The 111,285-nt window shown below is 65.9% G+C and carries 109 protein-coding genes, 2 tRNA genes and 1 pseudogene (2 of these 112 only partly in view); 77 read left to right on the top strand and 35 right to left on the bottom strand.

Annotated elements, in window-relative coordinates:
* The 4 genes from WD026_RS09535 to WD026_RS09520 all read left to right on the top strand — a co-directional run.
* Positions 1-366, top strand: partial view of a heavy metal sensor histidine kinase gene (locus WD026_RS09535; RefSeq protein WP_425723430.1) — the end only. The gene continues 1,062 nt to the left of window position 1, outside the view; 366 of the gene's 1,428 nt are visible here — the last part of the coding sequence; its start codon lies beyond the left edge, outside the window; the stop codon is at positions 364-366.
* Between the two features lie 505 nt (positions 367-871).
* The gene (locus tag WD026_RS09530) at positions 872-2,137 is read left to right on the top strand and encodes a TolC family protein (protein ID WP_425723429.1); all 1,266 of its coding nucleotides are present in this window, start codon (positions 872-874) and stop codon (positions 2,135-2,137) included.
* Positions 2,134-3,732, top strand: coding sequence for an efflux RND transporter periplasmic adaptor subunit (locus WD026_RS09525; RefSeq protein ID WP_425723428.1), 1,599 nt, complete (start codon positions 2,134-2,136; stop codon positions 3,730-3,732). Before WD026_RS09530 ends, WD026_RS09525 begins: the two co-directional genes overlap by 4 nt.
* Positions 3,729-6,848, top strand: coding sequence for an efflux RND transporter permease subunit (locus WD026_RS09520; RefSeq protein ID WP_425723427.1), 3,120 nt, complete (start codon positions 3,729-3,731; stop codon positions 6,846-6,848). Before WD026_RS09525 ends, WD026_RS09520 begins: the two co-directional genes overlap by 4 nt.
* 296 nt (positions 6,849-7,144) lie before the next feature.
* Here the strand turns inward: WD026_RS09520 and WD026_RS09515 are convergent, their stop codons facing one another.
* From WD026_RS09515 to WD026_RS09480, 8 genes and pseudogenes are all read right to left on the bottom strand, one after another.
* Entirely contained in the window at positions 7,145-8,158 is a 1,014-nt protein-coding gene (locus WD026_RS09515) for a TniQ family protein (protein WP_425723426.1), read from the bottom strand.
* Entirely contained in the window at positions 8,155-8,700 is a 546-nt protein-coding gene (locus WD026_RS09510; RefSeq protein WP_425723757.1) for a hypothetical protein, read from the bottom strand. The genes WD026_RS09515 and WD026_RS09510 overlap by 4 nt, the downstream gene beginning before the upstream one ends.
* Positions 8,701-8,823: 123 nt before the next feature.
* Positions 8,824-9,240 (bottom strand): annotated as a pseudogene (locus WD026_RS09505) (TniQ family protein); the annotation flags it as partial.
* The gene (locus WD026_RS09500; RefSeq protein WP_425723425.1) at positions 9,237-10,142 is read right to left on the bottom strand and encodes a TniB family NTP-binding protein; all 906 of its coding nucleotides are present in this window, start codon (positions 10,140-10,142) and stop codon (positions 9,237-9,239) included. The gene WD026_RS09500 and the pseudogene WD026_RS09505, both read right to left, overlap by 4 nt.
* On the bottom strand, positions 10,139-12,136 hold the full coding sequence (locus tag WD026_RS09495) for a Mu transposase C-terminal domain-containing protein (protein WP_425723424.1): 1,998 nt from the start codon (positions 12,134-12,136) through the stop codon (positions 10,139-10,141). The genes WD026_RS09500 and WD026_RS09495 overlap by 4 nt, the downstream gene beginning before the upstream one ends.
* Positions 12,102-12,758 carry a Tn7 transposase TnsA N-terminal domain-containing protein gene (locus WD026_RS09490; RefSeq protein WP_425723423.1) on the bottom strand — a complete coding sequence of 219 codons (657 nt, stop codon included), beginning with the start codon at positions 12,756-12,758 and terminating at the stop codon, positions 12,102-12,104. Before WD026_RS09490 ends, WD026_RS09495 begins: the two co-directional genes overlap by 35 nt.
* 174 nt (positions 12,759-12,932) lie before the next feature.
* A complete protein-coding gene (locus WD026_RS09485) occupies positions 12,933-13,163 on the bottom strand; it encodes a DNA-binding protein (RefSeq protein ID WP_425723422.1) in 231 nt (76 codons plus the stop codon).
* Positions 13,164-13,804: 641 nt separating this feature from the next.
* Entirely contained in the window at positions 13,805-15,613 is a 1,809-nt protein-coding gene (locus WD026_RS09480; RefSeq protein WP_425723421.1) for an AAA family ATPase, read from the bottom strand.
* Between the two features lie 650 nt (positions 15,614-16,263).
* On the opposite strand from WD026_RS09480, the gene WD026_RS09475 reads away from it, so the two are divergent.
* The 5 genes from WD026_RS09475 to WD026_RS09455 all read left to right on the top strand — a co-directional run bounded on the left by WD026_RS09475 (position 16,264) and on the right by WD026_RS09455 (position 20,873).
* On the top strand, positions 16,264-17,025 hold the full coding sequence (locus WD026_RS09475) for an ABC transporter ATP-binding protein (RefSeq protein ID WP_425723420.1): 762 nt from the start codon (positions 16,264-16,266) through the stop codon (positions 17,023-17,025).
* Positions 17,022-17,726 carry an ABC transporter ATP-binding protein gene (locus WD026_RS09470; protein WP_425723419.1) on the top strand — a complete coding sequence of 235 codons (705 nt, stop codon included), beginning with the start codon at positions 17,022-17,024 and terminating at the stop codon, positions 17,724-17,726. Before WD026_RS09475 ends, WD026_RS09470 begins: the two co-directional genes overlap by 4 nt.
* Positions 17,727-17,753: 27 nt before the next feature.
* Positions 17,754-18,977 carry an ABC transporter substrate-binding protein gene (locus WD026_RS09465; protein WP_425723418.1) on the top strand — a complete coding sequence of 408 codons (1,224 nt, stop codon included), beginning with the start codon at positions 17,754-17,756 and terminating at the stop codon, positions 18,975-18,977.
* Between the two features lie 88 nt (positions 18,978-19,065).
* Positions 19,066-19,953: a branched-chain amino acid ABC transporter permease gene (locus WD026_RS09460; RefSeq protein ID WP_425723417.1), complete on the top strand. Its 888-nt coding sequence runs from the start codon at positions 19,066-19,068 to the stop codon at positions 19,951-19,953.
* Complete coding sequence (locus tag WD026_RS09455; protein ID WP_425723416.1) at positions 19,950-20,873, top strand: branched-chain amino acid ABC transporter permease; 924 nt, start codon at positions 19,950-19,952, stop codon at positions 20,871-20,873. Before WD026_RS09460 ends, WD026_RS09455 begins: the two co-directional genes overlap by 4 nt.
* Before the next feature lie 15 nt (positions 20,874-20,888).
* Here WD026_RS09455 and WD026_RS09450 read toward each other — a convergent pair whose 3' ends face one another.
* The 3 genes from WD026_RS09450 to metK form a co-directional block, all read right to left on the bottom strand.
* Positions 20,889-21,650 (bottom strand): SDR family oxidoreductase, encoded by a 762-nt coding sequence (locus WD026_RS09450; RefSeq protein WP_425723415.1) that lies wholly within the window; start codon positions 21,648-21,650, stop codon positions 20,889-20,891.
* Between the two features lie 38 nt (positions 21,651-21,688).
* Positions 21,689-23,326 (bottom strand): sensor histidine kinase, encoded by a 1,638-nt coding sequence (locus WD026_RS09445; protein ID WP_425723414.1) that lies wholly within the window; start codon positions 23,324-23,326, stop codon positions 21,689-21,691.
* A 158-nt stretch (positions 23,327-23,484) separates the two neighbouring features.
* On the bottom strand, positions 23,485-24,669 hold the full coding sequence (metK, locus tag WD026_RS09440) for a methionine adenosyltransferase (RefSeq protein ID WP_425723413.1): 1,185 nt from the start codon (positions 24,667-24,669) through the stop codon (positions 23,485-23,487).
* A 153-nt stretch (positions 24,670-24,822) separates the two neighbouring features.
* Here metK and WD026_RS09435 point away from each other — a divergent pair, with 153 nt between their 5' ends.
* Positions 24,823-25,653, top strand: a complete 831-nt coding sequence (locus tag WD026_RS09435) for a lysophospholipid acyltransferase family protein (RefSeq protein ID WP_425723412.1) — start codon at positions 24,823-24,825, stop codon at positions 25,651-25,653.
* Positions 25,653-26,579, top strand: coding sequence for a lipid A biosynthesis acyltransferase (locus WD026_RS09430; RefSeq protein ID WP_425723411.1), 927 nt, complete (start codon positions 25,653-25,655; stop codon positions 26,577-26,579). Before WD026_RS09435 ends, WD026_RS09430 begins: the two co-directional genes overlap by 1 nt.
* 5 nt (positions 26,580-26,584) lie before the next feature.
* Here the strand turns inward: WD026_RS09430 and WD026_RS09425 are convergent, their stop codons facing one another.
* Positions 26,585-27,505: an alpha/beta fold hydrolase gene (locus WD026_RS09425; RefSeq protein ID WP_425723410.1), complete on the bottom strand. Its 921-nt coding sequence runs from the start codon at positions 27,503-27,505 to the stop codon at positions 26,585-26,587.
* A gap of 51 nt (positions 27,506-27,556) precedes the next feature.
* Positions 27,557-28,279 carry a ribosome biogenesis GTP-binding protein YihA/YsxC gene (gene yihA / locus WD026_RS09420; RefSeq protein WP_425723409.1) on the bottom strand — a complete coding sequence of 241 codons (723 nt, stop codon included), beginning with the start codon at positions 28,277-28,279 and terminating at the stop codon, positions 27,557-27,559.
* Between the two features lie 100 nt (positions 28,280-28,379).
* Here yihA and WD026_RS09415 point away from each other — a divergent pair, with 100 nt between their 5' ends.
* The 5 genes from WD026_RS09415 to WD026_RS09395 all read left to right on the top strand — a co-directional run bounded on the left by WD026_RS09415 (position 28,380) and on the right by WD026_RS09395 (position 34,472).
* Positions 28,380-28,994, top strand: a complete 615-nt coding sequence (locus WD026_RS09415; protein WP_425723408.1) for a c-type cytochrome — start codon at positions 28,380-28,382, stop codon at positions 28,992-28,994.
* A gap of 189 nt (positions 28,995-29,183) precedes the next feature.
* Complete coding sequence (locus WD026_RS09410; protein ID WP_425723407.1) at positions 29,184-31,319, top strand: cytochrome c biogenesis protein ResB; 2,136 nt, start codon at positions 29,184-29,186, stop codon at positions 31,317-31,319.
* Positions 31,316-32,674 (top strand): c-type cytochrome biogenesis protein CcsB, encoded by a 1,359-nt coding sequence (gene ccsB / locus WD026_RS09405; protein ID WP_425723406.1) that lies wholly within the window; start codon positions 31,316-31,318, stop codon positions 32,672-32,674. The genes WD026_RS09410 and ccsB overlap by 4 nt, the downstream gene beginning before the upstream one ends.
* 113 nt (positions 32,675-32,787) lie before the next feature.
* Positions 32,788-33,783, top strand: coding sequence for a protein-methionine-sulfoxide reductase catalytic subunit MsrP (gene msrP, locus WD026_RS09400; RefSeq protein ID WP_425723405.1), 996 nt, complete (start codon positions 32,788-32,790; stop codon positions 33,781-33,783).
* Positions 33,784-33,794: 11 nt separating this feature from the next.
* Complete coding sequence (locus WD026_RS09395) at positions 33,795-34,472, top strand: sulfite oxidase heme-binding subunit YedZ (protein ID WP_425723404.1); 678 nt, start codon at positions 33,795-33,797, stop codon at positions 34,470-34,472.
* Here WD026_RS09395 and lysA read toward each other — a convergent pair.
* Together lysA and lptM are read right to left on the bottom strand one after the other, a co-directional pair.
* Positions 34,442-35,707 (bottom strand): diaminopimelate decarboxylase, encoded by a 1,266-nt coding sequence (lysA, locus tag WD026_RS09390; protein ID WP_425723403.1) that lies wholly within the window; start codon positions 35,705-35,707, stop codon positions 34,442-34,444. The two genes, WD026_RS09395 and lysA, sit on opposite strands and share 31 nt — an antisense overlap.
* Positions 35,667-35,888, bottom strand: coding sequence for an LPS translocon maturation chaperone LptM (lptM, locus tag WD026_RS09385; RefSeq protein WP_425723402.1), 222 nt, complete (start codon positions 35,886-35,888; stop codon positions 35,667-35,669). The genes lysA and lptM overlap by 41 nt, the downstream gene beginning before the upstream one ends.
* Positions 35,889-35,900: 12 nt before the next feature.
* On the opposite strand from lptM, the gene cyaY reads away from it, so the two are divergent.
* Positions 35,901-36,230: an iron donor protein CyaY gene (cyaY, locus tag WD026_RS09380; RefSeq protein WP_425723401.1), complete on the top strand. Its 330-nt coding sequence runs from the start codon at positions 35,901-35,903 to the stop codon at positions 36,228-36,230.
* On the opposite strand, the gene WD026_RS09375 is transcribed toward cyaY, so the two are convergent.
* Entirely contained in the window at positions 36,220-38,628 is a 2,409-nt protein-coding gene (locus WD026_RS09375; RefSeq protein WP_425723400.1) for a penicillin-binding protein 1A, read from the bottom strand. The genes cyaY and WD026_RS09375 overlap by 11 nt on opposite strands.
* 267 nt (positions 38,629-38,895) lie before the next feature.
* Here WD026_RS09375 and WD026_RS09370 point away from each other — a divergent pair, with 267 nt between their 5' ends.
* The 35 genes from WD026_RS09370 (at position 38,896) to tatC (ending at position 70,476) form a co-directional block, all read left to right on the top strand.
* Entirely contained in the window at positions 38,896-39,975 is a 1,080-nt protein-coding gene (locus WD026_RS09370) for a pilus assembly protein PilM (protein ID WP_425723745.1), read from the top strand.
* On the top strand, positions 39,972-40,589 hold the full coding sequence (locus WD026_RS09365) for a PilN domain-containing protein (protein ID WP_425723399.1): 618 nt from the start codon (positions 39,972-39,974) through the stop codon (positions 40,587-40,589). The genes WD026_RS09370 and WD026_RS09365 overlap by 4 nt, the downstream gene beginning before the upstream one ends.
* A gap of 13 nt (positions 40,590-40,602) precedes the next feature.
* The gene (locus WD026_RS09360; protein WP_425723398.1) at positions 40,603-41,262 is read left to right on the top strand and encodes a type 4a pilus biogenesis protein PilO; all 660 of its coding nucleotides are present in this window, start codon (positions 40,603-40,605) and stop codon (positions 41,260-41,262) included.
* Complete coding sequence (locus tag WD026_RS09355; protein ID WP_425723744.1) at positions 41,262-41,813, top strand: pilus assembly protein PilP; 552 nt, start codon at positions 41,262-41,264, stop codon at positions 41,811-41,813. Before WD026_RS09360 ends, WD026_RS09355 begins: the two co-directional genes overlap by 1 nt.
* On the top strand, positions 41,810-43,936 hold the full coding sequence (gene pilQ, locus WD026_RS09350; protein WP_425723397.1) for a type IV pilus secretin PilQ: 2,127 nt from the start codon (positions 41,810-41,812) through the stop codon (positions 43,934-43,936). Before WD026_RS09355 ends, pilQ begins: the two co-directional genes overlap by 4 nt.
* Positions 43,933-44,481, top strand: coding sequence for a shikimate kinase (locus tag WD026_RS09345; protein WP_425723396.1), 549 nt, complete (start codon positions 43,933-43,935; stop codon positions 44,479-44,481). Before pilQ ends, WD026_RS09345 begins: the two co-directional genes overlap by 4 nt.
* Positions 44,482-44,554: 73 nt before the next feature.
* Positions 44,555-45,676, top strand: a complete 1,122-nt coding sequence (gene aroB / locus WD026_RS09340) for a 3-dehydroquinate synthase (protein ID WP_425723395.1) — start codon at positions 44,555-44,557, stop codon at positions 45,674-45,676.
* Entirely contained in the window at positions 45,673-46,842 is a 1,170-nt protein-coding gene (locus WD026_RS09335) for a deoxyguanosinetriphosphate triphosphohydrolase (RefSeq protein WP_425723394.1), read from the top strand. The genes aroB and WD026_RS09335 overlap by 4 nt, the downstream gene beginning before the upstream one ends.
* 10 nt (positions 46,843-46,852) lie before the next feature.
* Complete coding sequence (locus WD026_RS09330; RefSeq protein ID WP_425723393.1) at positions 46,853-47,578, top strand: transposase; 726 nt, start codon at positions 46,853-46,855, stop codon at positions 47,576-47,578.
* Positions 47,579-47,709: 131 nt separating this feature from the next.
* The gene (locus WD026_RS09325; RefSeq protein WP_425723392.1) at positions 47,710-52,440 is read left to right on the top strand and encodes a glutamate synthase-related protein; all 4,731 of its coding nucleotides are present in this window, start codon (positions 47,710-47,712) and stop codon (positions 52,438-52,440) included.
* Positions 52,441-52,476: 36 nt separating this feature from the next.
* On the top strand, positions 52,477-53,943 hold the full coding sequence (locus WD026_RS09320) for a glutamate synthase subunit beta (protein WP_425723391.1): 1,467 nt from the start codon (positions 52,477-52,479) through the stop codon (positions 53,941-53,943).
* Positions 53,944-53,995: 52 nt separating this feature from the next.
* Positions 53,996-54,850 (top strand): ABC transporter ATP-binding protein, encoded by an 855-nt coding sequence (locus WD026_RS09315; RefSeq protein ID WP_425723390.1) that lies wholly within the window; start codon positions 53,996-53,998, stop codon positions 54,848-54,850.
* Positions 54,847-55,629, top strand: coding sequence for a lipid asymmetry maintenance ABC transporter permease subunit MlaE (mlaE, locus tag WD026_RS09310; protein WP_425723389.1), 783 nt, complete (start codon positions 54,847-54,849; stop codon positions 55,627-55,629). The genes WD026_RS09315 and mlaE overlap by 4 nt, the downstream gene beginning before the upstream one ends.
* Before the next feature lie 18 nt (positions 55,630-55,647).
* Positions 55,648-56,127, top strand: a complete 480-nt coding sequence (gene mlaD, locus WD026_RS09305) for an outer membrane lipid asymmetry maintenance protein MlaD (RefSeq protein ID WP_425723388.1) — start codon at positions 55,648-55,650, stop codon at positions 56,125-56,127.
* A gap of 31 nt (positions 56,128-56,158) precedes the next feature.
* Complete coding sequence (locus WD026_RS09300; RefSeq protein ID WP_425723387.1) at positions 56,159-56,893, top strand: MlaA family lipoprotein; 735 nt, start codon at positions 56,159-56,161, stop codon at positions 56,891-56,893.
* 109 nt (positions 56,894-57,002) lie between these two features.
* On the top strand, positions 57,003-57,623 hold the full coding sequence (locus WD026_RS09295; RefSeq protein WP_425723386.1) for an MlaC/ttg2D family ABC transporter substrate-binding protein: 621 nt from the start codon (positions 57,003-57,005) through the stop codon (positions 57,621-57,623).
* Between the two features lie 32 nt (positions 57,624-57,655).
* Positions 57,656-57,943 carry an STAS domain-containing protein gene (locus WD026_RS09290; protein ID WP_425723385.1) on the top strand — a complete coding sequence of 96 codons (288 nt, stop codon included), beginning with the start codon at positions 57,656-57,658 and terminating at the stop codon, positions 57,941-57,943.
* A 94-nt stretch (positions 57,944-58,037) separates the two neighbouring features.
* The gene (locus WD026_RS09285; RefSeq protein WP_425723384.1) at positions 58,038-58,985 is read left to right on the top strand and encodes an ABC transporter ATP-binding protein; all 948 of its coding nucleotides are present in this window, start codon (positions 58,038-58,040) and stop codon (positions 58,983-58,985) included.
* Entirely contained in the window at positions 58,982-59,737 is a 756-nt protein-coding gene (locus WD026_RS09280) for an ABC transporter permease (protein ID WP_425723383.1), read from the top strand. The genes WD026_RS09285 and WD026_RS09280 overlap by 4 nt, the downstream gene beginning before the upstream one ends.
* Before the next feature lies 1 nt (position 59,738).
* Entirely contained in the window at positions 59,739-59,978 is a 240-nt protein-coding gene (locus WD026_RS09275; protein ID WP_425723382.1) for a BolA family protein, read from the top strand.
* A gap of 1 nt (position 59,979) precedes the next feature.
* Entirely contained in the window at positions 59,980-61,257 is a 1,278-nt protein-coding gene (gene murA, locus WD026_RS09270) for a UDP-N-acetylglucosamine 1-carboxyvinyltransferase (RefSeq protein WP_425723381.1), read from the top strand.
* Positions 61,254-61,913, top strand: a complete 660-nt coding sequence (gene hisG, locus WD026_RS09265; RefSeq protein ID WP_425723380.1) for an ATP phosphoribosyltransferase — start codon at positions 61,254-61,256, stop codon at positions 61,911-61,913. Before murA ends, hisG begins: the two co-directional genes overlap by 4 nt.
* Complete coding sequence (hisD, locus tag WD026_RS09260) at positions 61,910-63,265, top strand: histidinol dehydrogenase (RefSeq protein WP_425723379.1); 1,356 nt, start codon at positions 61,910-61,912, stop codon at positions 63,263-63,265. Before hisG ends, hisD begins: the two co-directional genes overlap by 4 nt.
* A complete protein-coding gene (hisC, locus tag WD026_RS09255; RefSeq protein ID WP_425723378.1) occupies positions 63,262-64,356 on the top strand; it encodes a histidinol-phosphate transaminase in 1,095 nt (364 codons plus the stop codon). The genes hisD and hisC overlap by 4 nt, the downstream gene beginning before the upstream one ends.
* Positions 64,353-64,982: an imidazoleglycerol-phosphate dehydratase HisB gene (gene hisB / locus WD026_RS09250; RefSeq protein ID WP_425723377.1), complete on the top strand. Its 630-nt coding sequence runs from the start codon at positions 64,353-64,355 to the stop codon at positions 64,980-64,982. Before hisC ends, hisB begins: the two co-directional genes overlap by 4 nt.
* Positions 64,983-64,996: 14 nt before the next feature.
* Positions 64,997-65,659, top strand: coding sequence for an imidazole glycerol phosphate synthase subunit HisH (gene hisH / locus WD026_RS09245; protein ID WP_425723376.1), 663 nt, complete (start codon positions 64,997-64,999; stop codon positions 65,657-65,659).
* A 21-nt stretch (positions 65,660-65,680) separates the two neighbouring features.
* On the top strand, positions 65,681-66,421 hold the full coding sequence (gene hisA, locus WD026_RS09240) for a 1-(5-phosphoribosyl)-5-[(5-phosphoribosylamino)methylideneamino]imidazole-4-carboxamide isomerase (protein WP_425723375.1): 741 nt from the start codon (positions 65,681-65,683) through the stop codon (positions 66,419-66,421).
* A gap of 3 nt (positions 66,422-66,424) precedes the next feature.
* Entirely contained in the window at positions 66,425-67,204 is a 780-nt protein-coding gene (gene hisF / locus WD026_RS09235) for an imidazole glycerol phosphate synthase subunit HisF (RefSeq protein WP_425723374.1), read from the top strand.
* Positions 67,204-67,593: a phosphoribosyl-AMP cyclohydrolase gene (gene hisI, locus WD026_RS09230; protein ID WP_425723373.1), complete on the top strand. Its 390-nt coding sequence runs from the start codon at positions 67,204-67,206 to the stop codon at positions 67,591-67,593. The genes hisF and hisI overlap by 1 nt, the downstream gene beginning before the upstream one ends.
* A gap of 4 nt (positions 67,594-67,597) precedes the next feature.
* Entirely contained in the window at positions 67,598-67,963 is a 366-nt protein-coding gene (locus WD026_RS09225) for a phosphoribosyl-ATP diphosphatase (protein WP_425723372.1), read from the top strand.
* A 25-nt stretch (positions 67,964-67,988) separates the two neighbouring features.
* The gene (locus WD026_RS09220; RefSeq protein WP_425723371.1) at positions 67,989-68,381 is read left to right on the top strand and encodes a DUF4870 family protein; all 393 of its coding nucleotides are present in this window, start codon (positions 67,989-67,991) and stop codon (positions 68,379-68,381) included.
* Positions 68,378-68,764 carry a histidine triad nucleotide-binding protein gene (locus WD026_RS09215; protein WP_425723370.1) on the top strand — a complete coding sequence of 129 codons (387 nt, stop codon included), beginning with the start codon at positions 68,378-68,380 and terminating at the stop codon, positions 68,762-68,764. The genes WD026_RS09220 and WD026_RS09215 overlap by 4 nt, the downstream gene beginning before the upstream one ends.
* A gap of 126 nt (positions 68,765-68,890) precedes the next feature.
* Positions 68,891-69,124, top strand: a complete 234-nt coding sequence (tatA, locus tag WD026_RS09210) for a Sec-independent protein translocase subunit TatA (protein ID WP_425723369.1) — start codon at positions 68,891-68,893, stop codon at positions 69,122-69,124.
* Positions 69,125-69,208: 84 nt separating this feature from the next.
* Positions 69,209-69,700 carry a Sec-independent protein translocase protein TatB gene (gene tatB / locus WD026_RS09205; protein WP_425723368.1) on the top strand — a complete coding sequence of 164 codons (492 nt, stop codon included), beginning with the start codon at positions 69,209-69,211 and terminating at the stop codon, positions 69,698-69,700.
* Entirely contained in the window at positions 69,700-70,476 is a 777-nt protein-coding gene (tatC, locus tag WD026_RS09200; RefSeq protein ID WP_425723367.1) for a twin-arginine translocase subunit TatC, read from the top strand. The genes tatB and tatC overlap by 1 nt, the downstream gene beginning before the upstream one ends.
* Before the next feature lie 3 nt (positions 70,477-70,479).
* On the opposite strand, the gene WD026_RS09195 is transcribed toward tatC, so the two are convergent.
* On the bottom strand, positions 70,480-71,631 hold the full coding sequence (locus tag WD026_RS09195; RefSeq protein WP_425723366.1) for a Do family serine endopeptidase: 1,152 nt from the start codon (positions 71,629-71,631) through the stop codon (positions 70,480-70,482).
* A 61-nt stretch (positions 71,632-71,692) separates the two neighbouring features.
* On the opposite strand from WD026_RS09195, the gene WD026_RS09190 reads away from it, so the two are divergent.
* Together WD026_RS09190 and pdxA are read left to right on the top strand one after the other, a co-directional pair.
* A complete protein-coding gene (locus WD026_RS09190; protein ID WP_425723365.1) occupies positions 71,693-72,457 on the top strand; it encodes a Nif3-like dinuclear metal center hexameric protein in 765 nt (254 codons plus the stop codon).
* Complete coding sequence (gene pdxA, locus WD026_RS09185; protein WP_425723364.1) at positions 72,454-73,488, top strand: 4-hydroxythreonine-4-phosphate dehydrogenase PdxA; 1,035 nt, start codon at positions 72,454-72,456, stop codon at positions 73,486-73,488. The genes WD026_RS09190 and pdxA overlap by 4 nt, the downstream gene beginning before the upstream one ends.
* Before the next feature lie 9 nt (positions 73,489-73,497).
* On the opposite strand, the gene mscL is transcribed toward pdxA, so the two are convergent.
* Complete coding sequence (gene mscL, locus WD026_RS09180; protein ID WP_425723363.1) at positions 73,498-73,926, bottom strand: large conductance mechanosensitive channel protein MscL; 429 nt, start codon at positions 73,924-73,926, stop codon at positions 73,498-73,500.
* 234 nt (positions 73,927-74,160) lie between these two features.
* Between mscL and petA the strand changes: the two genes are divergently transcribed.
* The 6 genes from petA to WD026_RS09150 all read left to right on the top strand — a co-directional run bounded on the left by petA (position 74,161) and on the right by WD026_RS09150 (position 78,324).
* Positions 74,161-74,778: a ubiquinol-cytochrome c reductase iron-sulfur subunit gene (petA, locus tag WD026_RS09175; protein WP_425723362.1), complete on the top strand. Its 618-nt coding sequence runs from the start codon at positions 74,161-74,163 to the stop codon at positions 74,776-74,778.
* 47 nt (positions 74,779-74,825) lie between these two features.
* A complete protein-coding gene (locus WD026_RS09170) occupies positions 74,826-76,226 on the top strand; it encodes a cytochrome b (RefSeq protein ID WP_425723361.1) in 1,401 nt (466 codons plus the stop codon).
* Positions 76,227-76,256: 30 nt separating this feature from the next.
* Entirely contained in the window at positions 76,257-77,012 is a 756-nt protein-coding gene (locus tag WD026_RS09165) for a cytochrome c1 (protein ID WP_425723360.1), read from the top strand.
* A gap of 119 nt (positions 77,013-77,131) precedes the next feature.
* On the top strand, positions 77,132-77,743 hold the full coding sequence (locus tag WD026_RS09160) for a glutathione S-transferase N-terminal domain-containing protein (protein WP_086122067.1): 612 nt from the start codon (positions 77,132-77,134) through the stop codon (positions 77,741-77,743).
* A 12-nt stretch (positions 77,744-77,755) separates the two neighbouring features.
* Positions 77,756-78,217: a ClpXP protease specificity-enhancing factor gene (locus WD026_RS09155; protein ID WP_425723359.1), complete on the top strand. Its 462-nt coding sequence runs from the start codon at positions 77,756-77,758 to the stop codon at positions 78,215-78,217.
* Positions 78,218-78,248: 31 nt separating this feature from the next.
* Positions 78,249-78,324 (top strand) — tRNA-Thr (locus WD026_RS09150).
* A gap of 4 nt (positions 78,325-78,328) precedes the next feature.
* Here the strand turns inward: WD026_RS09150 and WD026_RS09145 are convergent.
* Positions 78,329-78,646: a DciA family protein gene (locus tag WD026_RS09145; RefSeq protein ID WP_425723358.1), complete on the bottom strand. Its 318-nt coding sequence runs from the start codon at positions 78,644-78,646 to the stop codon at positions 78,329-78,331.
* Between the two features lie 47 nt (positions 78,647-78,693).
* Between WD026_RS09145 and WD026_RS09140 the strand changes: the two genes are divergently transcribed.
* The 5 genes from WD026_RS09140 to WD026_RS09120 all read left to right on the top strand — a co-directional run bounded on the left by WD026_RS09140 (position 78,694) and on the right by WD026_RS09120 (position 85,185).
* Positions 78,694-79,641 carry a M23 family metallopeptidase gene (locus WD026_RS09140; protein WP_425723357.1) on the top strand — a complete coding sequence of 316 codons (948 nt, stop codon included), beginning with the start codon at positions 78,694-78,696 and terminating at the stop codon, positions 79,639-79,641.
* 169 nt (positions 79,642-79,810) lie between these two features.
* Positions 79,811-82,555, top strand: coding sequence for a preprotein translocase subunit SecA (secA, locus tag WD026_RS09135; protein WP_425723356.1), 2,745 nt, complete (start codon positions 79,811-79,813; stop codon positions 82,553-82,555).
* Between the two features lie 32 nt (positions 82,556-82,587).
* Positions 82,588-83,835: a bifunctional glutamate N-acetyltransferase/amino-acid acetyltransferase ArgJ gene (argJ, locus tag WD026_RS09130; protein ID WP_425723355.1), complete on the top strand. Its 1,248-nt coding sequence runs from the start codon at positions 82,588-82,590 to the stop codon at positions 83,833-83,835.
* A 10-nt stretch (positions 83,836-83,845) separates the two neighbouring features.
* A complete protein-coding gene (locus WD026_RS09125; RefSeq protein ID WP_425723354.1) occupies positions 83,846-84,724 on the top strand; it encodes an ATP-binding protein in 879 nt (292 codons plus the stop codon).
* A complete protein-coding gene (locus tag WD026_RS09120; RefSeq protein WP_425723353.1) occupies positions 84,724-85,185 on the top strand; it encodes an NUDIX domain-containing protein in 462 nt (153 codons plus the stop codon). Before WD026_RS09125 ends, WD026_RS09120 begins: the two co-directional genes overlap by 1 nt.
* Here WD026_RS09120 and WD026_RS09115 read toward each other — a convergent pair.
* The 8 genes from WD026_RS09115 to WD026_RS09080 form a co-directional block, all read right to left on the bottom strand.
* On the bottom strand, positions 85,171-85,389 hold the full coding sequence (locus WD026_RS09115; protein WP_425723352.1) for a DNA gyrase inhibitor YacG: 219 nt from the start codon (positions 85,387-85,389) through the stop codon (positions 85,171-85,173). The genes WD026_RS09120 and WD026_RS09115 overlap by 15 nt on opposite strands.
* Complete coding sequence (gene zapD, locus WD026_RS09110) at positions 85,386-86,141, bottom strand: cell division protein ZapD (RefSeq protein WP_425723351.1); 756 nt, start codon at positions 86,139-86,141, stop codon at positions 85,386-85,388. The genes WD026_RS09115 and zapD overlap by 4 nt, the downstream gene beginning before the upstream one ends.
* Positions 86,142-86,183: 42 nt before the next feature.
* Positions 86,184-86,774, bottom strand: coding sequence for a dephospho-CoA kinase (coaE, locus tag WD026_RS09105; RefSeq protein ID WP_425723350.1), 591 nt, complete (start codon positions 86,772-86,774; stop codon positions 86,184-86,186).
* Positions 86,775-86,778: 4 nt separating this feature from the next.
* Complete coding sequence (locus WD026_RS09100) at positions 86,779-87,636, bottom strand: prepilin peptidase (protein ID WP_425723349.1); 858 nt, start codon at positions 87,634-87,636, stop codon at positions 86,779-86,781.
* Positions 87,636-88,853: a type II secretion system F family protein gene (locus WD026_RS09095; protein ID WP_425723348.1), complete on the bottom strand. Its 1,218-nt coding sequence runs from the start codon at positions 88,851-88,853 to the stop codon at positions 87,636-87,638. Before WD026_RS09095 ends, WD026_RS09100 begins: the two co-directional genes overlap by 1 nt.
* Positions 88,854-88,896: 43 nt before the next feature.
* The gene (gene pilB, locus WD026_RS09090; RefSeq protein WP_425723347.1) at positions 88,897-90,627 is read right to left on the bottom strand and encodes a type IV-A pilus assembly ATPase PilB; all 1,731 of its coding nucleotides are present in this window, start codon (positions 90,625-90,627) and stop codon (positions 88,897-88,899) included.
* A gap of 144 nt (positions 90,628-90,771) precedes the next feature.
* Positions 90,772-90,848: transfer RNA gene (locus WD026_RS09085), tRNA-Pro, on the bottom strand.
* Between the two features lie 52 nt (positions 90,849-90,900).
* The gene (locus tag WD026_RS09080; protein WP_425723743.1) at positions 90,901-91,830 is read right to left on the bottom strand and encodes a polyprenyl synthetase family protein; all 930 of its coding nucleotides are present in this window, start codon (positions 91,828-91,830) and stop codon (positions 90,901-90,903) included.
* Between the two features lie 298 nt (positions 91,831-92,128).
* Between WD026_RS09080 and rplU the strand changes: the two genes are divergently transcribed.
* The 4 genes from rplU to proB all read left to right on the top strand — a co-directional run bounded on the left by rplU (position 92,129) and on the right by proB (position 95,016).
* Positions 92,129-92,440: a 50S ribosomal protein L21 gene (rplU, locus tag WD026_RS09075; protein WP_086122082.1), complete on the top strand. Its 312-nt coding sequence runs from the start codon at positions 92,129-92,131 to the stop codon at positions 92,438-92,440.
* 12 nt (positions 92,441-92,452) lie between these two features.
* The gene (gene rpmA / locus WD026_RS09070; RefSeq protein ID WP_086122083.1) at positions 92,453-92,710 is read left to right on the top strand and encodes a 50S ribosomal protein L27; all 258 of its coding nucleotides are present in this window, start codon (positions 92,453-92,455) and stop codon (positions 92,708-92,710) included.
* Between the two features lie 77 nt (positions 92,711-92,787).
* Positions 92,788-93,858 (top strand): Obg family GTPase CgtA, encoded by a 1,071-nt coding sequence (cgtA, locus tag WD026_RS09065; RefSeq protein ID WP_425723346.1) that lies wholly within the window; start codon positions 92,788-92,790, stop codon positions 93,856-93,858.
* Positions 93,859-93,867: 9 nt separating this feature from the next.
* The gene (gene proB, locus WD026_RS09060; RefSeq protein WP_425723345.1) at positions 93,868-95,016 is read left to right on the top strand and encodes a glutamate 5-kinase; all 1,149 of its coding nucleotides are present in this window, start codon (positions 93,868-93,870) and stop codon (positions 95,014-95,016) included.
* 40 nt (positions 95,017-95,056) lie between these two features.
* On the opposite strand, the gene WD026_RS09055 is transcribed toward proB, so the two are convergent.
* Together WD026_RS09055 and WD026_RS09050 are read right to left on the bottom strand one after the other, a co-directional pair.
* Positions 95,057-95,605, bottom strand: coding sequence for a CNP1-like family protein (locus tag WD026_RS09055; protein ID WP_425723344.1), 549 nt, complete (start codon positions 95,603-95,605; stop codon positions 95,057-95,059).
* The gene (locus WD026_RS09050; RefSeq protein ID WP_425723343.1) at positions 95,602-96,231 is read right to left on the bottom strand and encodes an RNA pyrophosphohydrolase; all 630 of its coding nucleotides are present in this window, start codon (positions 96,229-96,231) and stop codon (positions 95,602-95,604) included. Before WD026_RS09050 ends, WD026_RS09055 begins: the two co-directional genes overlap by 4 nt.
* A 171-nt stretch (positions 96,232-96,402) precedes the next feature.
* Between WD026_RS09050 and WD026_RS09045 the strand changes: the two genes are divergently transcribed.
* Together WD026_RS09045 and WD026_RS09040 are read left to right on the top strand one after the other, a co-directional pair.
* Positions 96,403-98,148, top strand: coding sequence for a proline--tRNA ligase (locus WD026_RS09045; RefSeq protein WP_425723342.1), 1,746 nt, complete (start codon positions 96,403-96,405; stop codon positions 98,146-98,148).
* Complete coding sequence (locus WD026_RS09040) at positions 98,145-98,774, top strand: lytic transglycosylase domain-containing protein (protein ID WP_425723341.1); 630 nt, start codon at positions 98,145-98,147, stop codon at positions 98,772-98,774. The genes WD026_RS09045 and WD026_RS09040 overlap by 4 nt, the downstream gene beginning before the upstream one ends.
* Positions 98,775-98,784: 10 nt before the next feature.
* Here WD026_RS09040 and WD026_RS09035 read toward each other — a convergent pair whose 3' ends face one another.
* From WD026_RS09035 to hemA, 5 genes are all read right to left on the bottom strand, one after another.
* Positions 98,785-99,792 carry an AAA family ATPase gene (locus tag WD026_RS09035; RefSeq protein ID WP_425723340.1) on the bottom strand — a complete coding sequence of 336 codons (1,008 nt, stop codon included), beginning with the start codon at positions 99,790-99,792 and terminating at the stop codon, positions 98,785-98,787.
* 172 nt (positions 99,793-99,964) lie between these two features.
* Positions 99,965-100,288 carry a Grx4 family monothiol glutaredoxin gene (gene grxD, locus WD026_RS09030; RefSeq protein ID WP_086122089.1) on the bottom strand — a complete coding sequence of 108 codons (324 nt, stop codon included), beginning with the start codon at positions 100,286-100,288 and terminating at the stop codon, positions 99,965-99,967.
* 51 nt (positions 100,289-100,339) lie between these two features.
* Positions 100,340-101,170 (bottom strand): peptide chain release factor N(5)-glutamine methyltransferase, encoded by an 831-nt coding sequence (prmC, locus tag WD026_RS09025; protein WP_425723339.1) that lies wholly within the window; start codon positions 101,168-101,170, stop codon positions 100,340-100,342.
* Positions 101,167-102,252: a peptide chain release factor 1 gene (gene prfA, locus WD026_RS09020; RefSeq protein ID WP_425723338.1), complete on the bottom strand. Its 1,086-nt coding sequence runs from the start codon at positions 102,250-102,252 to the stop codon at positions 101,167-101,169. Before prfA ends, prmC begins: the two co-directional genes overlap by 4 nt.
* Positions 102,253-102,313: 61 nt before the next feature.
* Entirely contained in the window at positions 102,314-103,603 is a 1,290-nt protein-coding gene (gene hemA / locus WD026_RS09015) for a glutamyl-tRNA reductase (protein WP_425723337.1), read from the bottom strand.
* A 73-nt stretch (positions 103,604-103,676) separates the two neighbouring features.
* Between hemA and WD026_RS09010 the strand changes: the two genes are divergently transcribed.
* A complete protein-coding gene (locus tag WD026_RS09010) occupies positions 103,677-103,910 on the top strand; it encodes a hypothetical protein (protein ID WP_425723336.1) in 234 nt (77 codons plus the stop codon).
* A 12-nt stretch (positions 103,911-103,922) separates the two neighbouring features.
* On the opposite strand, the gene ugpQ is transcribed toward WD026_RS09010, so the two are convergent.
* Positions 103,923-104,714 carry a glycerophosphodiester phosphodiesterase gene (gene ugpQ / locus WD026_RS09005; RefSeq protein ID WP_425723335.1) on the bottom strand — a complete coding sequence of 264 codons (792 nt, stop codon included), beginning with the start codon at positions 104,712-104,714 and terminating at the stop codon, positions 103,923-103,925.
* Between the two features lie 92 nt (positions 104,715-104,806).
* Here ugpQ and WD026_RS09000 point away from each other — a divergent pair, with 92 nt between their 5' ends.
* The 5 genes from WD026_RS09000 to WD026_RS08980 form a co-directional block, all read left to right on the top strand.
* A complete protein-coding gene (locus WD026_RS09000; protein WP_425723334.1) occupies positions 104,807-108,682 on the top strand; it encodes a DUF3683 domain-containing protein in 3,876 nt (1,291 codons plus the stop codon).
* A gap of 24 nt (positions 108,683-108,706) precedes the next feature.
* The gene (locus tag WD026_RS08995) at positions 108,707-109,120 is read left to right on the top strand and encodes a gamma-butyrobetaine hydroxylase-like domain-containing protein (RefSeq protein WP_425723333.1); all 414 of its coding nucleotides are present in this window, start codon (positions 108,707-108,709) and stop codon (positions 109,118-109,120) included.
* A gap of 14 nt (positions 109,121-109,134) precedes the next feature.
* Positions 109,135-109,866 carry a bifunctional demethylmenaquinone methyltransferase/2-methoxy-6-polyprenyl-1,4-benzoquinol methylase UbiE gene (ubiE, locus tag WD026_RS08990; RefSeq protein WP_425723332.1) on the top strand — a complete coding sequence of 244 codons (732 nt, stop codon included), beginning with the start codon at positions 109,135-109,137 and terminating at the stop codon, positions 109,864-109,866.
* Between the two features lie 35 nt (positions 109,867-109,901).
* Positions 109,902-110,912, top strand: coding sequence for a Tim44 domain-containing protein (locus WD026_RS08985; protein ID WP_425723331.1), 1,011 nt, complete (start codon positions 109,902-109,904; stop codon positions 110,910-110,912).
* Between the two features lie 62 nt (positions 110,913-110,974).
* Positions 110,975-111,285, top strand: the 5' portion of a protein-coding gene (locus WD026_RS08980; RefSeq protein WP_425723330.1) for a hypothetical protein. 259 nt of this gene lie beyond the right edge of the window; 311 of the gene's 570 nt are visible here — the first part of the coding sequence; the start codon lies at positions 110,975-110,977; its stop codon lies off the right edge, out of view.

Raw genomic sequence — 111,285 nt, 5'->3', positions numbered from 1 at the left:
ATTCGACGAGCGATCAGCAACCTGCTATCGAATGCTATTCGCCATTCGGAACCCGGCGCTGAAGTGGAGATCTTGCTGGAGCAGCAAGCGGGTACCACCTCGCTGTGCGTGGCCAACTCAGGTGACGTCATCCCGGCTGCCGACGTTCCGCGGCTCTTTGACCGCTTCTACCGGGTCGACAAGGCGCGCAGCCATCCATCATCAGACGGTGCGGGTTTGGGCCTAGCTATTACCAAAGCCATCATGGTGGCGCACGGTGGCGGAATTCTGGTTACATCCGTGCCGGGTAGGACACGGTTCTGTCTGCGTTTTCATGACCTTACTGATTGCACTCCTGTCCCTCAGCAGCATTCGAGCCATGCTTAAGCCTGTGACGTGCAATGTCGGGGACGCCAAACTCTTGTGTCGCGCGCCTTAGAATCAATCCATGCGCCGTTGGTTCGCTCTCATCCTCTGCCTGCTGCTGCCGTTGCAAAGCTTTGCAGTGCTGCAGATAGTGGCTGTTCCTTGCCCAATGCAGGCGGGGATGAGCATGGATGTCGATCTGGGCGACCTGGCCGGGGCCATGGAAGATTGCTGCAACGATTCTGCGACCTCCGAGCGTACCGGGGAGGCTTGCAAGCCTGGCCAAAGCCTGCATGCACCAGCGGTGTGGCTACCGCCTTTCTCCCCTCTTGAGTTCCAAGCCCAGGCGACGCCATCGCTCAGAGATCCTGGCTGGCGCATGCACCTACGCGGTCAGCCGTCCCGTCTCTGGCGCCCTCCCACTTCTGTCTGACTCCCCGTAAAGCGCAGACCACCCCTTGGTGGTACTGCTGTCGCCCGCTTTCAGGGTCAATGCGCCTGAGCGTGCCTGTCCAGGAGATCAGACATGGAATACCTTTCACCTGTTTTGGTGCGTTACGCACTCGCGTTCGCGGGCCTGCTCGCCGCGTTAACCCCGGCCGCTGCTGACGAGCCTCTTGGCCTGAGCGCTGCGGTAAGCGCGGCTGTGGCCCGCTCGCGCAGCCTCGACGCATCCGCCGACGTCGCCCGAAGTGCCCGCGAAATGGCGGTGGCCGCCGGGCAGCGGCCCGACCCGGTGCTGCGCCTGTCTCTCGATAACCTGCCGGTGGATGGACCCGACCGATTCAGCGTCACGCGCGACTTCATGACCATGCGGTCCATCGGTCTGATTCAGACGCTGCCCAATTCGGACAAACGTAGAGCGCGCGCGGAGCGCTTCGAGCGCGAGGCCGACGCGGCTATGAGCGAGCGGATACAGCGCTTGGCTGCGTTGCAGACTGAGGTGGCACAGGCCTGGCTGGAGCGGCGCATGCAGGAGCAACGCTTCGATGTGCTGCAGGCGCAGATCGCTGAGGCGCGAGTGCTGGTGCAGACCACGGAGGCGACACTGCGTGGTGGGCGAGGTTCCATCGCAGATACGCTGGACGCACGCGAAGCGCTGGCCCAACTGGAGCAGGGCCTGATCGGTGCGCTGGCCGAGCGTGCCAACGCCCGCCTGACGCTCGCGCGCTTGACGGGCTGGCCACCCGGTCAGCCGCTGGCCGACCCACCGCCTATGCGGCTCCGCTCCACACCCATCGGCAGCCCAGACAGATTGCCGGACATCAACACCCTGCACGCCCGCGAAGCCGTCGCCCGCGCTGAAGCCGAGGTGGCCCGCCAAGAGCTCAAGCCAGACTGGAGCGCTGAGGTCATGTTCAGCCAGCGCGGCTCGCCGTTCTCCAACATGGTGTCCATCGGCGTGTCGGTGCCACTGCAGTGGGACCAGCCACAACGCCAGCAACGCGAACTTGCTGCACGGCTGGCCCGTGTGAATGAGCTGGAGGCCGAGCGGGAAGAGCTGACCCGCGAGCGTCTGCTGCAGGTGCAGCGCTGGCAGCAGGCGTGGCAGGCGGGGCTGGACCGCCTGGCGTTTCTGGACGCCCAGCGCCGGCCGTTGGCGGCGCAGCGTGTAGACGCCGCGCTGGCTGCCTACCGGGGTGGGCGTGGCGACCTGGGTTCCGTACTTCAGGCACGGCGCGACGTTCTGAACCTGTCTCTGGAGCGCCTGGCGCTGGAACGTGAAACCGCCGGCCTGTGGGCACAACTCGACTACCTCGTCCCCGACACCACCGCAGGAGTCACACCATGAACCAAAAGAACATACCGTTCGTGCTGGCGGCTGTAGCTGCGCTCGTTGCCGTGGGCGGTGGCGCCTGGTGGCTGGGCATGCGGCAGGGTATGGGTCACACCACGGCAGCCACCGCGCAGCCCGTGGCGGGCACAGAGGATCCCTCGCAATGGACCATCCCGCAGGGCGAAGAAGCCACGCGCCGGCACATCCGCGAATCGCTCAAGGCTGGCGACGTGGACCCGGTGACCGGACGGCGCATCCTGAATTACCACGACCCCATGGTGCCCGGCAGAAACTTCGAGGCACCCGCCAAGTCGCCCTTCATGGACATGATGCTGGTGCCGCGCTACGCCGGTAGTGACACGGCCGACGCCAGCAGCGTCAAGGTGAGCCCGCGTATCCAGCAGAACCTGGGGTTGCGCACCGCGCCGGTGGTCGAAGGCTCGCTGGTGTCTGAGGTGACTGCCGTGGGCAACGTGACCTGGAACGAACGCGAGCGCGTGGAGCTGAGCTCACGCGCCATAGCCTTCGTGGAAAAACTGCATGTGAAGGCTGCGCTCGACCGCGTGACCGCCGGCGCTCCGCTGGCTGAGCTGTACGTACCCGACTGGGTGGCAGCCCAGGAAGAGTATCTGGCCCTGGCTCGGATGACCGGCGACGGCGCCGATGCATTGAAGGACGCCGCGAAACAGCGCATGCGTCAGGCCGGTATGACCCCTGCTCACATCCAGCGCGTGGTGGTATCCGGTGCGGTGCAGCCGCGCTTCACACTCACAGCGCCGATCGCCGGCATCGTGAATGAGCTCATGGTGCGCGAGGGCGCCACCGTGATGCCGGGTACGCCGCTAATGCGCCTGCAGGGCACCCGCACGGTGTGGGCCGAGGGCGCAGTGCCCGAGAGTCAGGCCGCGCTGCTGCAGCCGGGGGCGCGCGTACGCACCACCAGCCCCGGAGCACCGGGGCGGACGTTTGAAGGCCAGGTGCAGGCGCTGCTGCCCGAGGTGGACGCGGTTACGCGCACCATCCGCGCACGTGTCGAACTGGCCAACCCCCAGGGGCGGTTGGTGCCCGGCATGCTGGTGAGCATGCGGCTGGACCGCCCGAAGGCAGTGGCGACCTTGCTGGTACCCAGCGATGCGGTGATCTACACCGGCCGGCGCAGTGTGGTGATGGTGGCTGAAGATGGCGGGCGTTTCCGCCCGGTGGAGGTGACGACAGGACTGGAAGTGGGCGGGCAGACCGAGATCAGCGCGGGCTTGGCAGTGGGCCAGCGCGTGGTGCTCTCAGGCCAATTCCTGATCGACTCCGAAGCCAGTTTGCGTGGGCTGGAGGCACGTCTCAACCTAGAGCCTGCACCTGTATCCACTCTGCCGCGTTACACCACCGATGCCGTGGTCGATGCACTCAGTGGTGACACGGTCACACTCACCCATCCGCCAATTGCGGCGCTGAAGTGGCCGCGGATGCAGATGGACTTTCAGTTGCCGCCGCCCGCCCAGAGGCCCCGCCGACTGGAGACCGGCGATCGTGTGCAGATCGAGTTTGAGATGCAGGACGGAGATGTTCCGCGCATCACCCGCCTGCAACCCTTGCCGCGTGAGGCGCAGAAATGATCGCTGGCCTGATCCGCTGGAGTATCCAGAATCGCTTTCTGGTGCTGCTGGTCACCGTGCTGCTCGGCGCATGGGGCGTGGTGGCCCTGCAGCGCACACCGCTGGATGCCTTGCCCGACCTGTCAGACACTCAGGTCATCATCCGCACCACCTGGTCCGGGCAGGCGCCGCAGATCGTGGAGAACCAGGTCACCTACCCGCTGACCACCACCATGCTCTCGGTGCCGGGCGCGCGCGCGGTGCGCGGTTTCTCCATGTTCGGCGACAGCTTCGTTTATGTGCTGTTTGAGGACAATGTGGACCCGTACTGGGCTCGCTCGCGCGTGCTGGAGTACCTGAACCAGGTGCAGGCGCGCCTGCCGCGCGGCGCGAGCGCATCGCTCGGGCCCGACGCCACCGGCGTGGGCTGGATCTACCAGTACGCCCTGATCGACCGCACCGGCGGGCAGGACGTAGCGCAGCTGCGCGCCTTGCAGGATTGGTTCGTGCGTTTCGAGCTCAAGACCGTACCGGACGTGGCTGAGGTGGCCAGCGTAGGGGGTATGGTCAAGCAGTATCAGATCGTGCTGGACCCAGAGAGGATGGCAGCCTACCGCGTGACGCAGGCCATGGTGTCCGACGCGGTGGCGCGCGGCAACCAGGAGGCTGGCGGCTCGGTGCTGGAGCTGGGCGAGGCCGAGTACGCGGTGCGCACCAGCGGCTACCTAAAAACGCTGGACGACTTCCGCGCCATCCCGCTGATTACCAGCAGTGCCGGTGTGTCGGTGCGTTTGGGTGATGTGGCACGCGTGCAGATCGGACCGGAGATGCGGCGCGGTATCGGCGAGCTCGACGGCGAGGGCGAGGCTGTGGGCGGTGTGGTGGTGATGCGTTCGGGCAAGAACGCTCTGCAGACCATCGAAGCGGTGAAGACCCGGCTGGCCGAGCTGCAGCGAAGCCTGCCGGCCGGTGTGGAGATCGTGCCGGTGTACGACCGCTCAGGCCTGATCGAACGTGCGGTGAAGAACCTCGGTGAGAAGCTGATGGAAGAGTTCATCGTGGTGGCACTGGTGTGCCTGGCCTTTTTGTTTCACCTGCGCAGTGCGCTGGTGGCCACCGTGTCGCTGCCGCTGGGCGTGCTGATGGCGTTCATCGTGATGCAGCACCAGGGCCTCAACGCGAACGTGATGTCGCTTGGCGGCATTGCGATCGCCATCGGCGCCATGGTGGACGCGGCCATCGTGATGATCGAGAACGCTCACAAGCACCTGGAGCGCTGGGCGCACCAGCATCCCGGTGAAATGCTGCAGGGTGAACCGCGCTGGCGCGTAATCGGCGACGCTGCGGCCGAAGTCGGTCCGGCTCTGTTTTTCTCGTTGCTTATCATCACGCTGAGCTTCATTCCGGTGTTCACTCTGGAGGCGCAGGAAGGACGGCTGTTTGCGCCGCTGGCCTTCACGAAAACCTATGCGATGGCCGCCTCCGCAGGCCTGGCCGTGACCTTGATCCCTGTACTCATGGGTTATCTGATTCGCGGGCACATCCCGTCCGAGATCGCCAATCCGTTGAACCGTGCGCTCATTGCGCTGTACCGCCCGGTACTGGACGCCGTGCTGAAGATGCCGAAACTCACGCTACTGGTGGCGGCGCTGGTGCTAGTGGCCAGCCTCTGGCCATTGCGTCAACTGGGCAGCGAGTTCATGCCGCCACTGGACGAAGGCGATCTGCTTTACATGCCCACGGCGTTGCCTGGCCTCTCGGTGGCCAAGGCGGCCGAGCTGCTGCAGCAGACAGATCGATTGATCAAGACCATCCCCGAGGTGCAGAGCGTGTACGGCAAAGCCGGACGCGCTGAGACCGCCACCGACCCGGCGCCGCTGGAGATGTTCGAGACCACGATCCGATTCAAGCCGCGCAACGAGTGGCGCGCCGGCCTCACGCCCGAAGCACTCATCGAAGAGCTCGATCGCACGGTGCGGGTGCCTGGCTTGTCCAACATCTGGGTGCCGCCGATCCGCAACCGCATCGACATGCTGGCCACCGGCATCAAGAGCCCTGTGGGCGTGAAGGTGGCAGGACCGGATCTCGCCACCATCGACCGTCTCACCAGCGAGATTGAAAAGGCGGTGAAGGACGTTCCTGGGGTGAGCAGCGCATTGGCCGAGCGGCTCACGGGCGGACGCTACATCGACGTAGACATCCGCCGCAGTGACGCGGCGCGCTACGGCATGAACGTCGCCGATGTGCAAGACATCGTGACCGGCAGTGTGGGCGGAATGAACATCGGTGAGACCGTTGAAGGCTTGCAGCGGTTTCCGATCAACCTGCGCTATCCACGCGAGCTGCGCGACTCGCTGTCCGCGTTGCGCGCACTGCCCATCGTGGCGCCCAACGGCCAACGCCTGGTGTTGTCCGACGTGGCTGATCTGCGCATCATCGAAGGCCCACCCATGCTGCGCAGCGAGAACGCGCGCCTGGCTGGTTTTGTGTACGTGGACATCCGCGGGCGCGACCTGCGCGGCGCGGTGCTGGACATGCAGCGCGCGGTCGGCGAACGTGTAGCGTTGCCCGCCGGCTACTCGGTGTCCTGGTCGGGTCAGTTCGAGTTTCTGGAACGGGCGACTGCCAAGCTCAAGCTCGTAGTGCCGGCCACTCTGCTCATCATCTTCGTGCTGCTGTACCTGATCTTCCGCCGCTTCGATGAAGCCTTGCTGATCATGGCCACACTGCCGTTCGCGCTGGTGGGCGGGGTGTGGTTTCTCTGGCTGCTCGGTCACAACCTGTCGGTGGCCAGCGTGGTGGGCTTCATTGCGCTGGCCGGCGTGGCTGCCGAGTTCGGCGTGATCATGCTGATCTACCTCAAGCAGGCGTGGCAGGAACGGCTGGACGCCGGACGCACCGACGAGGTTTCGTTGCTTGAGGCCATCCGCGAAGGTGCCGTGCTGCGAGTGCGGCCCAAGGTCATGACGGTGGCCACCATCGTGGCCGGCCTGTTGCCGCTGTTCTGGGGTATTGGTACGGGCAGCGAGGTGATGCAGCGGATCGCTGCGCCGATGATCGGCGGGATGATCAGCGCGCCGCTACTGTCGTTGTTGGTGGTGCCGGTTGCGTATAGGCTGATGCGGCGGCCGCCCTGAACCTCCTCGGCCGTGTAGTTAGCTTCACCCACGCATAAACCTTGGTGAGACGCCTTGCTTTTTTGCCCCCTTTGTCTAGAGCACGCTGTTCATTAGGAGCAAACGAATGACCACCCATGGCCCTGAGTGCCTGCGAAACCCATCAGTGCCAACGGCAGCAGTCGATGCAAAGCAGTCATGAGGATGAAGTTCTGTCGACCAACACCGCCTTAGTTTGGCGGCACGAAATCGTTTTCCTCATTGACCAGACAGGACAACGTGCACCTTGGCTGTTGTAACAATGCAGCTACGATTTTCTAGAAGAGCGTCAGTTGTGAGAGTTGGGGGTTCACACCAGCCCAACTCGTCTTGCGCTTTTGATTCAGCACTGTGCTCAGGATTGACTGAGCCATATGACGGTCAGCCGCTGGAGCCCCACCAGCCATACAGTCAGCAAGCAGTTGAATAACAACGTCCGGTCTTCGAATCCGAAAATGTAGTTTGTCTGACTGCCCAAGTAGTCGCGCGAGCGCATTCGCCCTTTCCAAGCACTGGCGCGCCTTCATCAGTGGCTTTCGCGCTCGCCGCTCTGCACATGGCAGAGATGCTTCATAACCGGCTGCTGTTGCAAGGGAAAAAGCGAGATGCATGCCGCCGTTCAAGCTAAGCGGCCACACCAGCATCATGAGGGGTTCGAGATCACCTTCTGGTGGTCGGTTTAACCTAGTCGGGTGACTCGTTTCAACGGGTTCAGTGGAGGTGCAACGGCTTTGTTCTTCACACCAAGCAGAAAACTGAACCTCCAACCTCGTCGCTGGTGAGGCATCAGGTGGTAGGACAAACTGTAAACGGCAGTTACAAACTTGAAGTGCTGGCCGATTCCATGAAATAGCCCGCTCGCAGTTCGGACAAACTTCAGACAGAAGAGTTTGGTGCTCAGCACAAGCAGTGCTCAAACAGAAATCCCAAGTTGTTCGGCAGTGCCCCAGCTCCTCCAGGCACTGGAAACAGATCCTTGGGTAGCTGCGGTTCAGGAAGTAGCTTCGTCCCAGTTGCTGACCAGCGTAGAAGATGCTGACAGTGCTTGGCCCTTTCTGCATCCAGCCTAGCGCAATATCTAGTGCTTGCGCGTCCGCCCCGAACCATCTATGCAGGAATGGCGTGTCTGCCGCATCTAGCGTCGCGTAGCGACTTTTGCCCAGCAAGGCCTTAAGTTGAGGAAGACCGTTGAGGTGGTTCTCCGTTGCCATGCGTAACGCATATCCTTGGCCTGACTCACCTATGTGGATTCGGCTCTTGGATGGGAATGACGAATATTCCAGGTGTGTCATGGTTCGCGTCGTCTTATCGAGTCCGCGGCTGGACCGCTTGGGTGTATCAAATTGGCCGTCGCTGTCGCAGCGTTTTCGGCCTCAACGCAAACGTGACGTTCGCTTAAAGACGGCCGCTCTGCCTGCCCGGACTGACGATAAAAAGCCTGTTCAGCTCGAACTTTTCGAAGAGCTTGCGCTACGCGCCAACGATCAAACTCCCTCAACCCATCAGTCCACCGCCGTGCCCTCCGCGGAAAGTTATGATCCAGTTCAGTGTCTATGAATGATTGTCCATTCAATTGAAATGAAGGCCCCGGCTTCTCATACACCCGATTAATGATGAGATTTACCCATACTGCACCTTTGCTTGCAGAGCTTTTGGGGTCTACCTCTGGTAGGGAGAAAACATCCTCGGATTGGATGAAATCGAACTCGAACTGTTTGTCGTCTCTTTGGTAAGCATCTCGAAGCTTTGCGATAAAAACTGCAAAGGGATCGGTGTCACGTTCCAAATACTCCTCTCGGCGTAGCGGCGCATCCTCGCCGTTTAACAAAGGCATGCCGCAGTTTCCGCAGTCAGATAAGTGAGAAACGCCTTTGGCGCCTCCCCCAGACACCAGCAGTGCGCGGTGGACGCTAAGTGGGGCTTTGCACCAGAGACAACGGTCTTGGAGTTGGCACTTGTGAACATTACATCGGGTGCAAACTGAAAGTCGCCAGTACCATCTGAGGTAGGGCACCTGATCCTCTAAGAAGCATGCAGAACACCAGCGGTAGCTAGGTCGCCCATCAACCTTGAAGAAACTGTTTCTGTGGCGCGATCGGGAGAGAAGAGACTTGTATGCATACTTGGCTTCTCCGCAAGAAGAAGCTCTGATATCCGCAAGTGCCAACAGCTTGTACCAATCTTCATTGGTTACACCGCAATCCCAGTCTTTGTTTTCGGGCTGAATGCGCGTGACCTGACAAAGCCTGCTGAATGAATATCCGTGTGAGCCACTCAACCGCTGCACCCACGAGGCAGGACTCTCATCTAAGTAGGGTTCGGGTCTAGCGAACAAACATGCCTCTACAGAAGCTGCTGGTTCTAGATGCTTCATGTACCCTTGCCCATGGGAATACGTGGAGAAAACGGGTTTATACGATCCTGCGATGCGCCCTTGGCGTCCTCATAGGCCTTGATGAAATCATCTGCTGTAACTTTATGACTATTACGCTCAGCCGCACGTATACTGGCGTAAGCAAGCAGCCGCTTCAAAGCTCTAATATTTCCTTTAGTGGCGTTGTGAAGAGCGCGGGCCAAGGGGCCATTGATGACGGCGAGATCGACCTCGTTTATTTGTGCTGCAAAACTAGCTAGCAACTGACGCCAGGGATCTCCGAACTCGAACGGTGAGAGGGTGAATGTCGCGCTGGCTCGGCTTGTGAATTGAGGATTGATAACTTGTAGACGCTCCAGAGCCTGAGTGCCGGCACCAATTACTGGGAAGTTAAATCTGTCCATTCTGACTTTTAGCCAATCGGTTACAGCCCTGGCTGTGATGTCTCGATTTCCCTCGCATACATGCTGCATTTCATCGATTAGAAGCGCCAGCGGGCGCTTGCGCTCAAGTCGCGAGTCGATCATCTGATTCATTAAATCTAGGCCCGGCCGTGAAGGAAGGGCGGGATAGCCGAGCGCGAGTGTCATGGCTGACGCTATCCTGTGAGTATCAACGGCACTGTCCAAGCTTACGCTTAACAAGGTCTCTTCTCGAGACATCCCCAGTGAGCGTGCCATGTGCATCTTGATCTTTTGTAATAGCAGACTTTTTCCCATTCCGGGCTCCGCCTGGATCATAATGCCGCTTGGAATATTCAAGGCGCGTAATCTTTCGATCAGTTCAATGCAGCTAAGAAAAACCCGACTAAATTCAGGATGTTCGACTATCACCGTTAGAACTGAATTGGCTGCTTGGAGCGATTGTGGAGACATGGCGCTCCTTAAATCGTCTGGTTTCATGGGGTATCCTCCTCCATCGAGTATGCTGTGTAGGGAATGACCGTAGTGAGTGCATCACTCATGGCAATGCTTGGTTCGGGAACCTGACGACGTATCTGATCCTTCGGGTTGTTTGGTATGCCGATTCTTGCGGAAGACATTCCTTGCGCACGAATCAACTCCAAATCTTTTCTTGAGCGGATGCCCCGTTTGGTCGCTCCGATCCAGCGATCCTGCAAGTCGGCCTTTGCAATCAGAAGGATCTCTTCTGCATTAGACTTTGTGAGGTTCTTCCCAGCTTCGCTGCGGATCAATTCGTGCTGCAGTAGAGATGTTCCGCTCGCATATTCAAGACTGGGTCGCTGAGCTTCAACCTGTATCCATCGGTCTGCTTTGGGGAGATGCACATAGATCAAGCCAAGATCATCTGGGTCGACCCTGATCTCCGTCCTAAAGCTCTGAGAATATCGTCGGCGATATTCTTGAAGCTCCAATGAGTTGTAACGTAGGTAGTGAAAAAAAACTCCGTCTCCTGTAATGGTTCTTTCGGTTGATATGCCCGCTGCCAAGTCAAGGGGCGTGAGATCTGTTGGCAGTAAAGCAGGGGGGGAGGATTGCAGTCCTTCTTCCCAAATATCAATGGAGCGAACTAAGGTCTTGGGGTGTATATGAAACGGATATACCTTTACGGCCCAAATCAAAAGACAGCAGCAGAGGTCGTCGAACGAGATTGCCGCAGATTTGGCGGGATTAATGATCTGGGCATTCTTCAGCGGTGCAAATACCTTGCCTGCTATTGGTAGCGTTCGGTTGAGTTCCATCATTACTCGTTCCACAGAGGCTTTCAGCCAAGGTTGTCGAACGGGGTTATAGATGATGTCAGTACGCAGATGCCAGCCTATACGACGGAACGCGCGCGAGTGAAATTCCAGCCCGTTGTCGACCACGTAGCACTCTGGAACGCCCATTGCAGTCCATGGAGCGTCAATCTCCGGAATTCCGGCAATCAATTCATCTTTAGGCAAAATGGAAGACCGTATGGCTTTAGCAACCGTCCCGCTTGATGGTCCATAGAAGCTAATGTAAAGACCCAAGATATAGCCGGACAGGCGATCCATCACTACCGTGATCCATGGGCGCCCAAGCGGGACGCCGCTGCGAGGGTCAAGTACCCACACATCGAGCAGGGTGTGATCGATTTCTACTCGTTCAAGGATCCGCGTACTTTGGTCTCCCTTCATACTGTAGCGCCACTTGTTACGAGCGTACCCAACTCCCAAGCGTTTGCTGTCGCGAACAAACTCAGGAATCTCGTGGATTCGCCGTGCGATTGTTTTCTCGCCTGGCAAAGTGAGTTCTGATCCATCTCTTCGATTGGTCTGCCTTATCTCGTTGCAAATCGCTTCGTGGGTTGCCTTAATGGATTTGCCTCTAAGCTGAAGGTAGTGTCGTGAGATCATTTGGTCTACTATGACCTCAATGGTGCGGTTTATTCGCTTTGGTTTTTTGGCTAGAGGACGTCGATCACAAAGTGCGAAAGGATTGTTGCCCTCCCTCTGAAAGCGTTTTAACCACGCCATGAGGGTGGCAGGCTTCGGGGGCTTGAAGCTGCTCAGCAACTCTGGCTCAATGTTGTTGGCTGCAACCCCTTGTTTGCACACATCGTTGATGACTTTGCCCAGCTGATTGGTACTTTTCGGTGCTGCTCGAGCCCGGATGGCTGCTGACACGAAGGCCATACGAAAAGCAATCAACGCTTCTTGTTTTTGGTTTAACGTGCTTGGCAGTTTTATGATTTTTGTATCATCGAATTCCTGCCTCGAGGATGGTGGATTTGCAAATACTTGAGTTATTTCACCACTGAGTATTTGCCGGTAAAGCTTCGAGACTTGAAAAGTATTCACCTCGAATGTGTCCAGATACTTGAATTGGACCTTCCCACCCCCGAGATCTCGTTCAAACTCTAAAGTCCGGGCCCCTTTACGCAAGACCAAGCCACGTGCAAAAGAAAGCATGGCAGTCCTCCTCGCGTTGATTGATTTCCACCCTCTCGTCAGTATTAATGTTCAGGCCGCTTGGAACCCGAAGCTGGTGTGTAGCCACCATATTCCAGACTACCGACTCAGATACTCCTGCCTCGATAATGTCTTTTATCGCGGCATCCCCATGGAAATACTCTTCAAAGAGCTTTCTGCAATGGAGAGCTTCCGCTGGACTGATTTGCATCCGTCCGTATCTCATCAGCAGCAAGGCTCTCGAACTGAGCCCATGGGCGTCTATCTGCTTGTCAGTTACAACCAAGAAAGAGTGACCGATACTGGCCATGTGATTCTTGACTGCGGTGAGTAGCTGCTGATTCTCCTTTAGGAAAACTTCAGGCTTCACTTCGATTACTACCCTGCTTCCATCAGCAAAAGTGATTCTGAAATCTGGCGTATAGCGGTGTGTTTTGTCGTCCCCTAGCCAGACCTCAAAAGGTTGGTGGACGATGTCTTCTACTACGGGGCAACTTAGTGCCACCATGATGAATCGCTTCTCAAGATGCGATTCATGTTCAACTGCATGGTCTAGCAACCAGCTGGCGTTGACTAACCCGACTTCGCGGTGTGGTGCTCGAGTGACTACCTTGCGTGTCATCGTTCTCTCCGGGGTGATGAGTGCTCGCTGACTTGCTCAATAGTCAACGGGCACGACTTGACTTCACCGCCGTTCCGAGAGAAACTTCTACCCAGGGTACCAACCTAGATATCGTTCTTCGGTATCGGCAGCGCCAGTCACTTGAAAGAGTGGTTGGCGTTTTGCTTTTCTGGGCTACATAACATCCTCCGCTCCAACCGGAGCTACGTTCGATCGATTCGCCTTGAGCCCAAGCTTCACCGCGATCCTGTGTGACTCTCCCCGCGTCGCCTTGGACCTGCCGCTTAAAACCGCGTACACCAACTCCTGGCGACAGTGATTGGCGCGAGCCCAATCGGCAACGCTCTGCCCGCTGATAAAAAACTCAGCTCGTACCTTCTCGAGCTCTTCGGGGGTGAGTCGCATGGTTTGATGATAGCAAAATTGGCGAAAACGTTTAAATGTTTTGCGATTCATTCCATTCCTCATGCCACGCGTTTTATTCAGTTTTGTATATTTACCTTGTTTCAAAGTGAATTAGCTTGCGCGTGATGGTTGTCGGCAAGTACTCTTGCGGCGGTCGCAACCATAGTGCGCGACACTGGAATCGGTGGGCGTTTGGCGTTCTGGCAGCAGATGTACCGATCTCGAATAAATCTTGTTGTAATGCCTTCTCGCAAATCGAGTTCATGAGTACACATGAGTCCTGACCGGTGAGTTACTCGTTGCAGATTGATGCTCTCCGACTCTTTAGCGCCAGCGGTCGCCCTTGAAGGTTGGCAAGCAATGCCCCACAGGTGGAATGGAGTGGAGAGCTTGTCCAGAAGCTCCGAACGTGACTTCGGCCCGTGCAGGGTCAGCTACGCTCCAACCAATGCACAGCGGAAAACTCGTCTACGACAGAGGGCGTGCAGGGACGGTCCTGCTCCGACGGGCACTCGTCTCACTGCTGTCGACCACGTGAAAGTGCGCGGGGCGGCCGGCTTTGCGAGCCTGACCCTCTGACTTTTCCCCGTCTTTCCACGCGGGTCGAGCGGTCTCGGCGTCACCTGCGCCGCACATCCGTCCTAATGCAGCATGTGCCGTTGCAGATTTTGCTGGCTCCAACGCTGGAGGAAATGAAGTACGACGCGGCGCAGCTCGCGTGCGTTGAGTGGAGCCCCCTCGTAGATATCGCGAGGTGGCGTAGGCAGCAGCGCTTCATGCACGTTCCACTCCCGCGCGATGTCCGAGATGATCCCGCCTACTAGCACCTGTTTATGCTCATCTCTCGGCGAGCCAATCAATATGACGGTGAAGCGAGATAGCAGCGCCTTTGGAATGCCTCCGACGTGGTTGGCTGTTCCCCAGAAACAAAGTCTGCTCAAGTCGCACTCGGCCTGAAGAAAGTTGTCGCGCCAACGACTGGCTGACTCAGGCTCTAGTAATCCCAGAAGCACAGACTGCACCGGGGAGCTGTTTGAAGATCGGTCTGTGGCCTTGTCCAGTTCATCCAGAAGGACAACCAAGCTCGCGGTTTTGTTGCGAAGGATCGATCCCAAGAGGGGTGACGGCTCACCTGTCGCCCATCCCCTGGACGTGCCGGTGAACGGCTTGCTGTCGCTGAGGCCGCCCAGTGAAATCGGCAAAAACGGGAGGCGAAAAAGCTCTGAAATCCGTCTGACGAACCGTGTCTTTCCACTACCCGGTGCTCCAACCAGAAGTACAGGGGACATCTGTAAATGATGAACACCGAAGAGACAGCGCGGTCTGAGCATGCTCGCCAGTTCTTGAACCGCGGATTGCGCCCAAGGAAACTCGGCTTCCAAGCTGGCCAAAGCAGCTTCCAGTTTCGAAAGGGTAGGCATCCGTGCTGCGGGTACCGGATCTAAGAGAGCCTCATATTGCCGAACAACCTCTTTATCTTGCTTGTCAAACGCTTCAGGAATGGGCCCTCTAACCACCTTCACGTTGAGCGCGTTGTCGAGGTGATGAGACGTACCATCAGTGTCGGCGTTGCGGCGGTTCTCTCCTAGCTTTGCCAAGTACGCGCTTCCCAGGAGATGAAGCGCTACAGCTCGCATCAGAGTTCCGTCTCTGTAGAACACCGTCTCGGGATCTTGGTCGATCGTCGCGAGTCTTTCGGCCATGCGAACCCACAGACCTGAGCCGACGCTTTGGAACAAATCGGCCCTGTCGAACACCGCGCCCAGCCGCGGATGAAGCGACTCGTTGCAAGCCAGGAGCGCGATGATTCTTATCGTTGCTTTGCAATCTTCTGCATCTAGCGAGCCGAGTCCGTCGAGCCGATCGCACTGAGCGACGTATTCGAGACACTTGATAAGGACATCGCTGATAAAGTGCGGCACACGCAAAGGCTTCGACTTCGCATCGTGGCCGGCACCTGAAGTCGTTAGTACGGGGAGCGGTCTGATCTTGCTGTCGGCGCTGTTTCCATCCCATGCTGCTACTGGCACGTTAAAGCCGTGGGACTGCAGAAGCGTCAGCGCCAGCATCTCGGACAACACGGGACTGTTGTTCCACTTGCACAAGATGCCTAGCCACTCCTCCCTGAACCGGAGTTCACTTTGCGGCTCGAGCCCAAAATCCGACAGCCTGTTCAGTATGTCTAAGGCTAGGTTCAGTCTGGGTTGCCTGCCCGAGGCCGCTGCCAATGCGCGCCGTACAAGCTTGTAAAACTTGCTGTGCTTCGATGTGGCGTCGCCCGCGTTGATCGCAAGCTGCAGCAACGGATGCCTAAACGTGTGACTTCCAAGAACCCTGCGCCGGGCCCGCTTGAGGTCGGCTAGTGCGTCTGCATCAACCATATCTTTCCCCTGAAAGGTTTGAACGGTTGCGGTGCAGGCCTCAAGCCAGTTGAGACGGTAGGAGAGCAACTTCCTTGGGTGCTACAGAGCTCCCAACTTTGTCAGGCTAGCTGCGGGTACCGTAGATGCGCAAGCATTCCGCGATGTTGTCCGACAGACGTTGATTTTTCGATGTCGATAACCTGTGTTGCAGCCATTTCAGACGTTCAAAAAGGGCTCGGTACTTGTGGCCCTCTGAACGTAAGAACAGTCATAAAAGCTCAGGGCGGCCTAGCTCGTCATCAGTCACGCGGTCAAGAGATGCACGACCTTCGCAACGGATCGAGTCACGCTCCTATCTGCGGGCCGTACCTAGACGGCGCGAGCCTGTTTTTGGCTACTGCGTCGATGCACCGCTCCCCCCTTTCATGTCCGCCGATGCGGGGAGCAAGAAAAACTCAATGTTGAGTGGCGCGAAATCGGAAAAAACTGATGTCCAGTGGCGCGGCGATTCAAAGAGTAAAAACCTGAAGCATCGAGGGGTCTTTTGAAATCAAGGGCTTACACCGGCGTCGCCGCGAACTTGAGTGGCGTTCCGCAGCTGGCGGGTGTCCTGCCCGTGACGGCCTCCGGGTGGATTCCCTAGTGGTGCGTCTTTGTTAGTTTGCTAACAATGCTCCACATACCCCCACACCCTGTCTGCGACGGACCATCGGTGGCCTCGCAGACGACCGGAATCCATGAGCAACGAATACATCCTCGAAACGCGGGATCTCACCCGCGAGTTCAAAGGCTTTGTGGCCGTCGACAAGGTGAACCTGCGCGTCAAGCGGGGTTCCATCCACGCCCTGATCGGCCCGAACGGCGCCGGCAAGACCACGGTGTTCAACCTGCTGACCAAGTTCCTGCCGGTCAGCGCCGGTCAGATCTTCTACAAGGGCCAGGACATCACGCCGCTCAAGGCCGCCGAGGTGGCGCGGGACGGCATGGTCCGCTCGTTCCAGATCTCGGCCGTGTTCCCGCACCTCACCGTGCTGGAGAACGTGCGCATCGGCCTGCAGCGGCAGCTGGGCACCAGCTACCACTTCTGGAAGCCGGAGTCCTCTCTGTACCAGCTCAATGACCGTGCCCGCGAACTGCTTGACGAGGTGGACCTGGGCAGCTTTGCCGACACCATCACGGTGAACCTGCCGTATGGCCGCAAGCGGGCGCTGGAGATTGCGACCACGCTGGCGCTGGACCCGGAGCTGATGCTGCTGGACGAGCCCACCCAGGGCATGGGTCACGAGGACGTGGGCCGCGTGGTCGAGCTCATCCGCAAGGTGGCGGCCAACCGCACCGTGCTGATGGTGGAGCACAACATGAACGTGGTGTCCAACCTGTCCGACACCATCACGGTGCTGGCGCGCGGCAGCGTGCTGGCCGAAGGGCCTTACGAGACGGTGTCCCAGGATCCCCGGGTGCTGGAAGCCTACGTGGGTTCGACCGAGGAGACCGCATGAAACAGCCGCTGCTGAAAGTGTCCGGGCTGGATGCCTGGTACGGCGAATCGCACATCCTGCATGGCGTCAATTTCGAGCTGTACGAGGGTGAACTGATCACCCTGCTGGGCCGCAACGGCGCCGGCCGCAGCACCACCATCAAGTCCGTCCTGGGCCTGGTGGGCAAGCGCACCGGCTCGGTCCAGATCAACGGGGTGGAGACCATCCACATGCCCACCAACCGCATCGCGCGGCTGGGCCTGGGCTACTGCCCCGAAGAGCGCGGCATCTTCTCGTCGCTGAGCTGCGAGGAGAACCTGATGCTGCCGCCCAAGGTGGGCGAGGGCGGCATGAGCATCGAGGAAATCTACGAGATGTTCCCCAACCTCAAGGAGCGCCGCAACAGCCAGGGCACACGCCTCTCGGGCGGTGAGCAGCAGATGCTGGCCATGGCCCGCATCCTGCGCACCGGCGCCAAGGTGCTGCTGCTCGACGAGATCACCGAAGGTCTGGCACCGGTCATCGTGCAGACCCTGGGCCGCGTGATCCGGGCCCTCAAGGCCAAGGGCCTGACCATCATCCTGGTGGAGCAGAACTTCCGTTTTGCCGCACCGCTGGCCGACCGTCACTATGTGATGGAGCACGGCCAGATCGTGGCCACCGTGGCCAAGAACGAACTCGAAAGCAAGGCAGAGATGCTGCGCGAGTACCTGGGCGTCTGACGCCTTCTTTTCATCTGGAGACAAGACATGAAACGCAAACTGATCGCTGCCGCCATTGCCACCGCCCTGGCTGGCGCTGCCCCCTTCGCCATGGCCCAGCAGGGCAAGCTCTCGGGTGATGCCGTCAAGATCGGCGTGCTGACCGACATGTCCGGCCTGTACGCCGACTACGGCGGCCCCGGTGCCGTGGCCGCTGCCCGCCTGGCGGTGCAGGACTTCGGCGGCAAGATGTTCGGCAAGGACATCGTGGTGGTCAACGCCGACCACCAGAACAAGCCCGACATCGCCAAGAACGTGGCCCAGCAGTGGTTCGACCGCGACGGCGTGGACATCTCGGTGGAGAACCTGAACTCCGCCGTGGCCCTGACCGTGCAGGCCCTGGCCAAGGAAAAGAACAAGATCACCATCACCACCGGTGCCGCCACCGCGCGTCTGACCAACGAAGACTGCGCCCCGGCCAACGGCATCCATTACCTGATGGACACCATCGCCCTGTCCAACGTGGTGGGCAAGGCCATCGTGAAGGACGGCGGCGACAGCTGGTTCTTCCTGACCGCCGACTACGCCTTCGGCCACTCCCTGGAGAAGGACACCGGTGAGGTCGTGAAGAACGCCGGTGGCAAGACCATGGGCGCCGTGCGCCACCCGCTGGGCACCAGCGACTTCTCGTCCTTCCTGCTGCAGGCCCAGACCTCGGGCGCCAAGGTGGTCGGTCTGGCCAACGCCGGCGGCGACACCGTCAACAGCATCAAGGCCGCCGCTGAATTCGGCATCACCCGCAAGCAGAACCTGGCTGCCCTGCTGATGCTGCTGACCGACGTGCACGCCATCGGCCTGAACACCGCACAGGGCCTGTACCTGACCGAAGGCTGGTACTGGGATCTGAACGCCGAGACCCGTGCCTGGGCCGACAAGTTCAGCAAGGTCATGAACGGCCGCAAGCCGAACTCCAACCACGCCTCCGTCTACTCGGCCACGCTGCACTACCTCAAGGCCGTGCAGGCCGCCGGCACCGACGACACCGCGGCCGTCATGGCCAAGATGAAGGAAATGCCGATCAACGACATGTTCGCCAAGGGTGGCAAGATCCGCGAAGACGGCCGCATGGTGCACGACATGTACCTGTTCCAGGTGAAGAAGCCGTCCGAGTCCAAGGGCGCCTGGGACTACTACAACCTCAAGGGCACCGTGAAGGGCGACGACGCCTTCCAGCCGCTGGCCAACAGCCGCTGCGCTGCCATCAAGAAGTGACGGACCCGGCCGGCTGATGCCGGCCTGAACACCGAGCCGAACAGACGGGCCGTGCCGGCCACGGCCCGTCCACATTCAACGGACTGCAATGGACCAGATCTTTGGCGTACCGACAGCAGCCTTCATGGGGCAACTCATGCTCGGGCTGGTGAACGGTTCTTTTTACGCACTTCTCTCGTTGGGCCTGGCCGTCATCTTCGGCATGCTCAACATCGTCAACTTCGCGCACGGCGCGCTCTACATGACGGGCGCCTTCTTTGCGTGGATGCTGCTCAACTATGCCGGCGTGAATTACTGGTTCGCGCTGCTGCTCGCGCCGCTGGCCGTGGGCCTCATCGGCGTAATCATCGAAAAGACCATGCTGCGCTGGCTGCATGGGCTGGACCACCTCTACGGCCTGCTGCTGACTTTCGGCCTGGCCCTGCTGCTCGAAGGTGTGTTCCGCGAGTTCTACGGATCGTCGGGCCTGCCCTACGAACTGCCCGAGATCTTCCGGGGTGGCTTTGATCTGGGCTTCATGTTCCTGCCCAAGTACCGGGCCTGGGTGATCTTTGCGGCGGTCTTCGTCTGCCTGGCCACCTGGTTCGTGATCGAGAAGACCAAGCTGGGCGCCTACCTGCGTGCCGGCACCGAGAACCCCAACATGGTCAAGGCCTTCGGCATCAACGTGCCGCTGATGGTGACCCTGACCTACGCCTTCGGCGTGGGCCTGGCCGGCCTGGCCGGCGTGATGGCCGCGCCCATCTACCAGGTGAGCCCGCTGATGGGTTCGAACATCATCATCATCGTGTTCGCGGTGGTGGTGATCGGCGGCATGGGGTCCATCCTGGGCTCCATCCTGACCGGCCTGGTGCTGGGCCTGATCGAGGGCCTGACCAAGGTCTTCTATGCCGAGCTGTCCTCGACCGTGGTGTTCATCATCATGGTCATCGTTCTGATGTTCCGCCCGGCGGGCCTGTTCGGTCGGGAGAAATGATGTCCAAGACCCGCATTCTGTACAGCGTCCTTTTTGCGGCGCTCGTGGTGGCTCCCTTCGTGGGCTACCCCATCTTCCTGATGAAGGTGCTGTGCTTCGCGCTCTTCGCGTGTGCCTTCAACCTGCTCATCGGCTTCACCGGCCTGCTGTCCTTCGGCCACGCCATGTTCTTCGGCTTCGCGGCCTATGTGTCGGGCCATGCAGCCAAGGTCTGGGGTCTCACCCCCGAGCTGGCCATCCTGGCCGGCACCCTGTGCGCCACGGTGATCGCTGTGGTGACGGGCTGGCTGGCGGTGCGGCGGCAGGGCATCTACTTCGCGATGGTGACGCTGGCCCTGGCCCAGATGATCTATTTCATCTGCGTGCAGGCCCCCTTCACCTACGCCGAGGACGGCATCCAGAGCATCCCGCGCGGCAAGCTGTTCGGCGTGATCGATCTGGCCAACGACACCGCCATGTACTACGTGGTGGCGGCCATCTTCGTGTTCGGCTTCGCGCTCATCTACCGCATCATCCACTCGCCCTTCGGGCAGGTGCTGAAGTCGGTGCGCGAGAACGAGCCGCGCGCCCTGTCCCTGGGCTACAACGTCGACCGCTACAAGCTGCTGGCCTTCGTGCTTTCCGGCACCATCGCCGGCCTGGCGGGCGCCACCAAGTCGATCGCCTTCGGCATCGCCACCCTGACCGACGTGAGCTGGCAGATGTCGGGCGAGGTGGTGCTGATGACGCTGCTCGGCGGCATGGGCACCATCCTGGGCCCGGCAGTCGGTGCGGCCATCATCGTGACCATGCAGAACTACCTGGCCGACCTGGGCTCCATGGTGTCCATCATCATGGGCCTGACCTTCGTGGTCTGCGTGCTGGCGTTCCGCCGCGGCATCGTCGGCGAGATCGAGTTCCGCCTCGGCAAGAAGGGCTGAGCCCCTTCGCCTGGCTCAGAAATGGGCCAGGTAGCCGCCGTCCACGGCGAGCGTGTGTCCGGTCACATAGCTCGCCGCGTCGGACGCCAGGAACACCGCCGCGCCGGCCACCTCGTCGGGCCGGCCCCAGCGCCCCAGCGAGCTGCGGCGTGACAACCAGTCCTGAATGCCGGCATCGACCACCATGCCGGCATTTGTTTCTGTGGCAAAGAATCCTGGCGCAATGGCATTGACCCGGACCCCGTGAGGGCCGAGTTCGGCCGCCAGTGCCCGGGTGAAGGCCTCCAGCGCCCCCTTGGTGGTGGTGTAGGCCGCGTCGCCCGCCCGCGCGATCGGGCCGGCGATGGATGTGACGTTGATGATGCTGCCGCTGCCCTGCTGCCGCATGGGGCGGGCGGCCTCGCGGCACAGGTGCCAGGCCGACACCAGGTTGACGTCCAGCAGATCGCGCAGGGCCTGGGCCGGCAGATCGTCCAGCGGGGCGCGGTGGCGCTGCCCCACGGTGTTGATCAGCACGTCCAGACGGCCCTCGGCCTGCAGCAGGCGCTGCAGCGCGGCGGTGGCAGCGGGCAGGTCGGCCACGTCCAGCGGGCAGGCCACGGCAAGTGGACCCAGATCGGCCGCTGCCTGCGCCAGGGCATCGGCATCCCGACCCACCAGCCATGTGCGTGCGCCGTGCGCGATCAGGCCCGCGGCCATGGAGCGGCCCAGGCCGCGGGTGGCGCCGGTGACCAGTGCCACCCGGCCGGTGAGATCGAAGAAGCTGGGGGTCTGCATAGGCGCCGGATTATCCGGCGCCGTGGCGAAGTGCGCCGTCAGACCGACAGCTCGGCCAGGGCCGACGCCGAGAAGCGCATGGTCGGTTCGGCCTCGGCGCAGGGCAGGGTGAAGTAGAAGGTGCAGCCGTGGCCAGGTGCCGACTCGCACCAGATGCGACCGCCGTGGCGTTCGATGATGCGCTGGGTGAGCGACAGGCCGGTGCCGGTGCCTTCGAAGTCCATCGAATGGTGCTGGCGCTGGAACATGACGAACAGGTTGTGTGCCTTGGTCATGTCGAAGCCGGCACCGTTGTCCCGGATGTAGAACATGCGCCCGCCCACCGGGTTGATCTGCCAGCCCAGCTCGATGCGCGGGTTCTCGGTCTTGCGGGTGAACTTGACCGCGTTGTCCAGCAGGTGGCCGAAGGCCTGGGCCAGCATCATGGCGTCGCCCAGCAGCACCGGCAGCTCGTCGTCGATCACCCATTCGATGCGGCGGTCACGGTGTTCCTGCTGCAGGTGCACCAGGATGCCCCGCAGCAGCTGGGTCATGGGCACCGCGTGCTGGTCCACCGTCACCCGGCCCAGCCGCGCGTACTCCAGCAGGCCCTCGATCATCAGACCCATGCGCTTGCTCGATTTGGCGATCGAGCCCAGGTACTGGATGGAGGTGGGGTCGCCACCGTCGCCCACATGCTCCTGCAGCAGGGACACGAAGCTGGTGATGTGGCGCAGCGGCGCCCGCAGGTCGTGCGACACCATGTGCGAGAACACGTCCAGGTCCTTGTTGGCCGCCACCAGCTGGCGGGTGCGTTCGGCCACCCGTTTCTCCAGCTCGCGGTTGAGGTCGTTCATGACGTCTTCCAGGCTCTTGGCCGCCGTCATGTCGCGGGTGATGCACGAGAGGCCCTGCAGCTCGCCCTGCTCGTTGCGCAGCGCGGTCAGGATGGTGTGCGCCCAGAAGCGCGAGCCGTCCGACCGCACCCGCCAGCCCCGGCTTTCCCACTGCCCGTGGGCCTTGGCCAGGCGCAGCACCTGCGGCGCATCGGTCTCGTCCTCGCCGTTGGTCATGGTGCTCATCAGCACCTCGAAGGGCAGACCCTCGATCTGTCGGCGCGTGTGGCCATGCAGGCGCTGGGCGCTCTCGGTCCATTCGGTGATGCAGCCCTCGGCGTCCACAAAGTAGACGCAGTAATCCTGGATGGCCGAGACCATGAGCCGGTAGCGCTGCTCGCTGGCGTACAGCTCGGCGGTGCGGGCTCGCACCCGCTCTTCCAGTTCCTGGTTGGCGTTGAGCACCATCTCTTCGGTGCGCTTGCGTTCGCTGATGTCGTGCAGCTCGATGAAGATGCCGTTGACCTCGCCGTCGCGAACGTCCGGGATGTAGTGGATCTCGTAGCAGTGATCCCGCCCGTCCACGTCGCGGCGCACCGCCTCGAAGCGCTGCTCCTGGCCACTGAGCGTCTCGGCCAGCCGGGGCAGGATCTCGGCCATCACGTCGGGGTGGACGATCTCGCTCATGTGCCGGCCCAGCAGCTCGTCCGGCTGGCAGCCGTAGCTCGCGGCGTGGGCGATGTTGGCGAAGCGGCAGACCAGGTCCCGGTCGTAGTAGGTCAGCCGGGCCGGAATCCGGTCGGTGAAGCTGCGCAGCAGACTCTCGGGCGCCAGGTCGGCGGTGCTGCGGTCGGTGTCCATGGGCGGGCCTCCTGGGGAAACGGGGATGCGTGGAACGCGTTGTCTCCACCGTATCGACCCGCCCCGCCAAAACTTCAGTCCACCGATCTGGGGACGCCCATCAAAAAAGCCCCGTGGCTGGCGCCACAGGGCTTGTCAGATAAGTGAGCAGTCGCTGATCACTTGAGGCCGGCGGCGTCACGCAGGATCTGCGCCTTGTCGGTGCGTTCCCAGGTGAACTCGGGCTCCTCGCGGCCGAAGTGGCCGTAGGCAGCGGTCTTGCTGTAGATGGGACGCAGCAGGTCCAGCATCTGGATGATGCCCTTGGGACGCAGGTCGAAGTGGGCCTCGACCAGCTTGGCGATCTCGGCGTCGGGAATGACGCCGGTGCCTTCGGTGTAGACCGTGATGTTCATGGGCTTGGCCACGCCGATGGCGTAGGCCACCTGCACCTGGCACTGGCGCGCCAGGCCGGCGGCCACCACGTTCTTGGCCACGTAACGGGCGGCGTAGGCGGCCGAGCGGTCGACCTTGGACGGGTCCTTGCCCGAGAAGGCGCCACCGCCGTGCGGGCAGGCACCGCCGTAGGTGTCGACGATGATCTTGCGGCCGGTCAGACCGCAGTCGCCCTGCGGGCCGCCGATGACGAAGCGGCCGGTGGGGTTGACCAGGTAGCGGGTGTTCTGGATCCACTCCTTGGGCAGCACCGGCTTGATGATCTCCTCGATCACGGCTTCGTAAAAGCTGGCCTTGAGCTTGGTGGCGGTCTCGCTCTGGTCCGGGCTGTGCTGGGTCGACAGCACCACGGTGTCGATGCTGTGCGGCTTGCCATCCACGTAGCGCATGGTCACCTGGCTCTTGGCGTCCGGACGCAGGAAGGGCAGACGGCCGTCCTTGCGCAGCTGGGCCTGGCGCTCCACCAGCCGGTGGGCGTAGTAGATGGGGGCGGGCATCAGCTCGGGGGTCTCGTCGCAGGCGTAGCCGAACATCAGGCCCTGGTCGCCGGCGCCGGTGTTGAGGTGGTCGTCGGAGGCGTGGTCCACGCCCTGGGCGATGTCGTTGGACTGCTTGTCGTAGGCCACCAGCACCGCGCAGCCTTTGTAGTCGATGCCGTAGTCGGTGTTGTCGTAGCCGATGCGTTTGATGGTGTCGCGCGCCACCTGGATGTAGTCCACGTGGGCGTTGGTGGTGATCTCGCCGGCCAGCACCACCAGACCGGTGTTGGTCAGGGTCTCGGCCGCCACGCGCGAGCGCGGGTCCTGGGCAAAGATGGCATCGAGGATGGCGTCCGAGATCTGGTCGGCCACCTTGTCGGGGTGACCTTCAGAGACGGATTCGGAAGTGAAGAGGAAATCGTTCGCCATGTCTTTAAACTCCTGCGTTGGGTGGATCGGCGTTGCCGGTCCTGCAGAAGGCGGCGAACGCTTTAGCGGTATTTGTGAATCGCCCCGCAATCAGTTCATCAACTCGGCGATCTGCGCATTTTAAGCGCAAGCCGAAGTCCCGTTCCGGTTCCCTTGACCTTCCTCCTCACATCGCTGTTCCGCCTGGGGCGCCATTGGCCGCTGTGGTGCCTGCACGGCCTGGGCAGCGCGCTGGGCTGGCTGAGCTTCGGGCTGTCGTCCCGCTACCGCCGTCGGCTCCTCGACCATGCGGCGCAGGCCGGTTACGGCCGCAACGTGGCGCTGGCCTCGGTCGGCCAGGCCGGCCGGCTGGTGGCCGAGCTGCCTCGGCTGTGGCTGGGCCGCCCGGTGCCGGTGCTCTGGGACGGCGAGCAGCACATCGAGGCCGCGCTGCAGGACGGCGCCGGCCTGCTGTTCCTCACGCCCCACCTGGGCTGCTTCGAGATCACGGCCCAGGCCTATGCGTTGCGCTTCGGCGCCCGTCGGCCCATGACCGTGCTGTTCCGCCCGCCGCGGCTGGAGGCCCTGCGTGATCTGGTGATGCAGGCGCGCCAGCGCCCGGGTCTGCAGACCGCCCCCGTTTCCCTGGCAGGTGTGCGCCAGCTCATGCGTGCACTCAAGGCCGGTGAAGCGGTGGGGCTGCTGCCCGATCAGGTGCCGCCCCAGGGTCAGGGCGTGTGGGCACCGTTCTTTGGTCGGCCGGCCTACACCATGACCCTGTCCACCCGCCTGGCCCAGGCCGGCAGCTGCCGTGTCCTGCTGAGCTGGGGCGAACGCCTGCCCCGGGGCCAGGGCTATGTGGTGCACGTGCGCCCCTTGACAGAGCCGCTGCCCGATGACGCCGAGGCCGCTGCCGCCGTGGTGAACCGGGCCATGGAATCGCTGGTGCGAGAATCGCCCGCCCAGTACCTGTGGTCCTACGACCGCTACAAGAACCCGCGCTGATGTCCGACGAGCCCACCGTTTCCGCCCATCAGAAACCGCCCGGTGGCGTGGCCAACTGGCTCGGCCTGGCCTTCATGCGACTGCTGGCGCGGCTTCCGCTGCGCTGGACACGCGCCCTGGGCTGGTTGCTGGGGTGCGTGCTGCACGCGGTGGCGGCACGCCGCCGCACGATTGCGCGCACGAACTGGTCCTTGTGTTTTCCCGATCAATCCGCCGCGCAGCGCGATGCATCGGTACGGCGCCACTTCGTGCTGTTCGCCCAGGCCTGGCTGGACCGCAGCTGGCTGTGGGAGGCCTCCCCTGACGTGGTGCGGCGCCGCCTGGTGCTCAAGGGCGATCTGGATGCCCTGGCGGGCGACCGGCCCACGGTGATGTTTGCCCCCCACTTTGTGGGCATGGACGCCGGCTGGACGGCGGTCACCGCCCACCTGTCGCGCCGCTTCTGCGGTATTTACGCCGAACAGCTCAACCCCGATGTGGACCGCTGGATGGCCCAGGGCCGGCAGCGTTTCGGCGACCCGCACATCGTGGCCATGCGCCAGGGACTCAAGCCGCTGGTGAGCGCCCTGCGCGACGGCCTGCCGCTCTACCTGCTGCCCGACATGGACTACGGCACCCGCGACTCGGTGTTCGTGCCCTTCTTCGGCATTCCCACCGCCACGCTCACCTCGCTCTCGCGCTTTGCCCGGCTCTCCCGGGCGCAGGTGGTGCCGGTGGTCAGCCGTCTCACGCCGGATGGTTACGAGGTGGTGGTGCACCCGGCCTGGGAGGCTTACCCCACGGCCGACGTGGAGGCCGACACCGCGCTCATGAACCAGCGCCTGGAAGGCTTCATCGCCGCCATGCCGGAGCAGTACTACTGGGTGCACAAGCGCTTCAAGTCGCGCCCGCCCGGCGAACCCTCGCTGTACGACGGGGTGCGCTGAACAGGTCAGGCGCTCAGGCGCTCGGCGATCAGGCGGATCACCTCGGCCGGCTGCTCGTGCACGATCCAGTGGGTGGCGCCGGGCACCTTCACCACGTCCAGTTCGGGCACCCAGGTGTCCAGCCCGTCCAGCAGCGCGGGCGGCAGGGCGGTGTCCCCCAGACCCCAGATCACCCGCGTGGGCACCCGCACCATCACCTTGTCCGGCGGCAGCTGCACGGCTGCCGCTGCCGGGTCGTGCGGGGTGGGCGGGCGCAGCGGTGAAGCGCCGTAGTAGTGGCAGGGGCCGTGCAGGCCCTGGCGCCAGACCTCGCGGTACTGCTCGCGCACGGCATCGGTGAGCCAGGCCTGGGGGCCGCTGTCGGCGGCCATGTTGGTGAAGAAGGGCCAGAGGCGGGCGAAGTCGTTCTCGGCCAGCAGGCGCGGTGCATCCGGCCGGGCCAGGAAGTTCATGTAGGCACTGGCGGCCTGCTGAGCCGGGTTGTGGGCCAGCTCGCGCTGGAACGGACCCGGGTGCGGCGCGTTCAGGATGACCAGCTGTTCCATGATGCCCGGGTGCAGCGCGGCCACCGTCCAGGCCACCGCACCGCCCCAGTCATGGGCGATCAGCGCACCCAGTCGGCCCGGCGTGGGGCTGCCGGCGGTGACGATGGCGCTCAGCGCCACGATGTCCTGCACCAGGTGCTTCGCCTTGTAGGCGTTCACGTCGTCGGGCGCGCTGGACCGCTCGAAGCCCCGCAGGTTGGGCGCCACGCAGTACCAGCCGCCATGTTCGGGTTGCGAAAAATGGGCCAGCAGGTCGTCCCACACGAACGCGGCTTCAGGAAAGCCGTGCAGGAACATGAGCACCGGACGCCCGGGCGTGCCGGCCGTGCGGCAGTTCAGGGTGATGCCGTGCGGCAGGGCGATGGGCTGTGTCTGGATCATGGCGGGCTTTCCCGAAAGCATGGACCCGCCGGCGCGCTCAGGGGGCGTGCCTCACTCGTCGAGTGCGGGCGGTTCGTCGTCGGCCGGGTCGGCAGGAGCGGGACTGACCGGTGCGGTGCGGGGCTCGTGGGTCCATTGCCACAGCAGCTGCGCCACCTCGTCCAGCCCCTGCTTTTTCAGGGCCGAGAACAGTCTGGCCTCGCCACCGCCGGATTGCAGTCGCGCGATCGACAGCGCCTTGTTGGCCTCGGCCCGGGTGAGCTTGTCGGCCTTGGTCAGCAGCACCAGGAACTTCAGGCCTTCCTGCACGCGGGGGCGGATGACTTCCAGCAGGGTTTCGTCCAGCTCGGTCAGGCCCAGGCGCGGGTCGATCAGCAGGACCACGCCCACCAGGTTGGGCCGGGTGATGAGGTAATTGCCCATGACCCGCTGCCAGCGCAGCTTGGCCTCGCGCGGCACGGCGGCGTAGCCGTATCCGGGCAGGTCGGCCAGCACCGCGTCCGTGGTGCCCTGCTTGCCCAGCGAGAACAGGTTGATGCTCTGGGTGCGGCCGGGGGTCTTGGAGGCAAAGGCCAGCCGCTTCTGCTGGGTCAGCGTGTTGATGCAGGTGGACTTGCCGGCGTTGGACCGGCCGACGAAGGCCACTTCGGGCACATCGAGCGCCGGCAGGTGTTCCAGTTGCGGCGCGGTGGTGAGGAATCGGGCGGTGTGCAACCAACCGTGCGTGATCCGGGGATCGGGCTTGGCGTCTGGTGGAGTAGGGTATTGGGTCATTAGGGGGATCCCGGTGGGGCATTGTAAAATCGATGGGCTTTGCCGGGGCGACCCGGCTCACCCCTTCAACCGAAACCGTCGCATCGACGCCCGTCCCGTCATGAAATTGCCCGTTTCCCTTCTTTGCGCCGCTGCTGCTGCAGTGCTGTCCTTCAGCGCCCAGGCGCAGTCCGCCAAGCCCGATCTGGTCAAGGGTGCTGCAACCTACGGCAACGTCTGCGTGGCCTGCCACGCCGCCGACGGCAACTCGACCACCCCCGCCAACCCCAAGCTGGCCGGTCAGCACCCCGAGTACCTGATCAAGCAGCTGCAGGAATACAAGTCGGGCAAGCGCGCCAACGCCATCATGCAGGGCATGGCCGCCACCCTGTCGGACGACGACATGCGCAACGTGGCCTACTGGCTGGCCAGCCAGAAACCCAAGGACGGCGCCTCCACCGACAAGGACCTGGTCAAGCTGGGTGAACGCATCTACCGCGGCGGCATTGCCGACCGCCAGATTGCCGCCTGCGCCGGCTGCCACAGCCCCAACGGCGCCGGCATCCCTTCGCAATACCCGCGCCTGTCCGGCCAGCACGCCGAGTACACCGAGACCCAGCTGCGCCATTTCCGTGACGGCACCCGCGGCAACAACGTGCAGATGAAGGGCGTGGCCGCCAAGATGAACGACCGCGAGATCAAGGCGGTTTCCGACTACATTGCCGGTCTGCGCTGAGCGGGCCTTCGGGGCCTGGGGTCATATAAGTCGTCGGTAATGTATTGACGGACAATGGCGCAGGTCGGGCGTCGGGCTGAGCGAAAAATGCCCGCCGCGCATTGAACTGCCAGACCCGCAACACGTCATAGCAGGGCGCCATCCGGACCACACGGATGCGCCCTTTTTTCTTGCACCGTCCTCCGTCCCATGAGCGTTTCCACCGAAGGTCTCCAGCTGCGCACCGGCTCCCGGTGGGTCAGCGACATGGTCGAGCTGCTGTCCTCGATGCGGTTCGCCATTTCCCTGCTGACGGTGATCTGCATCGCCTCGGTCATCGGCACGGTGGTCAAGCAGCACGAGCCCTTCAACAACTACGTCAACCAGTTCGGGCCGTTCTGGGCCGAGGTGTTTGCCAGCGCCCACCTGTTTTCGGTGTACAGCGCGTGGTGGTTCCTGCTGATCCTGGCCTTTCTGGTGATCAGCACCAGCCTGTGCATTGCCCGCAACACGCCCAAGATCCTGGTCGACCTGAGGTCGCACAAGGAGAACATCCGCGAACAGAGCCTCAAGGCTTTCCCGCACAAGGCCGAGGCCACCCTGGCCGAAGCGCCTGAGGCGGCGGCCCGCCGCATCGGCCAGACCCTGGTGGGTTCGGGCTGGAAGGTGAAGCTGCAGTCCCGTGAAACCCCGCAGGGCACCGGCTGGATGGTGGCGGCCAAGGCGGGTGCGGCCAACAAGCTGGGCTACATCGCGGCGCACAGCGCGATCGTGCTGGTCTGCATCGGTGGCCTGCTCGACGGGGACCTCATGGTCCGCGCCCAGACCTGGTTCAACGGCAAGCAACCGTTCCAGGGGGGAGGCCTGATCGCCGACGTGCCCGAACAGCATCGGCTGTCTTCCAGCAACCCCACCTTCCGGGGCAATCTGCTGGTGACCGAGGGCACTGCGTCGAGCACCGCCATCCTGGCCCAGCCGCAAGGCGTGCTGCTGCAGGAGCTGCCCTTCTCGGTGGAGCTCAAGAAGTTCATCGTCGAGTACTACGACACCGGCATGCCCCGCCTGTTTGCCAGCGAGATCGTGATCCACGACAAGGAAACCGGCGAGAAGAAGGAAGCCCGCGTGGAGGTCAACCACCCGGCCAACCACCGCGGCATCAACATCTACCAGTCCAGCTTCGACGACGGCGGCTCGCGCGTGAAGTTGCAGGCCATGCCCCTGACCCGGCCCACCCGCCCCTTCGAGGTGGAGGGCACCATCGGCAGCTCCACGGCGCTCAGCAACGGCGACCAGCAGCTCACGCTGGAGTACACCGCGTTGCGGGTCATCAACGTCGAGAACTTTGCCAACGCCAGCACCACGGGCGGCAGCGAAACCGATGTGCGCAAGGTCGACCTGCGCCATTCCATCGAAAGCCGTCTGGGCGCCGGCAACAAGACGGTGACCGAGAAACACCTGCGCAACGTCGGCCCGAGCATCACCTACAAGCTGCGCGATGCGGCGGGTCAGGCGGTGGAGTACCACAACTACATGCTGCCGGTGGAGCTGGATGGCCAGCGCGTCTTCCTGCTCGGCCTGCGCGAAACCCCTCAGGAGCCGTTCCGTTACCTGCGCGTGCCGGCCGATGGCGACGACAGCATGGACGGCTTCGTGCGCCTGCGCAGCGCGCTCGACGATCCACAGATGCGGCGCGCAGCGGTGCGCCGTTACGCCGAATCGTCGGTGGAGCCAGGGCGTCCCGATCTGGCCGAGGCCCTGGCGGCATCCGCCACCCGGGCGCTGGACCTGTTTGCCGGTGCCGAGCCGGTGCCGGCCACCGACAGCCGTCCCGCGGTGGTGGGCGGTCTGCAGGCCATCTCGGCCTTCCTGGAGGCCAACGTGCCCGACAACGACCGTGAGCGTGCCAGCGACGTGCTGGTCCGCATCCTCAACGGCACGCTGTTCGAGCTCTACCAGATGAGCCGCGAGAAAGCCGGTCTGCCGCGGTCCGAGCAGGACGAGACGACCCGCCGCTTCATGACCCAGGCCGTCATCAGCCTGAGCGACACCTTCTTCTACCCGGCCCCCATGACCTTCCAGCTGAAGGATTTCACCCATGTGCAGGCCAGCGTGTTCCAGGTGGCCCGGGCGCCGGGTCAGAACATCGTTTACCTGGGTTGCCTGTTGCTCATCATCGGCATCTTCGCCATGCTGTACGTGCGTGACCGGCGCATCTGGGTGTGGCTCAGCCCTGCCGGCGAGAACCAGTCCCAGGCCCGCATGGCCCTGTCGTCCAACCGCAAGACCATGGACGGCGACCGCGAATTCGACCAACTTCAGTCCCAGTTGCTCAAGGTGACCCCATGAATACCGCCACCCAGACCATCGAGCTCAAGAAAGACGGCACCGCCCAGGGCGTGCAGCCCGGCTACTTTGCCCGGCGTGACCTGTGGGACTGGCTCTTTGCCGCCCTCATGGTGGCCGGCGCGGCCTGGGCCTTTGCCCAGTACCACACCGCCATGAACATCTACGAGCAGTGGATCCTGGCCGGCACGGTGCCGTCGGTGATCTGGCTGGGCTGGTTCTGGCGTCCGGTGCGGGCGCTGACCGTGACGGTGGGCTTCTTCTCGCTGCTGGCCATCTGGCTGTACCAGACACCCGAAGGCGCCAACCTGGCCCGGGCCGATCAGGTGTTCATGCTGAAGTACTTCATCTCCAGCCAGTCGGCCATCCTGTGGATGAGCCTGCTGTTCTTCATGAGCACGGCCTTCTACTGGATCGGCCTGTTCACCCGGGCCGGCAGCACCTTCGAAGTGCTCGGCTCGCGACTGGCCTGGGCGGCCGTCACGCTCGCGCTCATCGGCACCATGGTGCGCTGGTACGAGAGCCACCAGATCGGCCCCGGCATCGGACACATCCCGGTGAGCAACCTCTACGAAGTGTTCGTGCTGTTCTGCTGGATGACGGCGGCCTTCTACCTGTACTACGAAGACCAGTACCAGACCCGCAGCATGGGCGCGTTCTCCATGCTCATCGTCAGTGCGGCTGTCGGCTTCCTGCTCTGGTACACCGTGGTGCGCGAAGCCCACGCCATCCAGCCGCTGGTGCCGGCCCTGCAGAGCTGGTGGATGAAGGTGCATGTGCCGGCCAACTTCATTGGCTACGGCACCTTCGCGATTGCCGCCATGCTGGCCTTTGCCTACCTGATCAAGCAGTCGGCCGGCGAGACCCGCTGGTACAAGCTGGCCCCCTTGTGGCTGCTGGGCGTGGTGCTGTGCTTCGAGCCCATCGTGTTCCGCCAGAGCGCGCAGGAGCAGGGCGGCAGCTACTGGTTCGTGTACTTCGGCATCTCGGCCCTGATCGTGGGTGCCATCCTGTTCGGCCGCCGCCGCATCGCCGAGCGCCTGCCCAGCTTCGAGGTGCTGGACGACGTGATGTACAAGGCCATCGCCGTGGGTTTTGCCTTCTTCACCATCGCCACCGTGCTGGGCGCCCTGTGGGCCGCTGAAGCCTGGGGCGGCTACTGGAGCTGGGACCCCAAGGAAACCTGGGCCCTGATCGTGTGGCTGAACTACGCCGCCTGGCTGCACATGCGCCTCATGAAAGGCCTGCGCGGCACCGTGGCGGCCTGGTGGGCCTTGGTGGGCCTGGCCATCACCACCTTTGCGTTCCTGGGCGTCAACATGTTCCTCTCCGGCCTGCACAGCTACGGGGAACTCTGACCCGGTCCGACCCGCTGGTCGGAACTTTGCAAGAATCGCTGCGGTCCCACGACCCACACGAACAGCGGCGGCGGCATCCTCCGTCCCCGCTGTTTTCATTGGAGGTTCGCAGCATGATCATCCGCACCGGCCAGGACGGCTACCAGCACCCGATCTCCAGCGAGATCACCCCCCAGAGCGTCTACCAGAACCGCCGCCAGTGGCTGATGGCGGCCGCGGCCACCGGCGCCGGTCTGGGCTGGGCCGGCCGCGAGGCCTTTGCCCAGGGCAGCACCGAGCGCCCGGGCCGCCTGGCTCCGCTGGCGTCCAGCCCGAGCAAGGTGGCCGGTGCCCAGGCGCTGGACAAGCCCACGGCCTACAAGGACGCCAGCACCTACAACAATTTCTACGAGTTCGGCACCGACAAGTCCGACCCGGTCGCGCGTGCCGGATCGCTCAGGACGCGCCCCTGGACGGTGCAGGTGGAGGGGCTGGTGAACAAGCCCGGCACCTATGACATCGAGACCCTGCTCAAGCTGGCGCCCCTGGAAGAGCGCATCTACCGCATGCGCTGCGTCGAGGGCTGGTCGATGGTGATCCCCTGGGTGGGCTATTCGCTGGCCGAGCTGATCCGCCGGGTCGAGCCGCAGGGCAGCGCGAAGTTCGTCGAGTTCCACACCCTGGCCGACAAGGCCCAGATGCCGGGGCTGCGCAGCCCGGTGCTGCTGTGGCCCTACGTCGAGGGTCTTCGCATGGACGAAGCCATGCACCCCTTGTCGATGCTGGTCTTCGGCATGTACGGCGAGGTGCTGCCCAACCAGAACGGTGCACCGCTGCGCCTGATGGTGCCGTGGAAGTACGGCTTCAAGAGCGGCAAGTCGATCGTGAAGATCCGCTTCACCGAGAAGCAGCCCGACACCGCCTGGAACATCGCCGCGCCGCAGGAGTACGGCTTCTATTCGAACGTGAACCCTCAGGTCGCCCATCCGCGCTGGAGCCAGGCCACCGAGCGCCGCATCGGCGACGAGGGCGGTCTGTTCGCCAAGCGCCGCCAGACCCAGATGTTCAACGGCTACGAGGCCCAGGTGGGCCAGCTGTACGCCGGCATGGACCTGCGCAAGTTCTACTGAGCCCGTAGCCCATGGTCACGGCCAACCCGACCCTGCACCGGCCGCAGCCCAGCCTGCCGAACCGCCTGCTGCTCCACCCGGTGGCCAAGCCCTTGCTGGGGCTGCTGTGCCTGCTGCCGGTGGCCTGGCTGTTCTGGGCGGCGTGGCACGACCAGCTGGGTGCCAACCCGGCCGAGGCCCTGATCCGCTCATTGGGCGACTGGACGCTGCGCTTCCTGGTGCTGGTGCTGCTGGTCACGCCACTGCGCACCTGGGCCGGCTGGCCGGCGCTGGCCCGCATGCGCCGCATGTTCGGTCTGTTCGTGTTCTTCTATGCCAGCCTGCACCTGCTGGCCTACAGCTGGTTCGACATGGGCCTGGATCTGGCCGAGATCGTGCACGACACCGGGCAGCGTCGCTTCATCCTGGTGGGCATGCTGGCGTGGCTGCTGCTGCTGGCGCTGGCCGCCACCTCGTTCAACCGTGCCATCCGGTGGCTGGGCGCGGCGCGCTGGCAGCGCCTGCACCGCGCGGTGTATGCGGTGGCGGTGCTGGCCATCCTGCACTTCTTCTGGATGCGCGCCGGCAAGAACAACTTTGCCGAGGTCTGGGTGTATGCCGCCATCCTGGGCGGCCTGCTGGGCTGGCGTCTGTGGCGCCGGGTCGAGCGACTGAGGCCTCAGTCCAGCGGGACTTCGGCCCGCAGCTGATCGGCCACCGTCTCGCGCTGGCGGATCACCCGCACTTCGGTGCCGTCCACCAGCAACTCCTCCGCACGGCCCCGGGTGTTGTAGTTGCTGGCCATGCTCATGCAGTAGGCGCCAGCCGACAGCACGGCCAGCAGGTCGCCGGACTGCACATTCAGCGTCCGGTCGCGGCCGATCCAGTCGCCGCTCTCGCACACCGGCCCCACCACGTCCCAGGTCAGGGCATCGCCGGCGCGCGGCGCCACCGGTTCGATGCGGTGGAACGCCTGGTACATGGCCGGCCGGGGCAGGTCGTTCATGGCCGCGTCCACGATCAGGAAGTTCTTCTGCTCGCCCGGCTTGAGGTAGAGCACCTCGGTCAGGCACACACCGGCATTGCCCACCAGCGAACGACCCGGCTCGATCATGATGCGGCGCTGGCCGAAGCCGCGCGCATCGAGCCGGGCCAGCAACTGCGCCCACAGGTCGTCGGCTGCCGGCGGCGTGTCGCCGTTGTAGTCGATGCCCAGGCCGCCACCGAAATCGATGTGCGGGATGGGCACGCCGGCGGCCTCGATGGCGGTGACCAGATCCAGCACCCGGTCCATGGCGTCCAGGTAAGGCCCCGACTGCGTGATCTGCGAGCCGATGTGGCAGTCGATGCCCACCACCTGCAGTCCTGCACAGCCGGCGGCGTGGCGGTAGGTGGCGATGACCTCTTCGTGCGCGATGCCGAACTTGTTGCCCTTCAGCCCGGTGGAGATGTAGGGATGGGTCTTGGCATCCACATTGGGATTGACGCGGATGCTCACCGGCGCCTTGCGGCCCATGCTGCGGGCCACCTCGTCCAGCACGTCGAGTTCAGCCCGGCTCTCCACGTTGAAGCAGCCCACGCCCACCTCGATGGCGCGGCGCATTTCCGCCCGGGTCTTGCCCACGCCCGAAAACACGATCCGGTCCGGCTGCACGCCGGCGGCCAGGGCTCGCTCCAGTTCGCCGCCGGACACGATGTCCAGACCGCAGCCAGCCCGCACCAGGGTCTGCAGGATGGCCAGCGAGGAGTTGGCCTTCATGGCGTAACAGATCAGGTGATCGCGTCCGGCCAGACCCCGCTGGTAAGCAGCCAGTGCGGCCAGCATGGCCGCGCGGCTGTAGACGAACAAGGGGGTGCCGTGCTCGCGGGCCAGCCGCGACAGGGGCACGCCCTCCATGTGCAGTTCACCGTTCTGGTGCGTCAGGAAGGCGGGCAGCTGGGACATTCTGGGCGGGGGCGGAAGAGGGAGGGGAGGCTGCGGCAGGTGCTGCAGACGAAGGCTGGGGCGGCAGGAACAGCGGGCCTTTCTGGCCGCAGCCCCACAGGCCGACGCAGGCCATGAGCGACAGAACCCCGAGGCGGGCTGGGCCATGGCAGCGGCCTAGAATGCGTTGGTACCCGAACATCCGCGCATTGTAATGACCGACACCGAATACCTGGACCGCGCCGAAGCCTTGCTCAAGGCCGTCGAACTGGCCTGCGACCGCCTCAACGACGACACCGATGCCGACATCGACAACCAGCGCGTGGGCGGCATGATCACCCTGACCTTCCGCAACCGCAGCCAGATCATCATCAACCTTCAGAAGCCGCTGCACGAGGTGTGGCTGGCGGCCAAGGCCGGCGGCTTTCACTACCGCCACGACGGCTCGGCCTGGATGGACACCAAGGGCGCCGGCGAGTTCTTCGCCAACCTGACCCGGCACGCCAGCGAGCAGGCGGGTCAGGCGCTGGACTTCAGTTCCTGAACAGGTCGAGGATCGAGCGCCGATCCTCCGGGGCGGGTGCCCGAGGGGCATCACCCGGCGTGACCTCGGTGCCGGTCTGGCCCGGCATAGGGTCCTGCATGCCGAGCGACTGCACGCCCTTGCCCGGACCGTATTCCTCGTAGTACCACTCGCCGCCCACATTCACCACGCCCGGCGGCGGGTCGTACAGAGCCACTGGCACATCCTTGAGTGCCGTCTGCATGTACTGGATCCAGATCGGCAGGCTCAGGCCGCCACCGGTTTCGCGGCTGCCCAGGTTGCGTGGCGTGTCGTAGCCCACCCAGGCGGCTGCCACCATGGTGGGCTGGTAGCCCACGAACCAGGCGTCCACCGCATCGTTGGTGGTACCGGTCTTGCCGAACAGGTCGGGCCGCTTGAGCGTGGCCTGGGCGCGCGCGGCGGTGCCGGAGCGGGTGATTTCCTGCAGCAGGCTGTTCATGACGAAGGCGTTGCGCGCATCGATGACGCGCGGAGCGCTGTCCAGCGTGGTCTGGGGAGCCTCGAACAGCACATGGCCCCGGTAGTCCGACACCTTGGTGATCAGCGTCGGCGTGATGCGGTAGCCGCCGTTGGCGAACACGGCGTAGCCGGTGGCCATCTGCATCGGCGTGACCGAGCCGGCGCCCAGGGCCATGGTCAGGTAGGGCGGATGACGGGCCGCCTCGAAACCGAAACGGGACACCCATTCCTGCGCGCTCTGAGTGCCCACCAGCTGCAGCACGCGGATGGACACCATGTTCTTGGATTTGGCGAGTGCCCGGCGCACCGACATGGGGCCGTCGAACTGGCCGTCGTAGTTCTTGGGTTCCCAGGGCTTTCCGCCGGTCTGCTCGGCGCTGTAGAACAGGGGCGCATCGTTCACCACCGTCATCGGCGTGAGGCCCTTCTCGAGCGCTGCCGAGTAGATGAAGGGCTTGAAGCTGGATCCCGGCTGCCGCCAGGCCTGCGTCACATGGTTGAACTTGCTTTTCTGGAAGTCGAATCCGCCCACCAGCGCGTGGATGCGCCCGTTGCGCGGATCCATGGCCACGAAGGCCGACTCCACCTCCGGCAGCTGGGTGATGCGCCAGTTCTTTTCGTCCACCTTCACCACGCGGATCACCGCGCCCGGACGGATGCGGATGTTGGGGCCGGCCTTGTCCGACAGCCCCGACTGGACCGGCTTGAGGCCTTCGCCCGTGATCTCGAAGGGTTCACCGTCCTGCCGGACCGCCACCACCTTGCGCGGGCTGGCCTCCAGCACCACGGCGGTCAGCAGGTCGCCGTTGTCCGGTCGGTCCGACAGGGCCTCGTCGATGGCAGCGTCCCGTTCGGCTGCGTCTGCCGGCAGGGTGATGAACAGTTCCGGGCCGCGGTAGAACTGGCGGCGCTCGTAATCGAGGATGCCGGCCCGGACCGCCTTGTAAGCAGCCTCCTGGGCCGCCGACCTGACCGTGGTGGTCACCACCAGGCCCCGCGTGTAGGCCTCCTCCCCGTACTGGTCGACCATGGCCTGGCGCACCATCTCGGCCACATAGTCGGCCGGGATGCCGACCGAGGTGGCCGGTGTGCGCAGCTTCAGCGGCTCGGCCCGTGCCTGCTCCGCCTGGGCCTCGGTGATGAAGCCGTTTTCCACCATGCGATCGATGATGTGCAGCTGTCGTGCCCGTGCCCGCTTGGGATTGCGGATCGGGTTGTAGGCCGACGGCGCCTGCGGCAAACCCGCCAGCATGGCGGCCTCGGCGATGCTGATGTCCTTGAGCGTCTTGCCGAAATAGGTCTGCGCTGCCGACTCGAATCCGTACGACCGTTGTCCCAGGAAGATCTGGTTCATGTAGATCTCGAGGATCTGCTCCTTGGTCAGCAGATGCTCCAGCTTGAAGGTCAGCAGCACTTCATAGATCTTGCGGGTGTAGCTTTTCTCGGCGGACAGGTAGACGTTTCGGGCCACCTGCATGGTGATGGTCGATGCTCCCTGGCTCTTGGCCTGGCGCAGGTTCGCCAGCGCCGCGCGCAACATGCCCCGGTAGTCGACGCCGCTGTGTTCGAAGAAACGTGCGTCCTCGATGGCCAGCACCGCGTTTTTCATGACGTCGGGAATGTCGTCGATGCGCATCAGGTTGCGGCGCTCCTCCCCGAACTCGCCGATGAGGCGGCCGTCCGCGCTGAGCACCCGCAAAGGCAGCTTGGGCCGGTAATCGGCCAGCCCGGTCACGTCGGGCAGATTGGGGTAAGCCACGGCGAGGGCGATGCCCACGGCAATCAGCACGCATGCAACACCCGCTGCCGCCAGTCCGGCCAGACCCACCACCAAGCGTCCGATCAGGGCGGCGGGGCGCGACGCTGCAGATACTCGTTTCGAAGGAGAACGGGTGGGGGTACTGTCGTCGGCGGGCATGAAGGCAATCGTGATGGCGGTTGGTCATTATAAAAACGCCCCCTTTTCGCCCACCCGACCTCCCGCCGGGAACTTGTGAGGGGATGTGAGGCGCCCTCCAGGCCCGGTCCGGGCGGCATGACACGGGATCTTGTCTCGTGTGATTTTGACAACGTTTCCATTTGTGGGCTGTGTCAAAAATCTTTGCCGCTCAAAGGGCTTGCTGCTAGCATTGAAGTGACTTCTTAAGTTTTGAATCAGCCTTGGCTTGACGTTTTGGGGGCCGCCTTGATCTCACTGGGATCGTTATTCAGCCGGGAACCGGCGCCCATGCTGGGCATAGACATCAGCACGTCCAGCGTCAAGCTGGTGGAACTGAGCCGAAACCGCTCAGGCGAGCTGGTGCTGGAGCGTTGCGCCATGGAGCCGCTGGAACGCGGCTGGATCGTGGACGGCAACATCGAGAAATTCGACGAGGTGGCCGACGCCCTGCGCCGTCTGGTCCGCAAAAGCGGCAGCAGGACCCGGCAGGTCGCACTCGCACTGCCGGCGTCCGCGGTGATCACCAAGAAGATCATCCTGCCCGGCGGGCTCTCCGACAAGGAGCTCGAGGCCCAGGTCGAATCAGAGGCCAACCAGTACATTCCCTTTTCCCTGGACGAAGTCAGTCTTGACTTCTGCGTGATCGGCCCGAGCGCCACGTCCGTGGGGGACATGGAGGTGCTGATCGCTGCTTCCCGCAAGGAAAAGGTGTCGGACCGGCAGGGTCTCGCCGAGGCGGCGGGTCTCAAGCCGGTGGTGATGGATGTGGAGTCCTACGCGTCGCGTCTGGCCGCCGGGCGGGTGATCGAATCGCTGCCCAACCAGGGCGCCGATGCGCTGGTGGCCCTGTTCGAACTGGGCTCGCTGACCACCAGCATGCAGGTGATACGCAACGACGAAGTGCTGTACGAACGCGATCAGGCGTTCGGTGGCGCGCAGCTCACCCAGCTCATCGTTCGTCAGTACGGCTTTTCGGCCGATGAAGCCGAAGCCAAGAAACGTTCGGGCGAACTGCCCGAGGACTACCGGCAGGCGGTGCTCGACCCGTTTGTCGATACCCTGGCCCAGGAGGTGAGCCGGGCGCTCCAGTTCTTCTTCACCAGCACGCCGTTCAACAAGGTGGACCACATCCTGCTGGCCGGCGGCAGCGCCGCCCTGGCGGGGCTGACCGAAGCGGTGACCCAGCAGACTTCCTTCAACTGCATGGTCATCAATCCGTTCGACACCATGGAGATGGGGTCGTCTGTTCAGGCGCGCAAGATCAGCCGCGAAGCGCCGGCCTACCTGACCTCGACCGGCCTGGCGCTGCGGAGGTTCCACCAATGATCCTGATCAACCTGCTGCCCCACCGGGAGGCAGCGCGCAAGCGACAGAAGGAGCTGTTCTTCACCCAGCTCGGCGGCTCGGCTCTGGCCGGGGTGCTGGTGTCTGCAGCGGTCTTCCTCTGGTACCAGGCCCGCATCGAAGAGCAGCAAGCCAGGAACGACTTCCTGGTGGCCGAGACTGCCAAGCTCGACGCAGAAATCAAGGACATTGCCTCGCTGCAGCAGCAGATCGCCTCGCTGCGTGCCCGTCAGACGGCGGTGGAGGACCTCCAGGCCGACCGCAACCTGCCGGTGCACATGCTCGAGGAGCTGGTCACCCAGCTCCCCGAAGGCGTCTACCTCAACACCATCCGGCAGGAAAACCTCAGCATCCTGATGACCGGCACGGCCCAGTCGCAGGAGCGCGTGTCGGAGCTTCTCCGGAATCTGTCTAACAACAGCCCCTGGCTGACCAAGCCCGAGCTGATCGAGATCGTTGCCGGGTCGGCTGCCTTGGCCGGTCGGGAACAGCGCCGGGTTTCCAATTTCACTGTTCGGGCCACGCTCAAGCGCCCCGCACCGGCAGTGCCGGCGGCGCCCGCCCCGGCGGCGACCACGCCGCCTGCCAAGGTCTGATCAGGGGTGCACGATGGCCAAATCTCCCAACATCAACATCGATTTCAAGGTGCTCCAGGACAAGCTGCGAAGCCAGTTTTCCGACCTGGACCCCAACGACCCGTCCCTCTGGCCTGCGTTGCCGCGCAACCTGCTGCTGGTGGCGGTCTGTGCCGCCATCATCGGCGGGCTGTGGTTCTTCTGGCTCAAGGACGTGGACGCCCAGCTGCTGGCGGCTCAGTCCCGCGAAACGGAGTTGCGCACCACCTACCGTGCCAAGCTGGTCCAGGCCGTGAACCTGGATGCGCTGAAGAAGCAGCTCGAGCAGGTGCAGCAATACGTGACCCAGCTTGAAAAGCAGCTGCCCAGCAAGGCTGAAATGGATGCGTTGCTGTCCGACATCAACCAGGCGGGCCTGGGCCGCAGCCTTCAGTTCGAGTTGTTCAGGCCAGGGCAGGTGTCGGTCAAGCAGTACTACGCCGAATTGCCCATTTCCATCCGGGTCACCGGCAGCTACCACGACATCGGACTGTTTGCTGCCGACGTGGCCAACCTCTCCCGGATCGTCACCCTGAACAACCTGTCCCTGGCCCCGGGCCGAGACCGGAACACCCTGAGCATGGAGGGCACCGCCAAGACCTTCCGTTACCTCGATCAGGAAGAGATCGCCGCCCAGCAGGGAGGCAAGAAGTGATACGACGCCGCACGATCTCTGCCCTCTGCCTGCTGGCCACCACGGCCGGGCTGACCGCCTGTGGCGGCGCACAGCAGGACGACATTCGCGCCTGGATGCAGGCTGAGCGCAACAGCATCAAGCCGTCGGTTCAGCCCATTCCCGAGCCCACCAAGTTCAACCCGGAGCCCTACAGCGCCGCCAGCGGCCTGCCGCCATTCAGCACCGAGAAGCTGGAGAGCGTGCTGCGCGGCGCCGCCGCAGGACCGGCCGCCAGCTCGGCGCTCATCGAGCCCGAACTCAATCGGCGCCGCGAACCGCTGGAGGCTTTCCCGCTGGACACCATGTCCATGGTGGGCAGCCTGGATCGCGGCGGTTCGCTGGTGGCTCTGGTGAAGGTCGGCGGCCTGTTGTACCAGGTCAAGGCCGGCAACTACCTCGGACTGAATTACGGGCGCGTACTGCGCATCAGTGAAACCGAGGTGGTGCTTCGAGAAATCGTCCAGGATTCGACCGGCGAATGGACTGAGCGCCCCGCAGCGCTGCAATTGGTAGAGGGAAATTCCAAATGAACAAGGCATATCGGACTACCGGCAGCGGCGCAGGGTCCCGGTTGAAACGCGCAGCACTCTGGGTGGTGCTGTCCACATCCTGCGTCTGGGCCTACGCTCAGAACACCATCGAGTCGGTGACTGGTGGCATGCAGGGCGGCACCGAGGTGATCCGCATCGTCACGAAGGAGCCGCTCAAGGCACCCCCGGCGGGCTTCACCATCCAGGCGCCCGCCCGGATTGCGCTGGATTTCCCGGGCGTGACCAATGCCATCGGCCGCAGCACGGTCGACATCAACGAGGGCAACCTGCGCTCGGCCAACGTGGTCCAGGCGGGTGACCGTACCCGTGTGGTCATCAACCTCAAGCAGTCGGCGGCCTACCAGACCCGGATCGAAGGCAACACCCTGCTGGTGCTGATGGACCGCAACGAGGCGGTCAGCGCCCAGACCCAGCCGCCCGCGCCCTTTGCCGAAAGCCGCACGCTGGACGTGGCGGCCTTGCGCGACATCGATTTCCGCCGCGGCAACGGAGGCACCGGCCGGATCGTGGTCGAGCTGGCCAGCAGCCAGGTCGGGGTGGATATCCGTCCCCAGGGTTCGACCCTGGTAGTGGACTTTCTGAAGACCTCGCTGCCCGAGGGCCTGCGTCGCCGCCTGGACGTGACCGATTTCGGCACGCCGGTGCAGACCATCGTCACCAGCCAGATCGGCGACCGGGTCCGGATGGTGGTCACGCCCACCGGTGCCTGGGATCACTCTGCCTACCAGAGCGACAACCAGTTCGTGCTGGAAGTGCGCGAGCAGAAGATCGATCCCGCCAAGCTGAGCCAGGGCCCCGGTTACACCGGCGAGAAGCTGTCGCTGAACTTCCAGAACATCGAAGTCCGTTCCCTGCTGCAGGTGATCGCCGACTTCACCAGTTTCAACATCGTCACCTCCGATTCGGTCACCGGCTCGGTCACGCTGCGCCTGAAGGACGTTCCCTGGGACCAAGCGCTGGACATCATCATGCAGGCCAAGGGCCTGGGCATGCGCAAGTCGGGCAACGTGATCTGGATCGCACCCAAGGACGAGATCACTGCGCGTGAAAAGCAGGAACTGGAATCCAAGGCCTCCATCGAGAGCCTGGAGGTGCTGCGCACCCAGTCGTTCCAGATGAACTATGCCAAGGCGGCGGACATTGCTGCCCAGCTGCGCAACTCCGGTGCATCGTCGGGCGCAACGGCCGGCAGTGGTGGCAACGCGAGCATCCTGTCCAACCGGGGCAGCGTGATCTCTGAGCCGCGCACCAACCAGCTGTTCGTGACCGACACGCCCTCGCGACTGCAGCAGGTCCAGGAGCTCATCAACAAGCTCGACATCCCGATCCGCCAGGTGATGATCGAGGCCCGCATCGTCGAGGCCGACGACACCTTCAGCAAGTCCATCGGTGTGCGTCTGGGCGGTGGCATCCGCCAGTCGCCCGACACCGGCGGCAACTCGGTGCGTGGCAACTTCGGCTCCAACTATGGTGCCGTGACCAGTGCGGGCCAGCCCAGCCTGACCTCGCTGCCCTTCGTGAACCTGCCGGCCAACCCGTCCAACAACGCGGCCGCCACCTACGCACTCTCGCTGTTCAGCCCGAGCGCCACCCGTTTCCTGGCGCTGGAAGTCTCCGCCCTGGAGTCCGACGGCAAGGGTCGCATCGTGTCGAGCCCGCGTGTGGTCACGGCCGATCAGGTCAAGGCCCTGATCGAGCAGGGTACCGAGATCCCGTACCAGACGGCCACGTCCAGTGGTGCGACGGCGATTGCGTTCCGCAAGGCCAACCTCAAGCTGGAGGTCACGCCCCAGATCACGCCGGAAGGCAACATCATTCTGGATCTGGACGTGAACAAGGACAGCCCGGGCGATGTGACGCCGGACGGCATCGCCATCAACACCAAGCACGTGAAGACCCAGGTGCTGGTTGAAAACGGCGGCACGGTGGTCATCGGCGGCATCTTCGAGCAGACCGACCGCAACGAAGTGGACAAGGTGCCGCTGCTGGGTGATCTGCCGGGCGTGGGCAATCTGTTCAAGACGCGCAACCGGATCTCCAACAAGTCCGAACTGCTCATCTTCATCACCCCCCGGGTGCTGGGTCGCACGGTTTCGAATTGACGTCCCGTACGGTGGCCCTGGTGGGCCTGCCCGGGTCGGGCAAGTCCACCATCGGAAGGCAGCTCGCGCGCAGGCTCGGGCTGCCTTTCTTCGATTCCGACGCCGTCATCGAGCAGCGCATCGGTTGTCCCATCAAGGTGTTCTTCGAGCAGCAGGGCGAGGGCCGGTTTCGCGATATCGAAGCCGAAGTCATCGCCGAACTGGCCGCCGGTGATGCCAAGGTGCTGTCCACCGGAGGCGGGTCTGTCCTGCGGGACGAGAACCGGCGCGTGCTGCACGACCACGCAGTGGTGGTGTACCTGCGGTCGTCGCCCGAGGAGGTGTTCCGACGCGTGCGGCATGACCGCAACCGGCCGCTGCTCCAGGTGGACGACCCGATGCAGAAACTGCGCGATCTGCATGCCCAGCGCGATCCGCTGTACGCCGAGACCGCACACTTCACCATCGACACCGGACGGCCATCGGTGGCCACACTGGTCAACATGATCGTCATGCAGCTCGACATGTCGGACATCGGCCGATCCCCACCGAACCCGCGCACCTGACCGCCACCCGACCCTGGCAGTGATTCCGACCCCGATTTCTGTCCGGGTCGACAGCAGCGCCTACACTTCGGGCATGCCAGCACCTCACGCCAGCCCCCCCGCCGCCCAGGTTCGCATCGACCTGGGGGATCGCAGTTACGACATCCTGATCGGCGCCGGGCTGCTCGCCCGTCCCCAGAGTTATGAAGGCCTGCCCCAGGGCGGCACGGCCATGATCGTCACCAACACCACGGTGGCGCCCCTGTACCTGCAGTCCCTCACCGGGGCGCTGCAGACCCGTCACGCACGGGTGCTGCAGGTGGTGTTGCCGGACGGCGAATCGCACAAGGACTGGCAGACCCTGCAGCTCATCTTCGATGCCCTGCTGGGATCGGCCTGCGACCGCAAGACGGTGCTCTATGCGCTGGGCGGCGGAGTGATCGGCGACATGACGGGATTTGCCGCCGCCAGCTACATGCGGGGGGTGCCCTTCGTGCAGGTGCCCACCACCTTGCTGGCCCAGGTGGATTCGTCGGTGGGCGGCAAGACGGCCATCAACCATCCGCTGGGCAAGAACATGATCGGCGCGTTCTACCAGCCGCTGCGCGTGATCTGCGATCTGGACACGCTCGATACCCTGCCGCCGCGAGAACTCAGCGCCGGTCTGGCCGAGGTCATCAAGTACGGCCCGATCGCCGACATGGCCTTTCTCGACTGGATCGAGGCGAACATCGATGCCTTGGTGGCGCGCGATCCGGCTGCGCTGGCGCATGCGGTGCAGCGCAGCTGCGAGATCAAGGCCCTGGTGGTGGGGCAGGACGAGCGCGAGTCGGGTCTGCGGGCCATCCTCAATTTCGGTCACACCTTCGGCCACGCCATCGAGGCCGGCATGGGTTATGGCGCCTGGCTGCACGGCGAGGCCGTGGGTTGCGGCATGGTCATGGCGGCCCGCCTGTCCCAGGCACTGGGTCGGGTGGACGCGGCTTTCGTGGCCCGGCTGCAGGCCCTGGTGCAGCGCGCCGGTCTGCCGTCGGTGGCGCCGGTGCTGGACGCGCAGGACAACGCCGGTCGCTGGCTGTCGCTGATGCGGGTGGACAAGAAGGCCGAGGCTGGCGAGATCCGTTTCGTGGTGATCGACCCGCCCGGATCGGCCGTGATGTGCCCGGTGCCCGATGCCACCGTGGCCCGGGTGATCGCCGAATCCAGCGTGGCATGAGGAGCGGCGCCGGTCTGGACCCCTGCGCCTGCGACCCGGCGGCCTCCCGGGGGCGGCGTCACCCCGAGGCGGCGGCGCCCACGCGCACCGCCTTCCAGCGCGACCGCGACCGCGTCATCCACTCCACCGCCTTCCGCCGGCTGGTCTACAAGACGCAGGTCTTCCTGAACCACGAGGGCGACCTGTTCCGTACCCGGCTGACCCATTCGCTGGAGGTGGCGCAGCTGGGGCGGTCGATTGCCCGGTCGCTCCGGCTCAATGAGGACCTGGTGGAGGCCATTGCGCTGGCGCATGACCTTGGCCATACCCCCTTTGGCCATGCCGGGCAGGACGCACTGCACGAGTGCATGCAGCGCTGCAGCGACCAGGGCACGTCCCTGGACGGCTGGGGTTTCGAGCACAACCTGCAGAGCCTGCGTGTGGTGGACGAACTGGAAGAGCGTTACCCCGCGTTCGACGGCCTCAACCTGTCGTTCGAGACCCGCGAGGGCATCCTCAAGCACTGTTCGCGCCGCAACGCCGAGCGGCTGGAGGCGCAGGAGCCGGGCGGCGTGGCCCACCGGTTCCTGCATGGCGGCTCACCGTCGCTCGAGGCCCAGTTGTGCAACCTTGCCGACGAGATTGCCTACAACGCCCACGACATCGACGACGGTGTGCGGTCCGGCCTCATCACCCTGGAGCAGCTCGAACAGGTGCCACTGTTCGACGACTACCGCCGCCGCGCCCTGGCCAGTCATCCCCGGCTGACCGGGCGCCGGCTGCTGTTCGAGTCGATCCGGCTCATGCTCAGCGATCAGGTCTATGACGTCATCGACGCCACCCAGCGCGCCCTGGCCCAGGCCGGCGTGTCCAGCGTGGAGGACGTCCGTCGCTCCCGCCCGCTGGTCACCTTCTCGGCCGACATGCGCCAGCGCAGCCAGGCGCTCAAGACCTTCCTGCTGCGCAACCTCTACCGCCATCCGCAGGTGATGGAAACCACCGGCCGGGCGAAGCAGGTGGTGGGCGATCTGTTCCAGGCCTACCTGTCCGACCCGGCCCAGCTGCCCGAAGCCCATGCCAGCCGCGAGCACCTGCCCCGTGCGGTGGCCGACTACATCGCCGGCATGACCGACCGCTTTGCCATCCGCGAGCACGAGCGCCTGTCGGGCGCCACCCTGTTTCCCTGAGGCCGGTGCCATGGCCCGTCAGCCCCGACTCACCCTGGCCGGCGAACCGCACCATGTGGTGCTGCGGGGCAACGACCGCCAGGCCATCGTGCGCGACGACGCCGACCGCGAGCACCTGCTGCAGGCCATCTTCCAGCAGGCCCGCAACCAGCGGGTGGCGGTGCATGCCTGGGTGATCGTCGACAACCACTTTCACCTGCTGCTCACCCCCGACACCGGCGACGGTGTGCCGCGCCTGATGCAGGCCCTGGGTCGCAGCCATGTGCGCTACTTCAACGACCGCCACCAGCGCACCGGCACCCTGTGGGAGGGGCGTTACCGCAGCACCCTGGTGCAGCCCGATGCCCATCTGCTGGACTGCATGGTCTATCTGGACCTGCACCCGGTGCGGCTGGGGCTGGCGGCGGAGCCGGGCGCCTACCGATGGTCCAGCCACGCGCACTACGCCGGGCTCGGCGTGCACCGCCAGGTGGCGCCGCCAGCGGTCTACTGGGGGCTGGGCAATACCCCGTTCGCCCGCGAGGCCGCGTACGCCGCCGCGGTGCGCGCCGGCATCGGCCCGGTGCGGGAGGCGGCCCTGGTCGACGCCGCCCTGTACGGTTGGGCCTGGGGAGACGAGGCCTACCGCGCCGAATTGCAGCGCCGCACCGGCCGGCGCCTGAGCCGGGGCCAGCCGGGCCGGCCGCGAAGGGCGGAGCCCGCCACGGGCGACTCTAATCTGTCCCCAATTACCTGATCATTCTTCGGGTTAGGTTTGATTTAAGTGTCTGACCCCATTTAATTGGGCTTGGCACACGTGTTGCATTGCAATAAGCTCCCACCTCCCGTTTTTGCGTCCCCACGCACCTACCGAACAAAGGAAGCGCCATGAACACGGCAGCCGAACAACAGCACCTCCAGCAGCACGGCCTGTACGACCCGGCCAACGAGCACGACGCCTGCGGCGTGGGCTTCGTGGCCCACATCAAGGGCGAAAAGAGCCATGCCATCGTGGAGCAGGCGCTCAAGATCCTGGAAAACCTGGACCACCGGGGTGCCGTGGGTGCCGACAAGCTCATGGGCGACGGCGCCGGCCTGCTGATCCAGATGCCCGATGCGCTCTACCGTGAAGAGATGGCGGCCCAGGGCGTCACCCTGCCGCCCGCGGGCGAGTACGGCGTCGGCATGATCTTCATGCCCAAGGAGCACGCCAGCCGCCTGGCCTGCGAGCAGGAAATGGAGCGCGCCATTGCCGCCGAAGGCCAGGTGCTGCTGGGCTGGCGCGATGTGCCGGTGAACGCCGACATGCCGATGTCGCCCACCGTGCGAGAGAAGGAACCCATCATCCGCCAGGTGTTCATCGGCCGCGGCAACGACGTGATCGTGCAGGACGCCCTGGAGCGCAAGCTCTACGTGATCCGCAAGACCGCCAGCGCCGCCATCCAGCGCCTCAAGCTCACGCACTCCAAGGAGTACTACGTGGTGAGCATGAGCAGCCGCACCGTGGTCTACAAGGGCCTGCTGCTGGCCGATCAGGTGGGCACCTATTTCAAGGACCTGCAGGACGCCCGCTGCGTCTCGGCCCTGGGTCTGGTGCACCAGCGCTTCTCCACCAACACCTTCCCCGAGTGGCCGCTGGCCCACCCCTACCGTTACGTGGCCCACAACGGCGAGATCAACACCGTCAAGGGCAACTACAACTGGATGAAGGCACGCGAGGGCGTGATGAGCTCCCCGGTGCTGGGCGACGACCTGAAGAAGCTCTACCCCATCAGCTTCCCCAGCCAGTCCGACACCGCCACCTTCGACAACTGCCTTGAACTGCTGACCATGGCCGGCTACCCGCTGGCCCAGGCGGTGATGATGATGATCCCCGAGCCGTGGGAACAGCACACCACCATGGACGAGCGCCGCAAGGCCTTCTACGAGTACCACGCCGCCATGATGGAGCCGTGGGACGGCCCGGCCTCCATCGTGTTCACCGACGGCCGCCAGATCGGCGCCACGCTGGACCGCAACGGCCTGCGCCCCTCGCGCTACTGCATCACCGACGACGACTTCGTGATCATGGGCTCCGAGTCCGGAGTGCTGCCCGTGCCCGAGAACAAGATCGTGCGCAAGTGGCGTCTGCAGCCCGGCAAGATGTTCCTGATCGACCTGGAGCAGGGCCGCATGATCGACGACGAGGAGCTCAAGGCCAACCTCGCCAACAGCAAGCCCTACAAGCAGTGGATCGAGAACCTGCGGATCAAGCTCGACGACGTGGAGCCCAACGCCGCCGAAGTGCCGCGGGACGGCGCCGTGTCGCTGCTGGACCGCCAGCAGGCTTTCGGCATGACGCAGGAAGACATCAAGTTCCTGCTGGCCCCGATGGCACAGGCCGGCGAGGAGGGCATCGGCTCCATGGGCAACGACAGCCCGCTGGCCGTGCTGTCCGACAAGAACAAGCCGCTCTACAACTACTTCAAGCAGCTGTTCGCCCAGGTGACCAACCCGCCGATCGACCCGATCCGCGAAGCCATCGTGATGTCGCTGGTGTCCTTCATCGGCCCCAAGCCCAACCTGCTGGACATCAACCAGGTCAACCCGCCGATGCGTCTGGAGGTGAGCCAGCCGGTGCTGGACTTCCAGGACATGGCCAAGCTGCGCGACATCGAAGCCACCACCCAGGGCAAGTTCCGCAGCGCCACGCTGGACATCACCTACCCGGTGGCCTGGGGCCGCGAGGGTGTGGAAGCCAAGCTGGCTTCGCTGTGCGCGGCCGCGGTGGACGCCATCAAGGGCGGCAAGAACATCCTGATCATCAGCGACCGCGCCGTGTCGCCCACCCAGATCGCCATCCCGGCGCTGCTGGCCCTTTCCGCCATCCACCAGCACCTGGTGCGTGAAGGCCTGCGCACCTCGGTGGGCCTGGTGGTGGAGACCGGCACCGCCCGCGAGGTGCACCACTTCGCCGTGCTGGCCGGCTACGGCGCCGAAGCCGTGCACCCCTACCTGGCCATGGAGACCCTGGTCCACATCCACAAGGACCTGCCGGGCGACCTGAGCGCCGACAAGGCGATCTACAACTACGTCAAGGCCATCGGCAAGGGTCTGTCCAAGATCATGTCCAAGATGGGCGTGAGCACCTACATGTCGTACTGCGGCGCCCAGCTGTTCGAGGCCATCGGCCTGAACAGCGACACCGTGGCCAAGTACTTCACCGGCACCGCCAGCCGGGTCGAGGGCATCGGCGTGTTCGAGATCGCCGAAGAAGCCATCCGCATGCACAAGGCCGCCTTCGGCGACGACCCGGTGCTGGCCACCATGCTGGACACCGGCGGCGAGTACGCCTGGCGCGCCCGTGGCGAAGAGCACATGTGGACGCCCGATGCCATTGCCAAGCTGCAGCACAGCACCCGGGCCAACAACTGGAGCACCTACAAGGAATACGCCCAGCTGATCAACGACCAGAGCCGCCGCCACATGACGCTGCGCGGTCTGTTCGAGTTCCGCTTCGACCCGGCCAAGGCGATTCCGCTGGACGAAGTGGAGCCGGCCAAGGAGATCGTCAAGCGCTTCGCCACCGGCGCCATGTCGCTGGGCTCCATCTCCACCGAGGCCCATGCCACGCTGGCCGTGGCCATGAACCGCATCGGCGGCAAGAGCAACACCGGCGAAGGCGGCGAGGACGAGCGCCGTTACCGCAACGAGCTCAAGGGCATCAAGATCACGAAGGGCGAAACCCTCAAGTCCATCATCGGTGACGACGTGGTCGAGGTCGACATGCCGCTGGAGGCCGGCGACAGCCTGCGTTCGCGCATCAAGCAGGTGGCCTCGGGCCGGTTCGGCGTGACCGCCGAATACCTGCAGAGCGCCGACCAGGTGCAGATCAAGATGGCCCAGGGCGCCAAGCCGGGCGAGGGCGGTCAGCTGCCCGGCGGCAAGGTGTCCGAGTACATCGGCAAGCTGCGTTACTCGGTGCCGGGCGTGGGCCTGATCAGCCCGCCGCCGCACCACGACATCTACTCCATCGAGGACCTGGCCCAGCTCATCCACGACCTGAAGAACGTGGCACCGCACGCCAGCATCAGCGTCAAGCTGGTGTCGGAAGTGGGTGTGGGCACCATCGCTGCAGGCGTCGCCAAGTGCAAGGCCGACCATGTGGTGATCGCCGGCCACGACGGCGGCACCGGCGCCTCGCCGTGGTCGTCCATCAAGCACGCCGGGTCGCCCTGGGAGATCGGCCTGGCCGAGACCCAGCAGACCCTGGTGCTCAACCGCCTGCGCAGCCGCATCCGTGTTCAGGCCGACGGCCAGATGAAGACCGGCCGCGACGTGGTGATTGCCGGTCTGCTGGGCGCCGACGAGTTCGGCTTCGCCACCGCGCCGCTGGTGGTCGAGGGCTGCATCATGATGCGCAAGTGCCACCTCAACACCTGCCCGGTGGGCGTGGCCACCCAGGACCCGGCGCTGCGCAAGAAATTCACCGGCAAGCCCGAGCACGTCGTCAACTACTTCTTCTTCATCGCTGAAGAAGTGCGCCAGATCATGGCGCAGCTGGGCGTGCGCAAGTTCGACGAACTCATCGGCCGCGCCGACCTGCTCGACATGCGCGCCGGCATCGAGCACTGGAAGGCCCGTGGCCTGGACTTCTCCCGTCTGCTGGCCACCCCGGCCGTGCCGGCCGATGTGCCGCGCCTGCACACCGAAGAGCAGGAGCACGGCCTGGAGAAATCGCTGGACCGCGTGCTGATCGAGCGTGCCAAGCCGGCGCTGGAAAAGGGCGAGCGGGTGCAGTTCATCGAGGTGGCGCGCAACGTCAACCGCTCGGTGGGCGCCATGCTGTCCGGTGAGCTGACCAAGCTCCATCCCGAAGGCCTGCCGGACGACACCATCCGCATCCAGCTCGAAGGCACGGGCGGCCAGTCCTTCGGCGCCTTCCTGGCCAAGGGCATCACGCTCTACCTGATCGGCGATGCCAACGACTACACCGGCAAGGGCCTCTCGGGCGGCCGCGTGGTGGTGCGTCCCAGCATCGACTTCCGGGGTGAGGCGGCGCGCAACATCATCGTCGGCAACACGGTAATGTATGGCGCCACCAGCGGTGAAGCCTTCTTCAGCGGCGTGGGTGGCGAGCGCTTTGCGGTGCGTCTGTCCGGTGCCACGGCCGTGGTCGAAGGTACCGGTGACCATGGCTGCGAGTACATGACCGGCGGCACCGTCGCGGTGCTGGGCAAGACCGGCCGCAACTTTGCCGCCGGCATGAGCGGCGGTGTGGCCTATGTGTACGACGAGGACGGCCGCTTCGCCGAGCGCTGCAACACCGCCATGGTCAGCATGGAGAAGGTGTTGCCGGCCGCCGAGCAGGAGGCCACCATGGACAAGGCCATCTGGCACCGGGGCCAGACCGACGAAGCCCAGCTCAAGAAGCTGCTGGAAGACCACAACCGCTGGACCGGCAGCAAGCGCGCCCGCGAGCTGCTGGACAACTGGGCGGCCTCGCGCGCCAAGTTCGTCAAGGTGTTCCCGAACGAATACAAGCGTGCCCTGGGCGAGATCGCTGCCCGCAAGGCCGCTGCCGGCGCCACGGCCCCTGCTGCCAAGGCCCCGGCCAAGCGCACTGCCGCTGTCAAGTAAACCGAACAACGCACCGACCCACGAAGGAAGATCACCATGGGAAAAGTCACCGGCTTCATGGAATACGAGCGACTGGAAGAGGGCTACAAGCCTGTCCCGGAGCGCGTGAAGCACTACAAGGAATTCGTCATCGGCCTGACCGAGGCGCAATCCAAGGTGCAGGCTGCCCGCTGCATGGACTGCGGCACGCCGTTCTGCAACAACGGCTGCCCGGTCAACAACATCATTCCGGACTTCAACAACCTGGTGTACGAGGGTGACTGGCTCAATGCCATCACCGTGCTGCACAGCACCAACAATTTCCCCGAGTTCACCGGCCGCATCTGCCCCGCACCCTGCGAGGCGGCCTGCACGCTCAACGTGAACGACGATGCCGTGGGCATCAAGTCCATCGAGCACGCCATCATCGACCGCGCCTGGAACGAAGGCTGGGTCAAGCCGCAGCCGCCGCGCCACAAGACCGGCAAGAAGGTGGCCGTGGTGGGTTCCGGCCCGGCCGGCATGGCCGCGGCCCAGCAGCTGGCGCGCGCCGGTCACGACGTGACCGTGTTCGAGAAGAACGACCGCGTCGGTGGCCTGCTGCGCTACGGTATCCCCGACTTCAAGATGGAGAAGTCGCACATCGACCGCCGCGTCGAGCAGATGCAAGCCGAAGGCGTGACCTTCCGCACCGGCGTGATGGTGGGCCAGCTGCCCGAGGGCAGCAAGGTCACCAACTGGGCCAAGGAAACCATCTCGCCCGAGCAGCTGCGCAGCGAGTTCGATGCTGTGCTGCTGTGCGGTGGTGCCGAACAGAGCCGCGACCTGCCGGTGCCCGGCCGTGACCTCGATGGCGTGCACTTCGCCATGGAGTTCCTGCCGATGCAGAACAAGGTGAACGCCGGCGACAAGCTCAAGGGCCAGATCCGCGCCGACGGCAAGCATGTCATCGTGATCGGTGGCGGCGACACCGGCTCCGACTGCGTGGGCACCAGCAACCGCCACGGTGCCGTCAGCGTGACCCAGTTCGAGGTCATGCCCCAGCCGCCCGAGCAGGAGAACAAGCCCCTGGTGTGGCCGTACTGGCCGCTCAAGCTGCGCACCAGCTCCAGCCACGAAGAGGGCTGCCAGCGCGAGTTCGCCATCTCCACCAAGGAATTCATCGGCAAGAACGGCAAGGTCACCGGCCTGAAGACGGTGCATGTCGAGATGAAGGATGGCAAGCTGGTCGAGATCCCGGGCACCGAGAAGGAATACCAGGCCGACCTGGTGCTGCTGGCCATGGGCTTCGTGAGCCCGGTGGCCTCGGTGCTGGACGCCTTCGGCATCGACAAGGACGCCCGCGGCAACGCCCGCGCCAGCACCGACTTCACCGGTGGTTACGTGACCAATGTGAACAAAGTGTTCGCGGCCGGTGACATCCGCCGGGGCCAGTCGCTGGTGGTCTGGGCCATCCGCGAAGGGCGTCAGGCCGCCCGTGCGGTCGACGAGTTCCTGATGGGCCACTCCGACCTGCCGCGCTGAAGCGTCGGCCCGGCGGGTACCCGGAATCCCGGGTTATCCCGCATCCCTTATCATGAAGAGCCGGGTTTCCAAGCCCGGCTTTTCATTGATGAGCACCACCTCTCACACCCCCCTCGTCGAACTGCGCGGTGTCACCTTCGGCTACGGTGAGCGCGTCATCCTGGACGACATCTCGCTGACCGTGCCCCGTGGCAAGGTCACGGCGCTCATGGGCGCGTCCGGTGGCGGCAAGACCACGGTGCTGCGCCTGATCGGCGGGCAGATCCGGGCCAACCGGGGCCAGACCGTGTTCGATGGCGCTGATGTGACCACCATGGACGCCGCCCGGCTGTATGCGGCCCGCCGCCGCATGGGCATGCTGTTCCAGTTCGGCGCCTTGTTCACCGACATGAGCGTGTTCGACAACGTGGCCTTCCCGCTGCGCGAACACACTTCGCTGCCCGAGAGCATGGTGCGCGACATCGTGCTCATGAAGCTCAACGCCGTGGGCCTGCGCGGCGCCCGCAGCCTCATGCCCAGCGAGCTCTCCGGCGGCATGGCCCGGCGCGTGGCGCTGGCGCGGGCCATCGCGCTCGACCCCGAACTCATCATGTACGACGAGCCGTTTGCCGGCCTGGACCCCATCTCACTGGGCACGGCGGCCCGGCTGATCCGCCAGCTCAACGACGCCATGGGCCTGACCAGCATCGTGGTCTCGCACGACCTGGACGAGACCTTCCACATCGCCGACCAGGTGATCGTGCTGGCCAACGGCAGGATCGCGGCGCAGGGCACGCCCGACGAGGTGCGCCACAGCACCGACCCGCTGGTGCACCAGTTCGTCAATGCCCTGCCCGACGGGCCGGTGCGTTTCCACCATCCCGCCCCCGATCTGGTGGCCGATTTCGGACCGGGAGGCCGCGCATGAAGGCCCTGCATCCCGCCCGCATCGGTCGCGCCGTGCGCCTGAAGCTCGCCGGCATCGGCCTGGGCGCCCGCCTGTTCATGCGGCTGCTGGCGCTGTTCGGTGCCAGTCTGCGCCGCTTCGGCCTGGTGCGCGACCAGATCCACTTCCTGGGCAACTATTCCCTGGCCATCATCGGTGTGTCGGGCCTGTTCGTGGGCTTCGTGCTGGGGCTGCAGGGCTACTACACCTTGCAGCGCTATGGCGCCACCGAGGCGCTGGGCCTGCTGGTGGCGCTGTCCCTGGTGCGCGAGCTCGGTCCGGTGGTCAGCGCCCTGCTGTTCGCGGGCCGTGCCGGCACCTCGCTCACCGCCGAGATCGGCCTCATGAAGGCCGGCGAACAGCTCAGCGCCATGGAAATGATGGCGGTCGACCCGGTGCGGCGCGTGCTGGCGCCGCGCTTCTGGGCCGGCGTGATCACGCTGCCCCTGCTGGCGGCGGTCTTCAGCGCGGTCGGCATCATCGGCGGCTGGGTGGTCGGCGTGCTCATGATCGGTGTGGACGCTGGCGCCTTCTGGAGCCAGATGCAGGGCGGCGTGGATGTGTGGGCCGATGTGGGCAACGGCGTCATCAAGAGCATCGTCTTCGGCTTCACCGTCACCTTTGTGGCCCTGCTGCAGGGTTACATGGCCCAGCCCACGCCCGAAGGCGTGTCGCGCGCCACCACCCGCACCGTGGTGGTGGCTTCCCTGGCCGTGCTCGGACTCGACTTCGTCCTCACCGCCATGATGTTCAGCATCTGATTCCCGGGACCCCTCACCATGAACACCTCCAAAAACGATGTCTGGGTCGGCCTCTTCGTCCTCATCGGCGCCGCCGCCATCCTGTTCCTGGCGCTGCAGTCGGCCAACCTGCTCTCCCTCAATTTCGAGCCCACCTACAAGGTGACGGCCCGCTTCGACAACATCGGCGGTCTCAAGCCCCGCGCGGCGGTGCGCAGCGCCGGTGTGGTGGTGGGCCGGGTGGAGTCCATCACCTTCGACGACAAGACCTTCCAGGGCAATGTGGTGCTGGCGCTGGAGTCGCGTTACGCCTTCCCCAAGGACAGCTCGATGAAGATCCTCACCAGCGGCCTGCTGGGCGAGCAGTACATCGGCATCGAGCCCGGCGGCGACCCCGAGAACATCGCTGCCGGCGCCGTGATCACCCAGACCCAGTCCGCCGTCATCCTGGAAAACCTGATCGGCCAGTTCCTGTTCAACAAGGCGGCCGAAGGCAAGCCGGCCGACGATGCCCAGTGAGATCGCACCCAGACCGCACCGGAGACCTTCCATGAACACCTTCACCACCGCTTTCTCGCGCCGCCTGCAGCTGGCCTTCCTGGCGGGCATGACGGCCCTGCTGGCCGGCTGTGCCACCGGACCGGACGCCAATCCCCGCGACCCGCTGGAGCCCTTCAACCGGGGCGTGTACCGCTTCAACGACGCGGTGGACACGGCGGTGGTCAAGCCGGTGGCCACGGCCTACGTGGAAGTCACGCCGCAGCCGGTGCGCACCGGGGTGACCAACTTCTTCTCCAACCTGGGCGATCTGTGGTCGACCTTCAACGCGCTGTTCCAGCTGCGGCCCCGGGAGGCCGGCGAGAACCTGATGCGCTTCAGCGTCAACACCGTCTTCGGTCTGGGCGGCGTGCTCGACATCGCCAGCGAGGCCGGCATTCCGCGCACCAAGATCGATTTCGGCCAGACCATGGGTCGCTGGGGCGTGCCTTCCGGACCGTACGTGGTGCTGCCGTTCCTGGGCCCCTCGTCGGTGCGCGACACCGGTGGCCTGGTGGTCGATCTGGCGGCCGACCCGCTGAACCAGCTCGACAACAAGGCCAACCGCAATGCCCTGTGGGCGCTTGAAGTGGTGGACATCCGGGCCGGCCTGCTGGGCGCGTCCAACGTGCTCGAAGAGGCCGCACTCGACAAGTACAGCTTCACCCGCGATCTCTACCTCAACCGCCGCCAGAGCCAGATCGATCGCATGATCGACAAAGGCATAGGTATCGGCGACGGTGAGTGATCACTCCGATTCGCGTCGAAACGAATCGCAACGAATGACCCGGGAACCGGACATGAAGTCCGGTGGTCGCAACCCTAGCATCGGGTTTCCCCTGACGAAAGGAATTTCCATGATCCAGCGCCGTTCCTGGCTTGCCATCCTGTCCCTCTCTGCCGCTGCGTGGGCCCTGCCCGCCATGGCATCCGACGAGGCGCCCGACGCCATGGTCAAGCGCATCTCCACCGAGGTGCTCAATGCCGTCAAGGCCGACCCGGCCATTCAGGCCGGCGACATCAACCGCATCGTCAACCTGGTCGACACGAAGATCATGCCGAACGTGAACTTCACGCGCATGACCGCTTCGGCCGTGGGCCGCTACTGGCGCCAGGCCACGCCCGAGCAGCAGAAGCAGCTGCAGGACGAATTCAAGACCCTGCTGGTGCGCACCTATTCCGGCGCCCTGGGCGAGGTCAAGGACCAGACCCTGAGCTTCAAGCCCCTGCGCATGCAGGCCGCCGACACCGAGGTCATCGTGCGCAGCGAGGTGCGTGGCCGGGGTGAGCCGATCCAGCTGGACTACCGCCTGGAAAAGACGCCCGGCGGCTGGAAGATCTACGACCTCAACGTGCTGGGTGTGTGGCTGGTGGAAACCTACCGCACCCAGTTCGCGCAGGAAATCTCCGCCAAGGGCATCGACGGGCTGATTGCCTCGCTGGCCCAGCGCAACAAGACCAACAGCGCCCGGAGCTGACCGCGCCTTTTTCCGTTCCCGACTGCCTTTCCGTGACCGATACCTTGAACCCGGTGGCCCGCCTGCCCGAGCGCCTGACGCTGCATGAAGCGGCGGCCACCCTCCAGTCCCTTCAGTCTGCCGTGGCGGCCCAGGCCGGCCCGGTGGTGCAGGTAGATGCGTCGGCCCTGCGCCAGTTCGATTCATCGGCCGTGGCCGTCCTGCTCGAAGTCGGCCGCGACCTGCAGCAGCAGGGCAAGTCGCTGCAGGTCACCGGCCTGCCGCCGCGGCTGCGCGACCTGGTGGCCCTGTACGGCGTGGAGTCGCTTCTCCCGGCCTGAGGCGACCGGCGGCCCCCCGCCTTAAAATGGCCGGCTCACCCGAATCCGCAGATGGTCTGCGCCCCACCGGTGAGACCTGCGGTCCCGCCTGCGCATGCCAGCTGTTTCCTTCCAGAACGTCTCCAAGACCTACACCACTGCCCGAGGCGCCTTCCAGGCGCTGCGCTCGGTGTCCTTCGACATCGAGCCCGGAGAGTTTTTTGGCCTGCTCGGCCCCAACGGCGCCGGCAAGACCACGCTCATCAGCATCCTGGCCGGCCTGAGCCGCGCCACCGAAGGCCGGGTGACGGTGCTTGGCCACGACGTGCAGTCCGACTACCAGGCCGCCCGCCGGCAGCTGGGTGTGGTGCCGCAGGAGCTGGTGTTCGATCCCTTCTTCAATGTGCGCGAGGCGTTGCGCATCCAGTCCGGCTACTTCGGCGTGCGGCGCAACGACGACTGGATCGACGAGCTGCTGGCAGGCCTGGGTCTGTCCGACAAGGCCAACGCCAACATGCGCCAGCTCTCCGGCGGCATGAAGCGCCGGGTGCTGATCGCCCAGGCCCTGGTGCACAAGCCCCCGGTCATCGTGCTCGATGAACCCACCGCCGGCGTCGACGTGGAGCTGCGCCAGACCCTGTGGCAGTTCGTCTCCGGCCTGAACAAGCGCCTGGGCAGCACGGTGCTGCTCACGACCCACTACCTGGAAGAAGCCGAAGCCCTGTGCAACCGCATCGCCATGCTCAAGCAGGGCCAGGTGGTGGCGCTGGAGAGCACCTCGTCGCTGCTGGCGCGCTCTTCGTCCCAGGTGCTGCGCTTCAAGACCGATGCGGCGTTGCCGGCCGATCTGGCCGTGCAGGCCCGCGTCACCGGCCGTGTGGTGCAGCTGCCGGCGGCCGACGCGCTGGCGGTGGAGCGCCTGCTGGCCCGGCTGCGTGAAGCGGCCATCACCCCGGAAGACATCGAGATCCGCAAGCCCGATCTGGAGGACGTGTTCCTGGCCCTCACCGGCAGCACGCCGCCCACGATCACCGCCCCGGTGGCCGAGGAGGTGGCGGCATGACCGGCTGGCAGACCCTGTTCTACAAGGAGGTGCTGCGCTTCTGGAAGGTCGGCTTCCAGACCGTGGCGGCCCCCGTGATCACCGCCATCCTGTACCTCATGATTTTCGGCCATGTGCTGGAAGACCGGGTGCAGGTGTACGACTCGGTCAACTACACCGCCTTCCTGCTGCCCGGTCTGGTCATGATGAGCGTGTTGCAGAACGCGTTCGCCAACAGCAGCAGCTCGCTCATCCAGAGCAAGATCATGGGCAACCTGGTCTTCCTGCTGCTCACCCCGCTGTCGCACCGCGCCTGGTTCGTGGCCTATGTGGGCTCGTCGGTGCTGCGCGGCATGGCCGTGGGGGCCGGGGTGATGCTGGCCACCTGGTGGTTTGCGCAGCCGACCGTGGTGGCGCCGTTGTGGATCGTGGTGTTCGGTCTGATGGGCGCCGCCCTGCTGGGTGCGCTGGGCGTGATCGCCGGTCTGTGGGCCGAGAAGTTCGACCAGATGGCGGCCTTCCAGAACTTCATCATCGTGCCCATGACCTTCCTCTCGGGCGTGTTCTACTCCATCCACTCCCTGCCGGCTTTCTGGCAGCAGGTCAGTCACCTCAACCCCTTCTTCTACATGATCGACGGCTTCCGCTACGGCTTCTTCGGCCAGAGCGACGTCTCGCCATGGATCAGCCTGGGGCTGGTGGCCGCCGCGCTGGCCGTGGTCAGCGCCCTGGCCCTGCACCTGCTCAAGACCGGCTACAAGATCCGACACTGACATGACCGCCGACCAACTCCAGAACATCATCGCAGCCGGCCTGCCCTGCGACCACATCGAAGTCACCGGTGACGGTCGCCACTGGGCAGCGGTCATCGTGTCGCCGGCCTTCGAAGGCCTGCGCCTGATCCAGCGCCACCAGCGCGTGTACGCCACCCTGGGCGAACGCATCCGCACCGACGAGGTTCATGCCCTGTCGATGAAGACCCACACCCCGGCCGAATGGGCGGCCCAGGCCTGACATGGACAAACTGCGCATCCGAGGTGGCAACACCCTGACTGGCGAGGTGCCGATCTCCGGCGCCAAGAACGCGGCCCTGCCCGAGCTGTGTGCGGCCTTGCTGACCGATCAGCCGGTCACGCTGCAGAACGTGCCGCGCCTGCGCGATGTGACCACCATGCGCCAGCTGCTGGAGAACATGGGGGTGCAGGCGCGCAACGACGAGCCCGGCAGCATCACCCTGCGCGCGCCGGACAGCCTCAAGCCCGAGGCACCGTACGACCTGGTCAAGACCATGCGCGCCTCGGTGCTGGTGCTGGGCCCGCTGCTGGCCCGCTTCGGCCAGGCCAGGGTGTCGCTCCCCGGTGGTTGTGCCATCGGCTCGCGCCCGGTGGACCAGCACATCAAGGGCATGCAGGCCATGGGCGCCGAGATCGTGGTGGAGCACGGCTACATGGTGGCCCGTCTGCCGGCCGGCCGCAGCCGCCTGCACGGTGCACGCATTGCCACCGACATGGTCACCGTCACCGGCACCGAAAACTTCCTGATGGCCGCTGCCCTGGCGGAGGGCGAGACGCTGCTGGAGAACGCCGCCCAGGAACCCGAGATCGGCGACCTGGCCGAGATGCTGATCGCCATGGGCGCCCGCATCGAGGGCCACGGCACCAGCCGCATCCATGTGCAGGGTGTGGATCGACTGAACGGCTGCACCCACCGCGTGGTGGCCGACCGCATCGAGGCGGGCACCTTCCTGTGCGCCGTGGCCGCCACCGGCGGCGACGTAGTGCTGCGCCACGGCCGTGCCGACCACCTCGATGCCGTCATCGACAAGCTGCACGAAGCTGGCGCCGAGATCGAGGCCGGCCGCAACTCGGCGGGCGATTTCATCCGCATCCGCGCCAGCGGCCGCCTCAAGGCCCAGACCTTCCGCACCACCGAGTACCCGGGCTTCCCGACCGACATGCAGGCCCAGTTCATGGCGCTCAACTGCATCTCCAACGGCACCAGCAAGGTCACCGAGACCATCTTCGAGAACCGGTTCATGCACGTGAACGAGCTGGTGCGCCTGGGCGCGCGCATCCAGACCGACGGCAAGGTCGCCGTCATCGAGGGCGTGGAGCGCCTGTCAGGCGCCACCGTCATGGCCACCGACCTGCGTGCCTCGGCCAGCCTGGTGATCGCCGGCCTGGTGGCCGAGGGCGAGACCGTGGTCGACCGCATCTACCACCTCGACCGGGGCTACGACCAGATGGAGTCCAAGCTGCGGGCCATCGGCGCCGACATCGAACGCATCTCATGAACGACACCATCACCCTGGCCCTGTCCAAGGGCCGCATCTTCGACGAGACCCTGCCGCTGCTCAAGGCCGCCGGCATCGAGGTGCTGGAAGACCCCGAGAAGTCGCGCAAGCTCATCCTGCCGACCAACCAGCCCGGCGTGCGCGTGGTGCTGGTGCGGGCCACCGATGTGCCCACCTATGTGGAGCATGGCGGCGCCGACCTGGGCGTGACCGGCAAGGACACCCTCATCGAGCACGGCGGCCAGGGCCTGTACCAGCCGCTGGACCTGCGCATCGCCCGCTGCCGCGTGAGCGTGGCCGTGCGGTCCGACTTTGATTACGCCACCGCCGTGCGCCAGGGTTCGCGCCTGCGCGTGGCCACCAAGTACACCACCATCGCGCGCGACTTCTTCGCCACCAAGGGCGTGCATGTGGACCTGATCAAGCTCTACGGCAGCATGGAGCTGGCCCCGCTGACCGGCCTGGCCGACGCCATCGTCGATCTGGTCTCCACCGGCAACACGCTCAAGGCCAACCAGCTGGTCGAGGTGGAACGCATCATGGACATCAGTTCGCGACTGGTGGTCAACCAGGCGTCGCTCAAGCTCAAGCAGGCCCGTCTGCGGCCGCTGCTGGACGCCTTTGCCGCTGCCACCGCGCAGGAGCCCCGCACATGAACGCCCCCGCACCCCTGCAGGCGCAGCCGCTGCGCCTGTCCACCTCCCAGCCCGATTTCGAGGCTGCCTTTGCGCAGCGGCTGCACTGGTCGGCCGAGACCGACGGTGCCATCGAGCAGCGGGTGGCCGACATCCTGGCCGACGTGCGTGCCCGGGGCGATGCCGCCGTGCTGGAGTACACCGCCCGCTTCGACGGGCTGCACGCCGACGGCCTGAAGGCGCTGGAGCTGACCCAGGTCGAGCTGCGCGCTGCCTTCGACAGCCTGCCGCCCGCCCAGCGCCAGGCGCTGGAGGCCGCTGCCCGCCGCGTGCGCAGTTATCACGAGGCCCAGAAACGAGCCAGCGGCGAGAGCTGGACCTACCGCGACGAGGACGGCACCTTGCTGGGCCAGAAGGTCACGCCGCTGGACCGCGTGGGCATCTATGTGCCCGGCGGCAAGGCGGCCTACCCGTCGAGCGTGCTCATGAATGCCATCCCGGCCCATGTGGCCGGCGTGAGCGAGATCATCATGGTGGTGCCCACGCCGCGCGGTGAACGCAACCCGCTGGTGCTGGCGGCGGCCCATGTGGCCGGCGTCTCGCGGGCCTTCACCATCGGCGGCGCGCAGGCGGTGGCCGCACTGGCTTACGGCACGGCCACCGTGCCCAAGGTCGACAAGATCACCGGCCCCGGCAATGCCTATGTGGCCAGCGCCAAGAAGCATGTGTTCGGCACCGTGGGCATCGACATGATCGCCGGCCCCAGCGAGATCCTGGTGCTGGCCGACGGCACCACGCCGGCCGACTGGGTGGCCATGGACCTGTTCAGCCAGGCCGAGCACGACGAGCTGGCGCAGAGCATCCTGCTGTGCCCGGACGCTGCCTACATCGACGCGGTGCAGGCCGCCATCGACCGGCTGCTGCCCACCATGCCGCGCGCGGCCATCATCGCCAAGAGCCTGAACGACCGCGGTGCGCTGATCCACACCCGCAGCATGGACGAGGCCTGTGCCATCAGCAACCGCATCGCGCCCGAGCACCTGGAGGTCTCCAGCCGCGATCCGCACCGCTGGGAGCCGCTGCTCCGGCATGCCGGCGCCATCTTCCTGGGTGCCTACACCAGCGAGAGCCTGGGCGATTACTGCGCCGGCCCCAACCACGTGCTGCCCACCAGCGGCACGGCGCGCTTCAGCTCGCCGCTGGGCGTGTACGACTTCCAGAAGCGCAGCAGCCTGATCGAGGTGAGCGCTGCCGGCGCCCAGGGCCTGGGCCAGGTGGCGGCCGAACTCGCCTACGGCGAAGGCCTGCAGGCCCACGCCCGCGCCGCCGAGCTGCGGCTTGACCCGGTGCCACCCATGCGGGGGGCCGCATGAGCCAGCGCCCCGACCCCCTGGGCATGATCCGGCAGGACGTGCAGTCCATGCACGCCTATGCGGTGCAGGACGCCACCGGCATGGTCAAGCTCGACGCCATGGAGAACCCCTACCGCCTGCCCGAGCCGCTGCAACAGGCCCTGGGCGAGCGGCTGGGCGCCGTGGCGCTGAACCGCTATCCCGGCCCCCGCGTGGACGATCTCAAGGCCGCGCTGGCGCAGCACGTCGATCTGCCACCCGGCTTCGGCCTGATGCTGGGCAACGGGTCGGACGAGCTCATTTCCCTGCTGGCCATGGCCTGCGACCGGCCCGGCGCCAGCATCCTGGCGCCCGAGCCGGGCTTCGTCATGTATGCCATGAGCGCCCGCCTGCAGGGCCTGGCCTTCCACGGCGTGCCGCTGGCGGCCGACTTCCAGCTCGACGAGGCCGCCATGGTGGCGGCCCTGCGTGAGCACCGTCCGGCCATCACCTACCTGGCCTACCCCAACAATCCCACCGCCAACCTGTGGGACGCCGGCGTCATCCGGCGCCTCATCGACGAGGCCGCGCAGTTCGGTGGTCTGGTGGTCATGGACGAGGCCTACCAGCCGTTTTCCAGCCGCACCTGGCTGGACGCCATGCGCGCCGAACCCGAGGCCCATGCCCATGTGCTGCTCATGCGCACGCTGTCCAAGTTCGGGCTCGCCGGTGTGCGCATCGGCTACATGGTGGGTGCGGCCCGCCTGGTGGCCGAGGTGGACAAGCTGCGCCCGCCCTACAACATCAGCGTGCTCAACGCCGAGTGCGCGCTGTTCGCGCTCGAACACCAGACCGTGTTCGCCGAGCAGGCTGCCGAGATCCGCCGCGAGCGCACCGCGCTCATCGCGGCGCTGGCCGCCATGCCCGGTGTCGAGCCCTTCCCCAGCGAGGGCAACATGGTGCTGGTGCGGGTGCCCGACGCACAACGCGCCTTCGACGGCCTCAAGGCCGCCGGCCTGCTGGTGAAGAATGTTTCTAAAATGCATCCGTTGCTGGCCCGGTGCCTGCGCCTGACGGTGGGAACCCCCGCCGAAAACGCCCGGCTGCTGAGCGCCTTCCCCACCGTCCTATGACCTCCACGCCCACCGCCTTTCCCGCGCCGCGCCCCGGCGACCGCACCGCCGACGTGCAGCGCAACACCAGCGAGACGCAGATCGGCGTGCGCATCAACCTGGACGGCACCGGCGTGTCGGTGCTGTCCACCGGCATCGGCTTCTTCGACCACATGCTCGACCAGATCGCCCGCCACGGGCTGATCGACCTGCAGATCCAGGCCGTGGGCGACCTGCACATCGACGGTCACCACACGGTGGAAGACGTGGGCATCACCCTGGGCCAGGCCTTTGCCAAGGCCGTGGGCGACAAGAAGGGCATCCGCCGCTACGGCCATGCCTATGTGCCGCTGGACGAGGCGCTGTCGCGCGTGGTGATCGATTTTTCCGGCCGCCCCGGCCTGCACATGCGTGTGCCGTTCAAGAGCGGCATGGTGGGTGCTTTCGACACCCAGCTGGCCTACGAGTTCTTCCAGGGTTTCGTCAACCATGCCGGCGTGACCCTGCACATCGACAACCTGCACGGCGAGAACGCCCACCATCAGGCCGAGACCGTGTTCAAGGCTTTTGCCCGCGCAGTGCGCATGGCCATCGAGCGCGATCCGCGCATGGGCGACGTGATTCCTTCCACCAAGGGCTCGCTCTGAGCAAACCCGGCGCGATGAAATCCCAGACAGTGGCCGTGGTCGACTACGGCAGCGGCAACCTGCGCTCGGTCTCGCAGGCCGTCATCCATGCGGCCCAGGGCAGCGGGGTGGACGTGGTGGTCACATCCGATGCCTCGACCGTCATGAACGCCGGCCGCGTGGTGCTGCCCGGTCAGGGCCACATGGCCGACTGCATGCGCGAGCTCTCGGCCTCCGGCCTGCTCGATGCCGTGCTGCACGCGGCCGCGCACAAGCCGCTGTTCGGTGTGTGCGTGGGCATGCAGATGCTGCTGGAGCGCAGCGAGGAAGGCCCCACCGACGGCCTCGGCCTGATCCCTGGCGACGTGGTGCGTTTCCAGCTCGAAGGCCGGCACCAGCCCGACGGCAGCCGCTTCAAGGTGCCGCAGATGGGCTGGAACCAAGTGTTCCACGCGCTGCCGCATGGCCCGGCCCACGCGCTGTGGCAGGGCATTCCCGACGGTGCCCACTTCTATTTCGTGCACAGTTTTCATGCCCGCCCGGCCCGGGCCGCCCATGTGGCGGGCGAGACCGATTACGGTGGCCGGTTTGCATCGGCCATCGCACGGGATAACATTTTCGCCACCCAGTTCCACCCGGAAAAGAGCGCTGCCCAAGGGTTGGCGCTGTACCGCAACTTCCTCACCTGGCAACCCTGAGCGTTCACGCTCCTGCCCACCATGCTGCTGATTCCTGCCATTGATCTGAAAGACGGCCAGTGTGTTCGCCTCAAACAGGGCGACATGGACCAATCGACGGTGTTCGGCGAAGACCCGGCAGCCATGGCCCGCAGCTGGGTCAACCGGGGCGCCCGCCGGGTGCACCTGGTCGACCTCAACGGCGCCTTTGCCGGCAAGCCCAAGAACGAACAGGCCATCCGCGCCATCCTCAAGGACATCGGCTCCGAGGTGGATGTGCAGCTCGGTGGCGGCATCCGCGATCTGGACACCATCGAGCGCTACCTGGATGCCGGCCTGCGCTACGTGATCATCGGCACCGCGGCGGTCAAGAACCCCGGCTTCCTGCAGGACGCCTGCACGGCGTTCGGCGGCCACATCATCGTGGGACTGGACGCCAAGGACGGCAAGGTCGCCACCGACGGCTGGAGCAAGCTCACCGGCCACGAGGTGGTCGATCTGGCCAAAAAGTTCGAGGACTACGGCGTCGAATCCATCATCTACACCGACATCGGTCGCGACGGCATGCTCAGCGGCATCAACATCGAGGCCACGGTCAAGCTGGCCCAGGCCCTCACCATCCCGGTGATCGCCTCCGGGGGACTGTCCAACATGGAGGACATCCGCCGGCTCTGTGCGGTCGAGGAAGAGGGCATCGAGGGCGTGATCTGCGGCCGCTCCATCTACAGCGGCGATCTGGACTTCGAGGCCGCCCAGGCCCTGGCCGACGAGCTCAACGGATGACCGATGCTCGCTAAACGCATCATTCCCTGCCTGGACGTCACCGGCGGCCGGGTGGTCAAGGGCGTCAATTTCGTCGAACTGCGTGACGCCGGCGATCCGGTGGAGATCGCGGCCCGCTACAACGAGCAGGGCGCCGACGAACTCACCTTCCTCGACATCACCGCCACCTCCGACGGCCGCGACCTCATCCTGCCCATCATCGAGGCGGTGGCGTCCCAGGTGTTCATCCCGCTCACCGTGGGTGGGGGAGTGCGCACGGTGGAGGATGTGCGCCGCCTGCTCAACGCCGGCGCCGACAAGACCAGCTTCAATTCCGCCGCCATTGCCAACCCCCCGGTCATCCGCGAGGCGGCCGACAAGTACGGCTCGCAATGCATCGTGGTGGCCATCGACGCCAAACGCCGCCAGGGTGATGACCTGGCCGCCCGGGGCGAGGGCTGGGACGTGTACAGCCACGGCGGGCGCAAGAACACCGGGCTGGACGCCGTGGCCTGGGCCCGGCAGATGGCCGACTTCGGCGCGGGGGAGATCCTGCTCACCAGCATGGACCGCGACGGCACCAAGTCCGGTTTCGATCTGGCCCTGACCCGTGCCGTGGCCGATGCGGTGCCGGTGCCGGTGATCGCCTCCGGGGGCGTCGGCAACCTCGATCACCTGGCCGACGGCGTTCAGCAGGGCGGGGCCGATGCGGTGCTGGCCGCCAGCATCTTCCACTACGGCGAGTACACGGTCGCTCAGGCCAAGGCCCGCATGGCCGAGCGCGGCATTCCGGTGAGGCTTTGATGGACTGGCTCGATACCGTGAAGTGGGACGACCAGGGCCTGGTGCCGGTGATCGCGCAGGAAGCGGCCACCGGCGATGTGCTGATGTTCGCCTGGATGAACCGCGAGGCCCTGGCGAAGACCGCCGAACTGGGCCGCGCGGTGTACTTCAGCCGCTCGCGCGGCAAGCTCTGGTTCAAGGGCGAAGAATCGGGCCATGTGCAGCAGGTGCACGACATCCGCCTGGACTGCGACAACGATGTGGTGCTGCTCAAGGTGACCCAGCTCGGCCACGAGCCAGGGATTGCCTGCCACACCGGACGCCACAGCTGCTTCTTCCAGCGCTACGAGGCCGGTGCCTGGCACACGGTCGAACCGGTCCTCAAAGACCCGACCTCCATCTACAAGTGACGCCATGTCCCTGACCGACGACCTGGAGCGGCTGGCTGCCGTCATCGAATCCCGCAAGCCGGCCAACGGCGGCGACCCCGACAAGAGCTATGTGGCCCGGCTGTTGCACAAGGGCCCGGACGCCTTCCTCAAGAAAGTGGGCGAGGAAGCCACCGAGCTGGTGATGGCCGCCAAGGACGCCGACCACGGCGGTGACCGTGCGAAGCTGGTCAACGAGACGGCCGACCTGTGGTTCCACTGCATGATCGCCCTGGCCCACCACGGCCTGGGACCGGCCGATGTGGTGGCCGAACTGGTGCGGCGCGAAGGTCTGAGCGGGCTGGAGGAAAAAGCCCTGCGCAAGGCCCAGGCCCGCGAAGCCGGCGAGTGAACCCTCTGACCTCCGGGAGCCGACCATGACCGACCAGGACACCGCATCCGCCACCACGGACAACGAGCGCGCGCAGTCGCTCAAGTCGGTCGGCTGGCTCAGTTATGTGCTGCACCTCATCGTGGCCGTGGGCGCGGTGGTGCCCGGCACCCAGCCCGGCGTGGCGCTGCTGATCGTGGCGCTGATCATCGATCTGGTCAAACGCGACGATGCCCAGGGCACCTGGCAGGCCAGCCATTTCAGCTGGCGCATCCGCACCGTCATCTGGGCCGCCCTGCTGTACCTGCTGACCGCCCCCCTGTGGCTGGCCTTCCTGATCCCGGGCATGCTGGCCTGGGCGGCCATCTCCATCTGGTTCCTCTACCGCATCATCAAGGGCATGGTGGCCATGAATGCCAGCCAGCCCCTTCCGACATGAGCACCCAGGCCCACACACCCAACCACCCTCACGACCCGAACTGCATCTTCTGCAAGATCGTGGCCGGCCAGATCCCCAGCCGCAAGGTCCACGAGGATGAGGACATCCTGGCCTTTCATGACATCCAGCCCTGGGCGCCGGTACACTTTCTGGTGATTCCCAAGCGCCACATCCCGTCCATGGCCCAGATCGGGCCCGACGATGCCGCGCTGATGGGGCGCATCATGACGTTGATTCCCCGGCTGGCCGAGGAGCAGGGCTGCAACCCTTATCCCGACGGCGGCTTCCGTACCGTATGCAACACCGGTACCGAGGGCGGGCAGGAGGTGCACCACCTCCATGTGCACGTCATGGGCGGCCCACGCCCCTGGTCGCGAGGCTGACGCGACCCGGAGCACGTCTCCACGCCAGCCGGGTCAAACCCCTGGTGTCATCAGTCCCACCACCCCCCGGGCGTAGAATCGCACGCCATGCGCGCTGCGCCCTGAATTCATCATCTGGAGATTTCCATGGGTACGTTTTCCATCTGGCACTGGCTGATCGTTCTGCTGATCGTGGTCATGGTTTTCGGCACCAAGAAGCTGAAGAACCTGGGCTCCGACCTGGGTGGCGCGGTCAAGGGTTTCAAGGACGGCATGAAGGAAGGTGGCCAGCCCGCCGACGCTGCCGCCACCCAGCAGGTGACCCAGAACACCGCCGCCGACAAGGCCACCATCGACGTCGAAGCCAAGCAGAAGAGCTGATGACCGGCTCCCGGCCGGGGTCGGACGCGGGCGGGCTGCCGGCCTGCCGCGCTGTTCCCTTGCTGCTCCAACGACTGGCGACACATGATTGATCTGGGCATTTCCAAGCTCGCCCTCATCGGGGCGGTGGCGCTGATCGTCATCGGCCCCGAGAAGCTGCCGCGCGTGGCCCGCACCGTGGGCGCCTTGCTGGGCAAGGCCCAGCGTTATGTGGCCGACGTCAAGGCCGAGGTCAACCGGTCCATGGAGCTCGAGGAGCTCCGCAAGATGAAGGACTCGGTCGAGAACGCGGCCCGCGACGTCGAGAGCTCGGTGCAGTCGACCACGCAGGATTTCGAGAAGTCCTGGTCCGAGGCCACTGCCGGTCTGGACGTCAACGAACCGCTGTCCGAGCCGTCGTCGTCCATCCACGATCCGTCCTACCCGGTCTACCGCCACCCGCGCAAGAACTGGCGCGTGAAGCAGAAAGCCATGCCGCAATGGTTCAAGGCCCGGGCCGGTGTGCGGACCCGCACCCAGTCCGGCGCTGCCCGAGTGGCCCGGTTCCGGCCGCGTTCCATCTCCGCTCCCCGCTGATGTCCGACTCCCCGAATTCCACCGACGAGCTCGCCGGGACCGAACAGCCGTTCGTGCAGCACCTCATGGAGCTGCGCGACCGCCTGCTGTACGGCGTGATCGGGCTGGCCATCTGCATGGCAGCCCTGGCGGTCTGGCCGGGTCCGGGCGGGCTGATCGACCTGATCGCCATTCCGATCAAGGCCCACATGCCGCCCGACGCCAAGCTGATCGCCGTCGGCGTGTTCTCCCCGTTCTTCGTGCCGCTGAAGGTGCTGGCCATGGCGGCGTTGCTGCTCTCGCTGCCCTGGTGGATGTACCAGGCCTGGGCCTTTGTGGCGCCGGGCCTCTACAGCCACGAGAAGCGCTTTGCGGTGCCCCTGATCATCCTGGGCAGCCTGCTGGCCTACGTGGGCATCGCCTTCGTGCAGTTCTTCGTGCTGGACAAGATGTTCGGCTTCATCCAGAAATTCACGCCGGCCAGCGTGGCGGCCACGCCCGACATTGCTTCCTATGTCGAGGCCATCCTGTCGCTCTACCTGGCGTTCGGTCTTGCGTTTCAGGTGCCCATCGTGGTCATCCTGCTGGTCAAGATGGGCATGGTGTCGGTCCAGAAGCTGAAGGATTTCCGCGGCTACTTCATCGTCATCGCGTTCATCATCGCGGCCGTGGTCACACCGCCGGACGTCATCTCCCAGCTGGCGCTGGCCGTGCCGATGTGCATCCTGTACGAACTGGGCATCTGGGGCGCCCGCTGGTTCGTGCAGCCGAAGCCCGAAGACGCCGAGGCCGATTGAGCTTCAGCGGCGGGTCGGCGCGCGGGGCACGTTGCGCTGACCGGGCACCACCTCGATCTTCATGCCGGTTTCGCGGCGCTGCACGTCCAGAACGGCCTTTTCGCCCGGCTTGAGCGAGGCCACGGCGGCCAGCAAGTCCGGCACGGTCTTCACTTCCTTGCCGGCCACGGCCGTCACCACGTCCCCGGGCCGCATGCCGGCCTGAGCGGCAGGGCCGTTCTGCAGCACCCCGGTGATGACCACGCCCTGGCCGCTGCGCACGCCGAAGCTCTCGGCCAGCTCGGGACTCAGGTCCTGCGGCTCCACGCCGATCCAGCCCCGGGTGACCTTGCCTTCCTTGACGATGGCCTCCATCACGGTGCGGGCGGTGGAGGTGGGAATGGCAAACCCGATGCCCATCGAGCCGCCCGATCGCGAATAGATGGCGGTGTTGATGCCCATGAGGTGGCCGTTGGTGTCCACCAGTGCGCCACCGGAATTGCCCGGGTTGATGGCGGCGTCGGTCTGGATGAAGTTCTCGAAGGTGTTGATGCCCAGCTGGGTGCGCCCCAGTGCGCTGACGATGCCGCTGGTGACGGTCTGACCCACACCGAACGGGTTGCCGATGGCCAGCACCTGGTCGCCGATCTGCAGTTCGTCCGATTGCCCCAGCGTGATGACCGGCAGATCGGTCAGCCCGATCTTGAGGATGGCGAGATCGGTTTCCGGATCGGTGCCGATGACCTGGGCCACGGTCTGTCGACCGTCGTTGAGGATGACCTGGATCTCGTCGGCCTCCTCGATGACGTGGTTGTTGGTCAGGATGTAGCCCGCCGGGCTGACGATCACGCCGGAGCCCAGGCCCGACTGGGGCTGCGAGGGCGCCTGGTCGCCGAAGAAGAAACGGAACCAGGGGTCGTTGGTGTGCGGGTTCTCGGCCGGCGCCTTGCTGGTGTTGATGCTCACCACGGCCGGCGAGGCCAGTTTGGCCGCCTCGCGAAAGCTGCTGGTTCCCCCCCCGCCGACGATGCCTGCCGGCGCCTCGAAGACCGGGATCACCGACAGCCCCCGCTGGCTCGACCGCCCCAGCCACTGCGGCTGCAGCGTGGCGACCACGAACAGAATGCCCACCAGGACGGTGACGGTTTGCGCAAACAGGAGCCAGAGACGTTTCATGCCGGTATTCTCCCGTATCCCGGCTCGGCACCGACCACCTCTCGCACCAGTCTCACCTGTCATGCCCACGACCTCCCGCGAACAGCTCACCCAGGCCTTCGACCAGCTGCTGGAGCCCGGCCGCTTCAAGGATTACGGCCCCAACGGCCTGCAGGTGGAGGGGCGCTCCGCAGTCCGCCGTATCGTCTCGGGCGTGACCGCCAGCCGGGCGCTGATCGAGGCGGCCATCGATGACGGTGCCGATGCGATCTTCGTGCACCACGGGCTGTTCTGGCGCGGTCAGGACGGCCGTGTCACCGGCTGGATGAAGCAGCGTCTGGCCCTGCTGCTGGCCCACGACATCAACCTGTATGCCTACCACCTGCCGCTGGACGCCCATGCCGAGCTGGGCAACAACGCCCAGCTCGCCCGGGTGCTGGGCATCACGCCCGAGCCCGCGCCGCAGGGCCGTTTCGGCGACCAGCAGCTGGGGCTGATCGGCCAGCGCAGCGAGCCATCGGCGCAGGCACTGGCCGACCATGTGGCCGCTTGCCTGGGGCGCCCGGTGACGCTGGTGGCCGAGCCGGACCGGCCGGTGCGGCGCGTGGCCTTGTGCACCGGTGGCGCCCAAGGGTATTTCGAGGCCGCCATTGCCGCCGGCGCGGACGCTTTCATCACCGGCGAGATCTCCGAGCCGCAGGCGCACTACGCCCGCGAATGCGGCGTGGCCTACCTGGCGTGCGGCCACCATGCCACCGAGCGGTATGGTGCTCCGGCAGTGGCCGGGCATGTGGCACAGGCCTTGGGCCTGGAGCACCGCTTCATCGACATCCCGAACCCCGCATGAGCCGGCTGCCCTTGCTGATCTCCATGGGCGATCCGGCCGGCATCGGACCGGAGATCATTGCCCGTGCCGTGGTGCAGCGGCCCGAACTGCTGGCGGACGTCGTGGTCTGCGGCGATGCCGACGTGATGCAGCGTGCCCTGGCGCTGGTGGCCGGCGACCGGGCGTCGGTGGGGCAGCGGCCGGTGCTGGCCGTGGTGGCTTCGGTGCCGGACGCAGCGTCCGTTCCTGCCGGTGCGCTGGCGCTGTGGCAGACCTGCGCACCGCTGGGCGCCATCGAGCCGGGGCGTATCAGCGCTGCCGCAGGGCGGGCGGCGGCCGACTGCGTGGTGGCCGCTGCGCAGGTGGTGCTGGCCGGCCGTGGTCGTGCGCTGGTCACGGCGCCGCTGCACAAGGAGGCCCTGGCGGCCGCCGGCATCGATCACCCCGGCCACACCGAGCTGCTGCAGGCGCTGGCCGCGCAGCATGCCGGCGTGCCGGTGAGCGAGATGCCGGTGCGCATGATGCTCAGCTGTCCGGACCTCGCCGTGGTGCTGGTGAGCATCCATGTGGCGCTGCAGGAGGCCATCCGCCTGCTCACCCCGGGGCGGCTGGAGCAGACCATCCGCATCGCGCATGCGCATTTCCGGCGCTGCGGTGTGGCGCAGCCGCGTGTCGCGGTGGCCGGCCTCAACCCGCATGCCGGCGAGGGCGGACTGTTCGGCCGGGAAGACGTGGACATCATTGCCCCGGTGGTGCAAGCGCTGCGGTCGGAGGGCATGGAGGTCAGCGGACCACACCCGCCCGACACCGTGTTCATGCGGGCCCGCCAGGGTGCCTGTGACGTGGTGGTGGCGCAGTACCACGACCAGGGGCTGATCCCGGTCAAGCTGCTGGGGCTGGACGATGGTGTCAACACCACCCTGGGGCTGCCGCTGGTACGGACCAGCCCCGACCACGGCACCGCATTCGACATCGCCTGGACCGGGCAGGCCAGTGCGGCCAGCCTGCTCGCGGCCATCGACGCCGCCCGGCGCTTCACCGGCGGCGCCTGAGGCCTCGTCTTACTTGCGCAGGCTGTCGCGGATCTCGCGCAGCAGGGCGATGTCTTCCGGCGTGACCGGCTCGGCCGGCGCAGCGGGCGGGGTCTCGCGCTTGAGCCGGTTGATCTGCTTGACCATCATGAAGATGATGAAGGCCATGATGGTGAAGTTGATGGCCACGGTGATGAAGCTGCCATAGGCAAACACCGGGACGCCGGCCGCCTTCATGGCGGCCAGGGTCCGGGCCGTTCCTTCCGGCACCTGGGCCAGCGGGACGAACAGGTTGCTGAAATCCAGCTTCCCGAAGATGGCGCCCACCAGGGGCATGATCACGTCCTCCACCATGGAGGTGACGATCTTGCCGAAGGCCCCGCCGATGATCACGCCGACCGCCAGGTCGATCACGTTGCCCTTGACGGCGAACTCCTTGAATTCCTGCAGCATGCCCATGGTCTTTTTCTCCTCGTTGGACGGTCGTTGATCGTCCGCGTGCCGGCTGGCGCGGTCGCGCGGTGCAAATCATTCTCACACACCGACCGTGACGGCTTCCCCCGGTGCGACCCTGCCGGGCGGGTGTCGCGTCGGTACCTTACCAAGCCGCCCCGACAAGCCAGAGCGCTGGCGGGCGTCCAGTACAATGCCGGGTTGTCCCCAATGTCCCCGTCCGATTCCAGAAAGAATCCCATGAGTGAAGCTACTGCCAACAAAGGCTCCGGCGCCGTGGATAGCAGCCGCCGTACCTGGCTGATCACCTCCTGCGCCATGGGTGGCGTGGGTGCAGCCGCCGTCGCTGTCCCCTTCGTGAGCACCTTCCAGCCGTCCGAGCGCGCCAAGGCCGCCGGCGCTGCGGTCGAGGTGGATGTCTCGGGCATCGCTCCCGGCGAGAAGATCGTGGTGGAGTGGCGGGGCAAGCCGGTGTGGATCATGCGCCGCACCCCCGAACAGCTGGCATCCCTGGAAGCGGTCGAGCCCGAGCTGGCCGACCCCAACTCCGACCGGACCGCGGTGCCCACCCCCGAGTACGCGAAGAACCGCCACCGCTCGATCAAGCCCGAGTTTCTGGTGACCGTGGGCATCTGCACCCACCTGGGCTGCTCGCCTGGCGACAAGCTCACCCCCGGCCCCCAGCCCTCGCTGCCCGACAACTGGAAGGGCGGCTTCCTGTGCGCCTGCCACGGCTCGACCTTCGACGTGGCCGGCCGGGTGTTCAAGAACAAGCCCGCTCCCGACAACCTGGAGGTGCCGCCGCACCACTTCGTGTCGGACACCGTGCTGCTTGTCGGCGAAGAGAAGAAGGCCTGATAGGGCCATTGCCATCCTGCACAGTCCCCTGAATCCAGAGGCATCCCATGGCTCAATTCAAAGAAATCTCCCCTGACGCCCCCATGGGCGAGAAGGCGCTGAACTGGATCGACAACCGGTTCCCGCTCACCAAGCTCTACAACGAGCACCTGGCCGAGTACTACGCGCCCAAGAACTTCAACTTCTGGTACTTCTTCGGCTCGCTGGCCCTGCTGGTGCTGGTGATCCAGATCGTCACCGGCATCTTCCTGGTGATGCACTACAAGCCGGACGCCAACCTGGCCTTCGCATCGGTGGAATACATCATGCGGGACGTGCCCTGGGGCTGGCTGATCCGTTACATGCACTCCACCGGCGCCTCCGCCTTCTTCGTGGTGGTGTACCTGCACATGTTCCGTGGCCTCATCTACGGCAGCTACCGCAAGCCGCGCGAGCTGGTCTGGGTGTTCGGTTGCGCGATCTTCCTGTGCCTGATGGCCGAAGCCTTCATGGGTTACCTGCTGCCCTGGGGCCAGATGTCCTACTGGGGCGCCCAGGTGATCGTGAACCTGTTCTCCGCCATCCCCTTCATCGGTCCTGACCTGGCCCTGCTGATCCGCGGCGATTTCGTGGTGGGCGACGCCACCCTGAACCGCTTCTTCAGCTTCCACGTGATCGCCGTGCCCCTGGTCCTCCTGGGCCTGGTGGTCGCTCACATCATTGCCCTGCACGAAGTGGGTTCCAACAACCCCGACGGCGTGGAGATCAAGGCCAACAAGGACGCCTCCGGCAAGCCGGTGGACGGCATCCCGTTCCACCCGTACTACACCGTGCACGACATCCTGGGCGTGTCGGTCTTCCTGATGATCTTCTCGGCCGTGGTGTTCTTCGCCCCCGAGTTCGGCGGCTACTTCCTGGAGTTCAACAACTTCATCCCGGCCGACCCGCTGACCACCCCGCTGCACATCGCACCGGTCTGGTACTTCACCCCGTTCTATTCCATGCTGCGCGCCATCACCGCCGAGATGATGTACGTGCTGGTGGCCTGCGTGGTGCTGGGTGCGGTCCTGGGCGTGCTCAAGGCCAAGGTGGCGGGTGCCGTCAAGGGTGGCATCGTGATCGGTGCCGTGGCCCTGAGCGCCGCCATGCTGTCCATCGACGCCAAGTTCTGGGGCGTGGTGGTGATGGGTGGTGCCGTGATCATCCTGTTCTTCCTGCCCTGGCTCGACAACAGCCCGGTCAAGTCGATCCGCTACCGCCCGAGCTGGAACAAGTGGCTGTACTTCGTGTTCGTGGTGAACTTCCTGATCCTGGGTTACCTGGGCGTGCTGCCCCCGTCGCCCATCGGTGAGCGCGTGTCGCAAGTGGGTACCCTGTTCTATTTCGGCTTCTTCCTGCTGATGCCGTGGTGGAGCCGCCTGGGCGAATTCAAGCCGGTGCCCAGCCGCGTCACCTTCCAGCCCCACTGAACGCCCAGAGCCTTTCGGAGAGTCAATCCCATGAAAAAAATCCTTCTGGGCCTCATGCTGTCGCTTGGCCTGTCGGGCGCGGCCATGGCCGCCGGCGCTTCCATTCCGCTGGACCAGGCGCCCAAGCGCACCAACGACATGGCTGCCCTGCAGAACGGTGCCAAGCTGTTCGTCAACTACTGTCTGAACTGCCACTCGGCGGCCTTCATGCGCTACAACCGTCTGCGCGACATCGGCCTGAACGACAAGCAGATCGCCGAGAACCTGACCTTCACCACCGACAAGATCGGTGACACCATGAAGGCCCACATCAGCCCCGCCGATGCCAAGGCCTGGTTCGGCAAGGTGCCGCCCGACCTGACCCTGGTGGCACGGTCGCGCTCCAGCAAGGCAGGTCCGGGTTCGGACTACATCTACACGCTGCTGCGCACCTACTACCGCGACGAGACCAAGCCCACCGGCTGGAACAACAAGGCCTTCCCCAACATCGGCATGCCCAACCCGCTGTGGCAGCTGCAGGGCGAGCAGGCGCCGGTCTACGAGAAGGTCATGAGCCACGGCCACGAGGTCGAGGTGCTCAAGGGCTGGACCCAGACCAAGCCCGGGACCATGACCCCGGCCGAGTTCGACCAGAACGTGGGTGACCTGGTGGCCTACCTGCAGTGGATGTCCGAGCCTGCACAGAACAGCCGTATCCGCATCGGTGTGTGGGTGATGATCTTCCTGGCTGCCTTCACCGTGGTGGCCTGGCGCCTGAATGCCGTCTTCTGGAAAGACATCAAGTAAACATCCCGTTGACCTCCGACCGGCTCGCGCGGGCGGCGGAGGTCCTGACCACAGTGGTTTGCGGTGCCTGAAGGGCACGTCGGCAAGCCACTGTTTTTTGCTTTGAGGAGCCTCCCCCCATGATGGTCTTGTACTCGGGTACCACCTGCCCCTATTCGCACCGCTGCCGCTTTGTCCTGTTCGAGAAGGGCATGGACTTCGAGATCCGCGACGTGGATCTCTACAACAAGCCCGAAGACATCAGCGTGATGAACCCGTACGGTCAGGTGCCCATCCTGGTCGAGCGCGACCTGATCCTGTACGAGTCGAACATCATCAACGAGTACATCGACGAGCGTTTCCCGCACCCCCAGCTGATGCCGGGTGACCCGGTGGACCGCGCCCGCGTGCGCCTGTTCCTGCTCAACTTCGAGAAGGAGCTGTTCACCCATGTGTCGACGCTCGAGTCGCGCACCAGCAAGGGCAACGAAAAGGCGCTGGAGAAGGCCCGCGCCCACATCCGCGACCGTCTGACCCAGCTGGCGCCGGTGTTCATGAAGAACAAGTTCATGCTGGGCGACAACTTCTCCATGCTGGACGTGGCCATCGCGCCGCTGCTGTGGCGTCTGGACTTCTACGGCATCGAACTGAGCAAGAACGCAGCCCCGCTGCTGAAGTACGCCGAGCGCATCTTCTCGCGCCCTGCCTACATCGAGGCGCTGACCCCGTCCGAAAAGGTCATGCGCAAGTAAGCGGTCCCAGCCATGAGCAGCGAAGCGCCTGTCTCGTCCACCCGGCCCTACCTGATCCGCGCGCTGCACGAATGGTGTGCGGACAACGGCTTTTCGCCCTACATCGCGGTCCAGGTGGATGCCTCGGTCCAGGTCCCGATGGAGTTCGTCAAGAACGGCGAGATCGTCCTGGACGTGAGCATGGACGCCACCAGCGGGCTGCGGCTGGGCAACGAGTACATCGAGTTCAAGGCCCGGTTTGGCGGGGTTGCCCGGGAGATCATCATCCCGGTGTCCCATGTGATCGCCATCTACGCCCGTGAAAACGGGCAGGGCATGGCCTTCCCGGCTCCGCCGCAGGCACCCCTGTCGGCAACAGGCGCTGCCGTGCCGGCCCCGTCGGCAACGCCCGCATCGGCCGACCCGCCGTCCGATCCGGATGCGCCGGGGCCTGATCGGCCGGCGGGACGCCCTCAGCTCAAGCGCGTGAAGTGAGCCGTAGAATGGTCGGCTTTCGGTGATACCGGCCGCTTTAGCTCAGTTGGTAGAGCAATCGCCTTGTAAGCGATAGGTCGTCCGTTCGAGTCGGACAAGCGGCACCAGGCATCAGCGACCGGCCGACTGGACCTTCAGGCGGATGGTGCGGACCGGTGCGCCGAGTTCGGCCAGGCGGTCCAGAAAGCGCGGCACGAGCTGGCGCAGCTTGGTCGATGCGGCGGTGCTGCGAACCAGCAGGCACCAGTCGGCATCTTCCAGCGGGCCGGCCAGCACATGGGGTCGCAGGGCGGCAGGCATGAGAGGCCGGATCTGCTGGAGGCACCAGTCGGACTGGCGGATGCGCTCCTGCAGCGCAGCCAGGGTCGGGGCGGCGCCGGCGGCCTCCTCAAGGCTGAAGACGTGGGGGGATCGGAAGGGCGATGGCATGGTCGTGGCGGGATGACCCGAACGCGGCCCGAGTGAAAGGAAGCGGCGTGCACATCATTATCACGGACGCATGGCTGGCACGAACCCAGGCCCTGCACCTCAACGGCTGGAAGCTGCTGGCCGCCGCGTGCATGGCGTCGCTGCTGTTGATGCTGGGCTCGGTCGCGGCCTACCACTGGATCTTCCTCGAAGGCATCCGCCAGGGCTGGCCGGGTTTCGCCTCGGTCGCTCGGCTGGTGCAGCGCGATCAGGCGGCCCTGCAGGACGCCCACCTGCGCGCCAACATCGATGCCATGGCCCGGCGGCTGGGCGAGATGCAGGCCCGCATGATGCAGATCGATTCGCTGGGCGAGCGGGTCGCGGGTCTGGCGGGTCTGAACCCCTCTGAGGTGCGTACCCAGCCGGGGTCGGGCGGGGCCCTTGTCGGCCCCCGGCCGCTCGACCTGGGGGAGCTGGGTCAGGCCATGGACCAGCTGGATCGGTCGGCCACCGAGCGCGTGGACTGGCTCACGGTGATCGAGTCGCGCCTGTTCGACCAGACCATCCAGCGCTCCCTCATACCGACCGAGCTGCCGGTCAAGGATGTCGAGCTGGGCTCCCGGTTCGGTCTGCGCATCGATCCGTTCACCGGTCAGCAGGCCATGCACACCGGGCTGGATTTCCCGGCCGAAGTGGGCACGCCCATCGTGGCGGCCGCCGGTGGCGTGGTGCAGGCCCAGGAGGTCCATCCGGCCTATGGCCACATGGTCGAGATCGACCACGGCAACAACATTGCCACCCGTTATGCCCATGCCTCGCGGGTGCTGGTCAAGAAGGGCGACATCGTCAAGCGCGGCGATCTGATCGCCGAGGTGGGCAACACCGGGCGCTCCACCGGCCCCCACCTGCACTTCGAGGTGCTGGTCTCGGGCGTGCCCCAGAACCCGGCCCGATTCCTCGCCTCCAACCCGACGGTGGCCAACGTCCGGGCCCAGGCGCCGCCCCAGCGCCACTGACCTGCGCTCCAGGGTCCGGTGGATAGAATGTCGGCTTTGTCCCGTCAGGCTGCGCCACCACCGGAATCCGGGGTGTTTTGACCCTCCCCAGCGCGTCCTTGCCGGACGCATGTCCCTTGAATTCCCAGCCTGGCCGGCGTGCGAGCAGCATGCGGGCCGGCCCGCACGTATGGCCACCAACTTCCTCACCAAACTCTTCGGCAGCCGCAACGACCGCCTGCTCAAGCAGTACCGCAAGACCGTCGAGCGCATCAATGCGCTGGAGCCGCAGTTCGAGAAGCTCGACGACGAGGCCCTGAAAGCCAAGACCGACGAATTCCGCCAGCGACTGGCGCAGGGTGAAACCCTGGACGCCCTGCTGCCCGAAGCCTTTGCCGTGGTGCGCGAGGCCAGCAAGCGCGTGATGAAGATGCGCCACTTCGATGTGCAGCTCATCGGTGGCATGGCGCTGCACCAGGGCAAGGTGGCCGAGATGCGCACCGGCGAGGGCAAGACGCTCACCGCCACGCTGCCGGTCTACCTGAACGCACTCACCGGCAAGGGCGTGCATGTGGTGACGGTGAACGATTACCTCGCCAGCCGCGACGCCCAGTGGATGGGGCGCCTCTACAACTTCCTGGGTCTGACGGTGGGCATCAACCTGCCGCAGGCCCCGCGTGACGAGAAGCAGGCTGCCTACCGCGCCGACATCACCTACGGCACCAACAACGAATACGGCTTCGACTACCTGCGCGACAACATGGTGTACGAGGTGGCCGACCGCGTGCAGCGCGGCCTGAACTACGCCATCGTGGACGAGGTGGACTCGATCCTGATCGACGAGGCCCGCACCCCGCTGATCATCAGCGGCCAGGCCGAAGACCAGACCCCCATGTACCAGGCCATCAACCGCCTGGTGCCCCAGCTGGTGCGTCAGGAAGGCGAAGCCGATGTGCGCACCGGCGAGGGCGTGATCAAGCCCGGCGACTTCACCGTCGACGAGAAGGCCCACACCATCCACATGACCGAAGCGGGCCATGAAAAGGCCGAGCAGCTGCTGTCGGCCGCCGGCCTGCTGGCCGAGGGCGCGTCGCTGTACGACCCGGCCAACATCTCGCTGCTGCACCACCTGGTCACGTCGCTGCGCGCCCACCACCTCTACCACCGCGATCAGCACTATGTGAACCAGAACGGCGAGATCGTCATCGTCGACGAGTTCACCGGCCGTCTCATGTCGGGCCGCCGCTGGAGCGACGGTCTGCACCAGGCGGTGGAGGCCAAGGAAGGCGTGGCGATCCAGCCCGAAAACCAGACGCTGGCCTCCATCACCTTCCAGAACTATTTCCGCCTGTACGGCAAGCTCTCCGGCATGACCGGCACGGCCGACACCGAGGCCTACGAGTTCCAGGAAATCTACGGCCTGGAAACGGTGGTGATCCCGCCCAACCGCCCCAGCAAGCGCGAAGACCAGCTCGACCGGGTCTACAAGACCACGCCGGAGAAGTACAACGCCGCCATCGAGGACATCCGCGAATGCCACGAGCGTGGCCAGCCGGTGCTGGTGGGCACCTCGTCGATCGAGAACTCCGAGATCATTGCGCAGCTGCTGCAGAAAGCCGGTCTGCCGCACGAGGTGCTCAACGCCAAGCAGCACGCCCGCGAAGCCGACATCATCATCCAGGCGGGTCGCCCGGGTGCCATCACCATTGCCACCAACATGGCCGGTCGGGGTACCGACATCGTGCTGGGGGGCAACCTGGAGAAGATGCTGGCCAGCATCGAGAACGATCCCTCGCTGGACGAGGCCACCCGCGCTGCCCGCATGCAGCAGATGCGCGAGCAGTGGCAGGCCGACCACGAGAAGGTCAAGGCCCTGGGCGGTCTGCGCATCATTGCCACCGAACGGCACGAGTCGCGCCGCATCGACAACCAGCTGCGCGGCCGTTCCGGCCGACAGGGCGACCCGGGTTCCTCGCGCTTCTACCTGAGCCTGGACGATTCGCTGATGCGCATCTTTGCCGGCGATCGGGTGCGCGCCATCATGGACCGCCTGAAGATGCCCGAAGGCGAGGCCATCGAGGCCGGCATCGTCACCCGCAGCATCGAAGGCGCGCAACGCAAGGTCGAGGCCCGCAACTTCGACATCCGCAAGCAGCTGCTCGAGTACGACGACGTGGCCAACGACCAGCGCAAGGTCATCTACCAGCAGCGCAACGACATCCTGGACGCCACCTCGCTGCGCGCCCAGATCGACTCGCTGCGCGAAGGCGCGATGACCGATCTGGTGCACCAGTACGTGCCCGAGGGCAGCGTGGAAGAGCAGTGGGACCTGCCCGGTCTGGAGAAGGCGCTCAAGGAAGAATGGTCGGTGGATGCACCGGTCACCTCCTGGGTGTCGGACGCCGAGTCCATGGACGCCGAGGAGATCGTCACCCGTGTGGTGGCCGCTGCCACCGCCGCTTTCGAGGCCAAGGTGGCGCTGGTGGGCGAGGACAGCTTCACCTCGTTCGAGCGCGTGGTGCTGCTGCAGACCATCGACAGCCAGTGGCGCGACCACCTGTCTGCACTGGACTACCTGCGCCAGGGCATCCACCTGCGCGGCTATGCCCAGAAGCAGCCCAAGCAGGAATACAAGCGCGAGGCCTTCCAGCTGTTTGCGCAGCTGCTCGACAGCGTCAAGAACGAGGTCACCCGCATGCTCATGAACGTGCGGGTGCAGTCGGCCGAGCAGATCTCCCAGGCGGCCGAGCAGCTGGAGGAAAAGGCCGAGGCCATCAGCAACGTCACCTACACCGCGCCCACCGAGACCGGTGAGGTCGAGACCACCACCGATCCGTCCACCCAGGCGGCTCCGGTCCCGCGCGCGGGTCGCAACGATCCCTGCCCCTGCGGCAGCGGCAAGAAGTACAAGCACTGCCACGGCAAGCTCGACTGAGCCTGTCGCTCCAGGCCCAACACGGAGGCTTCATGCCCGTTCTCCTGTCTTCCCCCCGCATCGAAGACCTACTGCCGGTGCCCGGTGTGCGCATCGGCGTGGCGCAGGCCGGCATCCGCAAGGCCAACCGCAAGGACCTCACCGTCTTTCTGCTGGACGAGGGTTGCGCGGTCGGCGCCGTCTTCACCCGCAACCGGTATGCGGCCGCCCCGGTGCAGGTCTGCCGTGAACACCTGGCCGCAGGGCAGGGCGTGCGGGCGCTGGTCATCAACACCGGCAACGCCAACGCCGGCACCGGAGAGTCCGGCCTGGCCCATGCCCGCCAGACCTGCACCGCGTTGGCGCGTTGCCTGCAGGTGGCGCACGAGCAGGTGCTGCCGTTCTCCACTGGCGTGATCATGGAGCCGCTGCCCATGGACCGCCTGCTGGCGGGCCTGCCCGCTGCGCTGGCCGATGCGGCCACCCCCCAGGACGACAGCGGCGCCCAGTGGCTGTCGGCGGCCCAGGGCATCATGACCACCGACACCCTGCCCAAGGCCGCCAGCGTGCAGTTCAGCCTGGACGGCCATGCCGTGCGAGCCACCGGCATTGCCAAGGGCGCCGGCATGATCCGTCCGAACATGGCCACCATGCTGGGCTTCCTGGCCACCGATGCGACCGTGGCCCCCGGGCTCATGAACGAGCTGGCCCGACGCCTGGCCGATCGTTCCTTCAACCGCGTCACGGTGGACGGCGACACCAGCACCAACGACTCCTTCGTGGTCATGGCCACCGGCCGTGCCGGTCATGCGCCGGTGACCGATCTCGACAGCCCGGCCGGTCAGGCCCTGCTGGCTGCGCTCACGCCGCTGGCCCAGCACCTGGCCCACGCCATCGTGCGCGACGGCGAGGGCGCCACCAAGTTCATCACCATCACGGTCGAAGGCGGGCGCGACGCCAGCGAGTGCCTCAAGGCCGCCTACGCCATTGCCCATTCGCCGCTGGTCAAGACGGCGTTTTTCGCCAGCGATCCCAACCTGGGCCGTATCCTGGCGGCGGTGGGTTATGCCGGCATCGACGATCTGGACGTGGCCGGCATCGACCTGCACCTGGGCGATGTGCACGTGGTGCGCCAGGGTGGCCGCAACCCCGATTACCGCGAGGAAGACGGTCAGCGCGTCATGAAGGCGGCCGAGATCCTGGTGCGTGTCGGCCTCGGCCGCGGTCAGGCCAGCGAGACCGTCTGGACCTGCGACTTCAGCCACGAGTACGTGACCATCAACGCCGACTACCGCTCCTGAACGCCTGCCCATGAACGCCCATTTCGAACGCCTGCTGGAGCGGGCCGAGCAGCTCATGGCCCGCATCGAGTCGGTCCTGCCCCAGCCCATGGGACAGCCCGACTGGGCGGCCTCGGTGGCCTTCCGTTACCGCAAGCGAAGCAGTGGCCACGGCTCGCTGGAGCCGGTGCGTCAGGTGGCCACCATCCGCCTGGAAGACCTGCAGGAAATCGATGGCCAGAAGGACAAGATCCTGCAGAACACCCGGCATTTCGTGCAGGGACTGCCGGCCAACAATGTGCTGCTGACCGGGGCCCGTGGCACCGGCAAGTCCTCGCTCGTCAAGGCCTGCCTCAACGCCTTGTCCGACCAAGGACTGCGGCTGATCGAGGTGGACAAGGCCGACCTCACCGACCTGCCCGACATCGTCGATGTGGTGGCCGATCGGCCCGAGAAGTTCATCATCTACTGCGACGACCTGAGCTTCGAGGACGGCGAGGCCGGCTACAAGGCGCTCAAGTCCATCCTGGATGGTTCGGTGTCGGCGGCCAGCCCCAATGTGCTGATCTATGCCACCAGCAACCGGCGCCACCTGCTGCCGGAGTACATGAAGGACAACCTGAGCTACACCCACACCGCCGACGGTGAGGTGCACCCGGGCGAGGCGGTGGAAGAGAAGATCTCGCTGTCCGAGCGCTTCGGGCTGTGGGTCAGCTTCTATCCGTTCAGCCAGGACGAGTACCTGGCCATCGTGGGCCAGTGGCTGTCGTCCTTCGGTGTGGCGCAGCAGGCCATCGAGGCCGCGCGTCCGCAGGCCCTGGTCTGGGCGCTGGAGCGGGGTTCACGCAGCGGACGGGTGGCTTACCAGTTCGCCCGCGACTACGCCGGATCCCACGGCACGCCGGGCTGATGGCGGCGCCCGATGTGCTGGTGGTCGACGGCCAGCCCGGACGGGCGGCTGATCGGCCGGTGGTCGATGTGGCGGTGGGTGTGCTCATCGACCCCGATGGCCGCTTCCTCCTCACCTCGCGGCCGCCGGGCAAGGTGTACGCCGGCTACTGGGAGTTTCCGGGCGGCAAGCTGGAGGTCGGCGAGACGGTCGAACAGGCGCTGCGCCGCGAACTGCAGGAAGAGATCGGTGTGACCATCGGCCCCGCGCGCGCCTGGCGCGAACAGCTGGTGGACTATCCGCACGCGCTGGTGCGGCTGCACTTCTGCAAGGTGTTCGACTGGTCGGGCACGCTCACCATGCATGAGGGCCAGGACTTCTGCTGGGAACGGCTGCCGGTGCGCTGCAGCCCGGTGCTCCCGGGCACCGTGCCGGTGCTGGCCTGGCTGGAAGAAGAGCAGGGCGGCTCAGTCGCCGCGTGAGGCAGGCCCGTCCGGGCCATCCGCCTCACCGTTGCCGGGCAGGGCAAAACGCTCGCTGGCCCAGGCACCGAAATCCATCTGCTGGCAGCGCTCGCTGCAGAACGGACGGAACGCGTTGGACGGGGCGTAGATGCTGTCGCCGCCGCAGGACGGGCAGCGTACCCGGCGCTCCCGGGTCTCCGAAGAGGCCGCTGCGGATGTCATGCGCACAGCGCCAGTTCGAAGCTGGCGTCTTCGCTGGCCGGGTGCAGCCGGCCATCGTCACCCAGCCGCATGAGCCGCACCGAGAACATGAGGCGGTTGCCGCTGATCTCCGGCACCAGGCCGCTGGCCGCATCGATGCTCAGGCGCAGCAGCTGGAAGGTACGCCCCTGGGGCAGGTTCTGCTGAAACTGCCCGCCCGGTGCCACCACCTTCTGCGAACCACCGGAGTCGCGCAGCAGCTTGAGCAGCAGGCCGATCGATTCGGCCAGCGGCGCCAGGGCCTGCGCCCACGACGACAGGTCGGCCTGGCGGCGTGCCGGTTCGTGGTGTTGCCAGTGGTAGTAGGACGGCAGATCGAACTCGCAGGTGCCGCCCGGAATGCCGATGCGGCTGCGGATGCCCATGAGCCAGTCGTTCTCGGTCAGGGCCTGCCCGGTCTTGCCGGCCAGCTGGCTCAGGCGGCCGAAGCACTCGTCGATCTGGCCGATCACCGCATCCAGCGCGGCCTCCGAGATGGCCGGGTTGCCGCGGTAGCTGTTGAATACCTGCTTGTGCCGTTCCAGATCCTTGAGCACATCCGACTTCATGTCGGCCCGCGAGGCCACGTCCATCACTTCAAAGATGGTCTGGATGGCGAAATGGTGGTCCAGCGGATGCTGGCGGGGAATCAGCTCGGCCAGACGACGGAACAGCTGTTCCAGTCGCAGGTAGGTCCGGATGCGTTCGTTGAAGGGGTATTCGTACAGGATCACGGGTGCGCCGGCGTGTGGGTGGTGGATGCCCTACGGAGTTCATCATAGCCCGAACCGCCGGGCGAGCCCGTCGGCCACGGCGGCCAGCCGGTCCAGGTCATCCACGTCGTTGAACACCACCAGATCGGCCACAGCCCGCCGTTGTTCCCGGGTGGCTTGCTGACGGATCACCGCTGCGGTGGTGTCTGGCGTCCAGCCGCTGCGCGCCAGCACCCGCCGGGTCTGGGTGGATTCGCTGCAGTCCACCACCAGCACCCGGTCCAGCCGGGCGGGCCAGCGGGGCGACTCGGCCAGCAGGGGAATGTCGAACACCACGCAGGCCGAGCGGCAGGTCTGCAACTGCCTGGCGATGGCCTCGCCCACCAGTGGATGGATGATGGATTCCAGCATCTGCCGGGCTGCGGGATCGGCAAACACGCGGGCCCGCACGCGGTCACGGTCGAGTCCGCCATCGGCGGCGATCATGTCGGCGCCCAGCCGTTCACGGATCGTCGGCAGGGCGGCTCCGCCAGGGGCCGTGGTGGCGCGGGAGATGGCATCGGCGTCGATCACGTCGGCGCCCCGTTCGCCGAGCATTCGCGCCAGCGTGCTCTTGCCGCTGCCGATGCCGCCGGTCAGGCCCAGCCGCAGCATCGCATCACAGCCCGAGCACCGCCAGGATGGAGCCGGGCCCGAACACCATGGCGGTCAGTCCCGCCAGGGCCAGAAAAGGGCCGAAGGGTACATAGCCCCCTTCGCGCAGCTGACCGATCAGCTTGATGCCGATGCCCACCACCGCGCCGATCACCGACGACATCAGGATGATGGGCACCAGTGCCTGCCAGCCGAACCAGGCGCCCAGCGCCGCAAACAGCTTGAAGTCGCCGTAGCCCATGCCTTCCTTGCCGGTCAGCAGCTTGAAGGCCCAGTACACCAGCCACAACGACAGGTAGCCCCCCACGGCGCCCCACACGGCGTCGCGCAGGGGCACGCCGGTCCAGGCCAGTGCGGAGGCACACAAGCCGGCCCACAGCAGGGGGAGTGTGATGTCGTCCGGGAGCAGGGTGGTGTCCCAGTCGATGGCGGCCAGTGCCACGATGGCCGCAGCAAAGCCGCACCACAGCAGGGCCTGGACCGAGGCACCCCACTGCCAGCCGCACCAGGCAAACAGCAGACCAGTGAAGAGCTCCACGGCCGGATACCGGGGACTGATCGGCGCCTTGCAGGCACTGCAGCGTCCGCGCAGCACGGCGTAGCTGAGCACCGGGATGTTCTCGAACCAGCGGATGGCATGACCGCAATGCGGGCAGGCAGAGCGCGGCACCATCAGGTTGTAGCGCTCTTCCGTGTGGGTCGGCGCCGGCGCGGCCTCGGTGGCCTGCATCTCGGCACACTCGCGGGCCCACTGCCGCTCCATCATCCTCGGCAGCCGATGGATCACCACATTCAGGAAGCTGCCCACGAGCAAGCCCAGCAGCCCCAGCAGCACCGGGGCCAGCGTCGCGTCCACCGGCATCAGACCACCTGGCCCAGCTTGAAGATCGGCAGGTACATCGACACCACGATGCCGCCGATGATGGTGCCCAGCACCACGATGATGATCGGCTCCATCAGGCTGGAGAGGCCGGCCACCATGTCGTCCACCTCGGCTTCATAGAAGTCGGCTGCCTTGCCCAGCATGTGGTCGATGGAGCCGGACTCCTCACCGATGGCACACATCTGCAGCACCATGGAGGGGAAGATGTTGGCATTCGACATGGCCACCGTCAGGCTGGTGCCGGTGGAGACTTCCTGCTGGATCTTCTCGGTGGCAATCGCATAGACCGAGTTGCCCGAGGCGCCACCGACCGAATCCAGGGCTTCCACCAGCGGCACACCGGCGGCGAACATGGTGGAGAGGGTGCGGGTCCAGCGGGCGATGACCGACTTTTCCACCAGCTCGCCGAAGATGGGCATCTTCAGCAGCATGCGGTCCATGAACTGCTGGACCTTCTCGTTGCGGCGCCAGGCCTGGAAGAAGAAATACAGACCGCCGCCGATGCCGCCGAAGATGAGCCACCACCACTGAACGAAGAACTCGCTCATGCCGATGACGAAGAGCGTCGGGGCCGGCAGGTCGGCGCCGAATGAAGTGAAGACCTGCTTGAAGGACGGAATCACGAAGATCATGATCACCGCCACCACCACGAAGGCCACGATGATCACGGCGGTGGGGTACATCAGTGCCGACTTGATCTTGGACTTGATCGCCTCGGTCTTCTCCATGTACTCGGCCAGTCGGTCGAGCAGTTCTTCCAGAATACCGGCCGCCTCACCCGCCTCGATGAGGTTGCAGTAGAGGTTGTCGAAGTACAGCGGGTGCTTGCGGAACGCGGCGCTCAGCGACGTGCCGGTTTCCACGTCGGCCCGGATCTCGTTGAGCAGCTTCGTGACGCTGGGGTTGGCGTTGCCCCGGCCGACGATGTCGAAGGCCTGCAGCAGCGGCACGCCGGCCTTCATCATGGTGGCCAGTTGCCGGGTGAAGATGGCGATGTCCTTGGGCTTGATGCGCTTGCCGGAGCTCATCCGGCGTTTCTTCACCTTGCCCGGGATGATGCCCTGGCGTCGCAGGGTGGCCAGCACCTGGTTCTCGCCGACCGCCCGGATTTCCCCGCGCATCGGCCGGCCGTTGCGGTCCTTGCCTTCCCATTCGAAGACGAAGTCCTTGACGTTCTTGGTTGCCGCGGTAGCCATGGATGCCTCTCTGCTGATGTCGTCGTGATCGCTGCCGGCGCCGTCACTCGTTGGTCACGCTGATGACCTCTTCCAGCGAGGTCAGACCCAGCTTGACCTTGAGCAGCCCGGATTCCCGCAGGCTGCGCACACCTTCCCTGCTGGCCTGCTGCGCGATGTCCAGTGCGCTGCCGCCGCGCAGGATGATGCGCTGGATCTCTTCGCTGATCGGCATCACCTGGTAGATGCCGACCCGTCCCTTGTAGCCGTTGTTGCAGGCCGAGCAGCCCACCGGCTTGTAAGGCGTCCAGGTACCGTCGAGTTCCTCGGCCTTGTACCCGGCTTCCAGCAGTGCCTTGCGGGGCACGTCCAGCGGCGCCTTGCAGGTGGCGCACAGCCGCCTGGCCAGACGCTGGGCCGTGATCAGGATGACGCTGGAGGCGATGTTGAACGTGGGAATGCCCATGTTCATCATCCGCGTGAGCGTGGTGGGGGCGTCGTTGGTGTGCAGCGTGGACAGCACCAGGTGGCCGGTCTGGGCGGCCTTGATCGAGATGTCGGCCGTTTCCAGGTCGCGGATCTCGCCGACCATGATCACGTCCGGATCCTGGCGCAGGAAGGCCTTGAGCGCGACCGCGAAGGTCAGGCCGGCCTTCTCGTTCATGTTCACCTGGTTCACGCCCGGCAGGTTGATTTCCGACGGGTCTTCCGCCGTCGAGATGTTCACACCGGGCTTGTTCAGGATGTTCAGGCAGGTGTAGAGCGACACCGTCTTGCCGGAACCGGTGGGGCCGGTGACCAGCACCATGCCGTAGGGACGGCTGATGGCATTGAGCAGCCGTTCCTTTTCTTCCGGCTCGTAGCCGAGCGCGTCGATGCCCAGCTTGGCACTGCTCGGGTCCAGGATACGGATCACGATCTTCTCGCCGAACAGCGTGGGCAGCGTGCTGACCCGGAAGTCGATCACCCGGTCCGGGCCGATCTTGAGCTTCATGCGGCCGTCCTGGGGCACCCGCTTCTCGGAGATGTCCATCCGCGAGATCACCTTGATGCGCGATGCCAGCTTGTCCTTGATGGCCACAGGGGGCGACGCGATCTCGCGCAGTTCGCAGTCGATGCGGAACCGGACCCGGTACTGGTGCTCGTAGGGCTCGAAGTGGAGATCGGATGCCCGCATGTTGAAGGCGTCGATCAGCATCTTGTGCAGGAACTTGACGACCGGCGCGTCATCGACCTCGGTGGCTTTTTCGGCCGTGTCGGCCACTGCCGATTCGGCGGCCAGATCGTCGAATTCGACGTCGCCGACGATGTTTTCCATGGCCTCGTTGGCCGAGGTGGAGCGCGCATCGACCAGCTTGCTGAGCTTGTCGTATTCGGCGATCACCCAGTCCACGCCCATCTGGGTGGCGAACTTGATCTTCTCGGCGGCCTGCTGGTCGGCCGGGTCGGCCGTGGCCACGATGAGCCGGTTGTTGCGCTTGCTCAGGACGACGATCCGGAAGTCGGCGCAGATCTTGGGATCCAGCAGTTCGGTGGGGAGGCGGTTGACGTCGATCGCGTCCAGATCGAGCAGCGGGGCTGCAAACGCCGTCGACATGGTGTGCGCCAGGTCATAGGGCGACACGGCACCCGAGCCCGTGAGCTCGGCGATGAAGCTGGTCCGGGAGCTCTGCGCCTTGCGGTACAGGTCTTCGGCGGCCTTCTGGCCCAGCTTGCCAGCCGAAACGAGAGCACGCCCCAGACCCGGCAGCGCCATCGAGGGGGTGTCAGTGGGGAGCGAGTCTACCGACGCCATCCGCGTAATCTAACGTAAATCAACGACTTGCCCGCACACTCTGAGGTGGTTTGTGGGCAAAAAGACGACGTGGATGATTGGACGGCCTCACCAGCCGGCGAGCGGTCGACAGGCCATGCCGACCCAGGGAGACCAAAAGAAATCTGGTCGGGGTGAGAGGATTCGAACCTCCGGCCTCTACGTCCCGAACGTAGCGCTCTACCAGGCTAAGCTACACCCCGAATGTCACCTGACGGCAACGACAGCCCCGCTGAGGGGGCTGAACTGGAACGTTCAGGAGCGTCGCTCGAGAAGTCCAGCCGCCAATTGTAGCAAAGCTGAAGCGTGGTCATTGGACGGCAGGCAACGGGCTGCGTCGATGGCCCGCTGCGCCTCGCCGGAAGCGCTGCTTCTGGCCCGATCCAGCGCGCCACTGCGCCGGATGATGGCCACGATGTCGTCCAGGCGGTCCGTGTTGCCGGTCTGTATGGCTTCCCGGATCAGGTCCTGTTCGGCTGCAGAACCCATCTGCAGTGCGCAGATCACGGGCAGCGTCACCTTGCCCTCCCGGAGGTCGTCGCCCAGGTTCTTGCCCAGTTCGGCGGGGTCGCCTTCGTAGTCCAGCACGTCGTCAATGACCTGGAATGCCGTGCCCAGGGCTTGCCCGTACATCGCGCAGCCTTCTTCCACGTCCGGCGCGGCGCCCGCCAGGATCGGGGCCAGCCGGGCACTGGCTTCAAACAGCTTGGCGGTCTTGGAGCGTATGACCCGAAGGTAGGTGTCTTCGTCGATGCTGGCGTCGTGCATGTTCATCAGCTGCAGCACCTCACCCTCGGCGATGACGTTGGTGGCTTCCGACAACACCTGCATCACCTTCATGTTGTTCACCTCCACCATCATCTGGAAGGCGCGGGAATACAGGAAGTCGCCGACCAGCACACTGGCGGCGTTGCCGAACTGGTGGTTGGCGGTGGATCGGCCACGCCGCAGCGTGGATTCGTCGACCACGTCATCGTGCAGCAGGGTCGCCGTGTGGATGAACTCCACCACGGCCGCCAGCGTGTGGCGGTGCGGATGGGTGTTGCCCAGGGCGCCGCTGACCAGCAGCAGGAGTGCGGGCCGCAGGCGTTTCCCGCCGGCAGAGATGATGTACTGGGCGACTTCCCTGACCAGGGGCACGTCGGACGTGAGCCGCTCCGAAATCACGCGGTCGACCTGTTCCATGTCGTGCTGGATCAGCGCCAGCGGTGAGGCGGTGGGTGCTTTCGGGGAGGTCAAGGTGGTGGCCGGGGTCGTTGGAGAGGGGCTTGCCGCACACGACGCGCAGCCGCAGGGATTATAGAAACCGGGGTGCCGGCGCCTTGGCGGGCCGGGCTTGCCTTGTCACCGTTGCGGGGTCAGGGTAGAATTGCGGGTTCGGCGGAATTGGGTCTGCCGAACGTTCCTGCTTCCTGCACAGCGAACACCCGGCGCAGGCCCGGTGTCTGGCAGCAGTGCTGCAGGGTCATTTCAAGAGGTTCATATGTACGCGGTCATAAAAACCGGTGGCAAGCAATATCGTGTTGCTGCCGGCGAAAAAATCAAAGTAGAACAGATTGCTGCGGAAGTGGGCCAAGAGATCGTGTTCGACCAGGTTCTGGCAGTCGGCAACGGCAGCGAGATCAAAGTGGGCACTCCCTTGGTTTCCGGCGCAACGGTCACGGTCAAAGTGGTGTCGCACGGTCGTCACGACAAGGTCCGCATCTTCAAGATGCGCCGTCGCAAGCACTACCAGAAGCGCCAAGGCCACCGTCAGAATTTCACCGAGCTCGAAATCGCATCGATCTCGGCCTAAGGAGAGAGCAACATGGCACAGAAAAAAGGCGGCGGCTCCACGCGAAACGGGCGCGATTCCAAGCCCAAGATGCTCGGTGTGAAGGCCTTCGGTGGTGAGCTGGTGTCTGCCGGTTCCATCATCGTGCGTCAGCGCGGCACCAAGTTCCACCCCGGCACCAACGTCGGCGTCGGCAAGGACCACACCCTGTTCGCCACTGTCGATGGCCACGTCCAGTTCGCCACCAAGGGCGCGCTGAACCGCCACACGGTGAGCATCACGCCGGTTTAATCCGTCGGCGTTTCCACGAAAGGCCCGCGCGTGCGGGCTTTTTTGTTGGGGTGCCGACTTCTCGACAGGAAGCTGCCATGAAGTTTGTGGACGAAGCCACGATCGATGTTGCTGCGGGTGACGGCGGCAATGGCTGCGCGTCGTTCCGGCACGAGAAATACAAGGAATTCGGCGGGCCTGACGGAGGCGACGGCGGCCGTGGGGGGCATGTGTACGCCCTGGCAGACGCCAGCCTCAACACCCTGGTCGACTTCCGCTACACCCGCCGGTTCGAGGCGCAGCGTGGCGAACACGGCAAGGGCTCCGACATGTTCGGTGTCAAGGGGGACGACATCATCCTCAAGATGCCGGTGGGCACCATCGTGGCCGATGACGAGACCGGCGAGGTGCTGCACGAGCTGCTGAAACCCGGCGAGCTGGTGATGCTGGCCAAGGGCGGCGACGGCGGTTTCGGCAACATGCACTACAAGAGCTCCACCAACCGCGCGCCCCGGCAGAAGACGCCCGGCTGGCCCGGCGAGCGGCGTACGCTGCGGCTGGAGCTCAAGGTGCTGGCCGACGTGGGGCTGCTGGGCATGCCGAACGCCGGCAAGTCCACCCTGATCGCTGCCATTTCCAACGCCCGGCCCAAGATCGCCGATTACCCGTTCACCACCCTGTACCCCAACTTGGGGGTGGTGCGCGTCGGGCCCGAGAAAAGCTTTGTCGTGGCCGATGTGCCCGGCCTGATCGAGGGTGCCTCCGAAGGCGCCGGCCTGGGGCATCAGTTCCTGCGCCACCTGCAGCGCACGCGCCTGCTGCTGCATCTCGTGGACGCCGCACCGTTCGACGAGTCGGTGGATCCTGTGGCCCAGGCCAAGGCCATCGTGGGCGAGCTCAAGAAGTTCGACCCCGAGCTGCACGCCAAGCCGCGCTGGCTGGTGCTCAACAAGCTGGACATGGTGCCGGCGGAGGAGCGCGAGGCCCGCATCAAGGACATCGTGCGACGCCTGCGCTACAAGGGTCCGGTGTTCGAGATCTCGGCGCTCACCCGCGAGGGTACCGAGCGCCTGGTGCAGAAGGTCTACGAGCACATAGCCCAGGTCCATCAGGCCGCCCAGCCGGTGGCGGTCGATCCCCGCTTTCAGAATGGCGCCGAGGGCGCCTGATCCTGCCCCATGAACGATCCCGTCCTTGAACAGAACGCAGCGGTGCTGCGCAGCGCGCGCCGCATCGTGGTGAAGGTGGGCTCCAGTCTGGTGACCAACGAGGGCCGTGGTCTGGACGAGGAGGCCATCCGGCAGTGGAGCCGCCAGCTGGCGGCGCTGGTGCAGGAGGGGCGCGAGCTGATCATGGTGAGCAGCGGCGCGGTGGCCGAGGGCATGAAGCGCCTGGGCTGGACCAGCCGTCCCAAGGAGATCAACGAGCTGCAGGCGGCTGCCGCCGTGGGGCAGATGGGTCTGGTGCAGATGTACGAGACCCAGCTGCGGGCCTGCGGCGTGGGCAGCGCGCAGGTGCTGCTCACCCACGCCGACCTGGCCGACCGCGAGCGTTACCTCAATGCCCGTTCGACCCTGCTCACCCTGCTGCAGCTGCGCGTGGTGCCGGTGATCAACGAGAACGACACGGTGGTCAACGACGAGATCAAGTTCGGCGACAACGACACCCTGGGCGCCCTGGTGGCCAACCTGGTGGAGGCCGATGCGCTGGTCATCCTGACCGACCAGAAGGGCCTCTACACGGCCGACCCCCGCAAGGACCCGGCGGCCGAATTCGTGCATGTGGCCCGCGCCGGCGATCCGGCGCTGGAAACCATGGCGGGCGGTGCCGGCAGCGGCATCGGCAAGGGCGGCATGATCACCAAGATCCTGGCGGCCAAGCGGGCAGCGGGCTCGGGCGCCTCCACCGTGATCGCCTGGGGCCGTGAGCCCGACGTGCTGCTGCGGCTGGCATCCGGCGAATCCATCGGCACCTGCCTGGTGGCACAGACCGCCAAGCACCAGGCCCGCAAGCGCTGGATGTCCGACCACCTTCAGCTGCGCGGTGCGGTGGTGGTGGACGATGGTGCGGTGGAGAAGATCGTGGGCGAGGGCAAGAGCCTGCTGCCCATCGGCATGACCGCCGTGGAAGGCGACTTTTCACGCGGCGACGTGATCGCGGTGCGCGATCTGCGCGGGGTGGAGGTGGCCCGAGGTCTGGCCAACTACGCCAGCACCGAAGCCCGGCTGCTGTGCCGCAAGGCATCGGGTGATTTCGAGCGGCTGCTCGGCTACGCTGCCGAACCGGAGATGATCCACCGCGACAACCTGGTGCTCACCCGGGGCTGACCGCCCTGGCGCCGGCATCCGGCGTGCGTCAGCAGGGCATTCAGCGAAGGTCGGGCTTGCCGCGCTGCAGCTCGTTGAGCATGCGCGAGGGCGGGTTGTTCGGTGTCGGGCCGTCGCACAGACCGGCCCGGGCCATGAACATCTGCCGGCGGGTCGCACCACGGAAGCTCAGGGGCTGCCAGCTGGCCTCGCTGTTGCCGCCGGACTGGCGCCAGCCGGATGCCGGGTCCCAGCGGGCATAGATGCGGGTCTCGGCGGTCTGGCAGCGCAGGCCCTCGTACAGCACATTGAGGGCGCCGCTGGCGCTGCGCGCCACGAACACATAACGGATCACGCCATCGCTGCCGACCTGCAGCGTGGAAGGCTCGATGCCGAACTCCATGGTGGTCGTCTGTTCCAGCCGGAAGGTGCGCAGCTGGCCCAGGTCGAACTGGGCGGGGGGTGTCCACTGGGCTTCTTCCCAGGGCTTCTCTTCCTCGTCGTTGCGGGAAGTCGGCATGGTGCTGGCGGCACTGGCGGCGCCCACCAGCAGGGCGCATGCCGTGCCGGCGAACAGCGCACGCATGAAACGGTTCAGGGAATCGGTCATGAAGTCGGGCCCGGCATCGGACTGCCGGGCGATTGGGGATCGGGATCGAAACTGGCGCCCGGGGGCAGTTCCAGTCCCATCGGGGGCTGCAGCTGTGCGGTGTGGTCTTCCTGGACCCGCCGATTGCCCCGCAGGAAGCGGTTGCGCTGGTCGTTGCGGGGCAGGTAGCGCGCCAGTTCGGTCAGCGCCATTTCGTAGACGCCGCGCTTGAACTCCACCACCACGTCCAGCGGCACCCAGTAGTCGTTCCAGCGCCAGGCGTCGAACTCGGGGTGGTCGGTGGCGCGCAGGTTCAGGTTCCAGTCCTGCGCCACCAGACGCAGCAGGTACCAGATCTGTTTCTGGCCTTTGTAGTGACCGCGTGCATCCCTGCGGATGAAGCGGTCTGGCACTTCATAGCGCAACCAGTCCCGGGTGCGGGCAACGATGGCCACGTGTTCGGGCTTGAGCCCGATCTCCTCGTGCAGCTCCCGGTACATCGCCTGCTCGGGGGTTTCGCCCCGATCGATGCCCCCTTGGGGGAACTGCCAGGAGTGGGAGCGGATGCGCTTGCCCCAGAACACCTGGTTCTTCTGGTTGAGCAGAATGATGCCGACATTGGGCCTGAAGCCTTCTCTGTCAAGCATAATCAACCCCGAATTTTGAACTGCGGTCATTATGCATCGGTGATGCATGCGCGCGTAGGGTACTGCCCCCTGTAGGCACCTGAACGGCGGCTGATGGCGCCCCGCGCGGCCGATCCCCATTCATTTCCACCGACCCCCAACGTCACGTGCCCGTGCGGGTACAGCGCCGCCATGAAAGCCTCCCAGTTCCTGATCTCCACCCTCAAAGAAGCACCGGCCGATGCCGAGGTGGCCAGCCATCGCCTGATGACCCGCGCCGGCATGATCAAGAAGCTGGGCGCCGGCATCTACAACTACATGCCCATGGGCCTGCGCGTCATCCAGAAGGTCGAGCGCATCGTGCGCGAGGAGATGAACCGGGCCGGCGCAGTGGAGCTCACCATGCCGGTGGTGCAGCCGGCCGAGCTGTGGCAGGAGACCGGCCGCTTCGACAAGATGGGCCCTGAGCTGCTGCGCATCAAGGACCGCCACGACCGCGACTTCGTGATCCAGCCCACCAGTGAAGAGGTCATCACCGACATCGCCCGCCAGGAACTGCGCAGCTACAAGCAGCTGCCCAAGAACCTGTACCAGATCCAGACCAAGTTCCGTGATGAACGCCGCCCGCGCTTCGGCCTGATGCGGGGCCGCGAGTTCATCATGAAGGACGCCTACAGCTTCGACCGCGACGAAGCCGGCGCCAAGGCCAGCTACCAGGTCATGGCTGCGGCCTACCGCCGCATCTTCGACCGCTTCGGTCTGAAGTACCGCGCGGTGGCAGCCGACAGCGGCGCCATCGGTGGTGACCTGAGCGAGGAGTTCCAGGTGATCGCCGCCACCGGCGAGGACGCCATCGTCTACTGCCCGCAGAGCGACTACGCCGCCAACATCGAGAAGGCCGAGGCCCTGCCGCCGGCCGGTCCGCGCCCGGCGCCGGCCAACCCCCTGACCCGCACCCCCACCCCGGGCAAGAGCACCTGCGCCGACGTGGCCGAGCTGCTCGGTGTGCCGCTGGCCACCACGGTGAAGTCGCTGGTGCTGGCCACCGACACGCTGGACGAGCAGGGCGAGGTGGTGTCGTCCCAGGTGTGGCTGCTGCTGCTGCGCGGCGACCACGACATGAACGAGGTCAAGGTCGGCAAGGTGCCCGGTCTGGACAAGGGCTTCCGCTTTGCCACCATCCCCGAGATCGAGGCCCACTTCGGCTGCCGCCCGGGCTACCTGGGCCCCATCGGCCTGAAGCAGCCGGTGCAGCTGGTGGTGGACCGAGAGGTGGCCGTGCTGGCCGACTGGATCTGCGGCGGCAACGAGGTGGACGTGCACCTCACCGGCGTGAACTGGGGCCGTGACCTGCCCGAGCCCACCCGCGTGGCCGACATCCGCAACGTGGTGGAGGGCGATCCCTCGCCCGACGGCAAGGGTCTGCTGGCCATCGAGCGCGGCATCGAGGTGGGCCATGTGTTCTACCTGGGCACCAAGTACAGCCGCGCCATGAACGCCACCTTCCTGGGCGAGGACGGCAAGCCGGCGCCCTTCGAGATGGGCTGCTACGGCATCGGCATCACCCGCCTGCCGGCGGCCGCCATCGAGCAGAACCACGACGAGCGCGGCATCATCTGGCCGGACGCCATTGCGCCTTTCACCGTGGTGGTCTGCCCCATCGGCATGGACCGCAGCCCGGAAGTGAAGGCCGCTGCCGAGTCGCTGTATGCCGAGCTGCTGGCGGCCGGCGTGGACGTGATCCTGGACGACCGGGGTGAACGCCCGGGCGCCATGTTTGCCGACTGGGAACTCATCGGCGTGCCGCACCGCGTGACCATCGGCGACCGGGGCATCAAGGCCGGTCAGGTCGAGTACCAGCACCGCCGCGACGCCGCCGCCACGCAGGTGCCGGTGACCGAGATTGCCGCGCTGCTCAGGAGCAAGATCAGCGCATGAGGCCGGCCGGCTGGACGCGGCGCGACAGCCTGCTGGCCATGGCCGCCTGCGGGCTGCCCGCTCTGCCGCTGCCGGCGCTGGCCGGGGGGCAGATCGAGGAGCCGCTGGCCGATTCGGTGCGCAGCGCCCTGAGCGCGGCCATCGCCAACACCGCCCCGCCGATACCGGAGTTCACCGACACCGAAAAGCGCCTGGCCTACCTGCGCTGGCTGGGTGCCACCAGCGACCGGCTCAAGCGCCGCAAGCCCGACTTCCAGACCCGCATCGAATTCCTGCAGACCGTCTGGTACGAGACCAAGCGTGCCGGCCTGGACACCACGCTGGTGCTGGGCCTGATCCAGGTGGAAAGCGGTTTCCGCAAGTTCGCCATTTCCCGCGTGGGTGCGCGCGGCTACATGCAGATCATGCCGTTCTGGGCCCGCCTGATCGGCGACGGCCATGTGCCGGCGCTGTTCAACATGCAGACCAACCTGCGCTTTGGCTGCGTCATCCTGCGCCACTACCTCGACCGCGAACGTGGCGACACCTTCATGGCGCTGGGCCGCTACAACGGCAGCCGGGGCAAGCCGCAGTATCCGAATGCGGTGTACGCCGCCCGGCGCCAGTGGGCGCACCCCGACGCCTGAGCCCCGGGGCTTATTGCAGGAAACCCATGCGGCCCTTGCCGCTGCCGGGCCGCGGCAGGTCGTCGGCCTCGATGCGGTAGCGGCCATCCAGACGGGCGTTGCCGAAGGCGGTGACCAGCGCCCGCCGCATCTCGCGCGGGGCCAGTGCCGCCAAGGCATCCAGCACATCGCTGGCGGGTTCGGGGTCGAACCGCAGACCCCAGTCGTGTTCGCTCAGGATGCCCCGGTACAGATGCTCCGCAATCCGCCGCGCGGCCTCGTGGGAGGGCGGGGCGATCTCGTACACGTTCATGCGGTTGAGGATGGGCTCGGGGATGCTGCGCTCGTCGTTGGCCGTGGTGACCCAGATCACCTGGCTGGCGTCGATGGGCACCTCGGCGAACTCGTCGACGAAGTGCTGCGCCGTGTCGTGCTCCAGCAGGCTGTAGAGCGCCCCCAGCGGGTCGTACTGCGCATCGGCACTGGCCTTGTCGATCTCGTCGACCACGATCACCGGATTGGCGTATTCGCCGTCCACCAGGGCCTCGAACACCTTGCCCGGCTTGGCGCCTTTCCATTGCGACGACGAGCCCGAGAGCAGCCAGCCCGCAGTCATGCTGCTCATGGGCACCAGGGTCATGCCGGTGCCCAGCAGGTCGGCGATCTGGCGGGCAAAGTGGGTCTTGCCCACGCCCGGCGGCCCCAGCAGCAGCATGGGCGTGACCTCCAGCGTGTCCTGGCTGTCCTGGGCCAGGGCCACGTGGCGCTTCACATCGTCCAGCACCTCGCCGAAGTTCGGCAGCTGGTCGTACAGGGGTGCCATGTCGGGCACGCCGGCCGGCTTGACGGCAAACCGGTCCGGGCCCCGCTCCAGCATGCGCTGCCAGGTGTTCTTGAGGCTCTCGTACTCGCGCTCGTTGCCGCTGGCCAGCAGCTTGGACAGGCGCCTCTCGACCTGCGCCGACTCGAACACGCGGCGCATGCGTGCAATCGGAAGCCCCCGGGGGGGCGAAGTCACCAGGCTGCGCGAGCTGCTCATGGGGATCTCCTTGTGGTCGATGTCCTGCGTTTCATTCAAGCACAAGGCATGCCTGCACTCAACGCCGGAAAAACCGGAGAAAACACCGCTTGACCTGTGCCACGCTGGTGCAGTGGGGTTCGGCCGCGCACAAAAAAGCCACCCGAAGGTGGCCGTGCGGTGCGGGGCCGGATCAGCCCTGGGGCCCGAGCACCTGCTGCAGTTCGCCGGACTGGTACATCTCCATCATGATGTCCGAGCCGCCGATGAACTCGCCCTTGACGTAGAGCTGCGGGATGGTGGGCCAGTTGCTGTATTCCTTGATGCCCTGGCGGATCTCGTCGTCTTCCAGCACGTTGACCGTGGTCACCGTCTTGGGATCGACGCCGCTGGCCTTGAGGATCTGGATGGCGCGGCCGGAGAAGCCGCACATGGGGAAGCTGGCGTTGCCCTTCATGAAGAGCACGATGGGATTGGATTTGACCAGTTGGTCGATGCGGGTCTGGGTGTCGCTCATGGTGGGGGTCCTTGCGGAATGGGCCGCTGCGGCCCGGAACAGGTGTGATTATCAACCCGGGGGCCGGCGGCCCCCGCTGCAGCGGGCGATGCCCGCGATGTCGTTGCGGCTGTCCACCTGCTCGAAGCCGGCGTCGGCCAGCAGGCGGCACACCGCGTCCGCCTGGTCGTGGCCGTGTTCCAGCAGCAGCCAGCCGCCGGGTGGCAGATGGGCCGGTGCCTGCGCGACCAGCAGACGGATGTCGTCCAGCCCGTCGGGGCCGGCGGTGAGCGCACTGTCCGGTTCGTGCGCCAGGGCGGGCAGGTGGGCATCGCCGTCGGCGATGTAGGGCGGGTTGCTCACCAGCAGGTCGAAGCGCTCGCCGGGCAGGGCGTCCAGCCAGCCACCCCGGGCGAAGCGGATCGGCAGCCCCAGGCGTTCGGCGTTGGCTCGGGCCACCGCCAGCGCGTCGGCACTGGCATCGGTGGCCGTGATGTCCCAGTGCGGTTGCCGGCTGCGCAGGGCCAGGGCGATGGCGCCGCTGCCGGTGCCCAGATCGGCCACGCGGGCACCGGCCGGCAGCGCGGGGGCCAGCGACAGCGCCCATTCGACCAGGGTTTCGGTGTCCGGCCGGGGCACCAGCACCCGGGCGTCCACCCGCAGCGAGAGCCCGAAGAATTCCTGTTCGCCGCGCAGATAGGCCATGGGTTCGCCGGCCCGGCGCCGCGCCACCAGTGCCTGCAGTGCCGCAGCGGCATCCCCTGGCAGCGGCTGGTCGCCGTGGGCGGTCAGCCAGGCCCGGTCGTGCGGATCGCGGCCCAGAGCCAGCAGGATCAGCATCTGCGCGTCCAGCCGGTCCAGGTCCTGGGCGGTCAGGGAGCGGAGGGTCTGTTCCAGGTTCATCGCGGCGTGGCCTCCAGTTCGGCCAGCAGCTCGGCACCTCGGGCCACCAGCAGGGCGTGGATCACGTCGTCCAGCTCGCCCTCCATGACGGCCAGCAGCTTGTAGACCGTGAGGTTGATGCGGTGGTCGGTGAGCCGGCCCTGGGGGAAGTTGTAGGTGCGGATGCGGTCGCTGCGGTCGCCGCTGCCGATCAGACCCTTGCGGGTGGCGGCCTCGCGGGCGGCGCGCTCGCTGCGGTCCTTCTCGCGCAGGCGGGCGGTGAGCACCTGCAGCGCCTTGGCCTTGTTGCTGTGCTGCGAGCGCCCGTCCTGGCATTCGGCGGTGATGCCGGTGGGCAGGTGGGTCACCCGCACCGCCGAGTCGGTCTTGTTGATGTGCTGGCCGCCGGCGCCGCTGGCGCGGAAGGTGTCGATGCGCAGTTCGGCCGGGTTGAGTTCGATGGCCTGTGCCGCGTCGGGTTCGGGCATCACGGCCACGGTGGCGGCGCTGGTGTGGATGCGGCCCTGGGTCTCGGTGGCAGGCACCCGCTGCACCCGGTGCCCGCCGGATTCGAAGCGCAGCCGGCCGTAAGCGCCCTGGCCCTCGATGCGCAGCACCACTTCCTTGTAGCCGCCCACCTCGCCGGGCGATTCGCTCACCAGCTCGGTGCGCCAGCCCTGGCGGTCGGCGTAGCGGGTGTACATGCGGGCCAGGTCGCCGGCGAACAGGGCCGATTCGTCACCGCCGGTGCCGGCGCGGATCTCCACGAAGGCCGGGCGTTCGTCGTCCGGGTCGCGCGGCAGCAGCAGCTGTTGGAGCTCGGCATCCAGGGCCTGCAGGTCGGCGTCGCAGGCGGCCATTTCCTCCTGCGCCATGTCGGCCATGTCGGGGTCGGCCAGCAGTTCCTGGGCGGCCGCGCGGTCGGCCTCGCGCTGCTGGTGACGATCGAACACCGCCACCAGTTCGCCCAGGTCGGCGTGTTCGCGGCTGAGCTGGCGGAAGCGGGCGATGTCGTTCACCACGTCCGGCGCCGACAGCAGGGCATCGAGCTCGTGCAGCCGCGCGCGCTGGCGCAGCAGGGTGTCACGGACAAAGGGTTTCATGGAGCAGGGCTGGGCTGCGGGGGCAGCCCGCAGAGCGCGGAGGATGGGCCCGGCGGGCCGCCTAGGCCGCGTCGCGCGGCGGCGTGCCTTCGCGCAGGAACAGGCGGGAGACGGTCTGCGCCGTGGTGGCGCGGGAGGCGGCGTCGCCGGCATGCAGCTCGGCCAGGGTGCCGTGCAGCATCTTCTGGGTCAGACCCTTGGCCAGGGCCTCCATCACCGCTTCCACCGGCTCGCCCTTGGCCAGCAGCCGGCGCGCCCGGGCCATCTCGGCCTGGCGCCAGGCGTCGGCCTGGGCATTGATCTGCTGGATCAGCGGCACCACGCCGTGGGCCGGGTCGCGCTGCTCCATCCAGTGCATGAAGCTCAGCACGCCCGCGTCGATGATGGCTTCGGCCTGGGCCACGGCCGCCTGGCGCTGGTCGCGCCCGGTCTGCACCACGGTGGCCAGATCGTCCACGGTGTACAGGTACACGTCGCCCAGGTCCTTCACCTCGGCCTCGATGTCGCGCGGCACCGCCAGGTCGACCATGAACATGGGGCGGTGGCGGCGTTTCTTGAGCGCACGTTCCACCGCACCCAGACCGATGATGGGCAGGGTGCTGGCGGTGCAGCTGATGACGGCGTCGAATTCGTGCAGCCGGTCGGGGATCTCGGCCAGGCGCATCACCTGGGCGCCGAAGCGGCTGGCCAGGGCCTCGCCACGCTCGAGCGTGCGGTTGGCAATGGCCATGGAGCGGGGCGTGCGGGCCGCGAAGTGGGTGGCCGCGAGCTCGATCATCTCGCCGGCACCCACGAACAGCACGCGGGTTTCTTTGAGGTCCTCGAACAGCTGCGACGCCAGCCGCACGGCGGCCGCCGTCATACTGATGGAATGGGCGCCGATCTCGGTCGAGGTGCGGACCTGCTTGGCCACCGCGAAGGAGCGCTGGAATAGCTGGTGCAGCGTGGAGCCCAGGGCGCCGGCCTCGTCGGCGGCGCGCACGGCGTTCTTCATCTGGCCCAGGATCTGGGCCTCGCCCAGCACCATGCTGTCGAGGCCGCTGGCCACCCGGAAGGCGTGGCGGGCGGCCTGGTCGTCGCGCAGCACATAGGCATGTTCGCGCAGCACATGCGGGCTCACGCCGCCGGTCTGGGCCAGCCATTCCAGCGTGGGCTCCACAATGGCGTGGTCGCCGGCGCCGTACAGTTCGGTGCGGTTGCAGGTGGACAGCAGCGTGGCCTCGGGTTGCCGGGGCAGGCTGCTGCGCAGGGTCTGCAGGGTCGGCTGGATCTGGTCGATGGCAAACGCAAAACGACCGCGCAGATCGAGCGGCGCGGTGTTGTGGTTGATTCCCAGGGTCCAGACAGACATGGTTCGATTATAAATTTCGTCCCCGGACGAGGACTGTCAACTTTATATGACACTTTGGCTGTTAACGGAACATGTGATCGGATTCCTGTTCCCGGCGCTGGCGGTGGCCGTCGTGCTCTGGCTGGCCCTGCGCACCCGGGCATCGCCCCGCCTTCGCCCGCTCGGGCAGGCCCTGGTGCTGGTGGGCGTGGGGGCCGCCGTGCTGCTGGCAGGTCTGTTCGTGTTCGGGCGCGACGGGAAGATGCTGACCTACGCCGCCCTGGTGCTGGCCCAGGGCACGGCCGGCTGGTGGTTGCGCGGCCGCTGATGGCCGCAGGCGTCAGGCCGTGGCCGGGTCGAACCGGTCCACCCGGTCGGTGATCAGCCCGTCCAGTCCCAGGTCGAGCAGGCGCCGGGCTTCTTCCGGCTCGTTCACGGTGTAGGTCAGGCAGCGCAGTCCAGCCTCACGGGCCAACGCCACCCGGGTGGCGGTCCACAACCGGTGCTGCAGCACCACGGCGGTGCAGGCCAGTCGGGCCGCCGTGTCCAGCCACAGGGCGTCGACCGTCTTGTCGCCCGGTGCCGGATCCGGCAGCTGGCTCACCAGCAGGCCCCGGGGCGAGGACGGCGCAGCCGCCAGCGCTCCGGCCAGGGCCTCGGGCTGGAACGAGGTCAGCAGCGGCTGAAGGTCTGGCCGGTCCGACCACAGCCGCTGCGCTTCGCGGGCCACCACCCGGCCGGTGAGTTCGGCCGTGCCCGGGCTGGGCTTGATTTCCAGATTGACCCGGTGGCCGCCGGGTTGCCCCAGGCTGAACGCTGCCACGTCGGTCAGGGTGGGCAGCCGTTCGCCCGCGAATTCGGTGGAATGCCAGGCGCCGGCATCCAGCGTGGCGAGTTCGCCCCAGGGCCGATCGCCGGCCGGACCCTGTCCGCTGGTGGTCCGTTCCAGCGTGTCGTCGTGCAGCAGGAAAGGCACGCCGTCGGCGCTCAGTCGCACATCGCATTCCAGCATGCGGTAGCCGTGCGCGGCCCCGAGCCGGAAGGCGGCCAGGGTGTTTTCGGGGGCCAGCCGACCGGCACCCCGGTGGGCGATCCAGCGCGGGTAGGGCCAGGGTGTCGACAGGTCGGACATGGGCGCATTCTGCCGGCCCTTTGGCCCGTGCGGCCATGGGCCCTCAGGTACCATCGCACGTTACTCTCTGCAGCCCCCAGCCGGCCGCCCCCATGAACGCACCGACCCCGCTCCCGCTCCTCGCCCACGCTTCCGACGATGCGCCGCGCCTGCGCGAGATTCCGTACAACTACACCTCCCTGTCCGACCGGGAAATCGTCATCCGGCTGCTGGGCGAACGTGCCTGGGACTTGCTGGACGGCCTGCGTGGCGAGCGCCGCACCGGCCGGTCGGCCCGCATGCTGTACGAGGTGCTGGGCGACATCTGGGTGGTGCAGCGCAACCCGTACCTGCAGGACGACCTGCTCTCCAGCCCCAAGCGCCGCAGCCAGCTGGTCGATGCCCTGAACCACCGCCTGACCGAGGTGCAGAAGCGCCGGTCGGCCGATGATGCCGCGCGCGACGCCATGGTGGCCGAGCTGCTGCAGGCCGCCCGCGGTGCCGTGGAACGCTTTGCCCGCTCGTTCGACGAGATGGCGGCCCTGCGCCAGCGCGCCACCCGGGTGCTGCGCAAGCTCACTGCCAAGGACAACATCAAGTTCGACGGCCTGTCGCGGGTGTCGCACGTGACCGATGCCACCGACTGGCGTGTGGAGTACCCCTTCGTGGTGCTCACCCCCGACACCGAGGCCGAGATGGCAGGCATGGTCAAGGGCTGCGTGGAACTGGGCCTGACCATCATCCCGCGCGGGGGCGGCACCGGCTACACCGGCGGCGCCATCCCGCTGACCTGGAAGAGCGCGGTCATCAACACCGAAAAGCTCGAGGCCATGACCGAGGTCGAGTGGGTCTCGGTACCGGGCCACGACGAGAAGCTGCCCACCATCTGGACCGAGGCCGGCGTGGTCACCCAGCGCGTGGCCGATGCGGCCGAGCGTGCCGGCCATGTGTTCGCGGTCGACCCCACCAGCGCCGAGGCTTCGTGCATCGGCGGCAACATCGCCATGAACGCGGGCGGCAAGAAGGCCGTGCTGTGGGGCACCGCGCTGGACAACCTGGTGAGCTGGCGCATGGTCACGCCGCAGGCCCAGTGGCTGGAAGTCACGCGCCTGGACCACAACCGCGGCAAGATCCACGACGCCGAAGTGGCCACCTTCGAGCTGCGCTATTTCGAGGCCGACGGCCGCACGCCGGTGCGCACCGAAACGCTGAGCATCCCAGGCCGCACCTTCCGCAAGGAAGGCCTGGGCAAGGACGTGACCGACAAGTTCCTCTCGGGGCTGCCCGGCATCCAGAAGGAAGGCTGCGACGGCCTGATCACCAGCGCCCGCTGGCTGGTGCACCGCATGCCGGCGCACACCCGAACCGTGTGCCTGGAGTTTTTCGGCAACCCCAAGGACGGCGTGCCCAGCATCGTCGAGATCAAGGACTTCATGTTCGCCGAGCAGAAACGCTCGGGCGTGCTGCTGGCCGGTCTGGAACACCTGGACGACCGCTACCTGAAGGCGGTGGGCTACGCCACCAAGAGCAAGAAGGGCAACGGCGGCCTGCCCAAGATGGTGCTGATCGGCGACATCGTGGGCGACGATCCCGACGCCGTGGCGCGCGCCACCAGCGAGGTCATCCGCATTGCCAACACGCGCAGCGGCGAAGGCTTCGTGGCCATCAGCGCCGAGGCCCGCAAGAAGTTCTGGCTCGACCGCAAGCGCACGGCCGCCATCAGCAAGCACACCAACGCCTTCAAGATCAACGAGGACGTGGTGATCCCGCTGCCCCGCATGGGCGAGTACACCGAGGGCATCGAGCGCATCAACATCGAGCTGTCGCTGCGCAACAAGATCGCGCTGTGCGACGCGCTGGAAGCCTTCTTCACCCGCGGCAACCTGCCGCTGGGCAAGACCGACGACGCCAGCGACATCCCCAGCGCCGAACTGCTCGAAGACCGCGTGCAGCAGGCCCTGGCCCTGGTGCGCGACGTGCGTGAACTGTGGGCCGGCTGGCTGGCCCGGGTGGATGCGCTCTTCCCGCAGCTGCAGGACCACACCCTGCGGGCCAGCTGGAAGACGCAGATCCGCGCCCCGCTGCAGCAGATCTTCAGCGGCTCGGCCTTCGGCGCCATCCTGGCCGAGTGCCAGGCCATCCACCAGCGCGTGCTCAAGGGCCGTGTGTGGGTGGCGCTGCACATGCACGCCGGCGACGGCAACGTGCACACCAACATCCCGGTCAACAGCGACGACTACGCCATGCTGCAGACGGCGCATGAGGCGGTGGCTCGCATCATGACCCTGGCCCGCAGCCTGGACGGCGTGATCTCGGGCGAGCACGGCATCGGCATCACCAAGCTCGAATTCCTGACCGACGCCGAGCTGGGCCCGTTCGCCGAGTACAAGGCCAAGGTCGATCCGGAAGGCCGCTTCAACAAGGGCAAGCTGCTGCGCCAGCCCACCGGCGACGCCGACGTGCGCAGCGCCGATCTGGCCCATGCCTACACCCCCAGCTTCGGGCTGATGGGGCACGAGTCGCTGATCATGCAGCAGAGCGACATCGGCGCCATCGCCGATTCGGTCAAGGACTGCCTGCGCTGCGGCAAGTGCAAACCCGTGTGCGCCACCCACGTGCCGCGCGCCAACCTGCTCTACAGCCCGCGCAACAAGATCCTGGCCACCTCGCTCCTGATCGAGGCCTTCCTGTACGAGGAGCAGACCCGCCGCGGCATCAGCATCCAGCACTGGGAAGAGTTCGAGGACGTGGCCGACCACTGCACGGTCTGCCACAAGTGCTACACCCCGTGCCCGGTGAAGATCGACTTCGGCGACGTCACCATGAACATGCGCAACCTGCTGCGCAAGATGGGCCAGAAGAGCTTCCGGCCCGGCAACGCGGCGGCCATGTTCTTCCTGAATGCCACCAACCCCGAGACCATCAAGGTGATGCGTTCGGCCATGGTCGATGTGGGCTTCAAGGCCCAGCGCCTGGCCAACAACCTGCTGCAGGGCCTGGCCCGTCAGCAGACCAGCGCCCCGCCGGCCACGCTGCGCGCGGCACCGGTCAAGGAGCAGGTGATCCACTTCATCAACAAGAAGATGCCCGGCGGCCTGCCCAAGAAGACGGCGCGTGCCCTGCTGGACATCGAGGACAAGAACTACGTCCCCATCATCCGCGACCCGCAGAAGACCACCTCCGACACCGAGGCGGTGTTCTATTTCCCGGGCTGCGGTTCGGAGCGGCTGTTCAGCCAGGTGGGTCTGGCCACCCAGGCCATGCTGTGGCATGCCGGTGTGCAGACCGTGCTGCCGCCGGGCTATCTGTGCTGCGGCTACCCGCAGCGGGGCTCGGGCCAGTTCGACAAGGCCGAGAAGATCATCACCGACAACCGGGTGCTGTTTCACCGCGTGGCCAACACCCTGAACTACCTCGACATCAAGACGGTGGTGGTGAGCTGCGGCACCTGCTACGACCAGCTGCAGGGCTACGAATTCGACAAGATCTTCCCGGGCTGCCGGATCGTCGACATCCATGAGTACCTGCTGGAGAAGGGCGTGACCCTGCCGCAGGGCCAGGGTGGTTACCTCTACCACGACCCCTGCCACAGCCCCATGAAGCAGCAGGAGCCGATGAAGACGGTGCGCGCCCTGGTGGGCGACAACGTGATCGAGAGCAAGCGCTGCTGCGGCGAGTCGGGCACCCTGGGCGTGACCCGCCCCGACATCTCCACCCAGATCCGCTTCCGCAAGGAAGAGGAGCTGCAGAAGGGCGAGGCCGCGCTGCGCGCCAACGGCACGGTCGGCCTGAACGACAACGTCAAGATCCTCACCTCGTGCCCGAGCTGCCTGCAGGGCCTCAACCGCTACCAGGACGACCTCAAGAGCGGTCTGCTGGAAGCCGATTACATCGTCGTCGAGATGGCCCGCCAGATCCTGGGCGAGCACTGGCTGCCCACCTATGTGGCCCAGGCCAACCAGGGCGGCATCGAACGCGTGCTGGTCTGAAGACCGCACCTCCAAGGGAAGAACATGGCTGGACTGAACAAAGACACCCCGACCCCGCAGGACATCACGGTGCACAACGCATCGAAGGTGATGGAAATCGCCTTTTCCGACGGCAAGACCTTCCGCATTCCGTTCGAGCTGATGCGCGTGTACTCGCCGTCGGCCGAGGTGCAGGGCCACGGCCCCGGCCAGGAAACGTTGCAGACCGGCAAGCGCGAGGTCGGCATCCTGGATCTGGCGCCGGTGGGCAACTACGCCATCCAGCCCACGTTCACCGATGGCCACAGCTCCGGCATCTTCTCCTGGGACTACCTGTACTTCCTGGGTGACCGCCAGACCGAGCTGTGGGCCGATTACGAGGCCCGCCTGCAGGCCGCCGGCACCCACCGCGACGCCCCCATGCCCGAGCAGGCTGGCCACAGCTGCGGCAGCCACTGACCCCCAAGGCGCCCATGGCCAAGACCCATTTCGGATTCCAGACCGTCGACGAACGCGAGAAGGCGCAGCGAGTGCGCGGCGTGTTCGACTCGGTGGCGCCGCGCTACGACGTCATGAACGACCTGATGTCGGCGGGCCTGCACCGGTTGTGGAAGCGCTACACCATCACCGTGGCCAACCCGCAGCCCGGCCAGCAGGCGCTCGACATCGCCGGCGGCACCGGTGACCTGTCGATGGCGCTGGTCCGCAAGGTCGGCCCGACCGGCCGGGTGGTGCACACCGACATCAACGAAGCCATGCTGCGCGAAGGCCGGGCCCGCCTGCTCGACCACGGCCTGGTGCTGCCCACCATGGTCTGCGACGCCGAGAAGCTGCCGTTCGCCGACGCCAGCTTCGACATCGTCACCGTGGCATTCGGGCTGCGCAACATGACCCACAAGGAACTTGCGCTGGCCGAAATGCATCGCACGCTCAAGCCGGGGGGCAAGTTGCTGGTGCTGGAGTTTTCCCGGGTCGCCAAGCCGCTGGAAAAGGCGTACGACTGGTATTCCTTCAACATCCTGCCCAAGCTGGGTCGATTCGTGGCCAACGACGCGGAGAGTTACCGCTACCTGGCCGAGTCGATCCGCATGCACCCCGACCAGGAAACGCTCAGACAGATGATGAAAACCGCCGGTTTCGGCCATGTCGACGTCCACAACCTGACCGCAGGGGTGGTGGCGCTGCATGTGGGCATCAAATGCTGAGGCGGCGAAGCAGACATTCACCCACGGAGACACGCATGAAACAGAAGATCTGGGCCACCTTGCTGGCCATCACCATGGCGGTGGGGTCCACCGAGGTCTGGGCCAAGCGGCTGGGGGGCGGTTCGTCCATCGGCAAGCAGTCCGGCAACGTGACCCAGCGCAGCACCGCGCCGGCCCAGCCGGCTCCGGCGCCCACGCAGGCGGCACCGGCCACCGCGCCCAGCCAGACTGCGGCCCGCCCGGCCACCGCGGCGCCGGCCGCCGCCGCGCCCAAGCGCCCCTGGGGCGCCATGCTGGGCGGACTGGCTGCCGGCCTGGGCCTGGCCTGGCTGGCCTCGGCCCTGGGTTTCGGTGAGGCCTTTGCCCAGTTCCTGCTGTTCGCCCTGCTGGCCCTGGTGATCATGGTGGTCATCGGTGCCGTCATGCGCCGCCGTGCCGCAACCTCCACGCCGGCCGCGGGTGGCCTGGCCTACCAGGGTGCCGGTCGCAGCCCGGTGGCCGAGCCGCTGGCCCCGCGTTCGTACAGCCCGCAGAACGTGGGCAACGATGCATCGGCCCGCCCCTGGGAGCGCAGCGCCCCCATCGGCCTGGAGCCGCTGGGTCAGCCGCAGGGCGGCTCCATGATCGGCTCGGCCCTGTCGGGCCGGCAGACGTGGGGCATTCCGGCCGGCTTCGATGCCGAGGGCTTCCTGAAGGCGTCCAAGACCAACTTCGTCAACCTGCAGGACGCCTGGGACCGCGCCGACATCCCCGCCCTGCGCGCCATGATGACCGACGACATGCTGACCCAGATCCAGGCCCAGCTGGCCGAGCGGGAGCAGCAGGGCGCCGGCCAGCCCAACAAGACCGAGGTGGTCATGCTGGATGCCCAGCTGCTGGGCATCGAGGAGGTCGACGGCGTCTACATGGCCAGCGTGGAGTTCTCCGGCCTGATCCGCGAAGAGGCGTCTTCCGGTCCCAACCCGTTCCGCGAGGTCTGGAACATCACCCGGCCGCAACAGGGCCCGGGCGGCTGGCTGGTGGCCGGGGTGCAGGCCCTGCAGTAAGCCCTGCCGCTTTGCTCCGGCGTCACGGGCGCCGGGGCTTTATCCGTCAGAATCGGGTGGTCATGAAAGATGAACCACCCGTTTTTTCGTCCGGCGCCGGCCCACGCGCCGACAGCCATCCCCTGACCGGTCTGCTGGAGGCCCTGCGCCCGCCCCCGTGGGTGGTGGACGAGGTCCAGAACCGCGTGGTGCTGTTCCTCAACCATGTGCTGCAGCAGGAGCCGGCCGCCACCGACCGGCTGCGCCGCCAGAAGGGCAAGGCCATGCTGGTGCGCTGGAACGACATCAGCCTGCTGCTGGCGCCCACGGCCGCCGGCCTGCTGGAACGCGCAGCGCCCGACACCCGGCCCGAACTCACCATGACCCTGGTCCA

The organism is Hydrogenophaga sp. R2 (genome assembly GCF_049843595.1).
Classification (GTDB): Bacteria; Pseudomonadota; Gammaproteobacteria; order Burkholderiales; family Burkholderiaceae_C; genus Hydrogenophaga.
The sequence above is the reverse complement of the archived record's forward strand: the minus strand, read 5'-3'. Positions and strand labels throughout refer to the sequence as shown.

What these genes read in the sequence shown, in the direction of transcription:
- WD026_RS09460 (WP_425723417.1), top strand. Translation starts at nt 19,066, where the DNA reads ATGGACCAGATCTTTGGCGTACCGACAGCAGCCTTCATGGGGCAACTC.
- WD026_RS09490 (WP_425723423.1), bottom strand. Translation starts at nt 12,758, where the DNA reads ATGACACGCAAGGTAGTCACTCGAGCACCACACCGCGAAGTCGGGTTA.
- WD026_RS09155 (WP_425723359.1), top strand. Translation starts at nt 77,756, where the DNA reads ATGAGCAGCGAAGCGCCTGTCTCGTCCACCCGGCCCTACCTGATCCGC.
- WD026_RS09275 (WP_425723382.1), top strand. Translation starts at nt 59,739, where the DNA reads ATGACCGCCGACCAACTCCAGAACATCATCGCAGCCGGCCTGCCCTGC.
- secA (WP_425723356.1), top strand. Translation starts at nt 79,811, where the DNA reads ATGGCCACCAACTTCCTCACCAAACTCTTCGGCAGCCGCAACGACCGC.
- WD026_RS09325 (WP_425723392.1), top strand. Translation starts at nt 47,710, where the DNA reads ATGAACACGGCAGCCGAACAACAGCACCTCCAGCAGCACGGCCTGTAC.
- WD026_RS09295 (WP_425723386.1), top strand. Translation starts at nt 57,003, where the DNA reads ATGATCCAGCGCCGTTCCTGGCTTGCCATCCTGTCCCTCTCTGCCGCT.
- tatA (WP_425723369.1), top strand. Translation starts at nt 68,891, where the DNA reads ATGGGTACGTTTTCCATCTGGCACTGGCTGATCGTTCTGCTGATCGTG.
- WD026_RS09455 (WP_425723416.1), top strand. Translation starts at nt 19,950, where the DNA reads ATGATGTCCAAGACCCGCATTCTGTACAGCGTCCTTTTTGCGGCGCTC.
- WD026_RS09045 (WP_425723342.1), top strand. Translation starts at nt 96,403, where the DNA reads ATGAAAGCCTCCCAGTTCCTGATCTCCACCCTCAAAGAAGCACCGGCC.
- cgtA (WP_425723346.1), top strand. Translation starts at nt 92,788, where the DNA reads ATGAAGTTTGTGGACGAAGCCACGATCGATGTTGCTGCGGGTGACGGC.
- prfA (WP_425723338.1), bottom strand. Translation starts at nt 102,252, where the DNA reads ATGAAACCCTTTGTCCGTGACACCCTGCTGCGCCAGCGCGCGCGGCTG.
- WD026_RS09300 (WP_425723387.1), top strand. Translation starts at nt 56,159, where the DNA reads ATGAACACCTTCACCACCGCTTTCTCGCGCCGCCTGCAGCTGGCCTTC.
- aroB (WP_425723395.1), top strand. Translation starts at nt 44,555, where the DNA reads ATGCCAGCACCTCACGCCAGCCCCCCCGCCGCCCAGGTTCGCATCGAC.
- WD026_RS09410 (WP_425723407.1), top strand. Translation starts at nt 29,184, where the DNA reads ATGAGCGTTTCCACCGAAGGTCTCCAGCTGCGCACCGGCTCCCGGTGG.
- lptM (WP_425723402.1), bottom strand. Translation starts at nt 35,888, where the DNA reads ATGTTCGGGTACCAACGCATTCTAGGCCGCTGCCATGGCCCAGCCCGC.
- ubiE (WP_425723332.1), top strand. Translation starts at nt 109,135, where the DNA reads ATGGCCAAGACCCATTTCGGATTCCAGACCGTCGACGAACGCGAGAAG.
- msrP (WP_425723405.1), top strand. Translation starts at nt 32,788, where the DNA reads ATGATCATCCGCACCGGCCAGGACGGCTACCAGCACCCGATCTCCAGC.
- mlaE (WP_425723389.1), top strand. Translation starts at nt 54,847, where the DNA reads ATGAAGGCCCTGCATCCCGCCCGCATCGGTCGCGCCGTGCGCCTGAAG.
- WD026_RS09080 (WP_425723743.1), bottom strand. Translation starts at nt 91,830, where the DNA reads ATGGAACAGGTCGACCGCGTGATTTCGGAGCGGCTCACGTCCGACGTG.
- cyaY (WP_425723401.1), top strand. Translation starts at nt 35,901, where the DNA reads ATGACCGACACCGAATACCTGGACCGCGCCGAAGCCTTGCTCAAGGCC.
- WD026_RS09365 (WP_425723399.1), top strand. Translation starts at nt 39,972, where the DNA reads ATGATCCTGATCAACCTGCTGCCCCACCGGGAGGCAGCGCGCAAGCGA.
- tatC (WP_425723367.1), top strand. Translation starts at nt 69,700, where the DNA reads ATGTCCGACTCCCCGAATTCCACCGACGAGCTCGCCGGGACCGAACAG.
- yihA (WP_425723409.1), bottom strand. Translation starts at nt 28,279, where the DNA reads ATGACCCAATACCCTACTCCACCAGACGCCAAGCCCGATCCCCGGATC.
- grxD (WP_086122089.1), bottom strand. Translation starts at nt 100,288, where the DNA reads ATGAGCGACACCCAGACCCGCATCGACCAACTGGTCAAATCCAATCCC.
- WD026_RS09280 (WP_425723383.1), top strand. Translation starts at nt 58,982, where the DNA reads ATGACCGGCTGGCAGACCCTGTTCTACAAGGAGGTGCTGCGCTTCTGG.
- hisH (WP_425723376.1), top strand. Translation starts at nt 64,997, where the DNA reads ATGAAATCCCAGACAGTGGCCGTGGTCGACTACGGCAGCGGCAACCTG.
- tatB (WP_425723368.1), top strand. Translation starts at nt 69,209, where the DNA reads ATGATTGATCTGGGCATTTCCAAGCTCGCCCTCATCGGGGCGGTGGCG.
- hisI (WP_425723373.1), top strand. Translation starts at nt 67,204, where the DNA reads ATGGACTGGCTCGATACCGTGAAGTGGGACGACCAGGGCCTGGTGCCG.
- WD026_RS09055 (WP_425723344.1), bottom strand. Translation starts at nt 95,605, where the DNA reads ATGACCGATTCCCTGAACCGTTTCATGCGTGCGCTGTTCGCCGGCACG.
- murA (WP_425723381.1), top strand. Translation starts at nt 59,980, where the DNA reads ATGGACAAACTGCGCATCCGAGGTGGCAACACCCTGACTGGCGAGGTG.
- coaE (WP_425723350.1), bottom strand. Translation starts at nt 86,774, where the DNA reads ATGCTGCGGCTGGGCCTGACCGGCGGCATCGGCAGCGGCAAGAGCACG.
- WD026_RS09190 (WP_425723365.1), top strand. Translation starts at nt 71,693, where the DNA reads ATGCCCACGACCTCCCGCGAACAGCTCACCCAGGCCTTCGACCAGCTG.
- hisC (WP_425723378.1), top strand. Translation starts at nt 63,262, where the DNA reads ATGAGCCAGCGCCCCGACCCCCTGGGCATGATCCGGCAGGACGTGCAG.
- WD026_RS09465 (WP_425723418.1), top strand. Translation starts at nt 17,754, where the DNA reads ATGAAACGCAAACTGATCGCTGCCGCCATTGCCACCGCCCTGGCTGGC.
- WD026_RS09160 (WP_086122067.1), top strand. Translation starts at nt 77,132, where the DNA reads ATGATGGTCTTGTACTCGGGTACCACCTGCCCCTATTCGCACCGCTGC.
- WD026_RS09125 (WP_425723354.1), top strand. Translation starts at nt 83,846, where the DNA reads ATGAACGCCCATTTCGAACGCCTGCTGGAGCGGGCCGAGCAGCTCATG.
- pilQ (WP_425723397.1), top strand. Translation starts at nt 41,810, where the DNA reads ATGAACAAGGCATATCGGACTACCGGCAGCGGCGCAGGGTCCCGGTTG.
- WD026_RS09500 (WP_425723425.1), bottom strand. Translation starts at nt 10,142, where the DNA reads ATGAAACCAGACGATTTAAGGAGCGCCATGTCTCCACAATCGCTCCAA.
- pdxA (WP_425723364.1), top strand. Translation starts at nt 72,454, where the DNA reads ATGAGCCGGCTGCCCTTGCTGATCTCCATGGGCGATCCGGCCGGCATC.
- WD026_RS09415 (WP_425723408.1), top strand. Translation starts at nt 28,380, where the DNA reads ATGAAATTGCCCGTTTCCCTTCTTTGCGCCGCTGCTGCTGCAGTGCTG.
- proB (WP_425723345.1), top strand. Translation starts at nt 93,868, where the DNA reads ATGAACGATCCCGTCCTTGAACAGAACGCAGCGGTGCTGCGCAGCGCG.
- WD026_RS09145 (WP_425723358.1), bottom strand. Translation starts at nt 78,646, where the DNA reads ATGCCATCGCCCTTCCGATCCCCCCACGTCTTCAGCCTTGAGGAGGCC.
- WD026_RS09100 (WP_425723349.1), bottom strand. Translation starts at nt 87,636, where the DNA reads ATGCCGGTGGACGCGACGCTGGCCCCGGTGCTGCTGGGGCTGCTGGGC.
- WD026_RS09425 (WP_425723410.1), bottom strand. Translation starts at nt 27,505, where the DNA reads ATGATCCAGACACAGCCCATCGCCCTGCCGCACGGCATCACCCTGAAC.
- WD026_RS09525 (WP_425723428.1), top strand. Translation starts at nt 2,134, where the DNA reads ATGAACCAAAAGAACATACCGTTCGTGCTGGCGGCTGTAGCTGCGCTC.
- WD026_RS09215 (WP_425723370.1), top strand. Translation starts at nt 68,378, where the DNA reads ATGAGCACCCAGGCCCACACACCCAACCACCCTCACGACCCGAACTGC.
- mlaD (WP_425723388.1), top strand. Translation starts at nt 55,648, where the DNA reads ATGAACACCTCCAAAAACGATGTCTGGGTCGGCCTCTTCGTCCTCATC.
- lysA (WP_425723403.1), bottom strand. Translation starts at nt 35,707, where the DNA reads ATGTCCCAGCTGCCCGCCTTCCTGACGCACCAGAACGGTGAACTGCAC.
- WD026_RS09375 (WP_425723400.1), bottom strand. Translation starts at nt 38,628, where the DNA reads ATGCCCGCCGACGACAGTACCCCCACCCGTTCTCCTTCGAAACGAGTA.
- WD026_RS09220 (WP_425723371.1), top strand. Translation starts at nt 67,989, where the DNA reads ATGACCGACCAGGACACCGCATCCGCCACCACGGACAACGAGCGCGCG.
- WD026_RS09495 (WP_425723424.1), bottom strand. Translation starts at nt 12,136, where the DNA reads ATGCTTTCTTTTGCACGTGGCTTGGTCTTGCGTAAAGGGGCCCGGACT.
- WD026_RS09035 (WP_425723340.1), bottom strand. Translation starts at nt 99,792, where the DNA reads ATGAGCAGCTCGCGCAGCCTGGTGACTTCGCCCCCCCGGGGGCTTCCG.
- ugpQ (WP_425723335.1), bottom strand. Translation starts at nt 104,714, where the DNA reads ATGTCCGACCTGTCGACACCCTGGCCCTACCCGCGCTGGATCGCCCAC.
- WD026_RS09360 (WP_425723398.1), top strand. Translation starts at nt 40,603, where the DNA reads ATGGCCAAATCTCCCAACATCAACATCGATTTCAAGGTGCTCCAGGAC.
- WD026_RS09335 (WP_425723394.1), top strand. Translation starts at nt 45,673, where the DNA reads ATGAGGAGCGGCGCCGGTCTGGACCCCTGCGCCTGCGACCCGGCGGCC.
- WD026_RS09515 (WP_425723426.1), bottom strand. Translation starts at nt 8,158, where the DNA reads ATGACACACCTGGAATATTCGTCATTCCCATCCAAGAGCCGAATCCAC.
- prmC (WP_425723339.1), bottom strand. Translation starts at nt 101,170, where the DNA reads ATGAACCTGGAACAGACCCTCCGCTCCCTGACCGCCCAGGACCTGGAC.
- WD026_RS09315 (WP_425723390.1), top strand. Translation starts at nt 53,996, where the DNA reads ATGAAGAGCCGGGTTTCCAAGCCCGGCTTTTCATTGATGAGCACCACC.
- hisB (WP_425723377.1), top strand. Translation starts at nt 64,353, where the DNA reads ATGACCTCCACGCCCACCGCCTTTCCCGCGCCGCGCCCCGGCGACCGC.
- WD026_RS09430 (WP_425723411.1), top strand. Translation starts at nt 25,653, where the DNA reads ATGTCCGACGAGCCCACCGTTTCCGCCCATCAGAAACCGCCCGGTGGC.
- WD026_RS09520 (WP_425723427.1), top strand. Translation starts at nt 3,729, where the DNA reads ATGATCGCTGGCCTGATCCGCTGGAGTATCCAGAATCGCTTTCTGGTG.
- WD026_RS09095 (WP_425723348.1), bottom strand. Translation starts at nt 88,853, where the DNA reads ATGGCTACCGCGGCAACCAAGAACGTCAAGGACTTCGTCTTCGAATGG.
- WD026_RS09000 (WP_425723334.1), top strand. Translation starts at nt 104,807, where the DNA reads ATGAACGCACCGACCCCGCTCCCGCTCCTCGCCCACGCTTCCGACGAT.
- hemA (WP_425723337.1), bottom strand. Translation starts at nt 103,603, where the DNA reads ATGTCTGTCTGGACCCTGGGAATCAACCACAACACCGCGCCGCTCGAT.
- WD026_RS09320 (WP_425723391.1), top strand. Translation starts at nt 52,477, where the DNA reads ATGGGAAAAGTCACCGGCTTCATGGAATACGAGCGACTGGAAGAGGGC.
- WD026_RS08985 (WP_425723331.1), top strand. Translation starts at nt 109,902, where the DNA reads ATGAAACAGAAGATCTGGGCCACCTTGCTGGCCATCACCATGGCGGTG.
- hisG (WP_425723380.1), top strand. Translation starts at nt 61,254, where the DNA reads ATGAACGACACCATCACCCTGGCCCTGTCCAAGGGCCGCATCTTCGAC.
- argJ (WP_425723355.1), top strand. Translation starts at nt 82,588, where the DNA reads ATGCCCGTTCTCCTGTCTTCCCCCCGCATCGAAGACCTACTGCCGGTG.
- WD026_RS09470 (WP_425723419.1), top strand. Translation starts at nt 17,022, where the DNA reads ATGAAACAGCCGCTGCTGAAAGTGTCCGGGCTGGATGCCTGGTACGGC.
- WD026_RS09510 (WP_425723757.1), bottom strand. Translation starts at nt 8,700, where the DNA reads ATGCCTTTGTTAAACGGCGAGGATGCGCCGCTACGCCGAGAGGAGTAT.
- WD026_RS09330 (WP_425723393.1), top strand. Translation starts at nt 46,853, where the DNA reads ATGGCCCGTCAGCCCCGACTCACCCTGGCCGGCGAACCGCACCATGTG.
- WD026_RS09165 (WP_425723360.1), top strand. Translation starts at nt 76,257, where the DNA reads ATGAAAAAAATCCTTCTGGGCCTCATGCTGTCGCTTGGCCTGTCGGGC.
- metK (WP_425723413.1), bottom strand. Translation starts at nt 24,669, where the DNA reads ATGGCGAACGATTTCCTCTTCACTTCCGAATCCGTCTCTGAAGGTCAC.
- ccsB (WP_425723406.1), top strand. Translation starts at nt 31,316, where the DNA reads ATGAATACCGCCACCCAGACCATCGAGCTCAAGAAAGACGGCACCGCC.
- WD026_RS09530 (WP_425723429.1), top strand. Translation starts at nt 872, where the DNA reads ATGGAATACCTTTCACCTGTTTTGGTGCGTTACGCACTCGCGTTCGCG.
- WD026_RS08995 (WP_425723333.1), top strand. Translation starts at nt 108,707, where the DNA reads ATGGCTGGACTGAACAAAGACACCCCGACCCCGCAGGACATCACGGTG.
- rpmA (WP_086122083.1), top strand. Translation starts at nt 92,453, where the DNA reads ATGGCACAGAAAAAAGGCGGCGGCTCCACGCGAAACGGGCGCGATTCC.
- WD026_RS09285 (WP_425723384.1), top strand. Translation starts at nt 58,038, where the DNA reads ATGCCAGCTGTTTCCTTCCAGAACGTCTCCAAGACCTACACCACTGCC.
- WD026_RS09445 (WP_425723414.1), bottom strand. Translation starts at nt 23,326, where the DNA reads ATGGACACCGACCGCAGCACCGCCGACCTGGCGCCCGAGAGTCTGCTG.
- mscL (WP_425723363.1), bottom strand. Translation starts at nt 73,926, where the DNA reads ATGGGCATGCTGCAGGAATTCAAGGAGTTCGCCGTCAAGGGCAACGTG.
- hisD (WP_425723379.1), top strand. Translation starts at nt 61,910, where the DNA reads ATGAACGCCCCCGCACCCCTGCAGGCGCAGCCGCTGCGCCTGTCCACC.
- WD026_RS09395 (WP_425723404.1), top strand. Translation starts at nt 33,795, where the DNA reads ATGGTCACGGCCAACCCGACCCTGCACCGGCCGCAGCCCAGCCTGCCG.
- WD026_RS09225 (WP_425723372.1), top strand. Translation starts at nt 67,598, where the DNA reads ATGTCCCTGACCGACGACCTGGAGCGGCTGGCTGCCGTCATCGAATCC.
- WD026_RS09195 (WP_425723366.1), bottom strand. Translation starts at nt 71,631, where the DNA reads ATGAAACGTCTCTGGCTCCTGTTTGCGCAAACCGTCACCGTCCTGGTG.
- WD026_RS09170 (WP_425723361.1), top strand. Translation starts at nt 74,826, where the DNA reads ATGGCTCAATTCAAAGAAATCTCCCCTGACGCCCCCATGGGCGAGAAG.
- WD026_RS09120 (WP_425723353.1), top strand. Translation starts at nt 84,724, where the DNA reads ATGGCGGCGCCCGATGTGCTGGTGGTCGACGGCCAGCCCGGACGGGCG.
- WD026_RS09485 (WP_425723422.1), bottom strand. Translation starts at nt 13,163, where the DNA reads ATGCGACTCACCCCCGAAGAGCTCGAGAAGGTACGAGCTGAGTTTTTT.
- rplU (WP_086122082.1), top strand. Translation starts at nt 92,129, where the DNA reads ATGTACGCGGTCATAAAAACCGGTGGCAAGCAATATCGTGTTGCTGCC.
- pilB (WP_425723347.1), bottom strand. Translation starts at nt 90,627, where the DNA reads ATGGCGTCGGTAGACTCGCTCCCCACTGACACCCCCTCGATGGCGCTG.
- WD026_RS09050 (WP_425723343.1), bottom strand. Translation starts at nt 96,231, where the DNA reads ATGCTTGACAGAGAAGGCTTCAGGCCCAATGTCGGCATCATTCTGCTC.
- WD026_RS09115 (WP_425723352.1), bottom strand. Translation starts at nt 85,389, where the DNA reads ATGACATCCGCAGCGGCCTCTTCGGAGACCCGGGAGCGCCGGGTACGC.
- hisF (WP_425723374.1), top strand. Translation starts at nt 66,425, where the DNA reads ATGCTCGCTAAACGCATCATTCCCTGCCTGGACGTCACCGGCGGCCGG.
- WD026_RS09450 (WP_425723415.1), bottom strand. Translation starts at nt 21,650, where the DNA reads ATGCAGACCCCCAGCTTCTTCGATCTCACCGGCCGGGTGGCACTGGTC.
- hisA (WP_425723375.1), top strand. Translation starts at nt 65,681, where the DNA reads ATGCTGCTGATTCCTGCCATTGATCTGAAAGACGGCCAGTGTGTTCGC.
- petA (WP_425723362.1), top strand. Translation starts at nt 74,161, where the DNA reads ATGAGTGAAGCTACTGCCAACAAAGGCTCCGGCGCCGTGGATAGCAGC.
- WD026_RS09475 (WP_425723420.1), top strand. Translation starts at nt 16,264, where the DNA reads ATGAGCAACGAATACATCCTCGAAACGCGGGATCTCACCCGCGAGTTC.
- WD026_RS09040 (WP_425723341.1), top strand. Translation starts at nt 98,145, where the DNA reads ATGAGGCCGGCCGGCTGGACGCGGCGCGACAGCCTGCTGGCCATGGCC.